General features: G+C 65.8%; 107 protein-coding genes, 1 tRNA gene and 1 riboswitch (2 of these 109 only partly in view). Of the genes, 63 read left to right on the forward strand and 45 right to left on the reverse strand.

Annotation, left to right across the window (positions count from 1 at the left end; translation table 11 throughout):
* A protein-coding gene (gene gshB, locus IEV87_RS01680; RefSeq protein WP_188475899.1) for a glutathione synthase crosses the window boundary here: on the forward strand, nt 1-374 show its end. Its footprint begins 565 nt before the window's first position; the window shows 374 of its 939 coding nt (coding positions 566-939); its start codon lies off the left edge, out of view; its stop codon occupies nt 372-374.
* Nucleotides 375-475: 101 nt separating this feature from the next.
* On the opposite strand, the gene IEV87_RS01685 is transcribed toward gshB, so the two are convergent.
* From IEV87_RS01685 to cobU, 4 genes are all read right to left on the reverse strand, one after another.
* Nucleotides 476-2002 (reverse strand): YifB family Mg chelatase-like AAA ATPase, encoded by a 1527-nt coding sequence (locus tag IEV87_RS01685; RefSeq protein WP_188475900.1) that lies wholly within the window; start codon nt 2000-2002, stop codon nt 476-478.
* Between the two features lie 75 nt (nt 2003-2077).
* The gene (locus IEV87_RS01690; RefSeq protein WP_188475901.1) at nt 2078-2953 is read right to left on the reverse strand and encodes a glutathione S-transferase; all 876 of its coding nucleotides are present in this window, start codon (nt 2951-2953) and stop codon (nt 2078-2080) included.
* An 83-nt stretch (nt 2954-3036) separates the two neighbouring features.
* The gene (locus IEV87_RS01695; RefSeq protein ID WP_188475902.1) at nt 3037-3612 is read right to left on the reverse strand and encodes a histidine phosphatase family protein; all 576 of its coding nucleotides are present in this window, start codon (nt 3610-3612) and stop codon (nt 3037-3039) included.
* Entirely contained in the window at nt 3609-4130 is a 522-nt protein-coding gene (gene cobU, locus IEV87_RS01700; RefSeq protein ID WP_188475903.1) for a bifunctional adenosylcobinamide kinase/adenosylcobinamide-phosphate guanylyltransferase, read from the reverse strand. The genes IEV87_RS01695 and cobU overlap by 4 nt, the downstream gene beginning before the upstream one ends.
* Nucleotides 4131-4250: 120 nt before the next feature.
* Between cobU and IEV87_RS01705 the strand changes: the two genes are divergently transcribed.
* Entirely contained in the window at nt 4251-5129 is an 879-nt protein-coding gene (locus IEV87_RS01705) for an RNA polymerase factor sigma-32 (protein WP_188475904.1), read from the forward strand.
* A 95-nt stretch (nt 5130-5224) separates the two neighbouring features.
* Here IEV87_RS01705 and IEV87_RS01710 read toward each other — a convergent pair whose 3' ends face one another.
* From IEV87_RS01710 to IEV87_RS01720, 3 genes are all read right to left on the reverse strand, one after another.
* Nucleotides 5225-6595 (reverse strand): FAD-binding oxidoreductase, encoded by a 1371-nt coding sequence (locus tag IEV87_RS01710; RefSeq protein WP_188475905.1) that lies wholly within the window; start codon nt 6593-6595, stop codon nt 5225-5227.
* Between the two features lie 225 nt (nt 6596-6820).
* Complete coding sequence (locus tag IEV87_RS01715; protein ID WP_229737405.1) at nt 6821-8158, reverse strand: GAF domain-containing protein; 1338 nt, start codon at nt 8156-8158, stop codon at nt 6821-6823.
* The gene (locus IEV87_RS01720) at nt 8155-8715 is read right to left on the reverse strand and encodes a hypothetical protein (RefSeq protein ID WP_188475906.1); all 561 of its coding nucleotides are present in this window, start codon (nt 8713-8715) and stop codon (nt 8155-8157) included. Before IEV87_RS01720 ends, IEV87_RS01715 begins: the two co-directional genes overlap by 4 nt.
* A gap of 198 nt (nt 8716-8913) precedes the next feature.
* Here IEV87_RS01720 and coaBC point away from each other — a divergent pair, with 198 nt between their 5' ends.
* Genes coaBC through IEV87_RS01740 form a run of 4 tightly spaced genes read left to right on the forward strand, consistent with a single transcriptional unit; the run spans nt 8914 to nt 13699 of the window.
* Nucleotides 8914-10107 carry a bifunctional phosphopantothenoylcysteine decarboxylase/phosphopantothenate--cysteine ligase CoaBC gene (gene coaBC, locus IEV87_RS01725; protein ID WP_188478317.1) on the forward strand — a complete coding sequence of 398 codons (1194 nt, stop codon included), beginning with the start codon at nt 8914-8916 and terminating at the stop codon, nt 10105-10107.
* 28 nt (nt 10108-10135) lie between these two features.
* Complete coding sequence (gene dut, locus IEV87_RS01730; protein WP_188475907.1) at nt 10136-10591, forward strand: dUTP diphosphatase; 456 nt, start codon at nt 10136-10138, stop codon at nt 10589-10591.
* The gene (locus IEV87_RS01735) at nt 10591-11652 is read left to right on the forward strand and encodes a HesA/MoeB/ThiF family protein (protein ID WP_188475908.1); all 1062 of its coding nucleotides are present in this window, start codon (nt 10591-10593) and stop codon (nt 11650-11652) included. The genes dut and IEV87_RS01735 overlap by 1 nt, the downstream gene beginning before the upstream one ends.
* Before the next feature lie 25 nt (nt 11653-11677).
* Complete coding sequence (locus tag IEV87_RS01740; RefSeq protein ID WP_188475909.1) at nt 11678-13699, forward strand: M3 family metallopeptidase; 2022 nt, start codon at nt 11678-11680, stop codon at nt 13697-13699.
* A 69-nt stretch (nt 13700-13768) separates the two neighbouring features.
* Here the strand turns inward: IEV87_RS01740 and IEV87_RS01745 are convergent, their stop codons facing one another.
* Nucleotides 13769-14449, reverse strand: a complete 681-nt coding sequence (locus IEV87_RS01745) for a metal-dependent hydrolase (RefSeq protein ID WP_188475910.1) — start codon at nt 14447-14449, stop codon at nt 13769-13771.
* A 74-nt stretch (nt 14450-14523) separates the two neighbouring features.
* Here IEV87_RS01745 and IEV87_RS01750 point away from each other — a divergent pair, with 74 nt between their 5' ends.
* From IEV87_RS01750 to IEV87_RS01770, 5 genes are all read left to right on the forward strand, one after another.
* A complete protein-coding gene (locus IEV87_RS01750) occupies nt 14524-15186 on the forward strand; it encodes a ceramidase domain-containing protein (RefSeq protein WP_188475911.1) in 663 nt (220 codons plus the stop codon).
* A 42-nt stretch (nt 15187-15228) separates the two neighbouring features.
* A complete protein-coding gene (gene gatC, locus IEV87_RS01755; RefSeq protein ID WP_188475912.1) occupies nt 15229-15516 on the forward strand; it encodes an Asp-tRNA(Asn)/Glu-tRNA(Gln) amidotransferase subunit GatC in 288 nt (95 codons plus the stop codon).
* Nucleotides 15513-17000, forward strand: coding sequence for an Asp-tRNA(Asn)/Glu-tRNA(Gln) amidotransferase subunit GatA (gene gatA, locus IEV87_RS01760; RefSeq protein WP_188475913.1), 1488 nt, complete (start codon nt 15513-15515; stop codon nt 16998-17000). Before gatC ends, gatA begins: the two co-directional genes overlap by 4 nt.
* Before the next feature lie 59 nt (nt 17001-17059).
* Nucleotides 17060-17824: a hypothetical protein gene (locus IEV87_RS01765; protein WP_188475914.1), complete on the forward strand. Its 765-nt coding sequence runs from the start codon at nt 17060-17062 to the stop codon at nt 17822-17824.
* A gap of 90 nt (nt 17825-17914) precedes the next feature.
* Complete coding sequence (locus IEV87_RS01770) at nt 17915-18577, forward strand: N-acetylmuramoyl-L-alanine amidase (RefSeq protein ID WP_188478318.1); 663 nt, start codon at nt 17915-17917, stop codon at nt 18575-18577.
* Between the two features lie 188 nt (nt 18578-18765).
* Here IEV87_RS01770 and IEV87_RS01775 read toward each other — a convergent pair whose 3' ends face one another.
* Genes IEV87_RS01775 through IEV87_RS01800 form a run of 6 tightly spaced genes read right to left on the reverse strand, consistent with a single transcriptional unit; the run spans nt 18766 to nt 25311 of the window.
* On the reverse strand, nt 18766-19698 hold the full coding sequence (locus IEV87_RS01775; RefSeq protein WP_188475915.1) for a 2-hydroxyacid dehydrogenase: 933 nt from the start codon (nt 19696-19698) through the stop codon (nt 18766-18768).
* Nucleotides 19698-20837 carry a rod shape-determining protein RodA gene (gene rodA / locus IEV87_RS01780; protein ID WP_188475916.1) on the reverse strand — a complete coding sequence of 380 codons (1140 nt, stop codon included), beginning with the start codon at nt 20835-20837 and terminating at the stop codon, nt 19698-19700. The genes IEV87_RS01775 and rodA overlap by 1 nt, the downstream gene beginning before the upstream one ends.
* Nucleotides 20834-22777 carry a penicillin-binding protein 2 gene (gene mrdA, locus IEV87_RS01785; protein ID WP_188475917.1) on the reverse strand — a complete coding sequence of 648 codons (1944 nt, stop codon included), beginning with the start codon at nt 22775-22777 and terminating at the stop codon, nt 20834-20836. Before mrdA ends, rodA begins: the two co-directional genes overlap by 4 nt.
* A complete protein-coding gene (locus tag IEV87_RS01790) occupies nt 22774-23322 on the reverse strand; it encodes a rod shape-determining protein MreD (RefSeq protein WP_188475918.1) in 549 nt (182 codons plus the stop codon). The genes mrdA and IEV87_RS01790 overlap by 4 nt, the downstream gene beginning before the upstream one ends.
* Nucleotides 23315-24232 (reverse strand): rod shape-determining protein MreC, encoded by a 918-nt coding sequence (mreC, locus tag IEV87_RS01795; protein WP_188475919.1) that lies wholly within the window; start codon nt 24230-24232, stop codon nt 23315-23317. The genes IEV87_RS01790 and mreC overlap by 8 nt, the downstream gene beginning before the upstream one ends.
* Nucleotides 24233-24264: 32 nt before the next feature.
* Complete coding sequence (locus IEV87_RS01800; RefSeq protein WP_188475920.1) at nt 24265-25311, reverse strand: rod shape-determining protein; 1047 nt, start codon at nt 25309-25311, stop codon at nt 24265-24267.
* A 185-nt stretch (nt 25312-25496) separates the two neighbouring features.
* On the opposite strand from IEV87_RS01800, the gene IEV87_RS01805 reads away from it, so the two are divergent.
* Nucleotides 25497-26285: a 23S rRNA (adenine(2030)-N(6))-methyltransferase RlmJ gene (locus IEV87_RS01805; RefSeq protein WP_188475921.1), complete on the forward strand. Its 789-nt coding sequence runs from the start codon at nt 25497-25499 to the stop codon at nt 26283-26285.
* A 106-nt stretch (nt 26286-26391) separates the two neighbouring features.
* Here IEV87_RS01805 and IEV87_RS01810 read toward each other — a convergent pair whose 3' ends face one another.
* Nucleotides 26392-27963, reverse strand: coding sequence for a 2-isopropylmalate synthase (locus IEV87_RS01810; protein WP_188475922.1), 1572 nt, complete (start codon nt 27961-27963; stop codon nt 26392-26394).
* A gap of 299 nt (nt 27964-28262) precedes the next feature.
* Between IEV87_RS01810 and IEV87_RS01815 the strand changes: the two genes are divergently transcribed.
* Complete coding sequence (locus IEV87_RS01815) at nt 28263-28928, forward strand: SDR family NAD(P)-dependent oxidoreductase (RefSeq protein WP_188475923.1); 666 nt, start codon at nt 28263-28265, stop codon at nt 28926-28928.
* Nucleotides 28922-30430: a cryptochrome/photolyase family protein gene (locus IEV87_RS01820; RefSeq protein WP_188475924.1), complete on the forward strand. Its 1509-nt coding sequence runs from the start codon at nt 28922-28924 to the stop codon at nt 30428-30430. Before IEV87_RS01815 ends, IEV87_RS01820 begins: the two co-directional genes overlap by 7 nt.
* Nucleotides 30431-30521: 91 nt before the next feature.
* On the opposite strand, the gene IEV87_RS01825 is transcribed toward IEV87_RS01820, so the two are convergent.
* The 4 genes from IEV87_RS01825 to IEV87_RS01840 form a co-directional block, all read right to left on the reverse strand.
* Entirely contained in the window at nt 30522-31277 is a 756-nt protein-coding gene (locus IEV87_RS01825; protein WP_188475925.1) for a DUF2971 domain-containing protein, read from the reverse strand.
* A gap of 85 nt (nt 31278-31362) precedes the next feature.
* Nucleotides 31363-32427: a 5-(carboxyamino)imidazole ribonucleotide synthase gene (locus IEV87_RS01830; RefSeq protein ID WP_188475926.1), complete on the reverse strand. Its 1065-nt coding sequence runs from the start codon at nt 32425-32427 to the stop codon at nt 31363-31365.
* Nucleotides 32420-32908 carry a 5-(carboxyamino)imidazole ribonucleotide mutase gene (gene purE / locus IEV87_RS01835; RefSeq protein WP_188475927.1) on the reverse strand — a complete coding sequence of 163 codons (489 nt, stop codon included), beginning with the start codon at nt 32906-32908 and terminating at the stop codon, nt 32420-32422. The genes IEV87_RS01830 and purE overlap by 8 nt, the downstream gene beginning before the upstream one ends.
* A gap of 172 nt (nt 32909-33080) precedes the next feature.
* Nucleotides 33081-33305: a DUF465 domain-containing protein gene (locus IEV87_RS01840; protein ID WP_188475928.1), complete on the reverse strand. Its 225-nt coding sequence runs from the start codon at nt 33303-33305 to the stop codon at nt 33081-33083.
* Between the two features lie 157 nt (nt 33306-33462).
* Here IEV87_RS01840 and IEV87_RS01845 point away from each other — a divergent pair, with 157 nt between their 5' ends.
* The 3 genes from IEV87_RS01845 to IEV87_RS01855 all read left to right on the forward strand — a co-directional run bounded on the left by IEV87_RS01845 (nt 33463) and on the right by IEV87_RS01855 (nt 35274).
* Entirely contained in the window at nt 33463-33876 is a 414-nt protein-coding gene (locus IEV87_RS01845; RefSeq protein WP_188475929.1) for an Hsp20 family protein, read from the forward strand.
* Between the two features lie 3 nt (nt 33877-33879).
* Complete coding sequence (locus tag IEV87_RS01850; protein WP_188475930.1) at nt 33880-34104, forward strand: DUF1150 family protein; 225 nt, start codon at nt 33880-33882, stop codon at nt 34102-34104.
* Nucleotides 34105-34236: 132 nt separating this feature from the next.
* On the forward strand, nt 34237-35274 hold the full coding sequence (locus tag IEV87_RS01855; RefSeq protein WP_188475931.1) for a succinylglutamate desuccinylase/aspartoacylase family protein: 1038 nt from the start codon (nt 34237-34239) through the stop codon (nt 35272-35274).
* 264 nt (nt 35275-35538) lie between these two features.
* Here the strand turns inward: IEV87_RS01855 and IEV87_RS01860 are convergent, their stop codons facing one another.
* From IEV87_RS01860 to trxB, 3 genes are all read right to left on the reverse strand, one after another.
* On the reverse strand, nt 35539-37254 hold the full coding sequence (locus tag IEV87_RS01860) for a bifunctional sulfate adenylyltransferase/adenylylsulfate kinase (protein ID WP_188475932.1): 1716 nt from the start codon (nt 37252-37254) through the stop codon (nt 35539-35541).
* Nucleotides 37255-37457: 203 nt separating this feature from the next.
* Complete coding sequence (locus tag IEV87_RS01865; protein WP_188475933.1) at nt 37458-39128, reverse strand: fibronectin type III domain-containing protein; 1671 nt, start codon at nt 39126-39128, stop codon at nt 37458-37460.
* Nucleotides 39121-40125, reverse strand: coding sequence for a thioredoxin-disulfide reductase (gene trxB, locus IEV87_RS01870; RefSeq protein ID WP_188475934.1), 1005 nt, complete (start codon nt 40123-40125; stop codon nt 39121-39123). Before trxB ends, IEV87_RS01865 begins: the two co-directional genes overlap by 8 nt.
* 270 nt (nt 40126-40395) lie before the next feature.
* Here trxB and IEV87_RS01875 point away from each other — a divergent pair, with 270 nt between their 5' ends.
* Entirely contained in the window at nt 40396-40896 is a 501-nt protein-coding gene (locus IEV87_RS01875; RefSeq protein WP_188475935.1) for an Lrp/AsnC family transcriptional regulator, read from the forward strand.
* Between the two features lie 15 nt (nt 40897-40911).
* On the opposite strand, the gene IEV87_RS01880 is transcribed toward IEV87_RS01875, so the two are convergent.
* The 5 genes from IEV87_RS01880 to lgt all read right to left on the reverse strand — a co-directional run bounded on the left by IEV87_RS01880 (nt 40912) and on the right by lgt (nt 45033).
* Nucleotides 40912-41652 (reverse strand): Hint domain-containing protein, encoded by a 741-nt coding sequence (locus tag IEV87_RS01880; RefSeq protein WP_188475936.1) that lies wholly within the window; start codon nt 41650-41652, stop codon nt 40912-40914.
* 373 nt (nt 41653-42025) lie between these two features.
* A complete protein-coding gene (locus IEV87_RS01885; RefSeq protein WP_188475937.1) occupies nt 42026-42166 on the reverse strand; it encodes a hypothetical protein in 141 nt (46 codons plus the stop codon).
* A gap of 154 nt (nt 42167-42320) precedes the next feature.
* Complete coding sequence (gene pgeF / locus IEV87_RS01890; RefSeq protein ID WP_188475938.1) at nt 42321-43076, reverse strand: peptidoglycan editing factor PgeF; 756 nt, start codon at nt 43074-43076, stop codon at nt 42321-42323.
* Entirely contained in the window at nt 43073-44155 is a 1083-nt protein-coding gene (locus IEV87_RS01895) for a class I SAM-dependent methyltransferase (protein WP_188475939.1), read from the reverse strand. Before IEV87_RS01895 ends, pgeF begins: the two co-directional genes overlap by 4 nt.
* Entirely contained in the window at nt 44152-45033 is an 882-nt protein-coding gene (gene lgt / locus IEV87_RS01900; RefSeq protein WP_188475940.1) for a prolipoprotein diacylglyceryl transferase, read from the reverse strand. Before lgt ends, IEV87_RS01895 begins: the two co-directional genes overlap by 4 nt.
* A 93-nt stretch (nt 45034-45126) precedes the next feature.
* On the opposite strand from lgt, the gene IEV87_RS01905 reads away from it, so the two are divergent.
* From IEV87_RS01905 to IEV87_RS01930, 6 genes are all read left to right on the forward strand, one after another.
* Nucleotides 45127-45369, forward strand: a complete 243-nt coding sequence (locus IEV87_RS01905; RefSeq protein WP_188475941.1) for an accessory factor UbiK family protein — start codon at nt 45127-45129, stop codon at nt 45367-45369.
* A gap of 343 nt (nt 45370-45712) precedes the next feature.
* Nucleotides 45713-46213: a YbjN domain-containing protein gene (locus tag IEV87_RS01910; RefSeq protein WP_188475942.1), complete on the forward strand. Its 501-nt coding sequence runs from the start codon at nt 45713-45715 to the stop codon at nt 46211-46213.
* 54 nt (nt 46214-46267) lie between these two features.
* A complete protein-coding gene (proC, locus tag IEV87_RS01915) occupies nt 46268-47083 on the forward strand; it encodes a pyrroline-5-carboxylate reductase (RefSeq protein WP_188475943.1) in 816 nt (271 codons plus the stop codon).
* The gene (locus IEV87_RS01920; RefSeq protein WP_188475944.1) at nt 47073-47414 is read left to right on the forward strand and encodes a tRNA-binding protein; all 342 of its coding nucleotides are present in this window, start codon (nt 47073-47075) and stop codon (nt 47412-47414) included. The genes proC and IEV87_RS01920 overlap by 11 nt, the downstream gene beginning before the upstream one ends.
* Nucleotides 47411-48364 (forward strand): 2-hydroxyacid dehydrogenase, encoded by a 954-nt coding sequence (locus IEV87_RS01925; RefSeq protein ID WP_188475945.1) that lies wholly within the window; start codon nt 47411-47413, stop codon nt 48362-48364. The genes IEV87_RS01920 and IEV87_RS01925 overlap by 4 nt, the downstream gene beginning before the upstream one ends.
* Nucleotides 48361-48933 (forward strand): YdeI/OmpD-associated family protein, encoded by a 573-nt coding sequence (locus IEV87_RS01930; RefSeq protein WP_188475946.1) that lies wholly within the window; start codon nt 48361-48363, stop codon nt 48931-48933. The genes IEV87_RS01925 and IEV87_RS01930 overlap by 4 nt, the downstream gene beginning before the upstream one ends.
* Before the next feature lie 3 nt (nt 48934-48936).
* Here IEV87_RS01930 and IEV87_RS01935 read toward each other — a convergent pair whose 3' ends face one another.
* The 5 genes from IEV87_RS01935 to IEV87_RS01955 all read right to left on the reverse strand — a co-directional run bounded on the left by IEV87_RS01935 (nt 48937) and on the right by IEV87_RS01955 (nt 57622).
* Nucleotides 48937-49815, reverse strand: a complete 879-nt coding sequence (locus IEV87_RS01935; protein WP_188475947.1) for a transglutaminase family protein — start codon at nt 49813-49815, stop codon at nt 48937-48939.
* A gap of 4 nt (nt 49816-49819) precedes the next feature.
* On the reverse strand, nt 49820-52234 hold the full coding sequence (locus IEV87_RS01940; protein WP_188475948.1) for a circularly permuted type 2 ATP-grasp protein: 2415 nt from the start codon (nt 52232-52234) through the stop codon (nt 49820-49822).
* 20 nt (nt 52235-52254) lie between these two features.
* Nucleotides 52255-55680: a transglutaminase family protein gene (locus IEV87_RS01945; protein ID WP_188475949.1), complete on the reverse strand. Its 3426-nt coding sequence runs from the start codon at nt 55678-55680 to the stop codon at nt 52255-52257.
* A 287-nt stretch (nt 55681-55967) separates the two neighbouring features.
* Nucleotides 55968-56927 (reverse strand): zinc-binding metallopeptidase family protein, encoded by a 960-nt coding sequence (locus tag IEV87_RS01950; protein WP_188475950.1) that lies wholly within the window; start codon nt 56925-56927, stop codon nt 55968-55970.
* A 110-nt stretch (nt 56928-57037) separates the two neighbouring features.
* Nucleotides 57038-57622: a thymidine kinase gene (locus IEV87_RS01955; RefSeq protein WP_188475951.1), complete on the reverse strand. Its 585-nt coding sequence runs from the start codon at nt 57620-57622 to the stop codon at nt 57038-57040.
* Nucleotides 57623-57753: 131 nt separating this feature from the next.
* Between IEV87_RS01955 and arsH the strand changes: the two genes are divergently transcribed.
* Nucleotides 57754-58467 carry an arsenical resistance protein ArsH gene (gene arsH, locus IEV87_RS01960; protein WP_188475952.1) on the forward strand — a complete coding sequence of 238 codons (714 nt, stop codon included), beginning with the start codon at nt 57754-57756 and terminating at the stop codon, nt 58465-58467.
* An 11-nt stretch (nt 58468-58478) separates the two neighbouring features.
* Here arsH and carB read toward each other — a convergent pair whose 3' ends face one another.
* Nucleotides 58479-61805 carry a carbamoyl-phosphate synthase large subunit gene (gene carB, locus IEV87_RS01965; protein WP_188475953.1) on the reverse strand — a complete coding sequence of 1109 codons (3327 nt, stop codon included), beginning with the start codon at nt 61803-61805 and terminating at the stop codon, nt 58479-58481.
* Nucleotides 61806-62064: 259 nt separating this feature from the next.
* Between carB and IEV87_RS01970 the strand changes: the two genes are divergently transcribed.
* Nucleotides 62065-62655, forward strand: a complete 591-nt coding sequence (locus IEV87_RS01970) for a GcrA family cell cycle regulator (RefSeq protein WP_188475954.1) — start codon at nt 62065-62067, stop codon at nt 62653-62655.
* 87 nt (nt 62656-62742) lie between these two features.
* Here IEV87_RS01970 and IEV87_RS01975 read toward each other — a convergent pair whose 3' ends face one another.
* Entirely contained in the window at nt 62743-63678 is a 936-nt protein-coding gene (locus IEV87_RS01975) for a DUF726 domain-containing protein (RefSeq protein WP_188475955.1), read from the reverse strand.
* Between the two features lie 113 nt (nt 63679-63791).
* A riboswitch (SAM riboswitch) is annotated at nt 63792-63868 on the forward strand.
* 75 nt (nt 63869-63943) lie between these two features.
* Between IEV87_RS01975 and IEV87_RS01980 the strand changes: the two genes are divergently transcribed.
* The 13 genes from IEV87_RS01980 to IEV87_RS02040 all read left to right on the forward strand — a co-directional run bounded on the left by IEV87_RS01980 (nt 63944) and on the right by IEV87_RS02040 (nt 74724).
* Nucleotides 63944-65128 (forward strand): aminotransferase class V-fold PLP-dependent enzyme, encoded by a 1185-nt coding sequence (locus IEV87_RS01980; protein WP_188475956.1) that lies wholly within the window; start codon nt 63944-63946, stop codon nt 65126-65128.
* 104 nt (nt 65129-65232) lie between these two features.
* Complete coding sequence (folE2, locus tag IEV87_RS01985) at nt 65233-66324, forward strand: GTP cyclohydrolase FolE2 (RefSeq protein ID WP_188475957.1); 1092 nt, start codon at nt 65233-65235, stop codon at nt 66322-66324.
* A 13-nt stretch (nt 66325-66337) separates the two neighbouring features.
* On the forward strand, nt 66338-67294 hold the full coding sequence (locus tag IEV87_RS01990; protein WP_308419874.1) for an urease accessory protein UreD: 957 nt from the start codon (nt 66338-66340) through the stop codon (nt 67292-67294).
* 1 nt (nt 67295) lies between these two features.
* Nucleotides 67296-67598, forward strand: coding sequence for an urease subunit gamma (locus tag IEV87_RS01995; RefSeq protein WP_188475958.1), 303 nt, complete (start codon nt 67296-67298; stop codon nt 67596-67598).
* A gap of 107 nt (nt 67599-67705) precedes the next feature.
* Complete coding sequence (locus tag IEV87_RS02000) at nt 67706-68011, forward strand: urease subunit beta (protein ID WP_188475959.1); 306 nt, start codon at nt 67706-67708, stop codon at nt 68009-68011.
* Between the two features lie 93 nt (nt 68012-68104).
* Complete coding sequence (locus IEV87_RS02005; protein WP_188475960.1) at nt 68105-68419, forward strand: antifreeze protein; 315 nt, start codon at nt 68105-68107, stop codon at nt 68417-68419.
* A gap of 129 nt (nt 68420-68548) precedes the next feature.
* Nucleotides 68549-70291, forward strand: a complete 1743-nt coding sequence (gene ureC, locus IEV87_RS02010; protein ID WP_188475961.1) for an urease subunit alpha — start codon at nt 68549-68551, stop codon at nt 70289-70291.
* Nucleotides 70292-70459: 168 nt separating this feature from the next.
* Nucleotides 70460-70681, forward strand: a complete 222-nt coding sequence (locus IEV87_RS02015; protein ID WP_188475962.1) for a DUF1127 domain-containing protein — start codon at nt 70460-70462, stop codon at nt 70679-70681.
* Nucleotides 70682-70709: 28 nt separating this feature from the next.
* Nucleotides 70710-71258, forward strand: a complete 549-nt coding sequence (locus tag IEV87_RS02020; RefSeq protein ID WP_188475963.1) for an urease accessory protein UreE — start codon at nt 70710-70712, stop codon at nt 71256-71258.
* On the forward strand, nt 71248-71889 hold the full coding sequence (locus IEV87_RS02025; protein ID WP_188478320.1) for an urease accessory protein UreF: 642 nt from the start codon (nt 71248-71250) through the stop codon (nt 71887-71889). Before IEV87_RS02020 ends, IEV87_RS02025 begins: the two co-directional genes overlap by 11 nt.
* A 10-nt stretch (nt 71890-71899) precedes the next feature.
* Complete coding sequence (gene ureG / locus IEV87_RS02030; protein WP_188475964.1) at nt 71900-72538, forward strand: urease accessory protein UreG; 639 nt, start codon at nt 71900-71902, stop codon at nt 72536-72538.
* 133 nt (nt 72539-72671) lie between these two features.
* The gene (locus IEV87_RS02035; protein ID WP_188478321.1) at nt 72672-74120 is read left to right on the forward strand and encodes a TrkH family potassium uptake protein; all 1449 of its coding nucleotides are present in this window, start codon (nt 72672-72674) and stop codon (nt 74118-74120) included.
* A 1-nt stretch (nt 74121) separates the two neighbouring features.
* A complete protein-coding gene (locus IEV87_RS02040; protein WP_188475965.1) occupies nt 74122-74724 on the forward strand; it encodes a class I SAM-dependent methyltransferase in 603 nt (200 codons plus the stop codon).
* 48 nt (nt 74725-74772) lie between these two features.
* Here the strand turns inward: IEV87_RS02040 and IEV87_RS02045 are convergent, their stop codons facing one another.
* Nucleotides 74773-76584, reverse strand: a complete 1812-nt coding sequence (locus IEV87_RS02045; RefSeq protein WP_188475966.1) for a trypsin-like peptidase domain-containing protein — start codon at nt 76582-76584, stop codon at nt 74773-74775.
* Between the two features lie 156 nt (nt 76585-76740).
* Here IEV87_RS02045 and IEV87_RS02050 point away from each other — a divergent pair, with 156 nt between their 5' ends.
* The 8 genes from IEV87_RS02050 to IEV87_RS02085 all read left to right on the forward strand — a co-directional run bounded on the left by IEV87_RS02050 (nt 76741) and on the right by IEV87_RS02085 (nt 86311).
* A complete protein-coding gene (locus tag IEV87_RS02050) occupies nt 76741-77700 on the forward strand; it encodes a glycine--tRNA ligase subunit alpha (RefSeq protein WP_188475967.1) in 960 nt (319 codons plus the stop codon).
* Between the two features lie 21 nt (nt 77701-77721).
* Nucleotides 77722-78240, forward strand: a complete 519-nt coding sequence (locus IEV87_RS02055) for a DUF6446 family protein (RefSeq protein WP_188475968.1) — start codon at nt 77722-77724, stop codon at nt 78238-78240.
* Nucleotides 78241-78290: 50 nt separating this feature from the next.
* The gene (glyS, locus tag IEV87_RS02060; RefSeq protein WP_188475969.1) at nt 78291-80510 is read left to right on the forward strand and encodes a glycine--tRNA ligase subunit beta; all 2220 of its coding nucleotides are present in this window, start codon (nt 78291-78293) and stop codon (nt 80508-80510) included.
* Nucleotides 80511-80682: 172 nt separating this feature from the next.
* Nucleotides 80683-83121, forward strand: a complete 2439-nt coding sequence (locus tag IEV87_RS02065) for a putative PEP-binding protein (protein WP_229737407.1) — start codon at nt 80683-80685, stop codon at nt 83119-83121.
* 182 nt (nt 83122-83303) lie between these two features.
* The gene (locus IEV87_RS02070) at nt 83304-83924 is read left to right on the forward strand and encodes a cell wall hydrolase (RefSeq protein ID WP_229737408.1); all 621 of its coding nucleotides are present in this window, start codon (nt 83304-83306) and stop codon (nt 83922-83924) included.
* A 93-nt stretch (nt 83925-84017) separates the two neighbouring features.
* Nucleotides 84018-84935 carry a dihydroneopterin aldolase gene (locus IEV87_RS02075; protein WP_188475972.1) on the forward strand — a complete coding sequence of 306 codons (918 nt, stop codon included), beginning with the start codon at nt 84018-84020 and terminating at the stop codon, nt 84933-84935.
* A complete protein-coding gene (gene folP, locus IEV87_RS02080; protein ID WP_188475973.1) occupies nt 84932-85945 on the forward strand; it encodes a dihydropteroate synthase in 1014 nt (337 codons plus the stop codon). Before IEV87_RS02075 ends, folP begins: the two co-directional genes overlap by 4 nt.
* A 171-nt stretch (nt 85946-86116) precedes the next feature.
* Nucleotides 86117-86311, forward strand: coding sequence for a hypothetical protein (locus IEV87_RS02085; RefSeq protein WP_188475974.1), 195 nt, complete (start codon nt 86117-86119; stop codon nt 86309-86311).
* A 45-nt stretch (nt 86312-86356) separates the two neighbouring features.
* Here the strand turns inward: IEV87_RS02085 and ilvC are convergent, their stop codons facing one another.
* Nucleotides 86357-87379: a ketol-acid reductoisomerase gene (gene ilvC, locus IEV87_RS02090; protein ID WP_188475975.1), complete on the reverse strand. Its 1023-nt coding sequence runs from the start codon at nt 87377-87379 to the stop codon at nt 86357-86359.
* Between the two features lie 152 nt (nt 87380-87531).
* Here ilvC and IEV87_RS02095 point away from each other — a divergent pair, with 152 nt between their 5' ends.
* A complete protein-coding gene (locus IEV87_RS02095; protein ID WP_188475976.1) occupies nt 87532-87987 on the forward strand; it encodes an Lrp/AsnC family transcriptional regulator in 456 nt (151 codons plus the stop codon).
* Nucleotides 87984-88448, forward strand: a complete 465-nt coding sequence (locus tag IEV87_RS02100) for an Lrp/AsnC family transcriptional regulator (protein WP_188475977.1) — start codon at nt 87984-87986, stop codon at nt 88446-88448. Before IEV87_RS02095 ends, IEV87_RS02100 begins: the two co-directional genes overlap by 4 nt.
* A 90-nt stretch (nt 88449-88538) precedes the next feature.
* Here the strand turns inward: IEV87_RS02100 and IEV87_RS02105 are convergent, their stop codons facing one another.
* Both IEV87_RS02105 and IEV87_RS02110 read right to left on the reverse strand, forming a co-directional pair.
* The gene (locus tag IEV87_RS02105) at nt 88539-89786 is read right to left on the reverse strand and encodes a UbiH/UbiF family hydroxylase (RefSeq protein ID WP_188475978.1); all 1248 of its coding nucleotides are present in this window, start codon (nt 89784-89786) and stop codon (nt 88539-88541) included.
* Nucleotides 89787-89858: 72 nt separating this feature from the next.
* Nucleotides 89859-90527 carry a pyrimidine 5'-nucleotidase gene (locus IEV87_RS02110; RefSeq protein ID WP_188475979.1) on the reverse strand — a complete coding sequence of 223 codons (669 nt, stop codon included), beginning with the start codon at nt 90525-90527 and terminating at the stop codon, nt 89859-89861.
* Between the two features lie 107 nt (nt 90528-90634).
* Here IEV87_RS02110 and IEV87_RS02115 point away from each other — a divergent pair, with 107 nt between their 5' ends.
* Nucleotides 90635-91270, forward strand: a complete 636-nt coding sequence (locus IEV87_RS02115) for a GntR family transcriptional regulator (protein WP_188475980.1) — start codon at nt 90635-90637, stop codon at nt 91268-91270.
* Here the strand turns inward: IEV87_RS02115 and IEV87_RS02120 are convergent.
* Both IEV87_RS02120 and carA read right to left on the reverse strand, forming a co-directional pair.
* Nucleotides 91204-93135, reverse strand: a complete 1932-nt coding sequence (locus tag IEV87_RS02120) for a glycosyltransferase family 2 protein (RefSeq protein ID WP_188475981.1) — start codon at nt 93133-93135, stop codon at nt 91204-91206. The two genes, IEV87_RS02115 and IEV87_RS02120, sit on opposite strands and share 67 nt — an antisense overlap.
* Before the next feature lie 122 nt (nt 93136-93257).
* Nucleotides 93258-94427 carry a glutamine-hydrolyzing carbamoyl-phosphate synthase small subunit gene (gene carA / locus IEV87_RS02125; RefSeq protein ID WP_188475982.1) on the reverse strand — a complete coding sequence of 390 codons (1170 nt, stop codon included), beginning with the start codon at nt 94425-94427 and terminating at the stop codon, nt 93258-93260.
* Between the two features lie 189 nt (nt 94428-94616).
* On the opposite strand from carA, the gene IEV87_RS02130 reads away from it, so the two are divergent.
* On the forward strand, nt 94617-95075 hold the full coding sequence (locus tag IEV87_RS02130; protein WP_188475983.1) for a GatB/YqeY domain-containing protein: 459 nt from the start codon (nt 94617-94619) through the stop codon (nt 95073-95075).
* 107 nt (nt 95076-95182) lie between these two features.
* On the opposite strand, the gene IEV87_RS02135 is transcribed toward IEV87_RS02130, so the two are convergent.
* The gene (locus IEV87_RS02135; protein ID WP_188475984.1) at nt 95183-95758 is read right to left on the reverse strand and encodes a VPLPA-CTERM sorting domain-containing protein; all 576 of its coding nucleotides are present in this window, start codon (nt 95756-95758) and stop codon (nt 95183-95185) included.
* A 284-nt stretch (nt 95759-96042) separates the two neighbouring features.
* On the opposite strand from IEV87_RS02135, the gene IEV87_RS02140 reads away from it, so the two are divergent.
* Nucleotides 96043-96225 carry a DUF3008 family protein gene (locus tag IEV87_RS02140; protein ID WP_188475985.1) on the forward strand — a complete coding sequence of 61 codons (183 nt, stop codon included), beginning with the start codon at nt 96043-96045 and terminating at the stop codon, nt 96223-96225.
* A 19-nt stretch (nt 96226-96244) separates the two neighbouring features.
* Here IEV87_RS02140 and IEV87_RS02145 read toward each other — a convergent pair whose 3' ends face one another.
* Both IEV87_RS02145 and ctaD read right to left on the reverse strand, forming a co-directional pair.
* The gene (locus tag IEV87_RS02145) at nt 96245-96721 is read right to left on the reverse strand and encodes a DUF2244 domain-containing protein (protein ID WP_188475986.1); all 477 of its coding nucleotides are present in this window, start codon (nt 96719-96721) and stop codon (nt 96245-96247) included.
* Nucleotides 96722-96811: 90 nt separating this feature from the next.
* Nucleotides 96812-98482, reverse strand: coding sequence for a cytochrome c oxidase subunit I (gene ctaD / locus IEV87_RS02150; protein WP_188475987.1), 1671 nt, complete (start codon nt 98480-98482; stop codon nt 96812-96814).
* Between the two features lie 734 nt (nt 98483-99216).
* Here ctaD and IEV87_RS02155 point away from each other — a divergent pair.
* From IEV87_RS02155 to IEV87_RS02170, 4 genes are all read left to right on the forward strand, one after another.
* Nucleotides 99217-101484: a phage/plasmid primase, P4 family gene (locus IEV87_RS02155; protein WP_188475988.1), complete on the forward strand. Its 2268-nt coding sequence runs from the start codon at nt 99217-99219 to the stop codon at nt 101482-101484.
* A gap of 324 nt (nt 101485-101808) precedes the next feature.
* Nucleotides 101809-102321, forward strand: a complete 513-nt coding sequence (locus IEV87_RS02160; RefSeq protein WP_188475989.1) for a hypothetical protein — start codon at nt 101809-101811, stop codon at nt 102319-102321.
* On the forward strand, nt 102311-104086 hold the full coding sequence (locus IEV87_RS02165; protein WP_188475990.1) for a phage terminase large subunit family protein: 1776 nt from the start codon (nt 102311-102313) through the stop codon (nt 104084-104086). The genes IEV87_RS02160 and IEV87_RS02165 overlap by 11 nt, the downstream gene beginning before the upstream one ends.
* A 55-nt stretch (nt 104087-104141) precedes the next feature.
* The gene (locus IEV87_RS02170; RefSeq protein WP_188475991.1) at nt 104142-104780 is read left to right on the forward strand and encodes a hypothetical protein; all 639 of its coding nucleotides are present in this window, start codon (nt 104142-104144) and stop codon (nt 104778-104780) included.
* 1 nt (nt 104781) lies between these two features.
* Here the strand turns inward: IEV87_RS02170 and IEV87_RS02175 are convergent, their stop codons facing one another.
* Nucleotides 104782-105009: a hypothetical protein gene (locus IEV87_RS02175; protein WP_188475992.1), complete on the reverse strand. Its 228-nt coding sequence runs from the start codon at nt 105007-105009 to the stop codon at nt 104782-104784.
* A 276-nt stretch (nt 105010-105285) separates the two neighbouring features.
* Between IEV87_RS02175 and IEV87_RS02180 the strand changes: the two genes are divergently transcribed.
* From IEV87_RS02180 to IEV87_RS02205, 6 genes are all read left to right on the forward strand, one after another.
* Nucleotides 105286-105879 carry a hypothetical protein gene (locus tag IEV87_RS02180; RefSeq protein ID WP_188475993.1) on the forward strand — a complete coding sequence of 198 codons (594 nt, stop codon included), beginning with the start codon at nt 105286-105288 and terminating at the stop codon, nt 105877-105879.
* 112 nt (nt 105880-105991) lie between these two features.
* The gene (locus IEV87_RS02185) at nt 105992-107275 is read left to right on the forward strand and encodes a phage portal protein (RefSeq protein WP_229737409.1); all 1284 of its coding nucleotides are present in this window, start codon (nt 105992-105994) and stop codon (nt 107273-107275) included.
* Nucleotides 107262-109043 carry a prohead protease/major capsid protein fusion protein gene (locus IEV87_RS02190; protein ID WP_188475995.1) on the forward strand — a complete coding sequence of 594 codons (1782 nt, stop codon included), beginning with the start codon at nt 107262-107264 and terminating at the stop codon, nt 109041-109043. Before IEV87_RS02185 ends, IEV87_RS02190 begins: the two co-directional genes overlap by 14 nt.
* Entirely contained in the window at nt 109043-109261 is a 219-nt protein-coding gene (locus IEV87_RS02195; RefSeq protein WP_188475996.1) for a phage head-tail joining protein, read from the forward strand. The genes IEV87_RS02190 and IEV87_RS02195 overlap by 1 nt, the downstream gene beginning before the upstream one ends.
* 3 nt (nt 109262-109264) lie before the next feature.
* Nucleotides 109265-109621 (forward strand): DUF2190 family protein, encoded by a 357-nt coding sequence (locus tag IEV87_RS02200; protein WP_188475997.1) that lies wholly within the window; start codon nt 109265-109267, stop codon nt 109619-109621.
* Between the two features lie 266 nt (nt 109622-109887).
* The gene (locus tag IEV87_RS02205; RefSeq protein WP_188475998.1) at nt 109888-111033 is read left to right on the forward strand and encodes a tyrosine-type recombinase/integrase; all 1146 of its coding nucleotides are present in this window, start codon (nt 109888-109890) and stop codon (nt 111031-111033) included.
* A 9-nt stretch (nt 111034-111042) separates the two neighbouring features.
* Here the strand turns inward: IEV87_RS02205 and IEV87_RS02210 are convergent.
* Nucleotides 111043-111117 (reverse strand) — tRNA-Phe (locus IEV87_RS02210).
* A 365-nt stretch (nt 111118-111482) separates the two neighbouring features.
* Here IEV87_RS02210 and IEV87_RS02215 point away from each other — a divergent pair.
* A protein-coding gene (locus IEV87_RS02215) for an MT-A70 family methyltransferase (protein WP_188478322.1) crosses the window boundary here: on the forward strand, nt 111483-111562 show its 5' end (the start). 523 nt of this gene lie beyond the right edge of the window; the window shows 80 of its 603 coding nt (coding positions 1-80); the start codon lies at nt 111483-111485; the stop codon falls past the right edge of the window.

Raw genomic sequence — 111562 nt, forward strand, 5'->3', positions numbered from 1 at the left:
CTCGCGAACCTCTGATTGTGCAGAAATTCCTGCCCGCCGTGTCCAAGGGCGACAAGCGGGTCATCCTTGTGGACGGGGAGGCGGTCGGCGCGATCAACCGCGTTCCGGCGGAAGGCGAGACGCGGTCCAACATGCATGTCGGCGGGCGGCCCGAGAAGATCGGCTTGAGCGATCGGGATCGCGAGATTTGCGCGCGAATCGGGCCGGTGCTGCGCGAGAAGGGGCAGATCTTTGTCGGGATCGACGTGATCGGTGACTGGCTGACAGAGATCAACGTGACCTCGCCAACCGGCATCCAGGAGCTCGAGCGGTTCGACGGGGTGAATATTGCCGCGAAAATCTGGGAAGCGATCGAGGCGCGTCGGGCAGGCTGACCGTGGCTTTGTCAGTTCCCGAGGCGCCGTCCGAAGCGATCGAGACGGTCGGCGGGATGGAAGCCCGACGCGCCGTGCTGATGCTGCCCGGTGCGGGAGCGTCACGCTGCCCTGTCGCTTGGGCGTTCCACGGTCAGGCGATAGCTTAGCGCTTCGGCAATGTGGTCGGCTTCGACATCGTGACTTTGCGCCAGGTCGGCGATGGTCCGGGCGACGCGCAGGATTCGATGATAGCCCCGTGCCGTAAGGCCGAAGCGTTCGGCTGCGCGGTGCAGCAGGTCGCGACCTTCGGCGTCCGGGGTGGCGATCTCCTCCAGCAGGCGGCCTTCGGCGTCGGCGTTCAGCGCGGCATGCGGGTGCCCGGCAAAGCGGTGCGCCTGCAGCGCGCGGGCGGCACGGACGCGGGCGGCGACGGTGGCGGAATCGTCGCCGGAGGGGGGCAGGTCGAGGTCCATGAAGGAAACCGGGGGCACTTCGATCCGAAGGTCGATGCGGTCCATGATCGGGCCCGAGATCCGTCCCAGGTAGTCCAGGCCGCATTGCGGCACGCGGGCGCAGGCGCGGGACGGATCGGGCAGGTAGCCGCATTTGCAGGGGTTGGCGGCGGCGACCAGCAGGAAACGGCAGGGGTAGCGCATATGGGCGTTGGCGCGGGAGACGACGACCTCTCCGGTTTCGATGGGCTGGCGCAGGGTCTCGAGAACAGCGCGGGGGAATTCGGGCAGTTCGTCCATGAAGAGCACGCCGTTATGGGCGAGGCTGATCTCTCCGGGTTTTGAGCCGCGCCCGCCGCCGACAATGGCGGCCATGGAAGCGGTATGGTGGGGTTCGCGAAAGGGCCGCTGCCGGGAGATGCCGCCGTCGGTCAGCAGCCCGGCGAGGGAGTGGATCATCGAGGTGTCGAGCGCCTCTGCCGGGGTGAGATCGGGCAGGATGGAGGGCAGGCGGGCGGCCAGCATGGATTTGCCGGACCCGGGCGTGCCCGAGAGGAAAAGGTGATGGCGCCCGGCGGCGGCGATTTCCAGCGCGCGCTTGGCCCGTTCCTGTCCCTTGATGTCGCGCAGGTCGCGGGGGGTGAGACGGGCGGCTGCTTCGCCCGGTTCGGCGGGGGCGATGGCGGCCTGACCGGTCAGGTGGCGCACAAGGTCGGTGAGGGAGGCGGCGGCGATGACCTGGGTGGTGTCGATCCAGGCGGCTTCGGCCCCGCAGGCGGCGGGACAGTAGAGGGCGCGGTCATCCTCTGCGGCGGCGACGGCGGCGGGCAGGCAGCCGAGGACCGGGACAAGCGAGCCGTCGAGCGACAGTTCGCCGAGGGCCACGGCGGTTTCAACCGCGTCCTTCGGCAGGATCTCCAGCGCCGAAAGCAGGGCGAGCGCGATCGGCAGGTCGAAATGGCTGCCTTCCTTGGGCAGGTCGGCGGGGGAGAGGTTGACCGTGATCCGCTTTGACGGCAGGGCGATGTGCATGGCCGTCAGGGCGGAGCGGACGCGGTCCCGCGCCTCGCTCACCGCCTTGTCGGGCAGGCCGACGATGGAGAAGGAGGGCAGGCCCAGGGTCACGGCGCATTGCACCTCGACCGGGCGGGCCTCGATCCCTTCGAATGCAACTGTGTAGGCTCTGGCAATCATGCGGTGTCCCCCGGCGACCATGGTTAACGGGGGAATGGTTGCCAGACGGTTAATCGACCGTGCGGTGATGGCGGATCAGGCGGTGAGCAGGGCCATGAAGGCCGGGAAGGCCTCTGGATCGTTCACCGTCTTGTCGCGGCAGTTCGCATTACAGAAGCCGAAGGTGCGCCCGTCGATTTCCAGCATATGCGAGGTGTCGGCCTTGCCGGAGTAGGGGCAGGTGGCGTTTTCCGGCGTTCCGGTCGCGACGGCGCGGGCGGGGCGCGGTGCCGGGCCGGGCCACGGACGTTTCGGCAGGTCGAGTTCGTAGGGCACGGGGTCGTAGCTGACGGTGAGCCCCTGCGCCCGCCAACGGCGGAAGGCGGGATCGGAGAGCGTGAGGTCGACATAGGCCTGCGCCTCCGGCCCGACGGGCAGGCCGTAGCCGGCGATCCGGGCCGCGACGGGGGCAAAGAAGACATCGGCCAGCGAATAGGTGCCGAACAGCCAGGGCCCGGCCTGACCATGGCGATCGCGTGCGAGGTTCCAGAGCGTTTCGACGCGTACGACATCGGCCAGCACCGCCTCGGACGGGGTGAAACCGTCGTACTGGTACAGAAGCTGGCAGTTGCAGCTGCCGCGCAGGGCGGTGAACCCGGCGTGCATTTCGGCGCTGATCCAGCGGGCGAGGGCACGGGCGGAGGGATCGGCGGGCCAGAGACCGGCGTCGGGATGGCGTTCGGCAAGCGTTTCGGCCATGGCCATGGTTTCGCCGATCACGATGCCGTCCGGGGTCCGCATCACCGGGACAAGCCGGGCGGGGGCGAGGTCGCCGAGGTCGGCCAGAAGCGTGCCGGAGTAGAGCCCGACCATATGGGTGCGCACCGGGATGACGAACTTTTCGAACATCAGCCAGCCGCGCAGCGACCAGGACGAAAAACTGCGGTCACCGATGTAGAGGTCGTAGGTCATGACCCGGGCCCTTTTCTGAGAGGTTTCCGGCAGCCTATCCCGTGCAATGGGTTCACCAAAACGAATGATTGTTGGCTAATTGATCAGAAAATGTGATTGATCAGATGCACGTCCCAGCCCGGATTCAGCCGCTGGATGGTGGTAACCGAGAGATTGTCGATCTTCTGGCCGAGCGTCAATGCCGGGTCCTCGCCGCGGGCGCGGCCCAGTTGGGTCAGGATCATCCCGAAATGGCCGACGACGATAATGTCCGCCGCATTGTGGGCGTGCAGCCGGTCCAGCGCCCGGGCCACGCGGTCGGCCACCGTATTCCAGCTTTCGCCGTTCGGGGGCGCAAGGTCCCCAGGTGTTTCCCAGAAAACGCGGGAAAGGTCGGGGTGCGTGTCCGCGGCCTCGCGGAAGTGCTTTCCGTCCCAGTCCCCGAAGTCGAATTCGCGCAGGTCCGGATCGTGCGGCAGGCGGTGGCGCGTGCCGGCGATGGCGTCGGCCGTCTGCACGGCGCGCGAAAGGTCGGAAGAGATCACCAGTGCGCCCGGGGGCAGGGCGGCTTCAAGCCGGGCCAGCGCGGCGGTGTCGGAGAGGTCGGCGGGCACGTCGCGCCAGCCGACGAAGGTTTTTTCGTGCGTCGGCCCATGTCGGACCATGTGGAACCGGGTCACGCGAGTGTTCCCTTCAACACGTTCGGAAGGCCCGCGACGACCTGCACCACGCGGTCGGCGCGGGCAGCCATCACGATGTTCAGGCGGCCCTGCGCCTCGCGGAAACGGCGCCCGAGCGCGGTGTCGGGAACAATGCCCGAGCCGACCTCGTTGCTGACAAGCCAGACCGGGGCGGGGCAATGGTCGAGCGCCTTCATCAGGTCGGTCGTGGCGGCGTCGACATCCTGTTCGGCCAGCATCAGGTTGGTGAGCCAGAGCGTCAGGCAGTCGATCAAAACGGCGTGATCGGCGTTGACCTGCCGAAGCGCGCCGGAAAGGTCGGTCGGGGCTTCGCGGGTGGTCCACCGCGCACCGCGCCTTTCGACGTGGCGCGCGATTTTTTCTGTCATTTCAGCGTCGAAGGCCTGGGCGGTGGCGATGTAGTAGGGTCGTCCTCCGGCAGACAGTATAGCATTTTCGGCAAAAGCCGACTTGCCCGAGGCCGCTCCGCCAAGCACCAGGGTCACGGGCGCTGCCATATTCTTGTCCCATCTCGTGAACCAAATCCGGGTTTCAAGCGTATAGCTCATAGCAACGATAAGACAACCGTACCGGCCCTGCACAATTGCCGGAGGCCGGACCGTCATACCGGGGGGTCCATGGCACAAGAACATTCGACCGACATGTCTCTTTCGCGGCGCGCCATGAAGGCGGAGCTGCTGGATGCGGAGACCGAACTGCGGCTTGCCTACGCCTGGCGCGACGACCGGGATGAAGCGGCACTGCACCGGTTGATCACGGCTTACATGCGGCTGGCGATCTCCATGGCGTCGAAGTATCGCCGGTACGGCGCACCGATCAACGACCTGATCCAGGAGGCCGGGCTGGGCCTGATGAAGGCGGCGGACAAGTTCGATCCGGACCGGGGCGTTCGCTTTTCGACTTACGCTGTATGGTGGATCAAGGCATCCATTCAGGACTACGTGATGCGCAACTGGTCGATGGTGCGAACCGGGTCCACGTCCTCCCAGAAATCCCTGTTTTTCAACATGCGACGGGTTCAGGCCCGGATAGAACGCGAGGCGCTTGGCCGGGGAGAGCTGCTGGACAAGCACCAGTTGCACCAGATGATCGCCACCGAGGTTGGCGTTCCCCTGCGTGATGTCGAGATGATGGACGGGCGGCTCTCCGGCTCGGACTTTTCGCTGAACGCCACGCAGTCGATGGAGGACGAGGGGCGCGAGTGGATCGACACGATCGAGGACGACAGCGCACAGGCCTCGGACGTGGTGGAAGAGCGTCATGACAGGGTGCGGCTGCGCGGCTGGCTGGCCGAGGCGCTGTCCTCTCTCAATGACCGCGAAACGCTGATCGTGCGGGAGCGCAAGCTGCGCGATGCCCCGCGCACGCTGGAGAGCCTGGGCGAGGAGCTCGGTCTGTCCAAGGAGCGCGTCCGGCAACTTGAGGCGGCGGCGTTCAAGAAGATGCGCCGTCATCTTGAACAGAATGGGGCCGGGGCGGAAACGCTGCTGAACTGACGGGATCTGCCCGCGCGTTGCGTGCGGAAGGAATGTGAGACGGGGCCGGGAGGAATTCCCGGCCCCGTTTCGTCATGTCTGCCGTTCCGGCTGCGTCAGGCCGCACGGACCTTCTGTGTGCCCAGGGCCGCGCCGAACAGACCCTTGGGGTCGTATTTCGACCGGAGGGCGGACAGGCGGGCGGCGACAGGGGTGCTGTGCGCCAGATCGATCCGGCCGGGTTGGTCCAAGTCGCAATATCCGACATAGACCCCGGCTTTCATTGGTGCGGCGGCGTCCATCGCGGCGCGCAGCCAGGCCATCTGGTCGGCGTCCTTCGTCTCATCCTGCCAGACCGTGTAGATCGCGCCGAAGTGACGCGCGATGCGGGAGAAGGCCGCGTCGCCGGTCTGGATGCCGTGACCGGAGCCGGGCGAGACGATCGCAAAGCTCATCGGCGAAGGGGCCGCCTTGAGCGCGGTGACGAAATGTTCCAGCACGGTCGCGGTGTCCGCGTCGGACCAGAGGCTGTCGACGGCGAAGCGGTGGCCCTTGGGTGCGCCCGCGCCGGTCATCTGGTACAGGTCCGCAACCGCGGTCGGCATGGCGGGAACCTCGACGAATGCGCCTTCCGGGGCATCTGCGAAGACCTCTGCCAGGATCGACTGCGCCTGTTCCTCACTTTCACCGAAGACCGTGACAATGGCGGAGATGGCGGTCATGTGGCCGATCGGGGAGGCTTCGGTCGAAATCCTGAGCGTCACCTCCACCTGCGCCGGGGCGCGGCGGGCGGCGGTGTCGATCCAGGCGGCGACGGCGGCATGGTGATCCGCCCCGTAGACTCGGACGGCGGTCATGATGGCGGGCTTGGCCTCCTTCAGCTTCAGCCGGTAGCTGGTGACGATGCCGAAGAAGCCGGGGCCGGCGCCGCGGACCGCCCAGAACAGGTCCGGGTGTTCCGTCGCGCTGACGTGCAGCAGTTCACCGTCCGGGGTGACGATGTCCGCACCTTCGACGAGGAAGCAGGCGATGCCCCACTCACCGGAGTTCCAGCCGACGCCGCCGCCCAGAAGGTAGCCGCCGAGCGCGACGCTGGCGCAGTGACCGACCGGGAAGGCGAGACCGAGACGGGTCAATTCCTCGTTCAGGCGGGCGTTGGTCACCGAGGGGCCGGTTTCGCAGGTCCGGGTGGCGACGTTGATGCGCAGATGATTGAGCGCTTCGAGGTCGATCACCACGTCGGCCTGGCTTGCGATGCCGGTGAAATGGTGGCCGCTGCCGCGGGGAGAGACGGTCAGGCCGTTGGCGGCGGCAAAGCGCACCGCCTCCTGCACGTCTGCGGCATTGGCTGCCCGCACGATGTAGCGGGCGCGGACGGCCGGTTTGCGGCCGTTCCAGATCAGGTCGTCTGCGGCAGCACCGAACCCGGGGTCGAAAGCGGTTACCAGCTTGCCGGTAAGACGCTTTCTCAAAGTTGCTTCGTTCATGTCTTTCTCCAATGGTAAGTCAAAATCCCTCGGGCCGGCGGGACAGCCGGCTTTCGGGCGGATCGTTCAAAAAGGGTCTGCGGGGCATGTGCCGTTGGCTGTTTCAGGGCCTCTGGCGCCGGTGCTGCCGCATGGCGCCTGATAGGCTGCGGCGCGGAGGAAGGCTTGTTAAGAAAACCCTCTCCGAATGCTAAAGAATGCTAAAAGACTGCTAAGTCTTGCGGCTCAGTCCGTGATTTCCACCAGAGTCAGCCCGCAGAGCACGTTCAGACGGAACCGGCCGCGCCCTGTCTTGTCGATGCGCAGGCAGGCGTTGCGCTCCTCCAGCCGCTTGCGCAGCAGGATCAGCCGGGCGTCGAGGTTCTCCGCATGAGCGGGCAGGCGGAGAGAGCCGTCGAGTCGCAGTTCGCGCGTGGTGAAATCGGTGCGGCCGGTGTCGGCATGTTCGCGCGCGAGTCGCCAGAGGATCGCCCCGGCCACCCCCTTGATGAGATAGTCGTTGTCGAGGAAAACGCTTTGGTCCAGCGGATGGAAGCGCAGGGCGACCCCGCCGCTGACCGGGGGCGGGGCGGTGTCCTCGGGGCCTTCCGCCTCGGGTTCGTCGCGCTGGAGCAGGGTGATGCGCAGCGCAAGGTGCGCGGCGCAGGTGGCAAGCGCGTCCTCCATCTCGAAGTCGAATCGCATGGGTTCGGGCGTTTCGGCAAAGAGCACGCCAATGCAGGTGCTGCCGGACATCAGCGGCAGGGCGATCTGGCTGCCGGGTTCGGTCAGGCCGGGGAAGGGGATCTGACGGCCCGGACCGGCAACCAGCCCGGCGGCCCGCGCGGTTTCGCTGATCGAGGCGCCGTAGCCATAGTCGCTGGTCATGTGGCAGATTCGGATTGGCACGCATTCCCGGGCGGCGACGCCGATGACTCCTTCCCCGAAGGCCACTTCGGAGCCGATGCCGGATCGAGGGTATCCGTGCGAGGCGACGGTAAACAGACGACGCGCGCCGTCGCCGACCATCAGCACCATGGTGTTCGAGATGTCGAAACGGTCGTGCAGCGTCACCACCGCCGCGTCGAGCAGGTCGTCGAGGTCGGTGCAGGCGTCCATCGCGGCGCAGGTCGCGCGGGTGGCGGCCAGCAGGGGGCGCGGCACGGGCCGGGGCGGGATGGCGTGGCCGGCGACGGGTTCGATACTGCGCACGCTGAAGATGTCGGCGCCAAGCAGGCGGAACACGCCGTCCATCCCGTGGTGAGAGGCGATCCCGGCAAGCTTGGCCTTCATGGTCTCGAAGATCGGGCCTTCGGTGCGGGTTTCTATATAGTCGAGGTCAAGCCGGTACTGGGCAAAGGTTTCCGGATCGGCGATCTGAACCGCGGCCATGCGGGTGGTCATCAGGTTCGCGCGGGTCTTGTTGAAGAACTGGTAGGAGAGCGCGACGTGCTGCGGATCGACGTAGTGCACCTGGCTGATCATCGACACGTTCGGCATGCCGTCTTCGTCGAGAGTGGCCATGATGGAGGCATAGACACCCTCCATCGCGCTGCGCAGGGGTTCCAGGCTTGGCGCTGTCACGGCCGGAGCTCCGCACCCGCGCCGGGGCCCGGGGTCTGGGTGAAGATGCGTTCGGGCTCCACCTCCACGGCGATCATGTCCTCGGTATCCGCGAAGAGCCAGCCGGCGGCGAGCTCCTTCGTGAAGCCGATTTCGGCAAGGCCTTCGCAGAATAGCAGCCCCTGACGTTCGATTTCGGGCATGTCCTCGGGGCGGGCGGGGGTGATGACCGCCGTTTCCGCCTTGATCTGGAAGGCGCGGTGGTGCTGGTTCGACCCGGTGAAGGTGACGGCGACACGACTGCCCTCGCGCAGGGCGTCGATGACGGGTTTTCCCGCGCCGCGCGACATGATGATCCGCAGCCGGGTCGGCGAAAGGGCGCGGCAGGCTGCGGCGGCGGCGCTGGTCGGGCGCCCCTCCGCGGTACGCGCGGCCAGCAGGATCGTCGCGCCCGACTGGGCCAGAGCCAGCAGGTCGGGGGTCAGCATGACGCGGCCCGAGCGCAGCGCGCTCTGGTCCGTCCAGGCGCGGATGTCTGCCTCGGGTGTCGTCGGTCGGGCTGCGGTGCGGAACGTCATCGGTGTTGCGGAGAAAGCCGCCCCTTCCGGAGCGATGACAGAGTCTTTAGTGCGGAGCCGGGCCGTTTGCCAAGCGTTTTGCGCAGGATCGCCCCCGCACCGTCGGCGGGTGCCGCTTGTCTTGGCCCCGGGCGCGCCCTAGTGTCGGCAGCGCTTGCCGAGTTCGCAGGCGCGCAGGGTGCAATCCGGGGGGCGGCGATGCTGTCGGGCAAGACCATTCTTCTCATCATCGGGGGCGGTATCGCGGCCTACAAGTCGCTGGACCTGATCCGTCGGCTGCGGGACCGTGGCGCAGCGGTGGTGCCTGTGATGACGCAGGCAGCGGGGGAGTTCGTAACGCCCCTGTCGGTGTCCGCGCTGGCTGGTCGCAAGGTCTATTCCGACCTGTTCGACCTGACCGACGAGGCTGAGATGGGGCATATCCAGCTGTCGCGCGCCGCTGACCTGATCGTGGTGGCCCCTGCGACGGCGGACCTGATCGGAAAGGTTGCGGGCGGGCTGGCGGGGGACATGGCCTCCACCCTGCTGATGGCGACGGATACCGATGTGCTGATGGCCCCGGCGATGAACGTGCGGATGTGGCTGCATCCCTCGGTACAGAAGAACGTGGCGCAGCTGCGGGAGCAGGGGGTGGCGTTTGTCGGCCCGAACGAGGGCGACATGGCCTGTGGCGAATACGGTCCCGGACGCATGTCGGAGCCGCTGGAGATCGTCACGGCGGTGGAGGCGAAGCTGGCCGCCGGTCCGCTGAAGGGGCGGCGGGTGCTGGTGACCTCCGGTCCGACGCATGAGCCGATCGACCCGGTACGCTACATCGCGAACCGGTCTTCGGGTGTGCAGGGGACGGCGATTGCCCGCTCGCTCGCGGCGCTCGGGGCTGAGGTGGTCTTTGTCACCGGACCGGCGGACGTGCCCCCGCCCGAAGGCGTGCAGGTGATCAGGGTCCAGTCTGCGTCGGAAATGGCCGATGCGGTCGCGGCGGCCCTGCCGGTCGATGCGGCGGTGATGGCGGCCGCGGTGGCGGACTGGCGGGTCAAGACGGCCTCGGGGTCGAAGATCAAGAAGGTCGCGGGGGCGCTGCCGGTGCTCGAGTTCGAGGAGAATCCCGACATACTGGCCACCGTGTCGCAGATGGCGAGCGGGCGGCCCGCACTGGTGGTGGGGTTCGCGGCAGAGACGGATGACGTCGTCGCCCATGCCACGGCAAAGCGCGCGCGCAAGGGCTGCGACTGGATCGTGGCAAACGACGTATCCCCGGCCACCGGTATCATGGGCGGGACGGAGAATGCCGTGGTGCTGATTTCCGACGCGGGGGCCGAGGAATGGCCGCGCATGGGCAAGCAGGCGGTGGCAGACCGGCTGGCCAAGCGGATCGCGGCGGAGATCGGGTGATGCCTCCGGCGGGAGTATTTTCGGCAAGATGAAGCGGATCGGGATCACACGGGTCGAGGGGGCGGATGTATCGGTTGCCCTGCCGTCCTATGCCTCTGCCGGAGCGGCGGGGGCGGATGTGCGCGCGAACCTTGCCGATCGCGGTCAGGTGGTGATCGCACCGGGTGCGCGGGCGCTGGTGCCGACGGGTCTGCGCATGGCGATACCGGAGGGGTTCGAAGTGCAGGTCCGCCCCCGCTCCGGGCTGGCGCTGAAGCACGGGGTGACTGTGGCGAACGCGCCGGGCACCGTGGACAGCGATTACCGCGGGGAGGTCGGGGTGATCCTGGTGAACCTCGGGGCGGAGGCCTTCGTGGTGGCGCACGGCGACCGGGTCGCGCAACTGGTGGTGGCGCCGGTGGTGCAGGCGGCGTTCGGGATCGTGGAAGAGCTGGACGCGACGGAGCGGGGCTCCGGCGGGTTCGGGTCGACTGGACGCGGCTGATGCTGCTGGTTCTCGTCATTGCCGGCGTGATCTGGGGCGCGGGTCTACTGACAGGTGCTCCGGTTCGGCTGCGGCTGGCGGGGATCGGGCTGCTCTGGCTGGGTGTCGTGCTGGGGCATGTGGTCCTGCCTGAGCGCCACGGACTGCGGCTCGCCACCGGCGGATCGGCGGCGCCCTGGCTGCTGCTTGGCGGGATGGTTGCGGTCGTGATGGGGTATCGCGCGGCGCTCGGCTGGCTGAAGCGGCGGGTGCATGTGCCGGAGCCCGTCGTTGCGGACGGGCCGTTCCGGGAGGCGGAATTGCGGCGGTATGCCCGCCATATCATCCTGCGTGAGGTCGGCGGGCCGGGGCAGGTGAAGCTGAAACAGGCAAGGGTGCTGGTGATCGGAGCGGGGGGCCTCGGTTCGCCCGCGCTGATGTATCTTGCCGCCGCCGGGGTCGGGACCATCGGGTTGATCGACGATGACTCGGTTGATGCGACGAACCTGCAGCGGCAGGTGATCCACGGGGATGCGGACATCGGGCGGCCCAAGGTGCAGTCCGCGACGGACCGGCTGCGCGGGCTGAACCCGTTCGTGGAGATCAGGCCTTATGGACGGCGGCTGGTGGCGGAGGAGGCCGAGGCGCTGTTCGCCGATTATGACGTGATCCTAGACGGGACGGACAATTTCGATACGCGGTACCTGGTGAACCGGGTGGCCGCGGCGCAGGGCAAGCCTTTGATTTCCGGCGCGCTGACGCAGTGGGAGGGGCAGGTTTCTGTGTTCGATCCGGCACTGGGGGACCCCTGTTACCAATGCGTCTTTCCGGAAGCGCCCGCTCCCGGCCTCGCACCGTCCTGCGCGGAGGCGGGCGTGATCGGCCCGCTGCCGGGCGTCGTCGGGTCGATGATGGCGGTGGAGGCGGTAAAGGTCATCACCGGGGCGGGCGCGGCCCTGCGCGGAGAGATGCTGATCTATGACGCGCTTTGGGGCGAGACGCGGAAAATTCGCGTGAAGCCGCGCGCGGACTGTCCCGTTTGCCACGGGAGAGGACTGGCGAAGGACACGGGCAGGGCCTAGGTTTCCGGTCAAAGGAGAACCGCTCATGACCAACCCGCTGCTCGCCCCCTGGGACACGCCCTTCGACCTGCCGCCCTTCGGGGCCATTTCCGATGAGGACTACGCGCCCGCGCTGGACAAGGCGCTGGCGGCGCACGATGCGGAGATCGCCTCCATCGTCGCCAACCCCGTCGCGCCGGATTTCGAGAACACGATCGCGGCGCTCGAGGCCTCGGGCGAGGCGCTGGAGCGGGTGCTTTCACCGTTCTTCGCCGTGGCGGGGGCGGATGCGACGCCGCGGCGGCAGGAGTTGCAGCGGGAGTTTTCGCCCAAGCTGGCCAAGCATTTTGCGGCGATCTCGGCCAATTCCGAGCTTTTCGCGCGGATCCGTGCGGTGTGGGATCAGCGGGCGACGCTCGGGCTGGACGAACAGGACGCACGGCAATTGTTCCTCGTGCATCGCGGCTATGTCCGCTCGGGCGCGGCGCTCAAGGGGGCGGAGGCTGACCGGATGAAGGAGATCAAGGAACGGCTGGCGGTTCTTGGCACCGAATTCACCCAGAACCTGCTGAAGGACGAAAGCGACTGGGTCATGGACCTTGCCGAGGCCGATCTGAGAGGGCTGCCCGGTTTCCTCGTCGACGCCGCACGGGCGGCTGGTGAGGAAAAGGGAAGAGCGGGGCCGGTTGTGACCCTGTCGCGGTCGCTGATTGTTCCTTTTCTGCAATTTTCGCCGCGACGAGAATTGCGGGAGAAGGCGTGGAAGGCGTGGTGCGCACGGGGCGCTTTCGGCGGGGAGACGGACAACCGGGGCATTGCGGCAGAGATCCTCGCGCTCAGGGAAGAGCGGGCCAAGCTGCTCGGCTACGCAAATTTCGCGCGCTACAAGCTGGACACGGAGATGGCCGGGACGCCGGATGCGGTGCGCGGTTTGCTGGCGGAGGTCTGGGCCCCGGCCAAGCGGCAGGCGCTGGCGGATCAGGAGGTCCTGTCGGCCATGGCAGCGGAAGACGGCGTGAACGGTCCGATCGAAGGCTGGGACTGGCGCTATTACGCGGAGAAGCGGCGCAAGGCGGAGCATGATCTCGATGAGGCCGCGCTCAAGCCGTATTTCCAGTTGGAGAAGATGATCGAGGCGGCGTTCGACTGTTCGACGCGCCTGTTCGGGCTGGAGTACCGGCCGCTGGATTTCGAGAGCTATCATAAGGACGTGCGGATGTGGGAGGTGACGCGCGGCGGAGAGCATGTGGCGGTGTTCATCGGCGACTATTTTGCGCGTGGGACCAAGCGGTCGGGGGCCTGGTGTTCGGCAATACGGTCGCAGTCGCGGCGGCCTCGGGTGCAGGCCCCGGTCGTGGTGAACGTGTGCAACTTTGCGAAGCCGCCCAAGGGGCGGGCGGCGCTGCTGTCCTATGACGATGCGCGGACGCTGTTCCACGAATTCGGCCATGCGCTGCATCAGATGCTGTCGGACGTGAGGTGGGAGGGCGTTTCAGGGACTTCGGTCGCGCGGGACTTCGTTGAACTGCCGAGCCAGCTGTATGAGCACTGGCTGGAGGTGCCGGAAGTGCTTGAGAAATATGCGGTGCACGTCGACACGGGCGAGGCGATGCCAAAGGCGATGCTGGACAAGGTGCTTGGCGCGGCGAATTTCGACATGGGGTTCCAGACGGTGGAATATGTCGCCTCGGCTCTTGTCGACCTTGAATTCCACGACGGCGCAGCCCCGGTGGACCCGATGGCGCGGCAGGCCGAGGTCCTTGCCGATCTCGGCATGCCCTCCGCCATTCCGATGCGCCATGCGACGCCACAGTTCGCGCACGTGTTTTCGGGGGATGGCTATTCCTCGGGCTATTACAGCTACATGTGGTCGGAGGTGATGGATGCGGACGCCTTCGCCGCCTTCGAGGAAGCGGGCGGTGCGTTCGACCCGGCGACGGCGAAATCGCTGGAGGAGAATATCCTCTCCAAAGGCGGATCGGTCGAGGCGGCGGAGCTTTACGAGCGGTTCCGGGGACGCCTGCCGGGGGTCGAGGCGTTGCTGAAGGGCCGCGGGCTGGCGGCGTGACACGTATTGCCAGTCAGTGAGGTGTCATCCTCGGGCTCGACCCGAGGATGACGGTGCGCGGTGTGACGGTCAGAGGTCGATGGCTTTCAGAACCTCGGGTTCGATAACCTTCGTTCCCGGTAGCGCGTCGATGAGTTCCTGTGCGGACTGGGCGAGGACCGGGAAGGTCTTGTAGTGGCAGGGGATGATCGTTTTGAAATCGAAAAAGGCTTTCGCGGCATAGGCGGCGCGGCGCATGTCCATGGTGTAGAAACCGCCGCAGGCGAGAATGCCGATATCGGGTTTATGCAGGTCGTGGAAGACTTTCATGTCAGCCATGACGTCTGTGTCGCCGGAAAAGTAGATCACATGGCCCTCTCCCTCGATCATGAAGCCGGCCTCGCTGCCTGCATAGGCGCCGTCGGGCGTGGCGGAAGAGTGTGTGGCGTGTACCATCGTTACCTTCACATCACCGATAGAGACCGTACCGCCCTTGTTGAACCCGTTGGCCTTTTCCACGCCCTTGCCCTTCAGCCAGCCGGCGAGTTCGACCATGGTGTAGACCGGCAGGGTGCCTCCCGCGATGTCGATCACGTCGCCGACGTGATCGCCGTGACCGTGGGACACGAGAATGGCGGTGACGCCTTCAGAGGCCTCTGCCTTGCGGTCCTGCGGGAATGCGGGGTTGCCCGAGAGGAAGGGGTCGATCAGCAGGCATTGACCTGCGATGTCGATCTTGAAGCCGGAATGGCCAAGCCAGGTGATTTTCATGTCTGTTCCTCCGATGGTGTCAGGGGCAAGCCTAGCGCGGGAATGTGACAAGGGAAGAGGCAAGAGGAGAGGCGATGGACTGGACCGAAGCGGTTGACGGGTACTGCGAACGACTGGGGCCGGGACTCTGGGCGGAGCCGTGGAATGCGGTGACCAACCTCGCCTTCATCCTTGTCGGCCTCTGGATGTGGCGGCGGTCGGCGGGAGTGGCTCCGGCGCGGCTGCTGTCGGCGGTGCTGGTGGTGATCGGGATCGGATCGGGGCTGTTCCACACCTTCGCCCAGGCGTGGGCCGGGGTGGCGGATGTGGTGCCGATCCTGGTCTTCGTGTTGCTCTATGTCTGGTTCGCGAACCGGTATTTCTGGCGGCTCGGCCCGGTCTGGTCGGGGGTGGGGACGGCGCTGTTCGTACCCTACGCCGCCGCCACCGTGCCACTGTTTGCGATGATCCCCGGCCTTGGCGGATCCTCGGCCTATGCGCCGGTGCCTGTCCTGATCGCGGCATACGGGGTGGCACTCTGGCGAAGGCTGCAGGTCGCGCGGGGGCTGCTGACCGGGGCCGGAGTGCTTTGCCTGTCGATCCTGTTCCGGGCGTTGGACGCGCCGCTCTGCGGGGTCTGGCCGGGGGGCACGCATTTCCTCTGGCATCTGCTGAATGCCGCGATGCTGGGCTGGATGATCGAAGTGCTGCGGCGGCATCTGAGCGGGTCCCTTGCGGGGGGCGGCGGGGGGCGGTAAACCGGCCCGGATTTTGATGTCCCGCGAGAGAAGGGGAAGCGCATGTCCATCGACGAAGGCACCGCCGCCAAGGTGGCGAAGCTGGCCCGGATCAAGGTCGATCCCGCCGACCTGCCGGTGCTGGCGCAGGAATTCAACACCATCCTCGGTTTTATTGAACAGTTGAACGAGGTCGATGTCGAGGGTGTCGAGCCGATGGTATCGGTTACACCGATGAGGCTGAAACGGCGCGAGGACGTGGTGACGGACGGCGACCAGCAGGGCAAGGTCCTGTCGAATGCGCCGGACGCGCGCGAGGGGTTCTTTGCGGTGCCGAAGGTGGTGGAATGAGCGAGCTGACGAAACTGACCATCGCGGCGGCCCGGGATGCGCTACGCAAGGGCGAGGTGACAAGCGTCGAACTGACGGAGGCCTGTCTGGCGGCCATCGACAAGGCCGATGCGCTGAATGCCTTCGTGCACAAGACGCCCGAAATCGCGCGGGAAAGGGCAGCGGCGGCGGATGAGCGCATCAAGGCGGGGGATGCGCCGGACATGTGCGGGATCCCGGTCGGGATCAAGGACCTGTTCTGCACCGAAGGCGTGCCTTCGCAGGCGGCCTCGGGCATCCTTCGGGGGTTCGTGCCGCAGTATGAATCGACCGTCAGTCAGAACCTGATCGACGCGGGTGCGGTGATGCTGGGCAAGCTGAACATGGACGAATTCGCCATGGGGTCGTCCAACGAAACCTCAGTTTACGGCAATGCGGTGAACCCCTGGCGGCGCGGCAATGACGACACAGCGCTGACGCCCGGCGGTTCTTCGGGCGGGTCGGCGGCGGCGGTTGCGGCGGACCTCTGCCTTGCGGCGACGGGCACGGATACCGGCGGGTCGATCCGCCAGCCCGCGGCCTTCACCGGGATCACCGGCATCAAGCCGACTTACGGGCGCTGTTCCAGATGGGGCGTGGTGGCTTTCGCCTCCTCTCTCGATCAGGCGGGGCCGATGACGAAGGACGTGCGCGACTCGGCGATCATGCTGCGGGCAATGTGTTCGCATGACCCGAAGGATTCCACCTCCGCCGATCTGCCCGTACCGGATTTCGAAGCCGCGCTGACCGGCGACATCAAGGGCAAGACCATCGGGATTCCCAAGGAATACCGGATGGACGGGATGCCGGAGGAGATCGACGCGCTCTGGACCCAGGGCAAGGAGATGCTGCGCGATGCGGGGGCGAAAATCGTCGACATCTCGCTGCCGCACACGAAATACGCGCTGCCGGCCTATTACGTGATCGCCCCGGCCGAGGCGTCCTCGAACCTCGCGCGCTATGACGGGGTGCGCTATGGGCACCGGGCAAAGCTGTCGCAGGGCGACGGCATCACCGAGATGTACGAAAAGACTCGCGCGGAGGGCTTCGGCAAGGAGGTTCAGCGCCGGGTGATGGTGGGGACCTATGTGCTGTCCGCCGGGTTCTACGACGCCTATTACAACCGCGCCCGCCGGGTCAGGACACTGATAAAGCGCGACTTCGACGACGCTTTCGCCGCCGGAGTCGACGCGATCCTGACACCGGCCACCCCGTCGTCGGCCTTCGGGCTGGGCGAGATGGCGGAGGCCGATCCGGTGCAGATGTATCTCAACGACGTGTTTACCGTGACCGTGAACCTCGCCGGGCTGCCCGGCATCGCCGTGCCAACCGGACTGGATCGTCAGGGGCTGCCGCTTGGACTGCAGCTGATCGGACGGCCGTGGGAGGAGGGCGACCTGCTCAACACCGCCTACGCGCTGGAAAAGGCGGCGGGGTTTGTGGCGAAGCCGGCGAAATGGTGGTAACCTGTTGCAAACATGCCCGTCCCGCAGGACAGGGTGAGCAGTGAGATGATGCCATGATCATGACGACGACAACCTTCCGGCTGGGGCTTGGCGCCCTGGCTCTGACGGCGCTGGCCGCCTGCCAGCCGCCGGTGCCCGACAGCGGGGCCGGGGTGGGGTTCGGCGACTACACCCAGTATCAGCGCCAGCGCGAGGCGCAGCTGAGCGGGCAGGCGGCGTCCTCCCTGCCGCCGGCGAGCGCGGTGTCCTCCGAAACGCTGGAGCCGACCGGGGCCGGCACAACCGCCGTCACGCCGCTGAACGGCGGAACGGTGGACGCGGGGTCCGAGATCGCGGCGGAAACACGCGCGGTGCTTGGCGGTGCGGGCGCGGGAGGAACGGCTCCGCTGGATGCCAGCCCGTCGAACCCGCCGCCGGTTGCGGTGAACTCCGCCGGCCTGTCGGCAGAGAACGACTTCTCCGCCGTTGGCGAACAGCGCAGCATTGCCGATGACAAGGCGCTGATCGCGCAGAACCGGGCGGCCTACACCCAGGTCCAGCCAGAGGCGCTGCCGACGCGGACGGACACGGGGCCGAACATCGTGGCTTATGCGTTGCAGACCAGTCATGCGCCCGGTCAGTCGCAATATCGCCGGACGTCCCTGCCGGGGGCCGAGGGGCGCTATCAGCGGGCCTGTGCGGCCTATCCGTCGCCCGATCTGGCACAGACGGAGTTCCTGAAGGCAGGGGGGCCTGAGCGGGACCGCAAGGGGGTCGATCCGGACGGGGACGGGTTCGCCTGTTCCTGGGATCCGCGCCCGTTCCGCAAGGCGGCAGGCGGCTGATCCGTGGCGCCTTCGGGCTACCGGCATCCTGACGCGATCTGGCGCGCCTCACCCAACATCAACGACCGCCGGCACGGCGGCGGGCCGGATATGGTGATCGTTCACCATACCGCCATGGCCAGTGCCGAGGCAGCCCTTGATCGGCTTTGTGATACGGACCCGCCAGAAGGTCTGCCTCCTGTGTCCTGTCATTATCTGATTTCGGAAACTGGCGGCCTCTGGCAGATGGTGGATGAGAAAGACAGGGCCTGGCATGCGGGTCTCGGTGCCTGGGGGGATGTGAAGGAGGTCAATTCCCGCTCTGTCGGAATCGAACTCGCGAATACCGCGTGCCACCCTTATCCGGAGCCTCAGATGGCGGTGCTGGAAGATCTCCTGTCCGGTATCCTGTCGCGGTGGTCGATCCCGCCGGAGCGGGTGATCGGGCATTCCGACATGGCGCCGCACCGGAAATCCGATCCCGGCGCACGGTTCGACTGGCGGCGGCTGGCGTGGCGCGGGCTGGCCATCTGGCCGGAGGCGGGGACGCATGAGGGCGAGGACGAGGCTGGCTTTGCGGCCAATCTGGAGCGGATCGGGTATCGCGCGCCGGAGGTGGCGGATGCGCAGGCGCTGCTGCTCTGGGCGTTCCGGCTGCGGTTCCGACCCTGGGCGGCGGAGGAGCGGGGGGCTCTGGATGCGGAGGACTGCCGGATCGCGGCGGATATCGCGCGGCGGTATCCGGCGAAGAACGGGGGCTCAGCGGCGGGCTGAAGCCCGCCCTACGGGCTTGGTCTGAACCGGGTGGATGGGGCGCAGGCCGGGCTTCAGCCCGGCGGCGGCCTTCGCGTCAAGCCGGTGTCTCACGCGTTCTTCTTGAGGCTTGTTCCGGGGACCGTTGTCCGGAGAGATCTTCGGATCAAGTCCGAGGATGACGGTTTGAAGACATGTCGATGTCCCGCTCAGTACCCCTGATCCCTGTCAACCAGATGCAGGAACGGCTCTCCGGCCTCGCCCCGCCGGACGTTTTCCGCGATCACCCGCGATGCCGTGTTCGCGCGGGTTTCCGACGCGATATGCGGGGTAACGGTCACGCGGGGGTGGCTCCAGAACGGATGTTCGTGGGGGAGAGGTTCGACCCTGAAGACGTCCAGCGTCGCATGTGCGACATGGCCTCTGTCCAGCGCCGCGAGCAGGGCGTCGTCGTCGATCAGCGGGCCGCGACCGGGGTTCACGATCATTGCGCCCTCGGGAAGGGTCGCCAGGGCCCCGGCGTCGATCAGGTTCACGGTCTGCGGTGTGTCCGGCAGAAGCAGAACGAGTATTTCGGCGGATGCGAGCGCGGCTTCCAGTCCGCCCGCCCCGTAGCGGGTGGTCAGACCCGGCACGTCTTTCGCCCGGCGGCTCCATCCCGTCACCGGAAAGCCGAGACCGGCCAAGGCCTTCGCGCAGGCGGTGCCGAGTTCGCCGAGGCCCAGCACCGTTACGGGGCGCTCCGCGGCTACCGGGGGCACGTGGCGTTCCCATTTCCCGTTCTGTCGCGCGAGGAAGAAGTCTATGTTCAGGTGGTGACGCAGCACGTGGCCTGTCACCCATTCGACCATGCCCTGCGTCAGGCTCGGGTCCACCATGCGGGCCAGCGGCTGCGTGAGGGTGGTGTTGCCGACGATGGTCTCGACCCCGGCCCAGAGGTTCAGCACCGCCTTGCAACGGGAGTAAGGGGTGAAATCCTGCACCGCGCTGTTCGGGGCGTAGACGATGTAGTCGACCTCCTCCGGCGGCATCTCGGTGGACAGGTTCACGTCGAGACCATGTTCGGCGAAAGCCTCGGTCAGCGGGGCGCGGTATTCCGACCACCGTTCTTCGGTGGCGGCGAAAAGGACGTTTACGGTCATCAGCGGGGCCTGTGTATATGGGCGCTCTGCACCAGACCGAAGGCGGCGAGGAGGACCAGCATGGCCGATCCGCCGTAGGACACCAGCGGCAGCGGCACCCCGACAACCGGCGCAAGGCCCATGACCATCGACATGTTCACGGCAAAGAACAGGAAGAAGGTCGTGGCGATGCCAAGCGTCAGCAACGACGCGAAGCGGTCCTTGTTGGCCAGCGCGGAGGAGACGCAGAACACGATGATCAGCGCGTAGAGCGCGAGGAGGGAGAAGGCACCGACAAAGCCGAACTCCTCTGCCAGGGTGGTGAAGATGAAGTCGGTGTGTTTTTCCGGCAGGAAGTTCAGCCGGGACTGCGTGCCCTGCATGTAGCCGCGCCCGGTCCAGCCTCCGGAGCCGAGGGCAATCTTGGCCTGGGTGATGTGATAGCCTGCGCCAAGCGGATCGTTGGAGGGATCAAGGAACGTGTCGATACGGCGGAACTGGTAGTCCTTGATAAGCTGCCAGTCGGTGCCGCGCGACTTGAAGACGGCGGTGACGGCCCCGATTCCGGCGGTCAGGACGGCCACGAAATAAGCCCAGTGCACCCCGGCCAGGAACATGACCGCGGCGCCTCCGATCATCAGCAGCAGCGCGGTGCCGAGGTCGGGCTGGGTCAGCACCAGGTAGGTCGGCGTCAGGATCAGCAGCACCGGGATGATGACCCAGAGCGGGCGCGAGGTCCGGCTGACGGGCAGGGCGTCGTAATAGGCGGCGAGCACCATGACGAGGGTGATCTTCATGAGCTCCGACGGTTGCAGGCGCATGAAGCCGAGGTCGATCCAGCGCTGCGCACCCATGCCAACCGCGCCGAAGAACTCCACTGCCAGCAGCAAGACCAGAGAGCCGAGGTAGGCCACCACCGACAGGTTGCGCCACAGCCAGATCGGCACCATGGCGACGGCGAACATCACTGTGAGGCCCAGCACGAAACGCTTCATCTGCGGCATCGCCCAGGCACCGAGGTTCCCGCCAGCCACGGAGTAGAGCATCAGGAACCCGAAGGAGGCCACCGCCGCCAGCAGCAGGATCAGCGGCCAGTTCAGGTAGAGAACCTTGCGGATGCCGCTTGGCGTGGTCTTGACGTTGTACTCGAGAAAACTCATGCGCGGCTCTTGGCGTCGGTGCCTGCGGCGGGGCGGTATTCACGCAGCTTCTTCTGCATTTCCTGGACGCGCGGCCTGTCCTTCTGCGGGTAGGCGTCCAGCGGCGGTTCGCCCTGAAACAGCGCCTGAAGGGTGATGTCACGGGCCACCGGGGCGGCCACGGCCGATCCGCCGCCGCCGTGTTCGATCACGACTGCCACCGCCACCTTGGGGTTTTCGTAGGGGGCGAAGTTCACGAAAAGCGCGTGGTCGCGGCGCTCCCAGGGCAGGTCGGCGTTCGACCGCACACCGGCCGCGCGTTCCTTCGCCGTGATGTTGCGCACCTGGCTGGTGCCTGTCTTGCCCGCCATGCGGTATTGTTCCGCGATGATCCGGCTGCCGTAGGCCGTGCCCTTGCGGTTGTTGGAAACAGAGAACATGCCCTTGCGTATCTGGCGCAGGTGGTTTTCGTTCAGGCCAAGGCTCGGCGCGTCGGCGATCGGCTGTTCGATGCCGTTGATCTTCTTGATCAGGCGGGGCTGCACCGCCCGTCCTGCTGCGATGCGCGCGGTCATCACCGTCAGCTGCAGCGGAGAGGCGAGCACGAAACCCTGCCCGATGGCAGAGTTGACCGTGTCGCCGATCATCCAGTCCTCGCCCCGCGCCTCGCGTTTCCAGGCCTTCGTGGGCGCAAGACCCTGCGCGACGGCGGACATGGGCAGGTCGATCCGGTCGCCGAGGCCGAGCTTCTGCGCCATGGCGGAGATCTTCTCGATCCCGAGCTGCATCGCCAGTTCGTAATAATAGATGTCGCAGCTTTCCCTGAGCGATCCCTCAAGGTTCATGCTGCCGTGGCCCGACCCTTTCCAGCAGTGGAACCGGCGGCCCGAGACCTCGAGGTGACCGCGGCAGTAGAACGTGTCCTCCGGCCCGATGATCCCCGCATCGAGCCCGGCAAGACCGACAACCATCTTGAAGGTCGAACCGGGCGGATAGATGCCCTGCACAGATTTGGCGGCGAGGGGGCGGTACTTGTTTTCGGTCAGGGCCCGGTAGTCGCTGACGGAGATCCCGCGGACAAAGAGGTTCGGATCGAAAGAGGGGGCAGAGCCGATGGCGAGGATGTCGCCGTTGGTCACGTCCATCACCACGGCGGCTGCGCTTTCCCCGTCCAGGCGCCCCTGCACATAGGTCTGGAGGTTGGCGTCGATGGTCAGTTGCAGATTTTCGCCCTGCTGGCCTTCGCGCCGGTCGAGTTCGCGCATCTCGCGGCCGACGTGGTTGACCTCCACCCGGCGGGCGCCGGCCTTGCCGCGCAGTTCCTCCTCCAGCTTGGCCTCCACCCCGACCTTGCCGATCTGGAAGCGGGGGATGAGGAGAAGCTGGTCCGGCGCTTCCATCTTGGACAGGTCATAGTCCGAAACGGGCCCAACGTAGCCGACGACATGGGCAAAGTCCGAACCCTGCGGATAGGTGCGGGTGAGCCCGACCTCGGGCGTGACGCCGGGCAGGGCGGGGGCGTTGACGGCGATCTGGGTCACGTCGCTCCAGGCGACCTGATCCGCGACCGTGACGGGGAAGAAGGGCTGGGTGCGTTTCAGTTCGGTCTGCGCCCGTTCCAGTTCCTCGTCCGTCAGCTTGATGAGGGAGGTGAGGCGGCGCAGCACCTCCTCGACGTCGCCTGCATCCTCGCGGGTCAGGGAAATCCGGTAAGCGGGGTTGTTGACGGCAATCGGGGCACCGTTGCGGTCGAAGATCTCTCCGCGTGCGGGGGGGATGAGGCGGATGTTGATCCGGTTTTCCTCGGCCAGAAGGCGGAACTTGTCGGCCTCCTCCACCTGCATGTAGCGCATGCGCAGGGCGAGAAGGCCCATGAACCCGGCCTGCGCCCCGCCGAGGATCAGGGCACGGCGGGTCATCTTGCGTGCGCCCGCCGCGCTGTCCTTGTCCGGGCGCTTCATATCCTGTGCCCCAGTGTGTCGACCTCGCCCGGCGTGACGCGCCTGATACCGAAGAGGATGGCGGATCCGAGCACCATCAGAGGGTAGGCGATGACCGTGGCGACAAGCTGTGACAGGGAGAGCAGGATCGGCGCCTGCGGGATCACGAAGATCGCAAGCACGACGCGGTACCCGGCCAGTACGGCGAGGATGCCAAGCGCAGCGGTCAGCCATTCCACGGTGAAGGGCAAAGTGCGCACCCCTTCGGAGCGGTTTCGCAGCGCCTCGCTCGCCAGAACGGTCAGCCCGGCCATCAGACCCGGGGGCCGTTGCAGCAGCAGGTCGGCGAGCACCATGACCAGTGCCACCACTCCGGGAGGCACGAACTCCGGGCGGCGCAGGGCGAAGGTGAAGGTCAGCAACAGGATCATGTCTGGCCCGGCAAACCCGCGCGGCTGTGTCTGCAGCGGAAGGAGTTCGAGCAGCAGGATGCCGAGCGCGATGCCGAAATAGACGGCGCGCATGGACCAGATCCGGGTCGGAGAGGTAGCGGCATGCTCAGCCATCTGTGCCCTCCCGCGTGGTGAGATTGACGCCGTTTTCCGCTTCGGGATCAAGCTCCGGTTCGATCAGACTGCCGGGGTCGCGGATCGATTCCGTCCCCAGATGACGCAGGACGCGGAGGTATTCGAGGCGTTCGAAATCTGCGGCGAGGCGCACGCGCAGGCGACCGCCCGGGTCTTCAGCCACGCGCCCGACCAGCAGGCCTGCGGGGAAGACGCCGCCGTCGCCGGAGGAGATGATGCGGTCACCGGGGCGCACCAGTTCCGGGGCTTCTAGGAATTCGATCGGCGGGGCGGCGGAGTTGTCGCCCTCGATCAGCGCGCGCTGGCCGGAGGGCTGGATGACCACCGGCAGGCGCGAGGATGTGTCGGTCAGCAGCAGCACTCGCGCGGTCTTTTGTCCCACGCCGGAGATTCGCCCGACCAGCCCGATACCGTCCATCGTGGCCCAGCCATCGACGATCCCGTCGCGCGCGCCGACGTTCAGCAGCACCGACTGACGGAACGGGCTGCCGCTGTCGGCCATGACCACGCCGGTGACATGGGTCAGCCGGGGGTCGAGCCGCACCTTGTTCAGGTCGAGCAGGCGGGCGTTTTCCTGTTCCAGCTGGAGCGCGGCTTCCTTCCACGCCTTCATCTGCTGAAGCTCGCGGCGAAGTTCCTGGTTCTGCTGGTGAATCCGCGTGTAGCTTTGAAAGTCGCGCAGGATGTTGAGGGTGCCGTTCACTGGCGCCATGGCCCAGTCGAAAGATGGCACGACCTGGTCGAGCACCTGCGCACGGAACCGTTCGACGCGCGGGCTGTCGATCCGCCAGAACAGGAACAGGGCAAACAGCAGCAGGACAACGACGCTTCCCAGCAATCTGCGAAGCGGTGTCAGATAGTCAACGTCCTGTCTGCGGTCCTTTGCCAATGCGGCCCCTCTGACGCTTCAGCGTGGGGTGGTCAGCTGTCGTAGTCAATCGCGTGGCGCAGCAGCTTCTCGAATTCCAGCGCCTTGCCCGTACCGAGGGCAACACAATTCAGGCTTTCGTCGGCGATCGACACCGCAAGCCCCGTCTGTTCCCGCAGCGCGAGGTCGAGATCGCCCAGAAGCGCGCCGCCCCCGGTCAGCATCACGCCCCGGTCCACGATGTCCGCCGCGAGGTCGGGCGGGGTGGCTTCGAGCGCGGTCATCACCGCCTCGCAGATCTGCTGGACGGGTTCGGACAGCGCCTCCGCCACCTGGGCCTGTGTTATCTCGGTCTCTTTCGGGACGCCATTCAACAGGTCGCGACCACGGATGTGCAGGGAGGTGCCGCGCCCGTCGTCGGGCATGCGGGCGGTGCCAATGGTGGTCTTGATCCGCTCGGCAGTAGATTCCCCGACGAGCAGGTTCTGCTGGCGGCGGAGGTAGGAGATGATCGCCTCGTCCATGCGGTCGCCGCCGACGCGGACGGAGCGGGCATAGACGATGTCGCCAAGCGAAAGCACGGCGACCTCGGTCGTGCCGCCGCCGATGTCGACGACCATGTTGCCGGTCGGGTCGGTAATGGGCATGCCCGCGCCGATGGCGGCGGCGATCGGTTCCGCGATCAGCCCTGCGCGTCGGGCGCCGGCGGACAGGACCGACTGGCGGATCGCACGCTTTTCAACGGGGGTCGCGCCGTGCGGCACGCAGACGATGATTTTGGGCTTGGAGAAGGTGGAGCGCTTGTGGACCTTGCGGATGAAGTGCTTGATCATCTCTTCCGCCACATCGAAGTCGGCGATGACGCCCTCGCGCATGGGGCGGATCGCCTCGATCGTGCCGGGGGTCCGGCCAAGCATCAGCTTGGCGTCCTCACCGACGGCGAGCACCTTCTTCACCCCGTCCTTGACGTGATAGGCGACCACGGAGGGTTCGGAGAGCACGATCCCCTTGCCCTTCACGTAGACCAGTGTGTTCGCGGTCCCCAGATCGATTGCCATATCCGAGGACAATAACCCCGGCACGTTGTCCCAAAATCCCATAGTTCCCGCGATCCTGCCAAATACCGATTATTCCCGCGACTCGGCCAGTCGCGGGCTGTCCGCCCTTTTAACGGGACGGGTGGCGGGGCGAAAGTGTCTCGGGTCGCAAATCAGCGTCATTTCGCGCGGCGGGGCCTGCGGCAAAGGGACATTGCCGGGGCGCGGCGCGGCGGGTAGGGAAGGCCATGCTGTCCTATCAACACCTCTATCACGCGGGGAACCCGGCGGATGTTCACAAGCACGCGCTTCTGGCGTGGATGCTGGCGCGGCTCACCGAGAAACCGAAACCGCTGAGCTATGTCGAAACCCATGCGGGGCGGGGGTTGTATGACCTGTCGGCCCCGGAGGCGCTGAAGACAGGAGAGGCGGCGGCGGGCGTGGGACGGATGCTGGCGCGTTTTGCGCCGGATCATCCGTACCGGCAGGCGGTGGAGCAGGTGCGGGCGGAACACGGCGCGACGGCCTATCCGGGATCGCCCCTGATCGCGGCGACGCTGCTGCGTCAGGAGGACCGGGTAACGCTGGCCGATCTGCATCCGCAGGAGCACGGAGCGCTGCATGCCGCTCTCGGAGGCAGGGCTCAGGTGCGGCAGATGGACGGGTTCGAACTGGCGCTGTCGGTCTGCCCTCCGACGCCTCGGCGGGGGCTGATGCTGATCGACCCGAGTTACGAGGTGAAGGCGGACTACGAAACCATCCCGAAGGTCATCGCGCAATTGCACCGGGCCTGGAATGTCGGGGTCATTGTGCTCTGGTATCCGATCCTGACGGACGGGCGGCACAGGCGTATGGTTGAGGCGCTGGAAGGGGCCGGGATGGCGAAGATGCTGCGCCACGAGGTCGGTTTTCCCCCGGTGCGCCCGGGGCACGGAATGGTGGGGTCCGGGCTGTACGTGGTCAATGCGCCGTTCGGACTTGAGGAAGAGGCGGCGCGGGTCGGGGCGCTGTTCGCCGGGTTGTTACCCTCCTCGTGACGGCGTCGCACCGGTTGGATCGGGGCGCGGCCCCCTCCCCCTGGCAGGGGGAGGGGGCTTGGATGACCGTGGGCTAGGGCGCTTCTGACGGAACGCCGATCAAGCCCTAGCTCACGTCCTTGTAGCTGATCTCCCGTGCGTCGGCGTTCGTGCCGACCTTGTCGCGGCGCACCAGCAGGCGGTTGAGCGCGTGGATATAGGCCTTCACGCTGGCGACGACGGTGTCCGTGTCGGCGTTCGACCCGGTTACGATGCGCCCGTCCTCGTTCAGCCGGACCGAAACCGTGGCTTGCGCGTCGGTGCCCTTGGTCACGGCGCTGACCTGGTAGAGCTCCAGCTTGGCGGTATGTGGAAATATTTCCTTCACCGCGTTGAAGGAGGCATCCACGGGTCCGTCGCCGGTTGTGGAAGCGGATTTCTCGACCCCGTCCACGGTCATCACCATGTCGGCGGACTGGCCGCCGGTGCCGCAGATCACCTTGAGCGATTTAAGTTCCAGCCGGTCGGGCGTCGCATCCTCCGTCACGCGGACGAGGGCGATGAGGTCATCGTCATAGACCTCCTTCTTGCGGTCGGCGAGGTCCTTGAAGCGCACGAAGACGTCGTTCAACTGGTTCTGCCCCAGTTCGATCCCGAGTGCGCCGAGCTTGGAGCGCAGTGCCGCGCGGCCCGAATGCTTGCCGAGGACGATATTGTCCTCGTTCAGGCCGATGTCGGCGGGCTTCATGATCTCGAAGGTCTCGACGTTCTTGAGCACGCCGTCCTGGTGAATGCCGGATTCATGCAGGAAGGCGTTCTTGCCGACGATGGCCTTGTTGAACTGCACCGGAAAGCCGGAAACCGTGGCGACGCGGCGCGACAGGCCCATGATCTTGGTCGTATCGATGCCGGTCGTGTAGGGCATGATGTCGTTTCGCACGCGAAGCGCCATGACGACCTCTTCCAGCGCGGTGTTGCCCGCGCGTTCGCCCAGTCCGTTGATCGTGCATTCGATCTGGCGCGCCCCGGCTTCGACCGCGGCGAGGGAATTGGCCGTCGCCATGCCCAGGTCGTTGTGGCAGTGGGTCGCGAAGACCACCTCGTCCGCGCCAGGGACACGGTCGATGAGCATGCGGATCAGGTCGGCGCTTTCACGCGGGGCGGTGTAACCGACGGTGTCGGGGATGTTAATCGTGGTGGCGCCTGCCTTGATGGCGATTTCCACCACGCGGCAGAGATAGTCGTGTTCGGTGCGCGTCGCGTCCATGGGCGACCATTGCACGTTGTCGCAGAGATTGCGCGCGTGTGTCACGGTCTCGTGGATACGGTCGGCCATCTCGTCCATGGTCAGGTTCGGGATGGCGCGGTGCAGTGGCGAGGTGCCGATGAAGGTGTGGATCCGGGGGCGTTTCGCGTGGCGGATCGCTTCCCAGTTGCGGTCGATATCCTTGAAGTTGGCGCGCGAGAGGCCGCAGATGACGGAGTTCTTCGCGTTCCTCGCGATTTCCGAGACGGCGTTGAAGTCACCTTCGGACGCGATCGGGAAGCCGGCCTCGATGATGTCCACGCCCATCTCGTCGAGCATGGCGGCGATTTCCAGCTTCTCCTCATGTGTCATCGTTGCGCCGGGGGACTGTTCGCCATCGCGGAGCGTCGTGTCGAAGATCAGGACGTGGTCCTGTTTTGTGGTGGTGGTCATGGGGTTCTCTTTCTTAATCCAGATGCCATGGCGCGAGACGGCTGTCCTCTGAGCGGTCGCGCCGATCCGGCACGCTCAGAGGCGGATTAGGAGTAGGCGCAGAGCAGCGGCGCGCGAGATGCGCGGGTCCGTCGATGCGATATGCCCTTTGAGTTCCATGAGGGCGATATAGCGCGGCCCGCGCGGTTTGGAAACCCGTGAAACATGCTGCGTGGCAGCATGTGCCTCCGGCGGGGATATTTAGGAAAACCAAAGAGCGTGGATTGATCCGGGCGGGCCGGGCGCCACGTATCCCTGACATGAAACGGGCTTTGATCATCGGGGCGAGCGGGGCGGTCGGCGGCGCGGTGGCGTCGCGGCTGGAGGATCAGGGTTCCGCTGTCGTGCGGCTGTCCCGGTCGCGGGACGGTCTGGACCTTACGCATGAGGCATCGGTCGAGAAGGTGCTTGGTGGGATCGCGGGGCCATTCGACCTGGTGCTGGTGGCTTCCGGAGCGTTGGAGATCGACGGGTCGGGGCCGGAGAAGGCCCTGCGCGAAGTGTCGTCGCAGGCGATGCTGGCGCAGTTCGCGCTGAACGCGGTTGGTCCGGCGCTGGTGCTGCGCCACGCGGCACGGTTGCTGCCGCGGGATCGGCGCTCGGTCTGCGCCGTGTTGACCGCGAGGGTGGGATCGATCGGGGACAACAGGCTGGGCGGGTGGTATTCCTACCGCGCGGCCAAGGCGGCGGCGAACCAGATCGTGCGGACAGCGGCGGTCGAGGTGGCGCGGACGCATGCGCAGGCCTGCGTCGTCGCGCTACATCCGGGCACCGTGCGGTCGGCGCTGACGGAACGGTATCTGGGGCGTCACCCGGCCGTCGCGCCCGAGGCGGCGGCGGAAAACCTGCTTTCGGTGATCGGCGGGCTGACGGCGCAGGACAGCGGCGGGTTCTTCGACTGGCGGGGCGCGCGGGTGGAATGGTGAGGCGCGTCATCCTCGTGCTTGGCGACCAGCTGTCGCCGGAGCTGGCCGTCCTGCGGGACGGTGATCCGGAACAGGACGTCGTCGTCATGGCGGAGGTGCCGGACGAGACGGGCTATGTCCCCCATCACCCGAAGAAAATCGCCCTCGTCCTTTCTGCCATGCGGCACTTTGCGGAAGAGCTGCGCGCGGACGGCTGGACGGTCCGCTACTTCCGGCTGGAGGAGGACGGGCCGCGGTCGATCTGCGGCGCGCTCATGGCGGTACATCAGGAGGTGTCGCCCGAAGAGGTCGTGGCCGTCCGCCCCGGCGAACACCGGCTGATCGAGGCCTTGGAGGCCTGCCCGGTCGGCGTGCGCATGGTCGAAGACGACCGGTTCCTCTGCTCCGTTGACCGGTTCCGGGACTGGGCGCAGGGGCGCAAGGAACTGCGGATGGAGTGGTTCTACCGCGAGATGCGGCGCGAGACCGGGCTTCTGATGGACGGCGACCAACCCGCCGGGGGGACGTGGAACTACGATAAGCAGAACCGCAAGCCGGCGCAGCGGTCCCTCCTGCAATCCGGCCCGATGGAGTTCACGCCCGACGCGATCACGGAGACGGTGCTGGCGATGGTCCGGGAGCGTTTCGCAGAGAATTTCGGCACGCTCGATCCCTTCACTTTCGGTGTCACGCGAACCCAGGCCCGCCGCGCGCTGGCGCATTTCGTGAAGACCCAGCTGCCCGGTTTCGGGGACACCCAGGACGCCATGCTGCTGGACGAACCCTACCTGAACCACGGGGTGCTGTCGGTCTACATGAACCTTGGCCTGCTTCTCCCGCGGGAGGTCTGCGAGGCGGCGGACGCGGCCTATCGCGATGGTCAGGTGCCGATCAACTCGGCCGAGGGGTTCATCCGGCAGATCCTCGGCTGGCGGGAATACGTGCGGGGGATCTATTTCCTGAAGGGGCCGGAGTATGTGACGTCAAACACGCTTGGCCACACCCGGGACCTTCCCGCCGCCTACTGGGGCGGAGAGACCGACATGCGCTGCATCCGGGAGGTCGTCGCCCAGACCCGCGACCTGGCCTATGCGCATCACATCCAGCGGCTGATGATCACGGGGAACTACGCCCTGTTGCTGGGGGTCGATCCGGCCCAGGTGCACGAATGGTACCTGTCGGTCTACGCGGATGCCTATGAGTGGGTGGAGGCGCCGAACACCGTGGGCATGTCGCAATGGGCGGACGGAGGGGTGGTGGCGTCGAAGCCCTATGTCTCCTCGGCCAATTACATCGACCGGATGTCGGATTACTGTACGGGGTGTGCGTTTGATCCGAAGGTGAAGGTGGGGGAGGGGGCGTGCCCGTTCAACTTGCTCTATTGGGATTTTCTGGTGCGGCACCGGGAGCGGTTCGAGGGGAACCGGCGGATGGGGGTTGTTTATAAGGCTTGGGATGGGATGGGGGAGGAGAAGAGGCGGGAGGTGCTGAGGGGGGCGGAGACCTTAGGTGAAGTGATATGAATGGCTACTTCGAATAATCATCCGATACCTCAGAAAGGATCGTGTTATTGTTTATTGAAACAATGCCTTCATTAAGTTGCTGATCGCCGCGTTACCGAAGAGCGCGCTCATAAAGAGATGATTGCTGAATGGGCGCGGTTATTCCCAGTTCTTTGAAAGTTTGAGTAAGCGCGTCATATTCCCAATTAGGAGATTCTGGGGATACGTATACTTTTTCAATTAAGGTATTCGGGTCTATCGATACATGAGCGCCTTCGCCGTAATATGATACGCCTTCCATTACACCTAGGTTGTCTCCGAGGTTAATGGCGACCAATCGAACTTCGCGTTCGTGCTCGAATGACCGTCTTTTATGCATGATAGGATAAAACAAATTGTCTTCATTGAGCCACTCGTTCTCGAAATCTATGTAGCGAACCATACCCGAGTAAATGCCCGAAGGAGCCGCGGAAATCAGTTTCCGATAGGTTGTTTGGATAGCAACCGCAGTCTGGCCACCGCCATAAAGGTCCCACATCGCAGCTGACTCATGGGCATTGATGTGCCAACAATTCACGAACGATTTGGATCTGGTGTTCGCGCGAACTTGTTCTAACTTCAAGATCAGTTCGTCCACGTCTATATTGGGGTGGTCTTGAAATTGTGCTGCATATCTCTCGCGGTTGTTCGTTAGGTTCGGGTTGGGCAAAGTCCCTTCAAAGGTGTCTCTAAGCCTATCTAGCCTTGTAAAGTGTAGCGTCTTGCTAGTAGCCAGGCTCAGGAACTTTGGGATACTCATGAAGCGCCATAATTTCGCGTCAATCGATGTTGGTTGTGGAAAGCAAGGGTGATCTACGTTCGCAGGCATTTTGAACTCTTTCACATCATTTGCACGGTAAGTTCTATACTAGTTTACAAATCGTTTAAGGGGAAAAATTGCCGTTTGAACTGCCTCACCCAACCTTATTCACATGCCCCATCTTCCGCCCCGCCTTGACCTCTCCCTTCCCATACAGATGCACCGCCACGCCACGCTCCCCGGCCAGCCCTGCCACCCGCTCCACATCCTCCCCGATCAGGTTCTCCATCACCACATCCGCGTAGCGTGAGCCATCGCCCAGAGGCCAGCCGGCCACGGCCCTCACGTGCTGCTCGAACTGGTCCACGACGCAGCCGTTCTGCGTCCAGTGGCCGGAGTTATGCACCCTCGGCGCGATTTCGTTGACGATCAGGCCTCCCGGAGTGACGAACAGCTCCACCCCCATGACCCCGACATAATCGAGCGCGTTCAGCACCTTGGCCGCCAGCAGGACCGCGTCCGTCCGCAGCGCCGCCGACAGCGAGGCGGGTACGGTCGTGGTGCGCAGGATGCCTTCTCGGTGCACGTTCTCGCCCGGATCGTAGCACGACACCGACCCGTCCAGCCCTCGGGCGGCGATGATCGAGACCTCGGCCGTGAAGTCGACAAAACCTTCCAGCACAGCGGGCGTTCCGTTCATCGCGACAAGCGCGGCGGGGGCGTCGGCGGGGGACATCAGCCGCGCCTGTCCCTTGCCGTCATATCCGAAGCGGCGGGTCTTCAGGATCGAGGGGGTGCCGATCGTCCCGAGCGCCGCCTCCAGCGCGGCGGCGTCGGGGATGTCGGCATAGGGCGCGACGGAGAGGCCGAGAGAGGTCAGGAATTCCTTTTCCGTCAGCCGGTCCTGGGAGATGCGCAGCGCCTCGCGCCCCGGGCGGATCGGCTTCAGCGACTCGAGGATGTCGAGGGCGGAGGTCGGGATGTTCTCGAATTCGTAAGTAATGACGTCGACGGAGTCCGCGAAACGGCGCAGCGCGTCCTTATCGGTGTACTCGGCCTGAAGGTGATAGTTGGCGACGTGGGACGCGGGGCAGTCCCCGCCCGGTTCGAAGATCACCGTCTTCAGGCCAAGCCGCGCGGCGGCGACCGACAGCATGCGGCCAAGCTGGCCACCGCCGAGGATGCCGATGGTCGATCCGGGGGGCAGCATCTCAGTCATCGGCGGGCTCATCAGGAATGGAGGCAGAGAGCGCCTCGCGCCATGCGTCCAGCCGTCCGGCCAGCGCGGGGTCGTTCAGGGCGAGGATCCCGGCGGCCATGAGACCGGCATTGGCCGCCCCGGCCGCCCCGATCGCCATGGTCGCGACAGGGAAGCCCTTGGGCATCTGGACGATGGAATAGAGCGAATCCACACCCGACAGCGCCTTCGTCTGCACCGGCACGCCGATCACCGGCACGCGGGTCTTCGACGCCATCATGCCCGGCAGATGCGCCGCCCCTCCGGCCCCGGCGATGATGACGTGCAGGCCCCGGTCCGCAGCCGCCTTGCCATAGGTCCACAGCCGGTCGGGCGTGCGGTGCGCGGAGACGATCTTCGTCTCATAGGCGACGCCAAGCTCGTCGAGTATGGTCGCGGCCTCCTTCATCGTGGGCCAGTCGGACTGGCTTCCCATGATGATGCCTACGCGAATGTCGGTCATGTCGGTCTCCGATCTGAGACTTCGGGTTATAAGGGGTTCGGCGCGTGGCGCAATCAGAGAGCGGCGCGCGCCGCCGCGCCCCTTTCGCCTTGCTCCAAATATCCCGGGGGAGGCGCGGGTCCCGCGCCCGGGGGCAGAGCCCCCGTCCGGTCCCGACCATCCTGCCGGACCGTCAGGCGATGATGTCGGGGGTCAGGCGGTCCTCGATCTGGGCGATCCGGTCCTTTAGCAGCAGCTTCTGCTTCTTCAGCCGCTGCAGGGTCAGCTGGTCGGCGGTGCCGCGGTCGTGCAGCGCGGCAATCGCGGCGTCCAGATCGGCATGTTCGCGGCGGAACACCTGCAGTTCGACCCTCAGGACCTCATCGGTCTTCATCGAGATGTCGCTGCGCGCATTCATGTCGCGATTCCCCTCAGGTTGCAGGACTTTGACAATACCCCAGCTTCCGGGTCGCGGCAAAGCCCTTGCGCCGCACCGGGGGGCTGCCCATATTTGCATCACGGGGCCGCCGCAACGGGGCCTCGCCCGACTGTCGCTTAAAGACCAAGGACGTGTCATGACAAAGATGACCCTGGGGGCACACCCCTACATGCTGGGGTTCGAGCAGCTGGAACGGCTGTTGGAACGATCTGCGAAGACCGGCAACGACGGCTATCCCCCGTTCAACATCGAACAGACCTCCGACCGGTCCTACCGCATCACGCTCGCCGTCGCCGGGTTTGCCGAAAGCGATCTGAGCATTACTCTTGAAGACAGCCAGCTGGTGATACGCGGCCGTCAGGGCGAGGAGGCGGAGGGCCGTCACTTCCTGCACCGCGGGATCGCGGCGCGTCAGTTCCAGCGCAGCTTTGTGCTGGCCGACGGCGTCGAGGTCGGCGAGGCGATCATGGAGAATGGTCTGCTGCATGTCGATCTCACCCGGGTGGAACCCGAAAAGGTCGTACAGACCATCCGCATCAGAAAGGGGTAAGTCATGAACGTAGAATACGAAATTCCGCAGGATGCCGCCCGGATTGTCTATGTCCGGGAAGTGAAGGTTTCCGATCTGCCCCACGAAGTGCAGGTGCAGGCCGAAGGGCTCGACCACCTCTATGCGGTGCATGACGAGAGCGGCGAACGGCTGGCGCTTGTGAAGGACCGTGACATGGCCTTCGTGCTGGCTCGGCAGAACGACATGGCACCCGTGGCCGTCCACTAGGACCCATCTTGCGCGCCGGTCCACCCGGCGCGTCTTCTGCGAAACACCCCCGACAGACCGGACCATCGCGCAGCGCAATCCCCTTGCGCGGGTTGCTGCGGCGCGGCTAGCTGGCGGCGAGGGGGTGCGGGCATGGGCACACGAGACGCGTTCACCATCGGAGAGACCACCGTCGCCGCCGGGCGGCGGGAGACGGCCGACCTGCCGGTTTCGGTACTCCCGGATCACACGCCGGTGTCCCTGCGCGTCCATGTGATCCACGGCAAGCGCCCCGGCCCTGTCTGTTTCGTCAGTGCCGCCGTGCACGGGGACGAGGTGATCGGGGTCGAGATCGCCCGCCGTCTTCTGGGGCAGAAGTCGCTGTCCGGTCTGCGCGGTACGTTGCTGGTGGTGCCGATCGTGAACACCTTCGGGTTCCTGAACCGGTCGCGCTATCTGCCGGACCGGCGCGACCTGAACAGGTCGTTTCCCGGCAGCGAAGGCGGGTCGCTCGGCGCGCGGCTGGCGCATCTGTTCCTGCATGAAGTCGTCCTGCGCTGCGATTTCGGCATCGACCTGCATTCCGCCGCGATCAACCGCACCAACCTGCCTCAGGTCCGGGTCACGCCCGAAGATACGCGGCTGATGGAACTGGCGCGGGTCTTCGGCGCGCCGGTCATCATCCCGTCGTCAGAACGGGGCGGATCGCTGCGCGCGGAGGCGCGGGGGCGGGGCGTCGAGACGATCCTTTACGAGGCGGGCGAGGGGCTGCGGGTGGACGAGACCGCCGTGCGGATCGGCGTGGCCGGAATCCTGAGGGTGCTGAGGCATCGCGGCATGCTGGCGGGGCGGACCCCGAAGGTCCGTGCGCCGTTGCTGGCCCGCCGTTCGCTCTGGGTGCGAGCGCCGGGGGGTGGTCTGCTGACCAGCTTTCACGAGGATGGGGCGCAGGTCATGCGTGGCGACCTGCTGGCGCGGGTGGCCAACCCTTTCGGCGGGGAAGAGGCGGAACTGCGCGCGCCGATCGACGGGATCGTCGTGGGACGCGCGGTGATGCCGGTGGTGAACGAGGGCGACGCCGTGTTCCACATCGCCGAGATCGAGAAGGCGCTGCCTGAGGGGCTGGCCCTGGAGGAGATCGCAAAGCATCTGTCGAGGGATCCCCTGTTCGATGAGGACGAGATCATCTGACGCCGGGCAGGCGTGTCAGGTAAGGTCACCCTCGGGCTTGGCCCCAAGAACTCCGGTCATTGGTGCCCGCTGTCGGATGGACGCTCTGGGCGAACACGATGACGGAGCAGGGCAGGATCACTAGATTTGTTGCGCCGCGCGGCTGGTCGACGGGATGGGGGCGCTGCCCCCGTCCTGCGGACTCCTCCGGGATATTTCAGGCAAGATGAAAAGCGAAAGGGCCTCCGCGGCGGGAGGCCCTTTCTCACGGGTTTGTCTGGCCACTCAGTGTGCGGCGATCAGGCCCATGCTTTCCAGTTTCAGGATCACCTGATGCGCGCAGTTGTCGACATCGGTGCCTTCGGTCTCGACCCGCAATTCGGGGTTTTCGGGCACGTCGTAGGGGTCGGAGATCCCGGTGAACTCCTTGATCTTGCCTTCGCGCGCCAGCTTGTAGAGCCCCTTGCGGTCCCGCTTTTCGCATTCCTCGATAGAGGTGGCGACGTGGACCTCGATGAAGGCGCCGAATGCTTCAATGTCCTCGCGCACAGCACGGCGGGTGGTGGCGTAGGGCGCGATCGGGGCGCAGATGGCAATACCGCCGTTCTTGGTGATCTCGGAGGCGACGTAGCCGATGCGGCGGATGTTGAGATCGCGGTGCTCTTTCGAAAAGCCGAGTTCCGAGCTGAGGTTCTTGCGGACGATGTCACCGTCGAGCAGCGTCACCGGGCGGCCGCCCATTTCCATCAGCTTGACCATGACGGCGTTGGCGATGGTGGACTTGCCGGAGCCGGAGAAGCCGGTGAAGAAGACCGTGAAGCCCTGCTTGGAGCGCGGCGGCCGGGTCTTGCGCAGTTCGGCGACGACCTCGGGGAAGGAGAACCATTCGGGGATCTCCAGACCCTCGGCCAGGCGGCGGCGAAGTTCGGTGCCGGAGATGTTGAGGATCGTGACGTCGTCCTTGTCCGCGATCTCGTCATTGGGTTCGTACTGGGCGCGCTCCTGCACATAGACCATGTGTTTGAAGTCGACCATTTCGATGCCCATCTCCTCCTGATGCTGGCGGAACAGGTCCTGCGCATCGTAGGGGCCGTAGAAATCCTCGCCCTTGGAGTTGTTGCCGGGGCCGGCGTGGTCGCGGCCGACGATGAAATGGGTGCAACCGTAGTTCTTGCGGATCAGGCCGTGCCAGACGGCCTCGCGCGGGCCGGCCATGCGCATGGCAAGCGGCAGGAGCGACATGGTGGTGGTGGATCCCGGGTACTTGTCCAGAACCGCCTCGTAGCAGCGAACGCGGGTGAAGTGATCGACGTCGCCCGGCTTGGTCATGCCCACAACCGGATGGATCAGCAGGTTGGCCTGGGCTTCGCGTGCGGCACGGAAGGTCAGTTCCTGGTGCGCGCGGTGCAGCGGGTTGCGGGTCTGGAAGGCGACGACCTTGCGCCAGCCAAGCTTGCGGAAATAAGCGCGGAGTTCGTTCGGGGTGTCGCGACGGGCGCGGAAGTCATAGTGCACCGGCTGCTGGATGCCGGTGACCGGGCCACCGAGGTAAATCTTGCCGGCGGTGTTGTGCAGGTAGTTCACTGCGGGGTGCGCCTGATCGTCTGCACCGAAGACCTTCTCGGCCTCGCGCGCCTTGTTCGGCTCCCAACGATCGGTAACGGTCATGGTGGCGAGGATCACGCCTTCCTGGTCGCGCAGGGCGATGTCCTGACCGATCTCAAGGCTGTCCGCGAATTTTTCGGATACATCGAGGGTGATCGGCATCGGCCAGAGCGACCCGTCCGCCAGGCGCATGTTTTCAACGACGCCGTCGTAATCCTCTTCCGAAAGGAAGCCTTTGAGCGGGTTGAACCCGCCGTTCATCAGCAGTTCGAGGTCGCAGATCTGGCGCGGGGAAAGGTCCCAGCTGGTCAGATCGGCCGCTTCGACCTTGAGTTTCTGGGCAGATTCGTAGGAAACGAAAAGTTCTGGAATGGGGGCAAGATTGTTGGTGGCCATCGATAACTCTCTGTCAGCAAATGTCGGCGCGATCAGGCGGTGCGTCGCAAGGTGCCTAGTCCGCCGGGCATGCAAAAGGCAAGCCGATCTGTAGTGAAAAGCTCAAGTTCGGGCGGGAATGCCGCACTGCGGCGACACCGGGGAATGAAATTCCGGAAAATCGGGCAATGTGGCGGAAATTGTTTCCCTTTGGTGCCTGCCGGTTACTCGGCGAAGATGCCTTGTGAAAGGGCGAACAGCGATCCGGCGTGAATCCGCTTGAGCACGCGGGCGCGCACCATGTAGCGCCCTTCGGGCAGGGGATCAGGGTCGGTAAAGGTGGTGGCGTCGATGCTTTCGGGGCCGAGGGGGGCAAAGATCCCGTCAGGGCCGGCGCGGTAGAGCCGGTAGGTCGCGCCGGCTTCGGCGCTGGCCGTCCAGGTCAGCGTGACGTCGTCTGCCGTGCGGGTCAGAGTGAGGTCGGCAGGCGGCAGGACAGGGAAGGCGTGCAGGGTCGGGTCGCCAAGCAGGGTGCCCCAGACCGGGTGAAACATAGGGTACTGACCGGTCGGCAGGTAATCTGAGGTGTCGAAGCGGCCCGGCATGTCGGGCCCGTTGTTCACGGTGCGCATCTGGGCGTCGCCGATGGTCCGTCCGACAGCCATCCCATGCAGTCGCCATGCGGGGCGCGCGCCCCAGGCCACGGCGAGCGCCTGGTTCGGCTCGGCCATGATGGCGGCCATGGCGTTGTTCACCCGTTCGATACTGGGTTTGTAGCTGCCGAAGTTGATCGCGAAGGTCGGGCGGGCCGCGTGCTCCGTAAGGTAGCGCCGACCGTTGGCGTCGCCGAAATCCACGCCGAACAGCCAGCGCCGGGTTTCACCGGCGTCGTGGTGGCCGCCTTCGGTCACGTTGACCGGACCGACAATATTGGCGAGGCCCTCACCCTCGACAAAGAGGTGGTGCGGTCTGCCCAGATACGCCTCCCGCAGGTCGCCCCATTCGCCGTGCCGCCAGGCATGGTTGCGGTCGAAATAGGCGCGGAGAAAGGTGGTTTCCATCTCGGGCTGACGCGGGGCGGTGCGGGAGAAGTCGATACGACCCACCATGGCCTCGATCCGGCCGTCGGGAATGGTGGAGGGCACCAGAATTCCGTCCTCGCGGGCCGGCCATTCGGTATCGAGATCGGCGTAGAACAGATCGGTCCCGAAAGCCCGCGCCTCATGCCCGTCGGGTGCGATGCGTCCGCTCTGTACGAGCGGGACGGGACCGACGAGGACGATGGCGAAGTCACCGGCACTTCGGGTCAGATAGGCGGTGCGGATCTCGGATTTCAGTGTCCGGGCCAGCGGCAGGGTCTGCGCGGGGTCGAGATCGCGACCGGATGGGACGGACAGGTCGACAAGATGCCAGCCGTCGCCGGTCAGGTCATCGCGGAACCGGTCAAGCTGCGGCGCGATCACGTCTCCGGTGCCCTCGGCCACCACTAGGACGGCGGTGCCCCGGTGGTCGGGGGTGTCGAGGCCGGTTCCGCCAGCCCAGTATCCCTGGTCTATCACCCCGCGCCCGATGCGGCGGACGCGATATTCCCATTCGGTTCCGGGCGTAGCGGTATCGTCGCGATAGAACTGTACAGGCCCCGCGCCGGGCGCGATGACCTGCCAGCTGGCGATGCCTGTCTCGCCAAGCGGACGGCGGCTGATTTCGGCGTTTCCGGCAATGCGGGGCCTGGCGTCGGGCCAGATCAGGCGGATCGACCCGTCAGAGGTTTCGGCGTCCAGCGGCAGGCCGCCGGGCAGACCGCCGCGGGTTTCAGCCTGCAGGGGCAGGGCGGAGAGGGCGCAGACCAGTACCGCGCCCAGACATGTGGCAAACCGGGTGGCCGGGTCAGGCACCTGCCGTCTCGGGGGCTCCGTGGCCAAGCGGTAGTGTCGTATCGCGCGAAGAGACGTCGCCCTGCTCCGCCAGGAACCGCTCCGCATCCAGCGCCGCCATGCAGCCCATCCCCGCGGAGGTGACGGCCTGACGATACTTGTGATCGGTCAGGTCGCCGGCCGCGAAGACGCCGGGGACGGAGGTTTCGGTGGACCCGGGGTTCACCTTGACGTAGCCGCCATGGTGCAGTTCCAGCTGGTCCTTGACCAGTTCGCTGGCGGGCGCGTGGCCGATGGCGATGAACACGCCCTTGGCCGGGATTTCGCTGACTTCGCCAGTATCGACATGCTTCACGCGGACGGCGGTTACGCCCTTGGGGCTGTCCTCGCCCACGACTTCGTCGAGCACGTGGTGCCAGAGCGGTTCGATCTTGGGGTTCTTCATCAGCCGGTCGACAAGAATGCGTTCGGCGCGCAGTTCGTCGCGACGATGGATCAGCGTGACCTTGGAGGCGAAATTGGTCAGGAACAGCGCCTCTTCCACGGCCGTGTTGCCGCCACCGATCACCACGATCTCCTGCCCGCGGTAGAAGAAACCGTCGCAGGTGGCACAGGCGGAGACGCCGAAGCCCTTGTAGGCCTCTTCGCTGTCCAGACCCAGCCACTTGGCGCGGGCGCCCGTGGCAAGGATGACCGCATCGGCGGTGTAGGTCACGCCGGAGTCGCCCTTCGCGGTGAAGGGACGCCTGGAAAGGTCGAGGTCGGTGATGATGTCGTTGACGATCTCGCAACCCATGGCCTTTGCGTGAGCTTCCATGCGCACCATCAGGTCGGGGCCCTGCACTTCGGTGTCGCCGGGCCAGTTCTCGACCTCGGTCGTGGTGGTCAGCTGGCCGCCCGGTTCAATGCCCTGAACAAGGATCGGGTTCAACATGGCACGGCTGGCGTAAACGCCGGCGGTATAGCCCGCGGGTCCGGAGCCGATGATGAGAACCTTCGTGTGGCGCGTGTCGGTCATGGCGTGTCCCCTGGCAGCTTGTCCGGTCGGATATAATGAATGCACACCGGGGAGGGAAGGCGGCCGGGCGGAAAAGGCGACGGGCGATAGCGGGGCTGCGCAGGTGGCATAGCTTGGCTCAGGTGAATTCCGTGGCTCGCTACAGCAACGTCGCATGTTCCAAATATGGCGGCGGCAGGCTATTCACGGCTCCGAATGTTGCAGGCGTTTGAAATAATCTTGCGCGGACGGGCCGTGCGGTTATAACAAACGCAAATTCAGGAGGCGAGTATGGCGGGCACCCGTCTTGATGCGATTGACCGTAAGATCCTGGCCGAGCTTCAGGCGGACGGTCGCATGACCAATGTCGAACTGGCCAAGCGGGTCGGAATTTCGGCCCCGCCCTGTCTGCGCCGGGTGCGGACCCTTGAGGATTCGGGTTTCATCAAAGGCTACCATGCTCAGGTCGACAGCCGCGAACTGGGGTTCGAAGTACAGGTTTTCGCCATGGTCGGCCTGGTCAGTCAGGCCGAGGCTGACCTGACCGCCTTTGAAAACCTCTGCCGCAGCTGGCCCCTGGTCCGCGAGTGCCACATGCTGAACGGCGAGGTCGACTTCATCCTGAAGTGCGTCGCCCCCGATCTGTCGACGTTCCAGAGCTTCCTGACCGGGCAACTGACATCGGCCGAGAATGTCGCCAGCGTGAAGACTTCGCTGGTGATCCGGGGCGCCAAGGACGAACCCGGCGTGCCCTTCGACATTCTCGAGGAACGGCTGAGCCGGACGGCCTGACCGTTCCGCAGCCGTTCAGGCCGCCGCGTCCTCCAGCGCCTGAAGGGTCAGGCGGGGGTGGGCCAGCTTGCCGAAATCGGTCGCCCGCTGGATATGCGGGAACATCGACAGGAAAAGGTCGCGGGTGTTGTTGCCCATCTGCTCGAGGATTGTCATGCCGGGGTGGAAGGTTTCCAGATCCAGCCCGCCGACGCGGATCGTGGCGTGGCGGCGCAGGCAGATGTGGTAGGTGTCCGAGGCCATGCGCAGGGGAATGCCGATCACGCCGTCTCCGTCGATGAAATCCCGCAGGGGGGTGTAGGCGAAGCGGTCGTTCTGGTCGAACCGTGCGCCGGCGGGGCGGTGCAGCATCCGCGCACCGGGTCCGGCCAGCAGGTCGAGCGCGGGCTGCGCGGCGCCGAACCGGTCCGAGGTCACGCGGGTCATGATCGCCGCACCGTTCGGGTCGGGGATATGGGTCATGTTGCCGATCCACATGACGGTCTGCGGCCCGTGTTCGCGGGTCTGGACCTTCATGCCGGGGCGCAGGTCCTCGATCGCGACCTCGCCTTCGGTGGTCGAGATGATGGAGCCATGGGCAAAGGCGTTGAAAGCGGCCTGGAATTCCGGCGTCGCGGGCGCGCGGATTTCGTCATCGCGGATCTCCCCGGTCGGGGTCAGAGAGGCGGCGTGATAGCGCCGCATCGTCGGCATCGACTGGCCGACACGGGAATGCGAAAGAAACTCCGAATGGAGCGAGGTCAGAGGACCAGACATCAGTAACACCCTTTCATAGGCGTCACATCTGCGTCGGCCCCCACCGACAACCCAGAAGGACTTCTGTGGATCAGATGGGGAAAATCTGCAGTGTTGCGGGCGATCTGTCAAAAACCGGCACCGATTGGACCTTCGGGGCGGGCAATCGGCGGCTGAGTGCGGGGATTGTTGAGCGACGTCAGGTCAATCGCGCCACAATCTGGCGTTGCACGGGCGAATCGCGGTTCTGGGAGGGAGAGGAGAGACGGGACGAGCAGGTGCCGCCTCTCCTCGGTGCGGCGTTTCCGGGGGATACGGACGGCCGCGTCAGGCCCGGACAGGGGTGGGCCATTCGAATATCGTGGGGTCGGTGCCGCGTGGCACCGGGGGCTGGTCAGGCGGCGCGGCGCTCCGCGGCGGCGCGCAGGCGCTTGGCGACCCGTGCGCGCTGACCGCGCGTGAAGGGAAGCTTGGCCTCGGTGGTTTTGGCGGTCTCGACGACCGACTTGATCCAGCGTTTCTGCTTGGCTTGCATTGGTCTACCCTCTTTCTCTGCTCTCGCCGGATTGTCCCGGTCTCATGTGATTAACATGCCTGTCCTTTGCGGCCCCGGTTGGACGAATGAGGGCAATTTGGAGGTATCTTCGGGCTTTTTCCCGGTCTGCGATGCCGGTCCGGGCAGAACAGGCCTAGAGCCGGATAGCCGAGATCAGGCGACCGTAGTCGGCCTCTCCGGCATGGGTGGAGCGGCGGTAGGAATAAAATCTCGCGGGATCGGCATAGGTGCAATGGCGCGTCCATTCGGCATGGCCGACTCCGGCCTCACGCAGGCGGTGCAGCCCGTAGGAGGGCAGGTCAAAATGCACCCGGTCGCCTTCGCCGCCGGCGAAGAACCGGGAGTTGTCCGGGTCCGCCATCAGGAACTGGTCAAGGAATTCGGGCCCGACCTCGTAGGACTGCTGGCTGATCGACGGTCCGATGACCGCCTGTGTGTTCTGGCGCGATGCCCCGAGGCTTTCCATCGCGTCCAGTGTCGCCTCCAGCACCCCGTCGAGCGAGCCGCGCCAGCCCGCATGTGCAGCGCCGATCACTCCGGCCTCCGCGTCCGCGAAGAGCACGGGCTGGCAGTCGGCGGTCAGGATCGCGAGGCCGATACCGTGGGTGCGGGTCACGACGGCGTCGGCCTTTGGGCGTTCGGCGGGCGGCGAGTCCAGTGGCACCGCGGTGGCAGAGTGGACCTGATGCACGGTGACCAGGTGGTCGTCGGCCACGCCAAGCGCCATTGCGACGCGGTGGCGGTTGATCTCCACGATTTCGGTCTGGTCCGACGAACCGGTGCCGCAGTTCAGCCCTGCGAAAATACCCGAAGAGGCCCCGCCGCGCCGGGTGAAGAAGCCGTGGCGGTAGGGGGCAAGCGCGCGCGAGGTGATGATTTCCAGCGTCATGGGGCGGACGGCCTCGGGTCGTTCATGCCGGGCACCGGCGACGCGCCGGGCGGCGTCAGGGCCAGAATCTGGAAGAGCGTCCCCATTTCCTCCGGCAGGGTCAAGCGGCGATATGCGGCGAGGTGACTGTCGCGTGCCGTCCCGCTCAGCCGCCGGGCGAGCGCCTCGGCCCGCGCCGCGATGCCAAGCCGTTCGAGGAATGCACCCTGAGGGGTCAGGCCCGAAGCGACGGCAGGCGCGGCGGCAAGCGCGATCGGTTCGAAATCCACATGCGCGGTCAGATCGGCGAGGCCGGGGGCGGCCAGCGGGTCGACGGGTTCATGCGCCGTGAGCGCCTGGAAGGTGTCGCCGAGGGATCGCCAGCCGCCATAGTCGATCAGCAGCGCCGCGCCGCCGTATGTCGCGATCCGCTGGCCGATGGTCGCGGCAACGGGGCGTGCGGCGGGGCAGAGTTCGACGATGTCGCCATCGCGGGTATCGGGGAGGCGATGCGCCAGTTCGGGCAGGGGCAGGGGGGCGGCCAGTGCCAGCCTCAGCCCCGGATCGTCCAGCGCAACCATGACCTCGGCCCAGCCATCGCCATGGCGATGGAACTGGCGGATCGGCAGCGCGTCGAAGAATTCGTTGGCCACGAACCAGAGCGGACGACGCGGCAGGTCGTCGATCTTGTCCGTCCATGCGGGGGTATAGTCGGCCAGCTTCTCGGCCTGGGCATTGCGCAGTTTGGGCGAGGCTTCGATCAGCACGATGCGCATGGCGGCGTGGAACCCCGGCACGACACGGGTCGCGCGCAGGATGTCGGCCATGAGTGTTCCGCGCCCCGGTCCGGCCTCTGCCAGGGTAAACGGGGACGGAGACCCCTGGTCGAGCCAGCTTTGCGCGAGGGCGAGGCCGATCAGCTCCCCGAACATCTGGCTGATCTCGGGGGCGGTGACAAAATCCCCTGCCGCGCCGAAAGGGTCGCGGGTGGCATAATACCCGTGGGCGGGGTCGAGAAGGCAGATGCGCATGTACTCGGCAAGCGTGATCGGTCCCTCGGCCGCGATGCGGCGGCGGATCTGGTCGGTCAGCGGGGTCATCGCCATTGCCGGCGGCCGGTCAGAAGCAGGAACAGGCCGATCAGGATCATCGGCAGGGACAGCAACTGGCCCATGGTCATTCCCGCGCCGCCCAACCCGATGACATGGCCATGCGGGTTGTCGGGGGTGATGAACTGCGCATCCGCCAGCCGGAAGAATTCGACGATGAACCGTGCGATCCCGTATCCGATGAAGAACACGCCCGCGACCAGCCCCGGTTTCTTCAGTCCGCGCCAGGCAAAGGCGAGAACCAGCAGCAGCGTGCCCAGCACCAGCCCTTCGAGAGCGGATTCGTAAAGCTGGGACGGATGGCGCGCGCAGGGTGCGCCGTCGCAAAGCGCGGCCTGTCCGGGAAAGATCACGCCCCAGGGCATGTCCGTCGGCCGGCCCCAGAGCTCTGCGTTGATGAAGTTCGCGATGCGTCCCAGCAACAGCCCCGGCGGGGTCGCCAGCGCCAGCAGGTCGGCCGTCGGCAACAGAGGCAGCGCATTGCGGGCGCAGTAGATCCAGACGGCTGCGACCACGCCAAGCAGGCCGCCGTGGAAGGCCATGCCGCCCTGCCAGATCATCGGAATCTCCAGCGGGTGCGCCAGATAATATCCCGGCTGGTAAAACAGCACGAACCCAAGCCGACCGCCGATCACGATACCCAGAATGATCCAGGTCAGCAGGTCCTCAAGCTGGCCCTGCGTCATCGGTGGCGTGTCGTCCCGCCAAAGCCGTGGCCGGGCGAGCGCCATGCGGGCCGCGAGCCAGCCGAGCCCGATTCCCACTATATACGCCAGCGCATACCAGCGCAGGGCAAAGTCCATCCCGAAGAGGCTGACGGAGAAGACCTCGGGCGAGATTTCGGGGAAGGGGAGGATCAGGGCGGTCATGGCGCGACTTGGCAACGCCGGCCGGGGGAAGTCAACCTTGTGAGATCGGGCGATGAGACCCATATATGGGGAAACGCGACAACGGAGAGTGCGATGCAGACCCGCTCCAAATTCTTTGACGACATGAGCCAGCTGATGACCAACGCAATGGGCGTTGCGCAGGGGGCCAAGGACGAGGCCGAAACGGCCTTCAACGGCATGATCGATCGCTGGCTGGCCGACCGGAACCTCGTTACCCGCGAGGAGTTCGACGCCGTCCGCGCCATGGCCCAGAAGGCGCGCGAGGAGAACGAGGCGCTGAAGGCCCGGATCGCGGCGCTCGAGGCGAAAGGCTGAACAGCCGAGGAAGATCGTGGAACGGGCAGGGCCGGCTTTGACGCCGGCTCTTTCTGATTCCGTTCGGCGTCGTCAGGGCACGGATTCGACAATCGGTGTCGCGCGGCAGTCGTGCCATCGTCACGCCCTTGTCACATCTTGCCCTCTGATCGCCAATTCTTGCGGTGTTCTTGGTCCAATCCACAATTAGCTGCGTTTATCCCCAACAAATTGCTTGCCACATGCAGTCCCGGCCCTCACCATATCTCGTAGGGACACAGGGAAGTCGCCCAGTCCCTAGAGCAGGCACCTAGCGTTAGCGGCGCTCCGCGCCCGGACGCTACAACCAAAAAGAGGTGGCGCAATGGCATTGTCCGAGCAGTTTCTGACCGAAGACCTCCATCCTATCGATATCGTCGAGCATCTGGCCGAACACCACGAGTGGGATTTCGACCGGATCGGCGACGACCAGATCGCGATGGCTGTCGAGGGTCAGTGGCGCACCTATTCCGTGACGCTGGCATGGTCGCACTACGACCAGACCCTGCGTCTCGTCTGTACCTTCGAGATGGAGCCGCCAGAGGAGGCGCTTCCGGGGCTTTATGAACTGCTGAACCTGGTCAACGACCAGTGCTGGGCCGGGTCCTTCACCTACTGGACCGAACACAAGCTCTGCGTTTACCGTTACGGCCTTGTTCTGGCGGGCGAACAGATCGCCAGCCCGGAGCAGATCGACACGATGATCAACGCGGCGGTTTACTCGGCGGAACGGTACTACCCTGCGATGCAGCTGAACATCTGGGGCGGGCAGAGCCCTGCCGATGCGATGCAGGTCGCCATTGCAGAGGCCTACGGGCGCGCCTAGTCTCCCTCTCGAACAGGGGCGCGCCTGAATGCGCCCCTGACGAGGGAGCAAGAGATGAACGATGCAGTGGCCCGTCAGGGTCTGGTCCTGATGGGCTGCGGCAAGATGGGGGGCGCGATGCTCTCCGGCTGGCTGAAGGGCGGGTTGCCGCCCGCCAGTGTCTGGGTCAGGGACCCTCATCCTGCTGCGTGGCTCGGCGAAGCGGGTGTTCATATCAACGCCGATTTCCCCGACGCGCCCGCGGTCGCGCTGATCGCGGTCAAGCCGCAGATGATGGGCGCGGCGCTGCCGGATGTGGCGGCGCTTGGCGGGGGGAAGACGCTGGTGATTTCCGTCGCCGCCGGCACGCCGATCGCGAAGTTCGAGGAAGTGTTCGGCCCCGGTACCCCGGTTATCCGCGCCATGCCCAACACACCAGCGGCCATCGGGCGCGGCATCACCGCGATCATCGGCAACGCCACGGCGACCGACGCGCATCTGGCGCTGGCGGAAGAGCTTCTGTCGGCCATCGGGCAGGTCGTCCGGCTTGAGAACGAAGCGCAGATGGACGCGGTGACGGCAGTGTCGGGGTCCGGTCCGGCCTACGTCTTTCACCTGATCGAAACGCTTGCTGCGGCAGGTGTCGCTGAGGGGCTCTCGGCAGAGCTCGCCATGACACTCGCCAAGGCGACGGTCGGCGGGGCGGGGGACCTAGCGGAGCAGGCGTCTGAGGATCCGGGCCAGCTGCGCGTCAACGTGACCAGCCCGAACGGGACCACCCAAGCTGCACTAGAAGTGCTGATGGACGAGACGAATGGCTTTCCGGCCCTGCTGAAGCGCGCGGTCAAGGCCGCCGCCGACAGATCGAAGGAGCTGAGCCGTGACGGATGAGATCACCTTTGACGATTTCCTGAAGGTCGACATCCGCGCCGGCCGGGTGATCCGGGCCGAACCCTTCCCTGAGGCGCGAAAGCCCGCGATCAAGCTGTGGATCGATTTCGGGCCGGAGATCGGGGAAAAGAAGACCTCTGCCCAGATCACCGCGCATTACGACGCCGAGGGTCTTGTCGGTAAGACCGTCATGGCCGTGGTGAACTTTCCGCCGCGCCAGATCGGGCCCTTCATGTCCGAAGTGCTGACGCTTGGCGTCACGGACGATGCCGGAGGGGTCGTTCTGGTGTGCCCGGACAAGGATATTGCGCCGGGGGCGCGCCTGCATTGAAACGCATCCTTCTCAGCCGCCCCATGCCGCCGCAGACCGTCGCGGCCGCCGAAGACCTCTTCGAGGTCGAGGTGCGGGAGTCCAACAAGCCGATGTCCGCCGGAGAGGTGCGCGCCGCATTTGCCGTCTATGACGGGATGATGGTCACGCTCGGCGATGCGATCACCGCCGATATCCTTCAGGATTTCGGTCGTCCGCGCTGCCGCATGGTTGCGAACTTCGGGGTCGGGTACAATCACATCGACGTGGCGGCCTGCACCGATCACGGGGTGATCGTGTCGAACACGCCCGGTGCGGTGACCGATGCGACCGCCGACATTGCCCTGACCCTGATGCTGATGACCGCCCGGCGGGCCGGGGAGGGTGAGCGGATGGTTCGTTCTGGCAAGTGGGAGGGGTGGCACCCGACGCAACTCCTTGGTCTGCATCTGACCGGCAAGACGGTTGGCGTGGTCGGAATGGGCCGCATCGGACAGGCGATCGCGCGGCGCTGCCACTTCGGATTCGGAATGAGTGTTTTGTATGCTAACCGCTCTGAAAAGGCGGTGGATTTCCCCGCTGTCCAGAAGCCCCTGGCGGAGGTCGCGGCTGCGGCGGACATTCTGGTCGTGGCTGCGCCCGGCGGTGCGGAGACGGAGCATCTGATCGACGCGGCGGTGCTGGACGCGATGCCGAAAACGGCGATCCTGGTGAATATCGCGCGCGGGAACATCGTGGATGAGAAGGCGCTGGTGGCCGCGCTTGAGGCGGGCTCCATCGCCGGGGCCGGGCTGGACGTCTATGAACATGAGCCGAAGGTGACGCCCGCGCTGCTGAAGATGGATCAGGTCTGCCTGCTGCCGCATCTCGGCACCGCCTCCATGGAAGTGCGGGAGGAAATGGGGCTGATGGCGGTTGCCAACCTGCGTGCCTATTTCGACGGGGACGAGGTGCCGAACCGGGTGGCATGACCGCGATGCACGCATATTTCGACGCGGGCAGCCCGTGGCAGGCAGAGGCAATGGCGCTGCGTGAGATCCTCCTCGACTGCGGGTTGGAGGAGACGGAGAAGTGGCGAAAGCCGTGTTATGTCGGCGCGGGCGGGAATATCTGTATTCTGCAGAAGTTCAATGATTTCATTGCCCTGATGTTCTTTCGCGGGGCGTTGCTGGATGACCGCGAGGGGCTGCTCAGGGCGCAGGGCGAAAACTCCCGCTCTGCCAAGCGGCTGGAATTCACCGATGCGGGGCAGGTGGCCGGGGCGGCAGTGGCGATCCGCGGACTGGTGGCCTCGGCCCTCGACGCCGGGCGTAAGGGGCTCAGGCCGGAACCGGCGGGCGAAGAGGATCTGCCCGAGGAACTGGCGGATGCGTTGGACGCCGACCCGGCACTGGCGGAGGCCTTTCAGGCGCTGACGCCGGGGCGGCGGCGGGGATATGTGCTGACGATCCGGGAAGCGAAGCAGGCGGCGACGCGACGCGTGCGGATCGCAAAGCACCGTGATCGTATCCTCGCGGGCAAGGGCCTGCACGATCGCTAAGACTTAGCCGACGACGGCGACATCCACGCTCTGTTCGCTTTTCTGGCTGCCCCAGCCCCGTGTCGTGCCACGCACGGGGGCGATGTCATCGTAATCCCGCCCATAGCCGATGGTGATGTAATCCGCGCCCGCGAACTGGTTGTTCGTCGGGTCGAATTCGATCCAGCCGGTTTCCGGTCCAACCCAGGCGCGGACCCAGGCGTGCATGGCATCGACGCCGACAAGCCGCTCCTTGCCCGGTGGAGGATATGTCCGCAGGAAGCCCGAGACATATCCCGCCGGAATGCCGATCCCGCGCAGGCAAGCGATCATGATATGGGAATAGTCCTGGCAAACCCCGGCGCGGGCGGCAAAGGCCTCTGCCGCTTCGGTGTCGACGTCGGTGGCCTCCGCCGAATAGGTCATCTCCGCGTGCAACGCCGATCCGACAGCCTGAACGGCGTCCAGCGCGCTGAAGCCATCGCGCAGCTGGTCGCGGGCGAAGGCGGACATCTCGGCATGCAGCGGCGCACGGCGGGTCGGGGCGGTGAAATGCAGCGGAGAGCCGGGATGCGCGCCGCGCTGTGCCGCCAGGGCCTGCGCCATGCGCTCCAGCGGCGTGGCGAAGGACAGGAGAGACGACTGGGGGAAGCGTTCGGCCTGAAAGTTGAGGGCGATCTTCACTTCCTCGATCGGCATATGCCAGACGGCGGAAGTCACCCAGTTGCCAAAGAAATCCGTGAAATGCGCCTGTTCCGAGGGCTGCGGCGTCAGGGCCAGGGTCCAGTCGTGGATCGTCTGCACGCCGGGGATGTCGCCGGGCAGCAGACGCAGCAGGTTGCGCGTGTTGTCCGTCGGCTGGGAATATTCGTAGTCGATCTTCAGGGTAACGTCGTAGCGCATGAGTCTATCGCAGATGCGCCTCTGCAAGGCGGTCGGACATGCGCGCAAGGGCGCGGCGCAGCTGGCGCAGGGCCTTCGTGGTGGTTTCGGCGGGCAGGCCGACCTCAAGTCCGGTGCGCACAGGCAGCAGTTCACGTACCAGGGCCGTGGGCCGGGCGGAACGGTCTGCACCCGGCAGGCCCTCCGCCAGGTGTTGCATCTCGCGCAGTTGGAACAGCAGCGACCGGGGGTTGCCCGCGTCATGGGCCAGAAGGTCGATCACCGTGTCGTGCGTCGGTTCCAGTGCGTAGCGGCGGCGGTGCGACATGGTGCCGTCGGCGACCTCCAGCGCGGTGTCGAGCGCGCCATCGGGTGCCTCCGGATCGGCGAAGGTTTCAAGTATCGCGGCCAGCGTGTCGGCCCGTTCCAGCGCGCGTCCGATGGAAAGGAACCGCCAGCCGTAGAAGCGGTACATGTTCTCCGTAATGATCCCGGCAAAGCCGGCGGTCTTGCGCAGCAGCACGCTCATCGCGCGGGCGGCATCGTCACCGGCTTCGGCGGTTTCGGTCATCTGGCGCACGGTCTTGAGCAGGTCGGTCAGCGCAAACCACCCGTCGACAGAGAACCGGTCGCGCACCTTGGCGGCGCACATGTGGGCGGCTTCTAGTCGCTGGACAAGGCCGCGCGGGATCGGTTCGTCGACCGCGATGTCCATCGGTTCCAGGTACTCGGCGATCTGCGTCAGCACCGCATCGTCCGGCGTATCGGTGGTGGCAAGGCGCAGGTGGTAGGCGCGCAGCAGGCGGGCGGCGTCCTCGAACCTCACGATGTAACGGCCAAGCCAGAACAGGTTGTCTGCGGCCCGGGCAGGCAGGGCGCCGGATTCGGTCCGCACGCTGCGGCGGCCGGTGCCATCGGGGGCCGTCGCCTGCGGGGCGGTCGGTTCGGGAACCTTGCGGTCCGCGATCACCAGCACATCGGCGACGCTGCCGCCGCGCTGCATCGCCAGGGCTGTTGCGTCACCTTCGGGACCGATCCGCGCATATCCGCCCTGCATGAAGCTCCACCCGGTTTCGGTGCGCGCGGCAAAAACGCGGATGGTCATCGGGCAGGGGGCGAGCCGCGGGCCCTTGTCCGTCTCGACCCAGGCGGGGGTGGTCGACAGGGACACGGCCTCCTGCCCGACAAGGTCGGGGGCGCGGTGATCCAGCAGGTCGACAAGTTCGGGTTCGGCCCCGCGCACGGTTTCGGAGTTGTTGTCGAAGGGCAGATCGACCGACAGGGCCGGAGCGATCAGCATGCGTTGCAGATTGTCGCGGACGTAGACGCGATTTGCATCGTCACCGCACCACCAGGTCGCGATGTTCGGCAGGGCCAGCGGCGCACCGGACAGGAGTTCGCTGATGCGCGGCATAAAGGCCATCATCGCGCGGGTTTCCAGCACGCCCGAACCAAGAGCGTTCACCATGGCCAGGTTGCCGGAGCGCACGGCGTCCATCAGTCCCGGCACGCCGATGCGCGAATCCGGGCTGAATTCCAGCGGGTCGGAGAAATTCGCGTCGATGCGCCGCCAGAGCAGGCCAAGCGGCACCGGCCCCTCGATCGTGCGCACCATCGCCTGGCCGTCGCGGACGGTGATGTCCTCTCCTTCCAGCAGCAGCAGGCCGAGGTATCGGGCAATATAAAGGTGTTCGAAGAAGGCGTCGTTGGCGCGGCCAGGAGTGAGCAGGCCGAACTGATGCGGTTCGCTCCGGTTGTCGGTGGCCAGGCGGTGCAGGGTGGCGCGGAAGGCTTCGAAGAAGCCGGCGACGCGCAGGGTATGGGCGCGGGGATAATCCTCGGGGAAGACGCGACGCATGGCCATGCGGTTTTCCAGCGCGAAGCCCGCGCCCGACGGGGCCTGCGTCCGGTCGCCCAGCACCAGCCACGACCCGTCCGGAGATCGGCCAAGTTCGAAGGCCAGGAAATGCAGGTAGTGCCCGCCGCGCGGCACGACCCCGACCATGGGGCGTTTCCAGTGCGGGTTTTCGGTGATCAGCTGGGTCGGGATATGTCCGTCCGACAGCAGCCGCGCCGGCCCGTAGAGGTCCGCCATCACCGATTCCAGAAGGTCGGCACGCTGGCTCAGCCCGGCGCAGATGCCGGACCATTCGGTTTCATGCAGCAGGACGGGGATGTCCGACAGGGGCCATTCGCGTTCCTCCAGCGGATCCTGCGAATACTGGCGGAAATAGACCCCGGCATCGCGCAGGTACTGGCGGCCGCGTTCGAACTTTGCCCGCAGCTCGGTTTCGGACAGGTTGGTGAGCATGTCTATGAAGGGTCGCCAGACCGGGCGCATGCAGCCGTCGCGGTCGAACAGTTCGTCCGCCACGCCACTGGCTGGCGCGTAATCCCCGAGAAGGGGGCTCATCGCGCCGGATCTGGTCCGCTTGTCCATGGACTCTCCCGGAAGAAAGTCTAACCCAAACCGGGCGGGCGACGAAGGTCAAGCGTCATCGGGAATTCCGGGTGTGGCGTTTCGGGCAGCGGGCGGTAACTGGCGGTGGTGTGACCGTTCGGCTCGAACCGGGCCAGACGTCGCGCCTCTGCCTCGTAGCCGTTGACCGGGAAGGTGTCGTAGTTGCGGCCCCCCGGATGGGCCACGTGATAGGTGCAGCCCGCCAGCGCGCGTCCGGTCCAGTCGTCGTAGATGTCGAAGGTGAGCGGGGCATTGACCGGCAGGGTCGGATGCAGCGCTTCTGCCGGTTGCCACGCCTTGAAGCGGACGCCCGCGACGGCCACGCCAGAGGTGAGGGTGCGCGCCAGCGGAACGGGACGCTGGTTGCACATGACCCTGTAGCGATCCTGATGCAACGTGGTGAGCTTTATCTGCAACCGCTCGACCGAGCTGTCGGTGTAGCGCACGGTGCCGCCGATCGCACCCATTTCCCCCAGCACATGCCAGGGCTCCAGCGCCTGCCGGACCTCCAGGTGCACGCCCTCGGCCTCGATCTGACCGCAGAAAGGGAAGCGGAATTCCGACTGTGCCTCGAACCAGACCGGGTCGAGGTCATAGCCGTGGTCGCGCAGGTCGTTCAGAAGGCTCAGGAAATCTTCCCAGAGGTAATGCGGCAGCATGAAGCGGTCATGCAGCACGGTGCCCCATCTGACCGGGCGACCAACCACCGGGCTTTCCCAGCATCGCGCGATGATCGCGCGCAGCAGGACCTGCTGGGCCAGCGACATGCGGGGGTCGGGAGGCATCTCGAATCCGCGGAATTCGACCAGGCCAAGGCGACCGGTCGGACCGTCGGGAGAGAACAGCTTGTCGATGCAGATCTCCGCCCGGTGCGTGTTGCCGGTGACGTCCGTCAGCATGTTGCGCAGCAGGCGGTCGACCAGCCAGGGCGGCGGCACATTGCCCGCTTCCGGCGCGTTGATCTGGGAGAGCGCGATTTCCAGTTCGTAGAGCGTGTCGTGCCGCGCCTCGTCGATCCGTGGGGCCTGTGAGGTCGGGCCGATGAAGAGTCCGGAGAAGAGGTAAGACAAGGACGGATGCCGCTGCCAGATCAGGATCAGCGACTTCAGCAGGTCGGGGCGGCGCAGGAAGGGCGAGTCGCTGGTGGTCGCCCCGCCAAAGACAATATGGTTGCCGCCGCCGGTGCCGGTGTGCCGCCCGTCGATCATGAACTTGTCCGCGCCAAGCCGCGACTGGCGGGCCTCCTCGTAGATCGCTTCGGTCGTGGCGACACAGTCTTCCCAGGTGTGGGCGGGGTGGATATTGACCTCGATCACACCCGGATCGGGGGCGACGCGGATATTGTTGAGACGCGGATCGTTCGGGGGGGAATAGCCTTCGATATGGATGGGCAGGCCCAGGTCGGCGGCGGTTTCCTCGGCGGCGGCGATGAGTTCGAGGTAATCCTCCAGCCGGTCGCAGGGCGGCATGAACAGACACAGCCGTCCGTCACGCGGTTCGATGGCGATGGCGGTACGGACAGCGCCGGTGGACGGGTCCGACAGCATCTCCTGTTCGATGATCGCCTGCCGTTCCGTATCGGTCTCTAAGGGTACCGCACGCGAGGGCTGGGTGCGTTCGGCGTTTTCCTGCGGCAGCAGGCGGGCGCGTTCGTCGTCCTCCTTGTCGAGCGCGGCGATCTCTTCGGCCACGGCCTTGCGGCGCGCGGCGATTTCGGCGTGGAAATCGGGCAGGGGGGATTTCGCCTCGGACGTGTCGGCGGGGTAGGAGTAGGGGTAGTAGGCCGGCGGGATATGCGGCAGCGCGCCAAGCGGCAGGCGGAAGCCGACGGGGCTGTCACCGGGCACGAGGAACAGCTTGCCGCGCCGGGGCTTCCACAGTTCCGACTGCCATTTCGACGCCTTGCCCTGCCAGCGCTGGATCGGCAGAACATAGCCCGCCGCCTCTGTCAGGGTGCGGTTGAAGACGCGGGCGTAGCGCGCGCGGTCCTCGGGGTTCTTGAGCTTGGAGTTCTCGGGCGTCACGTTGGCGGGAAGGTTGGCTTCCTTCAGGATCCATTCCGCCGGATCCTCGTAGGCGGGTTGGGCGTACTGGGCATCGAGGCCAAGCGCCTCTGCGAACCGTCCCATGAACTGCCCGGCCTGTTCGGCTGTGGCCTTGGTGTCATCCTTTTCCTTCGCGATCAGATCGGTGTTCTTCCAGACCGGCTGGCCGTCGTTGCGCCAGTAGAGCGAGAAGGTCCAGCGCGGGAGGCTTTCGCCCGGATACCACTTGCCTTGCCCGTAATGCAGGAAACCGCCGGGTGCGAAGCGGTCCTTGAGCTTCCGGATCAGCGTATCGGCCAGCCCGCGTTTCTGCGGGCCGACGGCATCGGTGTTCCATTCGGAGGATTCGAAATCGTCGATGGACACGAAGGTCGGCTCTCCGCCCATGGTCAGGCGCACGTCGCCCTTTTCCAGCCGCTCGTCCACATGCCGGCCGAGGGTGTTAAGCCGGTCCCACGCCTCGTCCGAGAAGGGCTTGGTGATGCGGGGGTGTTCGGCGACCCGCTTGACCTGCATGTCGAAATTGAAGGTCGTTTCAGGCTGGCCCGCCGCCGTGAACCCGCCCGAGATCGGGGCGGCGTTGCGGTAATGCGGCGTGGCGGCGAGGGGGATGTGGGATTCGCCGGTCATCAGGCCGGAGGTCGGGTCGAAGCCGATCCAGCCCGCGCCGGGCAGATAAACCTCGCACCAGGCGTGCAGGTCGGTGAAGTCGTGATCGGTGCCGGAGGGGCCGTCCAGCGCCTCAAGATCCGGCTTCAGCTGGATCAGGTAGCCGGAGACGAAGCGCGCGGCGATGCCGAGATTGCGCAGCACCTGCACCAGCAGCCACGAGGAATCCCGGCAGGAGCCGGAGCCGATGGTCAGCGTTTCCTCGGGCGAATAGACGCCGGGTTCCATCCGGATGGTGTATTCCACCGCCTCAGACACCCGGCGGTTCAGATCGACGAGGAAATCCACCGTGCGCGCCCTGGACCGGTCGATGCCGTCCATGAAAGCCTTGAGCCTGGGCGTCATCGGTTCGGGCTTGCGGTAGATCGACAGGTCCTCGGTCAGGTCCTCGGGGTAGTCGAAGGGCCATTCCTCTGCCGTATCGTCGACGAAGAAGTCGAACGGGTTGTAGACCGTCATGTCGGCGACGAGATCGACCTCGATCCTGAACTCGCGCACAGGCTCGGGGAAGACGAAACGTGACAGCCAGTTGCCGTAGGGGTCCTGCTGGTGGTTCACGAAATGGCCGCCTGGGCTGACCTTGAGCGAGTGGGAAATCACGCGGGTGCGCGAATGCGGCGCGGGGCGCAGGCGGATGATCTGCGGGCTGAGCATGACCGGGCGGTCATACTTGTAGTGGGTCAGGTGGTAGATGCTTGCGTAGATCGCCATGAGGTCTTCCGTCTTGCCGCGCCGGAGTGGTCCCGGCAGGGCGGAGTCTGCGGGAGGATCGGGCGGGATGGTATGGATGCCGCTGCACCGACGATACAAGTGACGGAGATCTTTGCAACCGTGCCGGATTTTTCGGCAGAGGCGTTTGGTGACGTTGGGCCGCCCTCGGGACGGCCCCGAGGATCTGCTGACCGGAGATCCTCGGGTCCGGCCCGAAGATGTCGGCTGTCTTTCGGCTGGTGTCCGGCCCGCCGTCCGGACGGGCGCTGCCCCGAACCTCGCGCCGACTACGCGTTCAGCCGCAGATGCCGGTGCACGAAGGCGAACTTGCCGCGCACCCCGTCGGGCAGAACGAACGGGTAGACGTCCGGCAGGTCGAGCGCCCGGTTCACGTGGTTAACGGCAATGGAGATGTCCACCGCGCGGGTCACCACCTGTTCGGTTTCGGAATCGGCATAGGCATCGTACCGCGGACCCGGCCCGCCGGCGAGGGTCAGTCCCGAGGCCGCCGCGCTGTCCGCCAGATCGACGAGGTGCAGCAGATGCGCGACCGTCTCGGCCCAGTCCTCATGCGGGTGCGAGGTGGCGTAGCTGGTGATGTGGTCGTGATCGGCGGGCTTCGGATTTGCGTAATGGGCCTTCAGCGCCTCGCCGTAATCGGCGCTTTCGTCACCGAACAGCGCGCGGAACCCGGACACGAAACCGGGGTCGGCGGCGAGGCGCAGGAACAGGAAATGCGCGATTTCGTGGCGGATATGGCCGGTCATCGTGCGGTAGAGTTCGCCCAGTTCCTCCTGCCGCTTGACCAGAACGGGATCGGAAGATTCGCTGACGTTGATCGTGATCGTGCCGTCGGCGTGGCCCATGGTGATGTTTTCGTCGCCGGTCAGGGTCTTTTCCGACAGCATCCGGAAGACCGGCCGGTCGCCCACGTCGGCATCGGTGAACCAGCCCCATCTGCCGAGACTTGCAATGACCCAACGTTTCGCGAATTCGGCGTGGGACCAGAGCGGAAGGTTGTCGGGTTCACGCAGATCCGGCACGGTTTCGGTCATCTGGCAGGACCGGCACAAACCGTCCGGCCCGGCCAGCCAGTTGCAGCCGATGTCGTCGCGGTTCTGGCAGAAGGGCCCCCCGGTTGTCATCGTCTGGCTTGCCGGGTCGAAGGCGACGGCGGCCCCACAGCCGCAGGCGAGATTGTGGAAATAGACAGGGGCAGAGCAGGCGGGGCAGGTGAAAATCTGCATGGGGCGGGTCCTCGGATGGTCGGGATCAGGGAAACACGCGGGATGCCTTCGGGTTCCCATCCGGCAGTCGGCTTGTCAATTGCCCTGAGGTCAGGTGGTGGCGGGGAGGCTCAGGCCGGGTTGTCGCCCATCTCCTCCCGCCAGTGGCGGCGGCACAGCGAGACGTAGGTTTCGTTGCCGCCAACCTGCACCTGCGCGCCTTGGCGAAGCGCACGCCCGTCGGGGCCACGCCTCACGACCATGGTCGCCTTGCGCCCGCAATGGCAAATCGTGCGCACCTCGCGCATCTCGTCCGCGAGGGCGAGAAGGGCGGCGGAGCCTTCGAAGAGCTCTCCCAGGAAGTCGACCCGCAGGCCGTAGCACATCACGGGCACGCCAAGGTCGTCGACCGCGCGGGCCAGCTGCCAGACCTGGTCGCGGGTGAGAAACTGCGCCTCGTCCACGAAGACGCAGGCGCAGGGCGTGGCGAGGCGTGCGGCGATCCTGGCGTGCAGGTCGTCCTTGGCAGTGAAAGTGTCCGCGGGCGCACCGATGCCGATCCGGCTGGCGATGCGGCCCTCTCCGGCGCGGGTGTCGAGCCGGGCGGTCAGGAGGTAGGTCTGCATGCCGCGTTCGATGTAGTTGTGCGACGCCTGCAGCAGCACCGTCGACTTGCCCGCGTTCATCGTGGAGTAGTGGAAATAGAGCTTGGCCATGGGTCCAGATAGGCGGGCGGCGCGGGGCCTGTCCAGTGCGAAGGGTTTTTGCCGGTCCGGGGTGTCATTGGCGGGTCTGGCGGACTACATCGGGCGGAACACGGAGACCCGCACGAGCTTCAGGAGAGCCCATGTCCGACGACCTGCCCGCACTGTCCACCGCAGATCTGCCCGACATCGACGTGGACCTGCTTGCGGCCGCGGATGACGACCGGCATCCGCCGCGGATCCTCCTGCTCTACGGTGCGCTGCGCCCGCAGAGCTATTCTCGCAAGACGGTGCTCGAGGCGGAGCGGATCCTGCAGCGGCTTGGCTGCGACACGCGGGTGTTCGATCCGTCCGACCTGCCGCTCTACGATCCCGCAAACGCGAGCCATCCCAAGGTGGCGGAACTGCGTGAACTTGCGGTCTGGTCCGAGGGGATGGTCTGGTCGTCGCCGGAACAGCACGGGACGATGACGGGGCTGATGAAGATGCAGATCGACTGGCTGCCGCTGAATATGGGCGGGGTGCGGCCGACGCAGGGCAAGACGCTGGCGCTGATGCAGGTGTCGGGCGGGTCGCAGTCGTTCAACGCGGTGAACCAGATGCGGATCCTCGGGCGGTGGATGCGCATGGTGACGATCCCGAACCAGTCCTCCATCCCGCGAGCCTTCCTCGAGTATGAAGAGGGGGAGCGGCTGCCGGAAGGTCCGTTCTACCGCCGTGTGGTCGACGTGATGGAGGAACTGGTGAAATTCACCTGGCTGGTCCGGGGCCGGGCCGGGTACCTTGTGGACCGCTATTCGGAGCGCGTGGAGTCGGCGGAGACGCTGTCCAAGCGGGTGAACACGAAGGGGATGTGACGGGCCGGTCGCTATTGCAGCGACCGCACCCCGAGTTCGCTTTCGCCCCGGTTCTTCATGGCCAGCGCAACCGCATGGCTGGCGGCGGCCGTGGTGTAGTACGGGATCTTGTCATACAGCGCGACGGTGCGCATGGACCGGCTGTCCTCCACCGCCTGCGCGCCCTCGGTGGTGTTGAGCACAAGGGAAATCCCGCCGTTCTTCATGCGGTCGACGATGTTGGGACGCCCCTCGTAGACTTTGTTCACGACCTCGCAGGTCAGCCCGTTTTCCTTCAGGAAGGCTGCCGTTCCGCGCGTCGCGACGATGGAGAAACCAAGCGCCACGAGGGTGCGGGCGGTTTCCACGAGCTCAGGCGTCTTGTCGGAATCCTTGATCGACAGGAAGACCGCGCCTTCGGTCGGCAGGGTCACGCCCGCACCCATCTGGGCCTTGAGGAACGCGCGCGGGAAAGACCGGTCCCAGCCCATGACCTCGCCGGTCGACCGCATCTCGGGTCCGAGGAGCGTATCGACGCCGGGGAAGCGGGCGAAGGGCATGACCGCCTCTTTCACCGAGAACCACGGCATGTCCGGATCGGCCAGCGACATCTGGTCCGCCATGGGCAGCGGATCGTCGGGGCTGGTCCCCTTGGGGTAGGGCGGGCGCATCGGGAAGGCCGACAGCTTTTCCCCGGCCATGATCCGCGCGGCAATGGAGGCGATGGCCGAATCCGTCGCCTTGGCCACGAAGGGCACAGTGCGCGAGGCACGGGGATTGACCTCGATCAGGTAGACCTCGTTGTCCTTGACCGCGAACTGCACGTTCATCAGGCCGACGACCCCAAGGGCGCGGGCGAGGGCTTCGGTCTGGCGGGTGATCTCGGCGATGATCGGCTTGGGCAGAGAATGCGGCGGCAGGCAGCAGGCACTGTCGCCGGAATGCACGCCGGCCTCCTCGATATGCTGCATGATGCCCGCGACATGCACCGCCTCGCCGTCGCAGAGCGCGTCGACGTCGACCTCAGTCGCGTTGGAGAGATAGCTGTCGAGCAGGACGGGGCTGTCGCCGGACACCACCACAGCGTCGCGGATGTAGCGTTTCAACCCGTCCATGTCGCGCACGATCTCCATCGCGCGTCCGCCCAGCACGTAGGAGGGGCGGATGACCAGCGGGAAGCCGATACCCTTCGCGATTTCAAGCGCTTCGGCGTCGGAATGGGCGATGCCGTTGTTCGGTTGTTTCAGGCCAAGCCGGTTGACGAGGTCCTGGAACCGCTCCCGGTCCTCGGCCAGGTCGATGGCGTCGGGCGTGGTGCCGAGGATCGGGATCCCGGCTTCCTCCAGCGCGTTGGCCAGCTTCAGCGGAGTCTGCCCGCCGAACTGGACGATGACGCCGTGCAGGGTGCCGTTGGACTGTTCAACGCGCAGGATTTCCATCACGTGTTCAAACGTCAGCGGTTCGAAATACAGCCGGTCCGAGGTGTCGTAGTCCGTGCTCACCGTCTCCGGGTTGCAGTTGACCATGATGGTTTCGTAACCCGCGTCGGTCAGGGCGAAGCAGGCGTGGCAGCAGCAGTAGTCGAACTCGATCCCCTGACCGATCCGGTTCGGCCCGCCGCCGAGGATGACAATCTTCTTGCGATCGGAGGGGCGGGATTCGTCCTCCACCTCGCCCATCATCGGTTCTTCGTAGGTGGAATACATGTAGGGCGTCTGCGCCTCGAACTCCGCCGCGCAGGTGTCGATGCGCTTGAACACCGCGGTGATGCCCAGGTTGTGGCGGGCGCGGCGGATCTGGTCCTCGTCGCGGGCGGAGAGGGTCGCGAGGCGGGCATCGGTAAAGCCCAGCATCTTGAACCGGCGCAGGCCTTCTTCGGTCACGGGCAGGCCGTTCACCTTGATCTCGGCCTCCGCGCGCACGATCTCGCGGATCCGGGCGAGGAACCAGGGATCGAACGAGGTCACGGCCTGGATTTCGTCATCCGACAGCCCGTGACGCATGGCCTGGGCGATCACGCGGATGCGGTCGGGGGTCTGTTCGGACAACGCCTTGACGATGGCCGCCTTGTCCGGCGCGCCTTCGATCTCGATGTCGTCCAGCCCGGTCAGACCGGTTTCCATGGAGGCCAGCGCCTTCTGCAGCGATTCATGGAAGGACCGGCCAATGGCCATGACCTCGCCAACCGACTTCATGGCGGTGGTGAGGTGGGGTTTGGAGCCGGGGAACTTCTCGAAGGCGAAGCGGGGGATCTTGGTGACCACGTAGTCGATGGTCGGCTCAAAGCTCGCCGGGGTCACGCGGGTGATGTCGTTGTCGAGCTCGTCCAGCGTGTAGCCGACCGCGAGTTTCGCGGCGATCTTGGCAATCGGGAAGCCGGTCGCCTTCGACGCCAGCGCCGACGATCGCGACACCCGCGGGTTCATCTCGATCACCACCATGCGCCCGTCGGCGGGGTTCACCGCCCACTGCACGTTGGAGCCGCCGGTTTCCACCCCGATCTCGCGCAGGACGGCGATAGAGGCCGCGCGCATCGCCTGGTATTCCTTGTCGGTCAGGGTCAGGGCAGGGGCCACGGTGATGGAGTCGCCGGTGTGCACGCCCATGGGGTCCACGTTCTCGATGGAACAGACGATGATGGCGTTGTCGGCCTTGTCGCGCACGACCTCCATCTCGAATTCCTTCCAGCCAAGGAGGGATTCGTCGACGAGGATCTGCCCGGCCGGAGAAGCCTCCAGCCCCGAACGGCAGTAGTATTCGTAGTCGTCCCGGTTGTAGGCCACCCCGCCGCCGGTTCCGCCGAGCGTGAAGGCGGGGCGGATGATGGCGGGCAGGCCGACGTATTCGATGGCCTCCATCGCCTTGGCGAGCCCGGTGCCGATGTCGTACTTGCCGTTGACCTTGGGGGCGGAAACGATGGTCGCCTTGGGGTTTTCCAGGCCGATCCGGTCCATCGCCTCACGGAACAGCTTGCGGTCCTCAGCCATTTCGATGGCCTGGCGGTTGGCGCCGATCAGCTCGACCCCGAACTGTTCCAGCACGCCCATGTCGGCAAGCGACAGCGCGGTGTTCAGGCCGGTCTGTCCGCCCATGGTCGGCAGGAGCGCGTCGGGCCGCTCTTTCTCGATGATCTTGGCGACGATCTCGGGGGTGATCGGTTCGATGTAGGTGGCGTCGGCGAGGCCCGGATCGGTCATGATCGTCGCGGGGTTGGAGTTCACCAGGATGACCCTGTAACCTTCCTCGCGCAGGGCCTTGCAGGCCTGGGCGCCAGAGTAGTCGAATTCGCAGGCCTGGCCGATGATGATGGGGCCTGCACCGATGATCATGATCGACTGGATGTCGGTTCTTTTCGGCATGGTCGTCCCCCGGCAGCGCAAATTGATGCGCGTTATAGCCACGCGAAGCCCCGGCGCAAGGCCTTGGGGCGCGGTTTCTGCGCCTTTCCGCGGCAACACCCTGCCGCGATACCGAATCGGTGCCTTGTATCTCCGGTCCGGGTGATTAGAATACATCTGGATCACAGGGGCGGTACGGGATACGTGCCGCCCTTGATACGAAGGCCCCGGAGCCACCGATGCCCGGACCGCCCCGAGAGACAAGCAAAGGAAGCCGTCCATGTCCTGGACCGATGAACGAGTCGAGCTGCTCAAGAAGATGTGGACCGAAGGCCAGTCCGCCAGCCAGATCGCCAAGGAACTGGGCGGTGTCACGCGCAACGCGGTGATCGGCAAGGTGCATCGCCTCGGGCTGTCGAACCGGTCGGGCGGTCAGGCACCTGCTGCCCCCGCAAGCGCGCCCAAGGCCGAGGCCAAGCCGAAACCGGCTGCGGCCCGTCCCGCCCCCGAACCCGCACGCGCCGCCGAGGTCGAGGATGACGACGACGAACCCCGCACCACCTCTGCCGCGCCGGCCGGTGTGCCATCGCGCAAGGCCATCGTTCCCGCGGGTCAGCCGCTGCCGCCGCAGCCATCGGCCAACGAGATCAGCCCCGAGGCTCTGGCCAAGGTCAACGAGATCGAGAAGAAGGCCAAGAAGCTCACCCTGATGGAGCTGACCGAACGGACCTGCAAATGGCCCGTCGGCGATCCGGCGACCGAGAAGTTCTGGTTCTGCGGTCTGCCCGTCCAGGCTGGCAAGCCATACTGCGAGGCCCATGTCGGCGTGGCCTTCCAACCGATGTCCTCGCGCCGCGATCGCCGCCGCTAAGGCGCCGATCGGCTTCATCTTGCCAAAAGTACTCCGGGGTAGGGGCCATCGCAGATGGCTCCGCAGGGGCAGCGCCCCTGTCACAGCTCAGGGGGCGGCGTTGCCCATGGGCAGGGGCAGGCTGAAGGCGGGCAGGCGGAGACGCCAGCCGGCAATTGCCTGCTCCTCCCGTTCCAGACTGCGGCGCAGTACGGGCAGCGGCAGCCTTTGCGGCTCTGTCAGCAGTGCGGCGTAAAAGGGAAAGACACCGGGCCTCAGATAGGACGACCAGTGGCAGACGCGACGCTGTGGCGGGGCGATGTCATGCCCAAGGCCGCGCAGGGCGCTGAGTGTCGCGGCATCGTCCAGCGGCAGGGTCAGCCAGTTGCCCCTGCGCGGCGACCTTCGGCCAAGGGCCGCGTCGCGCCGATGTGGTGCGGCGATGACCTGCTCCAGTAGGCGATCGTAAAGGCGGTTTTCCCGGCTCGTGATGCTCAGGACCTCCACCGTGCGCCCCGCGGGCGTGTCGAGCGCGGCCTCGGCGGCGCTGCTGAACTCCGCCCCCGCCAGCAGGATCGCTCGGCTCAGGGCATGGGGGGGCAGGTGCGGCAGGGCAGACAACACCACCCGCGCGCCAAGCGAATGCGCCACGGCGTGAATGGGCCGGTGCGGCGCGGCGCGGCGGATCAGGCGGATCAGCTCGGCCAGCGCGCGCCCGGCCTCTGCGGCCTGCGCGTAAGCCTGCCAGATCGATCCGCGCGCGGGCCAGCCGAAGGCCACGCCAAGCCGCTCCGGCGCCGATCCGTCCAGCCCCAGTTCGCGCGGCCAGCTGCGCGCTTTCCAACAGTCGTGATCATTGCGGAGCGAGAAGATATGCGCATGGGGGCAATGGTCGGGATGGCCGGGTTCGAACTTGAAGCCATGGATCATCAGGATCACGGGGCCGATGCCGCGCGCGGCGTCCCGGATCGTATCCGCGACGGGCAGGGCGGATCCGTGCATTGCCAGACCCTGTTCCTGCATGTTGATCCTCAACAGGGTCATATCCCTAGTCCGGCACCAATCATCTAGCAGTAGGATAACCGGCGCATACGACACCTGGTTGATGGTTGGATGACAGAGCCGTAACACTTGACCCGCCTCCCGCACCGGCGCTAGACAGCCGCCGTGGCGATTTGTTGCCGGATTGCGGGCCACACAAAACATTCCGCTAAAAGGCCAGTCGTCGGGGACCCCCACGCTTGGCCGCGTCTGGGGGTTTTCATTTGGCCGACCCGCCCCCCAAGTGGTCGGTCCCGGAGATGACGAGATGACCAAGACCAACTGGAGCAAACGCACCACGCTCGTGCATGGCGGCACCCGCCGGTCGCAGTATGGCGAGGTAAGCGAGGCGATCTTCCTGACGCAGGGCTTCGTCTACGATACAGCCGAAGCGGCGGAGGCCAGGTTCAAGGACCTGGGCGACGACGAATTCATCTATGCCCGCTACGGCAACCCCACGGTGCGCATGTTCGAAAACCGCCTCTCGCAGATCGTGGGCTACGAGGACGGGTTCGCCTGTACCTCTGGCATGGCGGCGGTGACGGGGGCGCTGACGGCGCTGCTGAAGGCCGGGGATCATGTTGTGGCGGCGCGGGCGCTGTTCGGATCGTGCCTCTACGTGCTTGAAGACGTGCTGGCACGCTTCGGGGTCCGCGTTACCCTGGTCGACGGTACGGACAATTCGGCCTGGACCGAGGCGATCACGGAGGACACGGCGCTGGTTTTCCTGGAATCGGTGTCCAACCCCACGCTGGAGGTCATCGACCTGGCCCATGTGGTGAAGGTCGCCCATTCCAAGGGGGCGCTTGTGGTGGTCGACGACGCGATGGCGACGCCGATCTATTCCTATTCAGCACGGCTTGGCGCCGATCTCTGCGTGATTTCGACGACCAAGCATGTGGATGGGCAGGGGCGGATGCTTGGCGGGATGATCTGCGGCAGCAAGGACCTGATCCGCGGGCCTATCGAGGCCTACATGAAGCACACCGGCGGGGCGATGAACCCGTTTACGGCATGGGTGCAGCTGAAATCGCTCGATTCCCTTGACCTGCGCGTACGGGCGCAGGCCGCCACGGCGCTGGAGATCGCGCAGGCGCTCGAAGGTCATCCGAAACTGGCGGGCGTACGCTATCCGGGGCTCTCCAGCCATCCGCAGCACGCGGTTGCCATGGCACAGGCGGAATCGGGCGGGACCGTGATCTCCTTCGACGTGGCGGGCGGCAAGGAAACCTGCTTCCGGATGCTCAACGCGCTGGAAGTCTTCACGATCTCCAACAACTTCGCGGACAGCAAATCGATCGTGACCCATCCCGCGACGACCACGCACCAGCGTCTGCCGCAAGAACAGAAGGACATCCTCGGCATTTCCGACGGGACGGTGCGCCTGTCGGCAGGGCTGGAGGATCCGGCGGACCTGATCGGCGACCTGATGCAGGCGCTCGACAGGATCTGAGCAGTCATCCGGTCGGGGCCCCGGTGCGTACGATCCGGTGAGATGGAAAATCCAGCGGGTCGCGCCTATATCTGAGGGGACACCGACCCTGAAAGGGGGAGCCGATGAACATTCACCCGGAGGACATGACGCCAGCGCCGGATCGCGATGATGCGGCAGAAGCGTTGCGCACATTGCGGCAATGGGCGGCTACCGCCTCGAACGCAGAGATCGGTGCGCTCGACCCGGCCGTCGCTCGGTTGCTGACCGACGGCGATTATCCCCTGCTTTCTACCGAGTATCCCGAAGATTTCGTCGCCGGTCCCGCCTATCGTGCGACCCTGCCCGATCTGCAGAACGGCCCGGCCAGCCTGATCCGCGGCTCGCGCCGGTCCATCCAGCACGTGGGGATCCACAACTTCCGCCTGCCGATCCGCTATCGGACCCGTGACGGCGGTGCGCTGACTCTGGAAAGCTCGGTCACCGGGTCGGTCAGCCTTCAGGCCGACCGCAAGGGCATCAACATGAGCCGTATCATGCGTTCCTTCTACGCCCATGCGGAAAAGACCTTCTCCTTCGAGGTGATCGAGGCGGCGCTGGACGACTACAAGACCGACCTCGACAGCCTCGATGCGCGGATCCAGATGCGGCTGTCCTACCCTCTCAAGGTCCGGTCGCTCCGGTCCGGGCTGGAAGGCTATCAGTATTACGACATCGCGCTTGAGCTGGTGGAAACTGCCGGGCAACGGCTGCGGATCCTGCATCTCGACTATGTCTATTCCTCGACCTGCCCCTGCTCTCTGGAACTGTCAGAGCACGCCAGGCGGGAACGTGGGCAACTGGCCACGCCGCATTCGCAGCGCTCGGTTGCGCGGATCTCCGTCGTGCTGACGGGAGAGGGGCGGCTTTGGTTCGAGGACCTGATCGACATGGCCCGCACCGCCGTGCCGACGGAGACGCAGGTGATGGTGAAACGCGAAGACGAACAGGCCTTTGCGGAACTAAACGCCGCGAATCCGATGTTTGTCGAAGACGCGGCGCGCCTGTTCGCGCAGGCCCTTGAGGATGATCCGCGGGTCGGAGATTTCCGGATCGTTGCGAGCCACCAGGAAAGCCTTCACAGTCACGACGCCGTGTCGATCCTGACAGAGGGTCCGACGTTCGAGGCCGCGAGCCTCGACCCGAAGCTCTTCGCGACGCTGCATCACACCCGATAACCACTGCGGTCGCTTGGATTTTGGGCGATCAACCATAGCGCGGGCAAAAACGGCGGGAGGGGCAAATTTCCTCTCCCGTTCCGTGGCAAAGCCGTTACTCTCTGCCAGACGGGAGGGAACCGCCATTAACGCCGACGCCATATCTGTTCCGCAAACCGGACCGCTGCTTCAGCGCCAGCCAAGGGCGCGCGGGTTGCTCGAGGTTTCGGCAAAACTGCGGGGCGGGGTGTCGCGGATTGCGGATCTGCATCAGTCCGGATCGTTCAAGGCGCTGTTCCCGCGGGCTTTTTCCTCTGCTCTGCAGGCTGTGGTGCTGAATACCGGCGGGGGGATTACCGGCGGTGACCGCTTTCGTCTGACCGGTCGGGCGGAGCCCGGGTCGCATCTGGTGCTGACCACGCAGGCGGCCGAACGCATCTACCGCGCCCAGCCCGGAGAGGTTGGTCGCGTGCGCACCATCCTGCGGGTCGGGCCGGGCGCGCGGCTGGACTGGTTGCCGCAGGAGACCATCGTCTTTGACCGCGCGGCACTTGACCGGACGATCAATGCCGAGGTCGATCCGGAGGGACGTTTTCTGGCTGTCGAGCCTGTTATTTTCGGTCGCGCCGCCATGGGTGAAATTGTGCAAACCGGATATTTTTCTGACCGCTGGCGTGTCCGGATGGGTGAAGAATTGATCTTTGCCGATAATTTACTGCTGGACGGCCCGGTTCAGAATCTCCTGGATCGGCCCGCCGTGGCTGGTGGTGCACGGGCCATGGCAAGCCTGCTTCTGGTGGCCCGTGACGCCGATCTTGCTCTGGACCGGCTGCGCCGCGCGCTTGGTTCCGGCGGCGGGGCGAGCCTGATCCGGCCCGGCGTGCTTTTCGCCCGAGTGCTGGCGGCGGACGGGTTCGCCCTGCGCCGAAGCCTCATCCCCGCGATCCGCGCCCTGACGGGCACCGATATTCCCAAGACCTGGATTCTCTGATATGCAGTTGACCCCCCGCGAAAAGGACAAACTTCTCATAGCGATGGCCGCGGAGGTGGCGCGGAAGCGCCTGTCTCGCGGCGTGAAACTGAACTATCCGGAGGCTGTCGCGTTGATAACCGATGCGGTGGTCGAAGGCGCGCGGGACGGCAAGTCGGTTGCGGCGCTCATGCAGGAGGGGGCCAGGGTCGTCTCGGTCGACCAGTGCATGGAAGGCATTGCAGAGATGCTGCACGAGGTGCAGGTCGAAGCGACATTTCCGGACGGGACCAAACTCGTGACCGTCCACAATCCGATCCGATGAGCTACGGGGGTTAGAATGCTGAACATCATAGACAAAATCGCCGCAGCACTGGGGTTGGCTCCGGCTCCGAAACCCATTCCGGTACGGGTTGCCGGACAGGTGCGCAAGTGATCCCCGGGGAGGTCATTCCCGCCGACGGGACGCTGACCCTGAACGCCGGCAAGCAGTCGGTGACCTTGATGGTTGCGAATACCGGGGACCGCCCGGTACAGGTCGGGTCGCATTACCACTTCGCCGAGGCGAACGAGGCGCTGGATTTCGACCGGGCTGCGGCGCGGGGAATGCGCCTGGACATCGCGGCCGGCACGGCAGTGCGGTTCGAACCCGGGCAGCGGCGCGAAGTGAATTTGATCCCGGTCTCGGGGGCGCGCACGATCTATGGGTTCAATCAGCAGGTCATGGGGCCCCTTTAATTCTCCCGGGAACCTTTCCGCGCGCGCACCGTTAATCCTTGACCTTGCCGATGCTGCGCCGCAGCATCGAGCCGTGGGTCAGGGGTGCGGCTGATGGCAAAACAAAAGTCCGATATGTTCGATGCAATGCGCCTTGGCTGGGCGGTGGCCCGCCTTGGCGTCGAAGCGCAAACCGTCATGGCAATCCGCATTGCGGGTCTCGCCGGGCTCATGGCGCTGCCGCCCGGAGAAGCCATGCGCATGGTCGAGGAAAAGGCGCCCGCTTTTACCGACGCCTGGTTGAAGGGTGCTGTGGCGATGGCGTCGGGCGCGGGGGTTCCGGCGGCCATGGGGGTGGCTCTCAAGCCGCTGCATCGCAAGGCGCAGGCCAACCGCAAACGGCTGACAAAGACAGGCAAGCGGCGGTAACGTCTGCCTTTTTCCTGACCACTGAGCCGTGGAACCCTCGCCCGGCTCTGCGAGAGGGGTTTCCCTTGATCCTGCGGGCTGATTAGGATCGTGCCGAGGGGCCGGGGAGGCCCATGCAGGAGGACCGCGATGCCAACCCAGATTTCCCGCGCCGATTATGCCGCAATGTTCGGTCCGACCACCGGCGACAAGGTGCGCCTGGCCGATACCGACCTGATCATCGAGGTTGAGCGCGACCTGACCGCCGACCTCGCCGGATCGGGCGGAAACGGCCCGCTTTACGGTGAGGAGGTCAAGTTCGGCGGTGGCAAGGTGATCCGCGACGGTATGGGGCAATCACAGAAGACGCGGGCCGAAGGGGCGGTCGACACCGTCATCACCAATGCGCTGATCCTCGACTGGACGGGCATCTACAAGGCAGACGTGGGTCTGCGCGACGGGCGCATCCACAAGATCGGCAAGGCGGGCAACCCTGACACCCAGCCCGGCGTCGACATCATCGTCGGCCCCGGCACCGAAGCCATTGCGGGAGAAGGAAAGATCCTCACCGCGGGAGGGTTCGACAGCCACATCCATTTCATCTGTCCGCAGCAGATCGAAGACGCATTGCATTCCGGCCTGACCACGATGCTCGGCGGTGGCACGGGTCCGGCGCATGGGACTCTGGCCACCACCGTGACGCCCGGGCCCTGGCATATGGAACGGATGCTGCAGGCTGCCGACGCCTTTCCGATGAACCTCGCCTTTGCGGGGAAGGGCAACGCCTCTCTCCCCGCCGGGCTTGAGGAACAGATCAAGGCGGGTGCCTGTTCGCTCAAGCTGCACGAGGACTGGGGCACCACCCCCGGCGCCATCGATTGCTGCCTTTCGGTCGCGGATGACTATGACGTGCAGGTGATGATTCATACCGACACGTTGAACGAATCCGGTTTCGTGGAGAACACCGTGAAGGCGATGAAGGGCCGCACGATCCACGCCTTCCATACCGAAGGTGCCGGCGGGGGACATGCGCCCGATATCATCAAGATATGCGGCGAAGCTCATGTGCTGCCCTCTTCGACGAACCCGACGCGGCCTTTCACGGTCAACACGCTCGACGAACATCTCGACATGCTGATGGTTTGCCACCACCTCGACAAGTCGATCCCGGAAGACGTCGCCTTTGCCGAGAGCCGCATCCGGCGTGAGACCATTGCGGCGGAAGACATCCTGCACGACATGGGGGCCTTTTCGATCATCGCCTCGGACAGTCAGGCCATGGGGCGTGTCGGAGAGGTGATCATCCGAACCTGGCAGACCGCTGACAAAATGAAGAAGCAGCGCGGGCGGCTTCCCGAGGAGACCGGTGCAAACGACAATTTCCGGGTGAAGCGCTACGTCGCCAAGTACACGATCAACCCGGCGATCGCGCATGGTCTCAGCCACCAGATCGGGTCCATCGAGGAGGGAAAGCGCGCGGATCTGGTGCTTTGGTCCCCGGCCTTCTTCGGTGTGAAGCCCGAGATGGTGCTGATCGGCGGAACCATCGCCGCAGCCCAGATGGGCGATCCTAACGCGTCGATCCCCACGCCGCAGCCGGTCTACACCCGGCCCATGTTCGGGGCCTTCGGTCGGGCGGTGGAACGGTCTGCCGTCGTCTTCGTCTCGGCAGCGGCGCAGGCCGAAGGGGTGGGCGCGAAATACGGGTTGGCAAAGGAAACCATCGCGGTGCTCAACACCCGCAATATCGGGAAGAAGGACCTCAAGCTGAACGATGCGCTGCCGAAGATCGAGGTGCACTCCGAAACCTACGAGGTGCGCGCGGACGGCGAATTGCTGACCTGCGAACCAGCCGAGGTGCTGCCAATGGCGCAGCGGTATTTCCTGTTCTGAGGGTGTCGCGCATGAGACGGCAGGCGGGGTCGAATGCGGGTGCAGAGGAATTCTGCGTTGCAGCATCTGCATGGCGGGGCTTCGGAAATGAGTATGGTCAGGTCGCAATCGCTGACCTATTGTTGTTGGCAAGGGGGGGAACCGAACACAGACTTATTGAGGTTTCCAATGGCAAACACCACCACTCACATCGCCGACGCCGGCTTCCGCTCGGGCATCGCATCCTTCTTTGCAGCGCTCGGCCGCGGCATGGTCACCTACATGGAGCGCCGCTCGCGTGCCGACCAGATCGCCCGTCTGAACGCGCTGTCCGACGCACAGCTTGCAAAACTGGGCATCACCCGGGACACCATTCCGGCCTACGTCTTCCGCGATCTGTTCTACATCTGATCGCACCCATGTCCGGACGGGGGGCGCGATGACCGCGCCCTCCGCCGCCGCCCATGCTGTCCTGCGTGTCCACGATCGTAGAGGGCAAAGCCCCCAGGATCACGTGACTTTGGACTACGAAGCGCGGTTCCTGCGCCGAAAGGTCCTGCATACGGATCGCGGCACGGCCTTCCTTGTCGATCTGGCGGAAACGATGTCGCTTGAAGATGGCGACTGTTTCGTTCTTGCAGACGGATCGCTGGTCGAAATCCTTGCCGCGGACGAAGACCTTGTCGAAATACGGGGCGATGCGCTGGTGACGCTCGCCTGGCACATCGGCAATCGTCACACTCCCTGCCAGATAGAAGAGACGCGGCTGCTGATCCGCCGGGATGCGGTGATGGCCGATATGCTCTCCCGGCTTGGCGCCGAACTGGCCGATGTCCGCGAACCCTTCCGTCCCGCCGGGGGGGCCTACGGCATGGGGCGGACACACGGACACGACCATTCGCATGTCCATGTTCATGTCGGGCACGGCCATTCCCACGACGATGACGACGACCACGCCCATCCCCACGATGACGATGATGCCCTCTGACCCCGCGCTGGTGCTGCATCAGTGGCTGTCCCCGGCCTTTCCGGTTGGCGCATTCTCCTATTCCCACGGGCTGGAGACGGTTGTTGTCCAGGGGCTGGTCCACGACCGCGATACCGCTTGCGACTGGATCGGCACGGCATTGCAGCATGGGGCGGGGCAGGCGGATGCGATCCTGCTGGCAGCGGCCTGGCGGGGGGAGGCCGACGCGATACCCGGCCTGACCGCGCTGGCGCTGGCCCTGTCGCCTTCGCGCGAACGGCGGGCGGAGACGCTGCAGACCGGCACCGCCCTCGCTGCGACCATCACGGCGCTCACCGGCCATGACCTGCCGGAAGCGCCCTATCCGGTGGTGCTGGGTCGGGCCGCGCGGCTGTGTGAACTGCCGGTCGACCTCACTCTGAAGCTGTTTCTACAGGCCTTCGTCGCCAACCTCGCCTCTGCCGCCGTGCGGCTGGTGCCGCTTGGCCAGACCGACGGGCAGCGCATCACGCAAACGCTCTCCTCGGCGATCCCGGCGCTGGCTGAAGGTGCGATGCACGGCGACACGGACCGGATCGGCACCGCGGCCATTGCGCTGGACCTCGCCTCCATGTCACATGAAACCCTTACCACCCGCCTGTTCCAGAGCTAAGGAGCCCGCAATGTCCTCTCCCCACGGACCCCTCCGCATCGGCCTCGGCGGCCCGGTCGGTGCGGGCAAGACGACGCTGACGGCGGCGCTCTGCCGGGCGCTCCGGGACCGCGTGAACATGGCGGTCGTGACCAACGACATCTACACGCGCGAAGATGCGGATGCGCTGACGAGAATGCAGGCGCTGCCGTCGGACCGGATCCGGGGGGTGGAGACAGGGGGCTGTCCGCATACCGCGATCCGCGAGGATGCCTCGATCAACCTCGCCGCCATCGCGGAGCTGAACCGCGACTTTCCCGGTCTGGACCTGATCCTGGTGGAATCGGGTGGCGACAACCTGTCCGCCACCTTCTCGCCGGAACTGGCGGACATGACGATCTACGTCATCGACGTCGCCGCCGGTGAGGAGATCCCGCGGAAGGGAGGCCCGGCGATCACGAAGTCGGACATCCTCGTCATCAACAAGATCGACCTCGCGCCACATGTGGGCGCGAACCTCTCGGTGATGGAGCATGATGCCAAGCACCAGCGCGGTGCGCGTCCCTTCGTCTTCACCAACCTGAAGACGGGGGAGGGGCTGCCGCGCATCCTCGAATTGATCGAACAGATCGGCGGGCTTGTCCCCGCGCCGGTCTCGGAAACCACCTGACTCTTCATCTTGCCTGAAATATCCTCCGGGGGCGCGGGGGTGGAAAACCCCCGCTTCCGTCCGTGCCACAGGCGACAGGATCAAGGACCGCACCGGCTTGAAAACCCTCACCCCCCGAGTCCGTCACAGGTCCCTGATCGACCTGCGCCCCGTCGGTTACGTGATCGGCCTGCTGGTTGCCTGCCTCGGCCTGACCATGCTGATCCCGCTGGCCGTCGACATTGCGGAGGGGCGCGGCCACTGGCCCGCCTTTGCGGAATCCGCGGTGCTGACCTTTGCCATCGGAGGGCTGACCGCGCTTGCCTGCCAGAACGGGACGGAGGAGGGGCTGACCCTGCAGCAGACCTTCCTGCTGACCACCGGCGTCTGGGCCGCGCTGCCGCTGTTCGGGGCGCTGCCCTTCATGCTTGGCGCGACCGAGGCGTCCTTCACCGATGCGTTCTTCGAGGCGATGTCGGGCATGACCACGACGGGATCCACCGTGTTTTCCGGGCTGGACACCCTGCCGCGCGGCATCCTGTTGTGGCGGGGGATCCTGCAGTGGCTGGGCGGGATCGGGATCATCGTGGTGGCGATGGTGTTCCTGCCCGAACTGCGTGTCGGCGGGATGCAGATTTTCCGCTCCGAAGCTTTTGAAACCATGGGCAAGATCCTGCCCCGCGCCACCGCAATCGCGGCCCAGATCTCCGTGATCTACGTCGCGCTCACCGTGGCCTGCGCCTTTACCTACCTCGTGCTCGGCATGGACCCGTTCGACGCCACGGTGCATGCGCTGACCACGCTGTCCACGGGTGGATTTTCGACACGGGATGCGTCGTTCGGGGCCTTCCAGGGGCCGATGGAATACGCAGCCTCCGTCTACATGATCCTGGCCGCGCTGCCCTTCGTGCGCTTCGTGCAGATGCTGAACGGCAACCGGGTCGCGCTGTTCAAGGACAGCCAGGCGCAGGTGTTTTTCCTGACGATCCTCGCCTTTGTCGGGGTGTCCTTCATCGCGCTGCTGCATATCTTTCCCCATCACTGGGAAAAATCCCTGCGCGAGGCGCTGTTCAACATCGTGTCGATCATGTCGGGCACGGGCTATGCCTCTGTCGACTACATGGCCTGGGGGCCGTTCCTGATCACCATCTTCTTCTTCGTCGGCCTTGTCGGCGGATGCGCCGGATCTACCGCCTGTTCGATCAAGATCTTCCGTTACCAGATCCTCTTCGCGGCGATCCGCACGCAGATCAAGCGTATCCACCTGCCGCACGGCCGGTTCGCGCCACGGTTCGAGGGGCGACCGATCCCGCCGGATGTCATGAGCTCAGTGATGTCCTTCTTCGTTTTCTTCACTGTCTCGCTCGGCCTGCTATCGGTCGGGCTGGCACTGACGGGGCTGGATTTCGTGACCTCAATCTCCGGGGCGGCGACGGCGATTGCCAATATCGGACCCGGCCTGGGAGAGATCATCGGGCCGGCGGGCAACTTCGGTCCGCTGAACGATACGGCGAAATGGATGCTGTCCGTGGGGATGCTCTGCGGTCGGCTGGAACTGATGGCAGTCTACGCGATCCTCACCGTGCAGTTCTGGCGGGCGTGAGATGAGCGCGGATCCGGCCGGAGTCCGCGCTGTCTACGACCGGAACGCGGTCGCCTTTGACGCCCGGCGGCGCGAAAGCCGGATGGAGACCGGCTGGATCAGCCGCTTCGCAGCGCTTCTGCCGGACGGGGCGGAAGTTCTCGACCTCGGATGCGGCAGCGGCGAACCGGTTGCACGTCTGCTTCTCGACGCCGGGTTCCGCGTCACCGGGGCGGATTTCTCTCCCTCCATGCTCAGGATCGCGAGGGCGACGTTCCCCCGCGCGGAATGGATCGAGGCCGACATGCGCGACCTGGACCTTGGCCGGACCTTCGATGGCATCGTCGCGTGGCACAGCGTCTTTCACCTGACGGTGCAGGAGCAGCGCGCGGCATTGCCCCGGATCGCCGCGCATCTCCGCCCCGGCGGGGTGCTGATGATGACGTCAGGCATAACGGAGGGAGAGTCGGACGGGCAGGTCGGTAAAGACCGTGTCTACCACGCCAGTCTCGACGCGGCGGAATACCGTCGCATCCTCGCGGGGCAGGGTGTGCCGGTCACCGAATTCGTCGTTGACGATCCGGAGACCGGCGGGTCAAATATCCTGATGGCGCGACGCAGCTGAAACCGTCACACGTCCGCGTGTCTGTCGAACGGATCGCGGGGTGCCCATTTACTCCCAGCAGGACACCAGCACGGTCATGGCCATGCCGATGCGGGTGATGTCCTCGGGTGCGAGCGCGGCGCCGGGGTCGGCGGCAACGGCGGACAGACCCGCCTGTCCCATCACCCCGACAACCACCTGACCGTCGACGGCAAAGCTGACGCCCGGCGGCAGCTGGCGGCCCCCGGCGGTGGCGGGCTGCATCATGCCGATCACGGCGCCAGCCTGATCCATTACCGGACCGCCCGCGTCGCCGGGCAGGGCCGAAATCGACAGGCGTTCGACGCCCGCCTCGCCGGAGAGACCCTGCAGTTCCTCGAGCTTGCCGAAGGTCAGCGTCGGCGCAGCAAGGCGGCCCTCATAGGGGTACCCGGCGGCGGCGACTTCGCTTTGCAGGCGCGGGGTGGTGGTGGCGAAGCGGGCATAGCCGATCGGGGCGATGGTGCCCACGGGCTTCAGAACGGCAACGCCGGAGGTGCTGTCCACAGCGGCGACCTCGGCCTGGGTGCGGCCGTCAAGCGTGATGCGACCGCACTGGGCCACGGCCTCGGCGGTGGTCACGGCATAGCCCCGGTCGTTCACGAAGAAGCCCGAGCGGGAGATCACGGGCTTGCGGATCTCGAGTCCCGACAGCAGGTCGATGTTCTGGCCGCTGTCGGCCCCCATGGCAGCGGGGATGGCAACGCCGTCGATACGTTCGAAGCTCTTCTGCATCTCGCCGATCAGCCGGGTGCGGCGCTCTTCGTCGCCCGAGGGCCAGACCAGCGTCCAGCCCTTGATGCGGCCATTTCTGAGCGTCACCTCCGTGTGGGACACGAGGCGCGCGTTCTCGCCGACAATGGTGAACCCGTCGGGGCGGCGTTCGCGCGGCCCGTCCTCGGGGATGATCGCGAGAGTCTGCATGATGTCGTAAAGCCCGTACATCGACTGCTGGTCTCCGTCCTGGGAGATCAGGACGAGGCGCGCGTCGATGTCGCCGGTCGGTTCGAAATGGGCAAAGGGTGCTTCGTAACGGTCGAAGGTCACCACGCCGGCGGGAATGATCATGCTGATGCCGGCAGTGGCGTCGTTGATGCGGCGCAGGTCCAGCCCGTCGAGCACGGCGTTGTACTGGCGAAGAAGCTCGGCCCGCTGCCGGGTGGTCAGCACGCCCGTCGCCTCGATCCCGTTGGCCTCCTGCCAGGCGGCCATGGACGACCGGGTGCCCCGGCCGAAGGCGCCGTCGATGGCGCTGTCGTAGAACCCGGCCCATTTCAGCGCGACCTGAAGTTCCATGCGTTCCTCGGCGGTCAGCAGCGCCTCGCTCCGCCGCGCTTCGGAGGGGGTTTCGTCGGGGACCTGCGGCTCCGGTTCCGGCTGCGGGGCCGGTTCGGCGATGGTGATCTGCGGCTCGGCGGGCGCGGCCTCCGGCTGGACGGATGCCTCGGGCTGCGGCTGCGGTGCGGGTTCGGCGGCGGGGGTGGGCGCAGCGAGAGTGTTTGCGCCCCGCGGCCAGAACTGCTGGCGGAACGAGTTGGGGAAAGCGATATAGCTGTCGCGCGGGATCGCGCCCTCACCGCGCAGCACCTGAAGCACGCGGTTCGCATCGTCCCGCGTGTAGGGGCCAAGCGCGATGCCGTACCAGCCACCGCCGAGGTCAAACCCGTTCACGTCCTGCAGGCGGTCGGCATAACCGCGGATCGCTTCCTCGGCCAGGGCAAGGGAAGGCTGCGCCTCGATCTGGACCCAGACGAGGTCGCCGGATTGGGCACGGACGGTCGTGGCTTGAAGGGATACCGCAAGAATAAGCGCGGTCAGGTTTCGGAAAAGGGATGCGAACATTCTTATGGGGCCTCTGCTCGGTCTTATTGTGATCTCATCGGCGCAATCTTTACCAAATCTGGGGGTCCATGCACCCAAATAATGCGTTATCCGCCGCATTGACCCGACCCGGAACCCCCCGTAGGTAGACAGCGCCGAGAGGACCAAGGACTCCCCATGCCCGCGACTGCCGACACGCCCCGCTCCTTCCAGGAAATCATCCTGCGGCTCCAGACTTACTGGGCCTCAAAGGGCTGCGCGATCCTGCAGCCCTACGACATGGAGGTCGGCGCCGGCACGTTCCATCCGGGCACGACGCTGCGCTCTCTCGGGTCGCGTCCATGGGCGGCGGCCTATGTCCAGCCCTCGCGTCGGCCAACGGACGGGCGCTACGGTGAGAACCCGAACCGGCTGCAGCATTACTACCAGTACCAGGTTCTCATCAAACCCTCGCCGCCTGACCTTCAGGAGCTCTACCTCGGCTCGCTCGAGGCCATCGGCGTGGACATGGCCCTGCACGATATCCGCTTCGTCGAAGACGACTGGGAAAGCCCGACACTTGGCGCCTGGGGTCTTGGCTGGGAGGTCTGGTGCGACGGGATGGAAGTCTCACAGTTCACCTATTTCCAGCAGGTCGGCGGCCATGACTGCACCCCGGTGTCCGGAGAGTTGACCTACGGGCTGGAACGGCTCGCGATGTATGTCCTGGGTGTCGATCATGTCATGGACATGCCCTTCAACGACCCGCAGGCCCCCATTGCGCTCAGCTACGGGGACGTTTTCCGCCAGACGGAGGAGGAATATTCCCGCTGGAACTTCGACGTCGCCAATACCGATGTGCTGCTGAAGCACTTCGAGGAGGCGGAAGCGGAATGCGAGGCGATCCTTGCGCAGGAGGCCGTCGATCCCAAGACCGGCAAGCGCATCGTCATGGCGCATCCGGCCTATGACCAGTGCATCAAGGCTTCGCACCTGTTCAACCTGCTCGACGCGCGCGGCGTGATCTCGGTCACCGAACGTCAGGCCTACATCGGGCGGGTCCGGGCGCTGGCGAAGAAATGCGCCGACGCCTTCGTGACCACCGGTGCGGGCGGCTGGCAGGCCGAAGATCAGCCTGCGGATGGCGCACGGGCGTAACGGGCTGAAAGGATCGGGCAGATGGGAAAGTTCCTTGCCGCGCTGATCGTCGTCTGCGCCCTCGGCGCCGGGATCGGCATCTATTACATGCAGGAGTACGCCTATTACGAACCCGTCGCGCCGGTTGGCGATGATGTGACCCTTGTCACCCCGGAAGGAGAGGCGGTCGCCATTCCCTTCGAGGGCTTCGAAGCGATCGACGCCTATTCCTCGCCGATCCGCTACCGCGCCTGTTTTCGCACGCCCCTGTCTCTGGAAGAGCTCAGCGCGCGTTTCGCCGCCTACAATGGGCCGGAGCCGCTGGAGGCGCCGAACTGGTTCGGCTGCTACTCCGCCTCCGGGATCGGCGAAGCGCTGGACGCGGGCAAGGCGAAGGCCTTCCTGTCCGTGCCCGACGTCACCTACGGGATCGACCGGGTCGTGGCGGTGTTCCCGGACGGACACGGTTACGTCTGGCACCAGATCAACCGCTGCGGCAAGGTCGTCTTCGACGGCAAGCCCGCACCCGAGGGCTGCCCCCCGCCGCCCGCGACCAACTGAACAAGATGCCAAAGACGCCGGCCCGGCCGGTGTGAGTGAAAGCGACCGATATGCCCGACCTCCTGATCGAACTCTTTTCCGAGGAAATCCCCGCGCGCATGCAGGCCCGCGCGGCGGAGGACCTCAAGGCCCGGATGACGGATGCGCTGGTCGAGGCCGGTCTGACTTATGGCGGAGCGGCTGCTTTCCACACGCCCCGCCGGCTTACCCTCGCGGTGGAGGGACTGCTGGCGGAAAGCCCGACCCTGCGAGAAGAGCGCAAGGGCCCGCGCACGGATGCGCCGGAGAAGGCCATCGAAGGGTTCCTGCGCGGTGCCGGTGTGGCGCGGGAGGATCTCAAGGTCCAGGACGACAAGAAGGGTCAGGTCTATATCGCCGTGATCGAACGACCGGGACGTCCGGCGGCTGAGATCGTGGCGGAGGCGCTTGAGTCAGTTATTCGCAACTTTCCGTGGCCAAAGTCCATGAGATGGGGGTCCGGTAGTCTGAAATGGGTAAGGCCGTTGCATTCCATCCTCTGCATCCTCACGACGGAAGCAGGGGCGGAGGTCGTGCCGCTGGAGGTTGACGGGATCAACGCCGGGGCCACCACGGCGGGGCATCGTTTCATGGCTCCCGCGCGGTTTTCTGTCATGAATTTCGAGGATTACGCGTCGAAGCTGAAGCGTTCGCATGTGGTTCTAGATGCGGCGGAGCGGGCGGAACATATCTGGCAGGATGCAACCAACATGGCCTTTGCCGCCGGCTTGGAGGTCGTGGAGGATCGCGGCCTGCTGGCGGAGGTGGCGGGGCTTGTGGAATGGCCGGTGGTGCTCATGGGGGAAATCGGAAGCGAATTCCTTGGCTTGCCGCCCGAAGTTCTTCAGACTTCGATGCGCGAACATCAGAAATTCTTCTCCGTCCGCAACCCGAAGACCGGGCGGATCGAACGGTTCATCACCGTCGCGAACCGGGAGACCACGGACAACGGCGCGACGATCCTCGCAGGGAACCGGAAGGTGCTGACCGCGCGGCTGTCGGATGCGCGGTTCTTCTGGGACAACGACCTGCGCGTGGCGAAGGTGGGGATGCAGACCTGGACGCAGGCGCTTGAGTCCGTGACCTTCCACAACAAGCTGGGCTCTCAGGGGGACCGGGTGGCGCGGATCGCGGCCCTGGCGCGGGACATCGCCCCGCTGATCGGCGCGGACCCGGAACTGGCGGAACAGGCAGCGCTGGTGGCCAAGGCGGACCTGTCGTCGGAAATGGTCTATGAATTTCCGGAGCTTCAGGGGCTGATGGGCCGCTATTATGCGGAGGCCGCAGGTCTTCCGGCAGAGGTCGCAGCGGCGGCGCAGGAACATTACTCTCCGCTCGGGCCGTCGGATGACGTGCCGACGGCGCCGGTGTCGGTGGCCGTCGCGCTGGCGGACAAGATCGACACGCTGACCGGATTCTGGGCCATCGACGAAAAGCCGACCGGGTCGAAGGACCCGTTTGCGCTGCGCCGCGCTGCCCTTGGGGTGATCCGGCTGGTTCTGACCAACGGGCTGAGGCTGAGCCTCGACAGGGTGAACGACGCGCAGATCCTCCGGCACGAGATCTCCCCGGCCGGGGCGGGGGAGCGTGACCTTTTGGACGAACTGCTGCGCGAGATCGCGCGTCACGGCGTGTTCGGTGCGGCGGCGCGCAGCATCATCGACCGGATCGAGGGTAACGGGCCCGACTGGCTGGGTCGCGTGGCAGAGCACAATCCGACTGTCAGCGACGACCTGCGCGGTTTCATCCACGACCGGCTCAAGGTCCACCTCCGGGACGAGGGTATCCGCCACGATGTGATCGACGCCTGTCTTGCCATGCCCGGCAACTGCGACCTCACGTTGCTGGTCAACCGGGCGCGGGCGCTGTCCGGCTTCCTTGGGACCGACGACGGGGAAAATCTGGTGCAGGGCTTCAAACGCGCCAACAACATCCTGTCGCAGGCAGAGGAGAAGGACGGCGTGTCCTACGAATTCGGCGCGGACCGGAAGTTTGCCGAACATCCGGCAGAGGTCGCGCTGTTCGACGCGCTCGACGCCGCGCGGCCGGTGATCGACAAGGCTATGGCAGCAGAGGATTTTGCAGCGGCGATGGAGGCAATGGCATCGCTGCGCGCGCCGATCGACGCCTTCTTCACCGAGGTGCAGGTGAATTCCGACAATGCCGTGGTGCGCCGCAACCGGCTGAACCTGCTCTCGACCATTCGCACGACCTGTCTGGCGGTGGCCGATCTGACGAAGCTGGAGGGCTGAACGGCCCCCAGCTTTTCCTTGCTCCGCGCGGTCTTGGGCGTATTCTGCTGCGACAAGAAGGACCGCCGCAGTGCAGCACCCGCCAAAGACCCCGACCCTCGTTACACCAACCGCCCGGATTACGACCTCTACGCATGGGGGCCGTGCGAAGTGCCTGCAAAGACTGGTGCGGATGGATCTGCCGGTGCCCTGCACGGTCGCTCTGTCCTTCGATCAGGTCCATGACATCGCAGGCGGGGACCTGCCGGACATGGCGGCGCTGCTGAAACCGTTCGGCGATCAGCCGCTGCTCTGCGTGCGCCCGTCGTCCGAGGATCCGGACTGGGGAGGGCCGGGGGCGGTGATGAACGTCGGCATGAACGACGCGCTCTACGTCGATCTCTGCGACCGGATCGGGGCGGACGCCGCCAGCGCGGTCTACATGCGGTTCGTTCAGGGCTATGCGATCAACGTGGCGCGGCTGGACCCGGACATGTTCGACGGGCTGACCCTGCAGGGATCGGAGGGGCTGCGGCAGGTGCTGTCTGCCTATGAGGCAGAGACGGACGAGGCTTTCCCGCAGGATCCTGTCGTACAACTGTCGGGCGTGTTGCAGTCCATGGCGCGGGCTTGGGAGGGTACGACGGCCCGGCTGTTGCGTCAGGCCAAGGGTGCGCCGGCCGATGCCGGGCTGGGACTCGTCGTGCAGGCGATGGCGCTTGGCCTCGGCGCAGGGGAATGCGGGTCGGGCGTGATCCAGCTGGTCAGTTCGCAGACCGGTATGCCTATGGTCACGGGCCGTTACCGCAGCCAGAGCCAGGGGCGCGACGCGCTGCAGAAGGAGGGGACCTCGATCTACCTCGCCAAGGACCCGCGCGGTCCCTCGCTCGAGGAACTGGCTCCGGCGGCATTCGCGCAGCTGATCGACTATACCGCGATGATGCGCGTGCGTCTGCGCGAGGAGATGCAGACCGAATTCACCATCGAAAACGGCAAGGTGCATGTGCTGGACGGAGTGCGGATACGTCGTTCTCCGCGTGCGGCAGTGCGCATCGCCGTGGCGCTGGCCGAGGACGGTATTATTCCCAAGGAAGAGGCGATCCTGCGGGTCGAGCCCCGTGCACTGACGGAAATGCTGCACCGCCAGGTCGATCCGGACGCCCCGCGCGAGGTGATTGCCCGGGGCATCGCGGCCAGTCCGGGGGCCGCGTCGGGCAAGATCGTCTTCTCCTCTGCCGCGGCGCAGGCGGCGGCGTCGCGCGACGAACGCTGCGTGTTGATCCGGAGGGAGACCTCGCCGGAGGACATCCGTGGCATGCATGTGGCCGTCGCCGTCCTGACGGAACGGGGTGGCATCACAAGCCACGCGGCGGTGATCGGGCGGGGGCTGGGGCTGCCCTGTGTCGTGGGTGCGTCGGACATTTCACTGAACCTGCGGCGGAATACCGTGACGATGGCGGATGGCCGGGTGCTGCGCGAAGGCGATGAGATCACCGTGGACGGCACCTCGGGCGTGGTGCTTCTGGGGGCTCCGCCGCTGCTGGAATCCGCGCGGGACGATGCGTTTCAGGCGCTGATGACCTGGGCCGACGACTTCCGCGACATCGGGGTGCGCGCCAACGCCGATACGCCCGCTGACGCGCAGATCGCGCGGAATTTCGACGCGCAGGGCATCGGGCTGTGCCGGACGGAGCATATGTTCTTTGATGCCGGCCGGCTGACCGTGATGCGCGAGATGATCTTCGCCGCCGAACCTGCCGACCGCCGGGCGGCGCTGGAACAGTTGTTGCCGATGCAGCGGGCGGATTTCGTCGAATTGTTCCGGATCATGGAGGGGCACCCGGTCTGCATCCGTCTGCTCGACCCTCCGCTGCATGAATTCCTTCCCTCCGACAAGGAAGGCATCCGCTCGCTCGCCGATGCGCTGGACCTTCCGGTGTCGGACGTCGCGCACCGGATCGAGGAACTGGGGGAACACAACCCCATGCTCGGCCTGCGCGGTGTCCGCCTGGGGATCACCATGCCCGAGATCTACGACATGCAGGCCCGCGCCATCTTCGAAGCGGTGCTTGAGGCGGGGGGCGGCGTGGTGCCCGAGATCATGATCCCGCTCGTTTCGGCCCGGCGGGAGGTCGAGCTGGTCAAGACGCGGATCGAGGCGGTGGCGGCGGCGGTGCGCACTGCCTCCGGCCGGAAGTTCGACTACCGGCTCGGCGTGATGGTGGAAACGCCGCGTGCCGCGCTCAGGGCAGGGGAGATCGCCCCGCACGCGGCCTTCCTGTCCTTCGGGACCAACGACCTGACGCAGATGACCTACGGGCTGTCGCGCGACGATGCGGGGCGGTTCATGAGGACCTACGTGCAACAGGGCGTGTTCCCCGAGGATCCGTTCCACATCCTCGATTATGACGGGGTTGGAGAACTGTTGCAGATCGGAGCCAAGAGGGGCCGGGACGCAAGAAAGGATCTTGTGCTTTCCATCTGCGGTGAACACGGCGGGAACCCCGAATCAATCGAGTTCTGCCGCCGCGCGGGCTTCGATTATGTCAGCTGTTCACCCTTCCGCGTGCCCGTCGCGCGGCTTGCCGCGGCGCAGCTTGCGGTACGTGAGCGGCTGAATTCCGCCAATTAGAACCTTTCCGATTCAATAACTTGGCGCGGAATGCCCGCGCAATGTGCATACATGGGTACCTCTGGTTTGGCCCGAAAGGCTGGACCTGAGAGGTATTTTTGGCTAGGCGACCTCTGATCAGATTGTTGGGAACGGCGAAACAGACAGGGCCGGATTTGAGAATGCGCGGGATTGTTTTGAGCATGCTGCTTGTCGCAGCCGGGGCCGTTTCGGCCGAGGGAACCGTCACTGACATTGCCAGTGCTGAAAAAAGCGGCCTTGCTTCCGTGGGTGAAGTGAAGCTCGCCTCGCTTCTCGACGCGGAGGCGATCAGCGACGTGCGGCCCAAGGCGCGCAAGCCGGTGTCGATCGAATACACCCAGTCCTGGCTCTCCAAACAGGCGCGTCCGCAGCTTGGGGCGCAGGCCGCCTGCCTGGCTGAGGCGCTTTACTTCGAAGCGCGCGGGGAAAGCGTTAAGGGTCAGTTCGCGGTGGCTGAGGTCATTCTGAACCGGGTCGACAGCCCCGCCTTCCCGGATTCCATCTGCGGCGTGATCCATCAGGGCACCGGCAAGCGGTACGGCTGCCAGTTCACCTATACCTGCGACGGTCATCCCGAGGTTATTTCCGAGAAAGCCGCCTATGCGCGGGTGTCCAAGGTGGCGGCGATCATGGCCAAGGGTGGCGCACGTCCCCTGACGAACGGGGCGACCTACTACCACACCGCCCATGTGTCGCCGTCCTGGGCGCGCAAGTTCTCCCGCACCGCCAGCATCGGCGTGCACCGGTTCTACAGCCGCCACACGCGCCTGTCCTCGAACTGACCTTCGCCGGCCCGCGCGCCGGCGTTTTGCCAATTCCGTTCCAAGGATGTATGCCCGCCCCGACGACATCGACGGGGCAGGGACCTGGCAGGCATGACCGACACGATCTCAGAGGCGTTTGACCATCCCGAAGTCCGGGCTCAGGCCCTGTCCGGCACCGATTTGCGCGACCGGATCTCGCTGCGCGATTACCTGACCGAGGTCGACATCGGCGCGTTTCAGGCCGAACGCGGTCACAGCCAGCGCCTGCGCTTCAACGTGGTGGTGGAGGTCCTTCCCGCCAGCGCGCCGGTGGCCGACGACGTGGACCGTATCCTGTCCTACGACTTGGTGGCGGAATCGATCGAGGCCGCGCTGGCCGAGGAACGGCTGAACCTGCTTGAAACGCTCGCCGAACGGGTCGCGGCGCTGATCCTGCGCGCGCCCATGGCCGAACGGGTCTTCGTACGGATCGAGAAGCTGGATCGCGGCACGGGCGCCCTTGGGGTGGAGATCATGCGCGACCGCTCCGGTCCCGAGGTGGGCGAGGCGGCGGTGCCCGGTCCCGCGCCGCGCGTGATCTTCCTGTCCAATGCCGCGATGGCCGCCCCGGATTTCTGCGCGCGGCTGGATGCAGCGCTTGATCAGGGCGCGCCGCTGATCCTGACCTGCGGCATGGCCGAGGCTGAGGTGCCCCGGTCCTCCTCCGCCCTGGCACAGTGGCGGATCGACCTTCTGGCCATCGAACAGAACGCCTGGGTCCTGGCGGGGCGCGATCGACGCTGCGTGGTGGTGAACACGCGCACCGAACTGGACTGGGGTATGAAGCATGCCCAGACCTGTGTCTGGGCCCCGTCCAAACTGGTGCTTGACGCGGTGCACGGCCCGGCGCGGGGGGCGTCGGCGCAGGACCTGTCCCTCTGGCTGGCCGGAGAGCTTGGCGCGTCGGAGCTGCTCTGTGTCGGGGCGCAGGCTCCGGCAGCCGCCGGTCCATTGCCGATCCGGTCCCTGCCGGTAGAGGGTTGGGCATGAGCGGCTGGTGGCGTCCCCTGGTCCGTCCGGCCTCAGACGGGACGGGTTTTCCGTTGGTCGGGCAGGGGCATCTGCGTTTCGACCGGGTCGAACGGATCGGGCGGGGCGCGCGCAGCACGACCACCGGGCCGGAGGCGCTGTCCGAGGACGCGCTGCTACGTCTGACCATGCAGCGTCCCGATCTCTGCGGCCTGTCGCTGGAACGGCCTCGCATCATGGGGATCCTGAACGTCACGCCGGACAGCTTTTCAGACGGCGGGCAGCACATGGAACCGGAGGCGGCAGTCCTGCAGGCGCAGGCCATGGCGGTGGACGCCGACCTTCTGGACATCGGCGGGGAATCAACCCGCCCCGGTGCGGCAGAAGTCCCGGCAGAAGAAGAAATCGCCCGTACCGCGCCGGTCATTCGCGCCATCCGCGCGGCGGGGCTGACCCTGCCGATCAGCATCGATACCCGAAAGGCCGCCGTCGCGCGGGCGGCTCTCGAAGCCGGGGCGGACATGGTGAACGACGTCTCCGCCCTGCGCTTCGATCCGGACATGGCCGGCGTCGTGGCCGAGGCGGGGGTTCCGGTGTGCCTGATGCATTCCCGCGCCACGCCCGAGACGATGCAGGACAGCCCGGCCTATGACGACGTGCTGGCCGAGGTGATTGCCGAACTGGGGGCCGCCATGGCCACCGCCCGTACCGCCGGGATCGCGCCGGATCGAATCGTCATCGACCCCGGCATCGGCTTTGCCAAGACGATGGCGCATAACCTGGCCCTGATGCGCGGCCTGTCGGCCCTGCACGACCTCGGCGCGCCTGTGCTGTTCGGCGCTTCTCGCAAGCGGTTCATCGGGACGATCACCGGGGCTGAGGCCGCCCCGGATCGCATGGCAGGATCGGTCGCCGCAGCCGTGCATGCGGTGACACAGGGCGCGCAGGTCCTGCGGGTGCATGACGTGAGTGAAACCGCGCAGGCGGTGCGGATGTGGCTGGCCGCCGCTTCGGGCGAGCCGCAGGGCTGACATTATATATAGTGTGCCACGCCTTCCGGCGCGCTAGATGTTCGTTTTTTGACCATTCGGCGGCGAATTGTCGGTGCCGCGATCCAGTGCAGGCAGTTAGTGCTTTGTCCTGCGCCACCTCGGGCGCACCATTGCATGAGGGAGGAGCCGTCCGTTACGGAGACAAAGCTCATGTGCCTCTCACCCGAACATCTCTTCGCCTTCATCAGCCTGCTGTCGCCCGACCTCGTCAGCGTAGACTTCGACCGCGTGACGGTGCGTGCCGCGATTGGCGAGGCGGTCTGGGTCGCCGAGGGCGACAAGTTCTGCACCGATGCCAAGAAGATCGACGCAGCCGCCCGGCTGACCCCGGCGACCCGTTCGTAAGGTATCAGGCCGCGCCAAACAGCGCAGCCTGACCATGTGCAGGGCTCAGTTCTTCGCCTTGTCGACCATCTTGCCGGCGGAAATCCACGGCATCATGGCGCGGAGTTTTTCACCGACCTGTTCGATCTGGTGCTCGTCGTTCAGGCGGCGGGTGCCTTTAAAGAACGGCTGGCCGACGGCGTTCTCCTGCATGAAGTCGCGTACGAACTTGCCGGTCTGGATGTCGGTCAGAATGGCCTTCATCTCTTTCTTGGTCTGGTCGTAGGGCAGGACGCGCGGACCAGAGACGTACTCGCCATACTCCGCGGTGTTGGAGATGGAGTAGTTCATGTTCGCGATGCCGCCTTCGTAGATCAGGTCGACGATCAGCTTCACCTCGTGCAGGCATTCGAAATAGGCCATTTCCGGCGCGTAACCGGCCTCGACCAGGGTTTCGAAGCCCATGCGGATCAGCTCGACGAGGCCACCGCAGAGCACGGCCTGTTCGCCGAAGAGGTCGGTCTCGCATTCCTCGCGGAAGTTGGTCTCGATGATGCCGGACCGGCCGCCGCCGATGGCCGAGCAGTAGGACAGGCCCAGTTCCAGCGCCTTGCCCGAGGCATCCTGATGCACGGCGACAAGGCAGGGCACGCCGCCGCCCTTGGTGTATTCGCCGCGCACGGTGTGGCCGGGGCCCTTGGGTGCCATCATGATGACGTCGACGCCGGGCTTGGGTTCGATCAGGCCGAAGTGCACGTTCAGGCCGTGGGCAAAGGCAATCGCCGCGCCGTCGCGCAGGTTGTCATGCACGTATTTCTTGTAAGTCTCGGCCTGCAGTTCGTCCGGCATCGTGAACATGATCAGGTCGGCCCAGGCGGCGGCTTCGGCGATACCCATGACCTTCAGGCCCTCGGCCTCGGCTTTCTTCGCCGATGCGGACCCTTCGCGCAGGGCGACGACGAGGTTCTTCGCACCGGAATCGCGCAGGTTCAGCGCATGGGCATGGCCCTGCGAACCGTAGCCGAGGATGGCCACCTTGGTGTCCTTGATGAGGTTGATGTCGCAATCGCGGTCATAGTAAACGCGCATGATCTTTCCTTTCGATTGAACCGCCCCGGGCTCCTCCCCTGGCGGGATGGCCGCAGCATACGGAGTCCCGGCAGACGAACCGTGCAAATCTTGATGATTTTTGGAGTTGTGATAGAAAGTCATTCGAACATTCTGGCCATCTTGGGATATTCATGCTCGACGACGCCGACAGGCGCATTCTTCGACAGTTGCAGGCCGACCCGACTCTCTCGGGCGCGGAACTGGCGGAGCGCGCCGGGATCAACGCGGCGACCTGCTGGCGGCGGCTCGAACGGCTGCGCGAACGCGGGGTGCTGCGCGGCAGCCGGGCGGTGATCGACTGGCGCGCCCTTGGCTATACGGTGGAGGTCTCGCTCCGCGTGACGCTGGACAAGACCGTTCCGCGCGCCTTTGAGGACCTCGCCGATGCCGCCCGCCAGATCCCCGAGGTGCTGGAGATCCAGACCTTCCTGGGCCAGGTCGATGTGCGGCTTGGCCTGATCGCGCGGGACCTCGCGCATTACCAGCAGCTTTACCGGGAACGCATCCTGACCCTGCCGCATATCGCGGATCTGGAGGCGCTGATGCATGTGGCCCGGATCAAGACGGATGAAACGGTGCCGCTGTGACCGACGTCCCCGATCTCGACGACACCGACCGCGCGCTGCTGCGGCTGCTGGCCGAGGATGCGGGGCTGTCCGCCTCGGTGCTCGGCCAGCGGGTCGGGCTGTCGCAGCCCGCGGCCTGGCGGCGGGTGCAGCGGCTGGAACGGGCCGGGGTCCTTGCGGGGCGACGGTTGGACCTCGACCTCGCGAAACTGGGTTTCGGGGTGACGGTGTTCCTCGGCGTGAAGCTTGGCACCAAGGGGCGGGTCAGCCTGGCGGATTTCGAACGCGCGGTGAGCGCCATCCCCGAAGTTCAGACGGTGGAACATGTGCTCGGCCTTTACGACTACCGCCTTCGGGTCGCGGCACGGGACATCGCGGATTTCGAACGGGTCCTGCGGCGGCGTATCATGACCCTTCCGGGCGTGGCCAACGTCGACGCCAACGTGCTGCTGAGCGAGGAACGGCTCCCCGGTCCGATCTGAGGCTTGAGCAGGGGCCCTGCCCCTCGCCCCTCCGGGGCTCACCCCGGGATATTTACTGCAAGATGAAGGGGCAACCTATTTCATCTTGCCTCAAATATCCCGGGTGGTGCGGAGGGCAGAGCCCTCCGCCGCGGGTTCGGGGGCCCGCGCGCCGAGCCCCATCTGCATCAGCATCCGTCGCACCGGCGCGGCACCGTAAAGGGCCGACAGCCCGGCGGCGCGCAGGTCGCGCAGGGGCTGGGCGGAGATCTGGGAGGCGCGGTTCAGCGCGTCGATCCCGGCAGCCCGCAGGCGAACCTCGGGGTGGCGGCGGCGGGTATAGCTGTCGAGCATCGCGCGGTCGCCCAACCCCTCGGGACGGGCGGCGATCAGGTCGCGCAGGGCGCGCAGGTCGCCAAGCGACATGTTCAGCCCCTGGGCACCGATCGGCGGGACGACATGCGCGGCCTCTGCGATCAGGGCGATGCGTTCGCCGGACATGCGGTCGGCCACCTGGCTTACGATCGGCCAGAGGGTGCGGCGCGTGACCAGTGTGAGGGGACCGAAAAGCCCACAGGAGCGGATCATCATCGCGGTCTCGAACTCCGGGACGGGCAGGGCGGCGAGGCGCTGCGCCTCGGGCCCGTGTTCCATCCAGACGACGGCAGAGCAGGGCAGGCCGTCGCGGTCGGGCAGGGGCACCAGGGTGAAGGGCCCGCCGGAGCGGTGGATTTCGGTCGAGACGTTGTCATGCGGCACGGGATGCGTCACAGCAAAGGCCAGCGCCTTCTGTCCGTAGCGGGTGGTGGTCACGCCGATCCCGGCGGCGTCGCGCATCGGGGAGCCGCGGCCGTCGGCGGCGATGACCAGCCGGGCGCGGGTCCGGGTGCCGTCGCTGAGGCCGACCAGCGCCTCGCCCTCGCGGGTCAGCAGGGTCTTCGTGGCGGTGCCGGGGCGGTAGTCGACAGAGGGCAGGTCCGCCAGCCGCGCCACCATCTCGCGTCGTAGCAGCCAGTTCGGAAGGTTCCAGCCGAAGGGGCCGGAAGAGATCTCCGACGAATCGAAATCGCGGGTCAGGCGGGCCTCGGGCTCCGGTCCGCCCGCATCGACAATGCGCATGATCCTGAGCGGTGCGGCATGCGGGGCGAGGCGGTCCCAGAGGCCGGCGTCCTCAAGCAGGGCGCGGGCAGGCTGCAGGAAGGCGGTGGTGCGCAGGTCCGCGCCCTCGGCCGCCGCGTCGGTTACGGGCGGGGCGGGGTCGCAGAGCAGGACCGACAGGCCCATGCCGCCGAACAGGGCCGCCGCGGTCAGACCGGCGACGCCACCGCCGGAGATCAGGATGTCTGTATCGGTGCTCATGTGCCCTCCGACGTCAACAGATAGGACGGGCAGGGGGAGCGGGAAAGCGGCAAATCGTCCCTCCGGCGCGTGTCAGACGAGACGGGACAGGAAAGCGGCGAGGTCATCGGTGTGATGATGGATATGCGGAGCGGGGACGGCGGTATCGGCAACATGCACCGTCTGCATGCCAAGGGCGTGGGGCGCGGCAAGGTTCCTCGGGTCGTCCTCGAACATCGCGGCGCGGGTCGGGTCGAGCCGGTCGCGGGCGAAGATGCGGTCAAAGGCCTCGGCGTCGGGCTTCGGCAGGTAGTCGGCATGCTCCACCCCGTAGACCGCGTCGAACAGGCCGGTGAGACCACGCGCGGCGATCACCTGCTCGGCATAGGGGGCGGAGCCGTTGGTGTAGACGATCCGGCGGCCGGGCAGCGCGGCAATACGTGCGGCGAGGTCAGGGTCGGGGGCAAGGACGGAAAAATCGATCTCGTGCACCTCGGTCAGGTAGGGGCCGGGGTCGACGCCGTGATGGCGCATCAGCCCGGCCAGCGTCGTGCCGTGGTCGCGCCAGTACAGCGCGCGCAGGTGGTCGGCTTCCCCCCGGTCGACGGAGAGCGTGCGCATCACCCAGTCGGTCATCCGGACCTCGATCTGGTCAAAAAGCCGGGCTGCGGGCGGATAAAGCGTGTTGTCGAGATCGAAGACCCATGTTCGGACATGGGAGAAGCTGTCGGCGAGGCTGCGGGAAAGGGGGACTGTCGGCATGGCGGCAGGCTAGATCGCCGGCGTCACCGGAGCAATACGGGGAAGGCTGGACGCGGGGGAAGCTGCGCGGCTAGTCTGGCGCGACCACCACGGACAGGACGACAGACGTGCAGACAGATGCCTATTCGCTGATCCTCGAGGCGATCGACACCGGGGTCTACCGCCCTGGCGATCGGCTTGTGGAGAGCGAGCTGGCGGAGCGTTTCGGCGTGTCGCGCACCCCGATCCGCGAGGCGCTGCAACGGCTAGAGACGCAGTCGCTGCTGACGCGGGACGGGCGGTCGCTGATCGTGGCCTCACTGGATCATAACCAGCTGGCGGAGCTCTATGTGGTGCGCTCGGAACTGGAGTCGCTCGCCGCCCGGCTCGCCGCGCGTCACGCCACGGCGGAAGAGGTGCGCGTGCTGCGCGACATGGTGGAGGCGGACCGCGCGCTGCTTGGCGATCCCGGCGCGCTGAGCCGGGCGAACCGGCGATTCCACAAGCAGATTCATCTGGCCTCGCACAACCGGTTCCTGGTGCAGCAGCTTGACCTCGTGCACCGGTCGATGGCTCTGCTGGCGCTGACCTCGCTCGCCGCGCAGGGGCGGGATGCGGCGGCGCTGGCGGAACATGACGCCATCGTGCAGGCGATCGAGGCGCGGGACGAGGCGCGGGCGGGCGAGATGCTGCGCGATCACATCTCCAAGGCCTTCGTCACACGACTGAAGCTCGACTCCGGGGCCATCGGCACGGTCGGCTGAGGTTCGCGCGCGGAGGGAGAGACGCCGTGCGCGGTCTTGTCCCAGTAGAAGGGCGCGACGACCAGTTCGAACACAGCCTTCCACATCGCGAACGCGCCGAGCGGCCAGTAGAAATGCAGCGTTGGCACCCAGACCCACAGATGGCGGTGGCTGGCGCGGCGGGTGGCGATGAAGCCAAGCGCAATCGTCAGCCCCTCCAGCCCCAGAAACATCAGGCCGATGCGGGTGAGGCCGGTGCGGGTGTCGAGCGTGGTGAAGGGCAGATCGACGCCCAAGCAGGACAGCCAGAACAGCCAGAGCAGGGGGGCCAGCGCAAACTGGGACAGCGCGGTCACGAAATGCGCCTGGAACCCGAGGAACTGCCAGATGCCGAGGTCGCGCAGCAGGCGCAGGGGGTGGCGCATATGGACGAGGTAGGTGACGAGATAGCCCTTCAGCCAGCGTGATCGCTGACGGCACCAAGTCAGGGCGCGGCTGTTCGCTTCCTCCCGCGTGGTGGTTCCGATCACCCGTGTCCGGTAGCCTGCGCGGGCGAGCCGGAAACCGAGGTCGGCGTCCTCCGTCACGTTGTGGGCGTCCCACGCACCAAGCTGTTCCAGAACCGCGCGCCGGATGAACAGGGTGGTTCCTCCAAGCGGCAGGGCAAAGCCGAGTTTGCCCATGCCGGGCAGCAGCAGGCGGAACCATGTGTTGTATTCGATGGTGAAGCAGCGGCTGATCCAGCTGTCGCGCGGGTTGTAGTAGTCGAGCGCACCCTGAAGGCAGGCCACATCGGGCGGGGCGGCGGCAAAGGCGGCGGCGACGCGGCGCAACTGGTCGGGATCGGGCGCGTCCTCCGCGTCATAGATGCCTACGATGTCCCCGGTCGCATGGTCGAGCGCGTAGTTCATCGCGCGCGGCTTGGTGCGCGGCGCGCCGTCCGGGACAGTGACGACACGCATCCAGGGCGGCAGCGCCGTGCGGTTCAGCAGGTCGCGGGTCAGGCTATCCGTCTGCTCCAGCACCAGCAGGGTCTCTAGGCGATCGCGGGGATAGTCGAGCCTTTCCAGACGCTTGAGCAGCGTTTCGGCGATGCGGTCTTCCCGGAACAGCGGGACGAGCAGGGTGATCGGGGGCAGAGTGTTCTCCGCGGTTCCCTCTGCCTCTCGGTCGGGGCGGGCCAGGTGCGCGATGGCTGCGGCGCATTTCATGAGGCTGGCGAGCGCAAGCGTGGCAAAGGCGATCATCAGCAGCGCGTTGAGCGCGGGATAGGGCCAGATCGCAATGGGTCCCGCCAGAGCTGCGGCGCCGAGGGACAGACGAACGGCCCGCATTCGCCCCCCCTGCCAGGCCCGGGCGGAAAAGGCGGTGTCCACACGGCTCGCGGCACGGCGGGCGAGGTCGGGGGCATGGGTGGTCTCGACCGCACGCAGGATCTCGTCGCGATCCGCGATCACCGCGCGCATCGGCCCGGCAGCGGCGGGGAGGGCGCCATGAACATCGTCAAGGTCTTCGGGCCGGGCGGTGGCAAGGATGAGGCCGCCATCGCGACGCTGCCAGGGCACGCATTGGTGACGGAGGCAGAGCGCGGGGTCGAGCAGGTCCGACAAGTCCGGGTCGGGCGGGATCAGAGACAGGTCGACCCGGGGCAGTCCGGTCACGCGGGACAGGCCTTCGGACAGGGCGGTCCTGCTCAGCCGGCCCATGCTCCAGTCGCGGCGAAGGGCGGGGATCGTGACCGGTGCGCGCGGCGATGGTGATGGAGCGCTGACATGGCCGAACGGTGCGGCAGTCTCCGCGAACGTGCCGGTACGCGCGCCGTGGTCCGTCTGGACAGTCTGCCGGATATTCAGCCCGTCCATCCCGGACGGGTCGCGGAGCGACATGTGCTTCCCCTCGCCAAGCCTGAAGCGAGGGTGCGTGCCTGCTGGTTAATATCGGCCTAAGATTCAGTTAACAGCCGGTTGCTCCGGCCCGGAACGTGGACCGGACCGGCGCAGGCTGCGATTCAGGCGCGGGCCTTGGCGCGTTCTTCCATCGACGCGGCGAAGCGTTCGAACAGGTAGAAGCTGTCCTGCGGTCCGGGGCTGGCCTCGGGATGATACTGGACCGAGAAGACGGGGCGGTCGGTCATCCGGATTCCGCAGTTCGATCCGTCGAACAGCGAGACATGGGTTTCCTTCACGCCTTCGGGCAGGGTCTGGCTGTCGACCGCGAAACCGTGGTTCATCGAGGTGATCTCGACCTTGCCGGTCTCCATATCCTTCACGGGGTGGTTCGCGCCGTGATGGCCGTGGTTCATCTTGACCGTCTTGGCGCCAAGCGCCAGCGCCAGCATCTGGTGGCCCAGGCAGATGCCAAAGATCGGCAGGTCTGTCCGGTCCATGACGCCGCGGATCATCGGCACGGCATAGTCGCCGGTGGCGGCCGGGTCTCCGGGTCCGTTGGACAAAAAGACGCCGTCGGGACTGTGGGCCAGCACGTCCTCGGCCGTCGCGGTGGCGGGCAGGACGGTGACGTCGCAACCGGCGGAGGCGAGGCAGCGCAGGATGTTGCGTTTCGCGCCGTAGTCGATGGCGACGACCTTGTACCTGGCCTCTTTCTGGGTGCCAAAGCCGTCCGGCCAGGCCCATCTGGTTTCGTTCCAGCGGTAGCTCTGGGCGCAGGTCACCGTCTTGGCCAGGTCCAGACCGACCAGGCCCGAGAAACCGCGCGCCTTGGCGACCAGCGCCTCGATGTCCAGGTTGCCCTCCGGGTCGTGGGCCAAAGCGGCATGGGGCGCGCCCTGCGCCCGGATGGCGCGGGTCAGGCGGCGGGTGTCGATGCCGCCGATCGCGATGCGTCCGTGGGACGCGAGCCAGTCCGACAGCTGGCCGGTGGCGCGCCAGTTCGACGGATCGGTCGGGTTCCAGCGGACGACCATGCCGTCCGCGACCGGATCGGCCGTTTCCTCGTCCTCGGGCGTGACGCCGACGTTGCCGATATGGGGGAAGGTGAAGGTCACGATCTGTCCGGCGTAGGAGGGGTCGGTCATGATCTCCTGGTAACCGGTCATTGCGGTGTTGAAGCAGAGCTCGGCCACCGTGGTTCCGGTCGCCCCGAAACCTCGTCCCATGAAGACGGTCCCGTTGGCGAGGGCCAGGCAGGCGGTCGGTTTCTTGAGGTAGGTGTGGGGCATTTTGCGGCTCCGTCGGGATGGCAAATTGTGGCTTACCTAAAGAGCGCGGGAAGGGGGGTCAAGGGCGATACCAAACGGATTTCGGACGCGCGCCTATCCTTGCGGACAGGGGTGCCGTGGCGTCGTGCCGGTTGTGTGAAGGGGCCGGGCGCTATAGGCTCCGGCGCTTGAAGCATCTGGGATGGACGCATGCAACTTCGCGACAAGGTAACAGCCGCAATCAAGGTGGCGATGAAGGAGCGCGACTCCGAACGGCTCAGCACGCTGCGGCTCATCAACGCCGCCATCAAGGACCGTGACATCGCCGCCCGTGGCGAGGGCCGCGAGGACGGCGTGGGCGAGGATGAGGTGCTGGCGATCCTCGGCAAGATGGTCAAGCAGCGCCAGGAGTCGGTGCGCGCCTATGAAGAGGGCGGACGGATCGACCTCGCCGAGCAGGAACGAACGGAGATCGGCTATATCGAGGAATTCCTGCCCCGCCAGCTGGACGAAGCGGAGGTCGACGCCGCGGTGACCGAGGCCATCGCCGCCACCGGCGCCAGTTCGATCCGCGACATGGGCAAGGTGATGGGCGCGCTCAAGTCGAAGTACACCGGCCAGATGGATTTCGGGGCCGTAGGCCCGATGGTGAAATCCAAGCTGGGCTGAACTCCGTATCCTCAGGGCAGAACGAAAAAGAGCCGCGCGGGCGGCTCTTTTTTATTGGTGTCGGCTGGTCCGTGTCATTCGGACCGGGCCGACCGCATTCTTGCGGATCAGTCCTTCTTGCGGCGGCGCAGGGCGGCGAGGCCACCAAGCGCACCTGCCAGCAGCAGGCCGGCGGCCGGAACCGGAACGGCGGGCGGTGCCTGACGCACGGTCACGTTGAAGCCCGGATTGGCGCCCGACTGCGCGACGGCAAACCCTTCGATGTCGATCCCGACCATGGTGTCGAACCCGGTCAGGTCGAATGTCAGGATGACGTCGTTTCCGACCGGGTTGATCGGGAAGCCGGAGCCATTGGTCACGGCCTGTGGCAGGGTCGAACCGCCACCGAAGAAGCTGACTTCAAGGTCATTGATATAGCCCAGGCCGGTCGGCTGGAAGGTCAGGATCGAAATCACCACTTCGATGATGTCGGTCGCGCCACGATCGAACAGGGCGAAGAAATTGAAGCCGTTGCTGCCGTCGTTCACGATGTTGTAGGCACCATAGGACAGGCCGGCGGAGGTCAGCGTCTGTCCATCGGCCCCTGCGGCGAAGCAGGTACCCACATCACAGGTGGCCGCACTGGCGGCAAAGGGGGCAAAGGCGAGGCCGGCGACAAGCGCGGCAGTCCTGAGAATGTTCACTGGTATACCCTTCTTCAAATAGGCGCGGAAAATTCGTACTCTGCCTTATTATTGTTCAGACAGCCTCGACAGTCCACGCAAATCGTCGTCCATCCCCCGGAAAATCACTGTTTCGCCATGGTAGCGCCAACATCGCGCCGCAATGGCGTTGGTCGTTTTCGCGCGCCGACCGCGCCTGCGGCGCGCGACATCCGGCCTGGTGTCGCCGGGTCCGCGAAGCTGCCGGGAACGCTCTCGGGCCGCGGTCGTTACTCCTGCAGGACACGACAGACGGAGCAGGCGTCATGAAAGCGCAATCCAAAGCACAACAGAAGGCCGCCGGGGCGGCCCTGGCCGCGAAAAGGGGGGAGGCGAAGGTCTCTGACCTCGTCGGGGCTTCGCGCGAGATGTACGACGAGATGACGGAGGCGGAGTTGGAGGAGATGGCCTCTACCGCGCGCTCGGACCTGCCGGATCGCGCATCCTGATCTCCGGACCCGATCGGCCTCAGGGACGTGCGTCGTCGAGACGGCGGCGGAGGTCACGGTACAGGGCGGGGCGTTCGTCCTCGGACAGGAAGGCGCCGATCTCGACCTCGCGCCCGTTGCCGTTGAGCGTGATGTAATGCGGAACCGGGCCTCCGCTTTCATGGTCGGTGACGCGGACCCAGTGGGTGTTGCAGCTCCAGCTGCGGGTGCGACCGTCCGGATCGGTGCGGGTCAGGGTCAGATCGTTGCCCGCGATCTCCAGCACCTCCAGTATCTCTCCGTCCCGGTAGCTGCGCCTCAGCGCCCACCACAGCGCGGCGAGCGCCGCCATGGCAAACGGCAGCAATCCCCAGAGCACCGCGGTGCCGACCATCGCCGCCAACGGAACCGACACGAAGGCGAAGAAGCCGAGGATCACCGCCGCGAACCCGCGATAGGGGAGGGAGCGGTGCGGGCGCAGCTCCATCCGGTCGGCGGTGATCCAGCGATAGGTCATGGTCTTGATGTCCCGTGGCAAGCGAAGGGGCCGGAGGTTTCCCCCCGGCCCCTGTTCGTTCCGACTGTCAGGCCGGGAGGCAGGCCCGCGTCAGTGCGCGTGGCCCTTGTCCCAGTCTTCCTGCTTCGGAAGCTGCTCGAACGTATGCTCGGGCGGCGGGGAGGGCAGGGTCCACTCCAGCGTGTCGGCATATTCGTTCCAGTAGTTGTTCTGGGTCACCTTCGCGCCGCGGAAGAGCGAATAGAACATGATCCCGAAGAACAGCAGGAAAGATGCGAAGGACAGGAAGGCGCCCATGGATGACCACCAGTTCCAGGTCGCGAAGGCTTCCGGGTAGTCGATGTAGCGGCGGGGCATGCCCTGACGGCCCAGAAAGTGCTGGGGGAAGAAGGTCAGGTTGGCGCCGATGAACATCATCCAGAAGTGGATTTTGCCAAGGGTCTCGGGGTACTGACGGCCCGTGACCTTGCCGAAGTAGAAGTAGATCCCGGCAAAGATCGCGAAAACGGCCCCAAGCGACATCACGTAATGGAAGTGCGCCACAACGTAGTAGGTGTCATGGTACGCCCGGTCGACCGCGGCCTGCGACAGGACCACGCCGGTCACGCCACCCACGGTGAAGAGGAACAGGAAGCCGAAGGCCCAGAGCATCGGCGTCTTGAACTCGATCGAACCGCCCCACATCGTCGCGATCCAGCTGAACACCTTCACGCCGGTCGGCACCGCGATCACCATGGTGGCCAGCATGAAGTAGGACTGCTGCGTCAGCGACATGCCCACGGTGTACATGTGGTGCGCCCAGACGACAAAGCCCAGCATCCCGATGGCGATGATGGCCAAAACCATCGGCAGGTAGCCGAAGATCGGCTTGCGCGCGAAGGTGGCGATCACGTGGGAGATGATGCCGAAACCGGGCAGGATGATGATGTACACTTCCGGGTGGCCGAAGAACCACAGGATGTGCTGATACAGGATCGGGTCGCCGCCCCCCGCCGGGTCGAAGAAGGTCGTCCCGAAGTTGCGGTCGGTCAGCAGCATGGTGATCGCGCCGGCCAGCACAGGCAGGGACAGCAGGATCAGCCAGGCGGTGACGAAGATCGACCAGGAGAACAGCGGCACCTTGAACAGCGTCATGCCGGGCGCGCGCATGTTCAGGAAGGTGGTGATCATGTTGATCGCACCGAGGATCGAGGAGGCACCGGAGACGTGCACCGCGAAGATGGCGAGGTCCATGGACGATCCGCCCTCGGTCGTGGACAGCGGCGGGTAAAGCACCCAGCCCACGCCCGAACCGGCCTGCCCGTTCCCGCCGGGAGCGAGCAGGGAGGCGATGCCGAGCGCGACACCGGCGCAGTACATCCAGAAGGACAGGTTGTTCATCCGCGGGAACGCCATGTCCGGCGCGCCGATCTGCAGCGGCATGAAGTAGTTGCCGAACCCGCCGAAGAGCGCGGGGATCACCACGAAGAACATCATCAGGACGCCGTGATAGGTGATCATGACGTTCCAGAGATGGCCGTTCGGGGTACATTCGGCGCCCGAGGCGATGAAACGCGCGCCTTCAAGGCACATGTACTGCACGCCGGGATGCATCAGCTCCATGCGCATGTAGACGGTGAACAGGACCGAGATAAGCCCTGCAAACGCCGACACGATGATGTAGAGGATCCCGATGTCCTTGTGGTTGGTCGACATGAACCACCGGGTGAAGAACCCGCGGTTGTCCTCATGTCCGTGGCCGTGAACGGCTGCGTCAGCCATGTCTCGCCTCCTGATGGTGATCGTTGACGCACCACGAACCGGGCGCGCGAATTATCCGGGTTCTAGAATGATAGCCTGTGGCGGGCAATGGCTGCAATTGCCGCACGGGGAAGAATCTTGTCGCAGGGAAGGGAGGGGGTGAGGGACGGGCAGGTGCCGGACCCTCGGGCATCGCGCTGCTCCGGATCGCGGGGGCGCTGTGGTGGGCCATATCGGACAACGGTTCAGCCGGGGCTGCTCTCCCGGATTTTTCAGAACCGACGCCGCTCATGTCCGCAGTTCCGAGACTGCTCACTTGCCTACGGGATATGAAGTGGTGCCCGGGGGCGGTAAAGCTCGAACCGGGACAGCTCTCGCGGTTCTTGCAGAACCGATGCCGCTCAAGTCTGCTTGTCCTGGGTTGGCCACTTTCCATTGGAAAGTGTTGTGGTGCCCGGGGGCGGCGTGCAATAATTCAGCCGCAACAAATGCTTAACGGAAAGTGGGACACCTGACCCTCCCATAGTATCACAGGGTTTTTCAGGATTTTTGTCCCACCTTTTGCGCCCTCGCGCTCCATCGAAATCACGTCACCATGAAAGTGAAACCCCCGCCGGTGGCGAAACCGACGGGGGCTGAAATTCCGGCTAGCGGGTTGTGCAAAACCCCTGCCGCGGCACCGAGGATGAACAGAAACGATGCACGCAAATTATAGCCCCAAAGCTACCAAAGACCAAGGCCCGCTTGACCGGCCCATGGTCTTTACCCGTTTCCCGAACCAATGGGCTTTCGAGAAAAAAGAGGTTCGCGGTTCACTCCGCAAGCTGGCCGACGACATTCAGGCCAAGACCGCCAAGAGCAAGGACAAGCTTCCGTGGATCAAGGCCGCGACCTTTGGCGAAGCCAAGAGTGAAAAGGGCTGCTACCGCACCAACGACAACGTCGAAGAAGTGCATGGCGTGGAAGGCGACCACGACGCCGGGACCATGCAGCCCGAGGAAGCGCGCGACCTGCTGGAAGCGGCCCGCCTTGCGGCGATGATCTACACCACGCCGTCGCACACGCGGCAGAAGCCCCGCTGGCGTGTCATATGCCCCTTTAGCAAGGCAATGCCGCCGAAGGATCGCTATCGCCTGCTGGCGCGCGTCAACGGCGTCCTGAAGGGGGCTCTGGCGGGGGAGTCCTTCGTGTTGTCGCAGTCCTATTATGCGGGTGGCGTAGCCGGTAGGCCGCCGGTCCAGACTTTCCTCGCGGATGGCCGCTATCTTGACGAAGCCGCCGATCTGGACGCCGGGGCGATGGGCAAGCCCGGGACTATCGGTGGCAAGGGCGGGACGGGCGAGCGTCTGGACGAAGCCGCCGCGCTTGAAGCGATCCGAACTGCTGAGAACTTCCACGTCTCGGCAATCCGGCTCGCCGGACATTGGGCGGCTCAGGGCGAGCCCCTGTTGCGCGTTGGTGAGAAGCTGCGCACCGTCTTCAATGAGGTGCCCGAGGCCGAAAGGGACGCGCGTTGGTATGAGCGCGTGAAGACGATCCCGGAAATTCTCACGCATGTCTACGGGCGCGAGGTCTCGAAGGCCGCGCACGGGGTGGACGACGACCTGATGACCGACTTCGATGAAATCTGGATTGACCAGCACCCCGGGGGCGAAGAGCCCGAATTTGTCGACGAACTGGCAGGCTTCGACCTTGACCAAGATGGAGTGATCCGCGCCTTCACCGATAGGCACGTTGGGGAATTGCTCTTCGATCATAACGCCGGGCGCTGGTTCCGATTCATGGGGCACCGCTGGCAGCGCGAGGAAACCCAACTCGCCAAACACTACGCGCGCGCCGTCTCCACCGATCTGGCGTCCCGCGACCCGAAGGCCAAGGCACTCAAGAACGTGAACGTCTGGGAAGCCATTGAGCGCGGCGCACGCACCGTGCGCGAGTTCGCTTTCTCGGCCTCGGGCTGGGATAGTGACGCTATGTTGCTCGGCACCCCGGGCGGCGTAGTGGACCTGCGGACGGGGCAGCTTCGCCCCGGGCAGCCTGAAGACTATGTGTCGAAAGCGGCGGCGATCACTCCGGTTCCGCTCGAAGCCTTCGATCCCGAGCGCGACTGTCCGCGTTGGCTGGCATTCCTTGGCCAAGCCCTTGGCAGCGACGCTTCGGCGATCCGTTTCTTCCAGCAATGGGCGGGATATAACCTCACGGGCGAGACCCGTGAACAAGTGCTGTTGTTCATCTATGGGCCGGGCGGCTCCGGCAAGACTACGGCAGTTTCGGTTCTCTATGATCTGTTGGGCGAATATGCCGCCAACGTCGCCACGTCCACGCTGACGGCACAGCGGCACGAAGCGCACCCCGAAGAGCTGGCACGGTTGCATGGCCCACGCATGGCTGTTGCCAGCGAGACGGAAGCGGGCTCGAAATGGGCTGAGAACCGTATCAAGGCGCTAACGGGTGGTGACCCGATCACGGCGCGCTTCATGCGTCAGGATAGCTTCGAGTTCCGCCCCGCGTTCAAGTTAACCATCGTGGGCAACAACGCCCCCGGCCTGAGCGACGTGGACTCCGCGATCCGACGCCGCTTCATGATCCTGCCCTTCGATCACCCGCCCGCCGCAAAGGACGAACATCTGCCCGAGAAGCTGAAGGCCGAGTGGCCGGGCATTTTGTCGTGGGCGATCCGTGGGGCACTGGACTGGCAGGAAAACGGTCTGGTGCGCCCGGCTGTCGTGGAGGCCGCCACGCGGGATTACTTCGCCCGCGAAGACACGTTCTCTCGATGGTTGGAAGATGAATGTGAGCTTATCCCGGGTACGGCCACCCTCACGGCGGAACTGTTCGAGTCGTGGCGAGACTATGCTTACCGCAACCGGGAAGACCCGGGCTCCTTGAAGCGCACCTTCCCGGAGCGACTGCAACGTGCCGGATTTGAACCCGTCAAAAACAGGGGCGGTATTCGTGGGCGGGGATTCATGGGGCTGAAATGCCGCCAGCGTGAGTGGAGCGACTTCGATGGATTGGTTTAAGCCATTGAAATCTCTCAAGTGGGACATGTGGGACATGTCTTCCGGTTTATCGCCTACGCGCGGGCGCGCACACACGTATAGAGGGGAACCGGCACACATGTCCCACATGTCCCAACCTTACGGAGCTACGCCCGTAACACCAGCCGTTCCCGAGCTTCCCGCCTTTACCGCGCTTCCCGGGATTCCCCCTTGGGTCCTTCCCGGCAGCTCGGCACGCGGGGGACGCGGAGCCCCGGTCTATCGGGCGATTCAGGAAAATTGGAAACGGGAACCCGGGTTTTACCGCCCTTCCCGGGATTCCCGCCGTTACCGTGAGGAAAGAGCATGAATATCCCCGCTGAAGAACTGGCATGGATCGAAGACATGGCCGGGCTGCCTGGGAAGCCCGCGGCTGGTAACCCCGTCTCGGCCGCGATCTTGGGGGAGTGGCTTGGCATCACCCCCAACCGCATCCACGCGCTGGCCCGCGACGGCGTGCTCCCCCGGAACCCAGACGGCAAGACCTTCCCGCTGAAGGCATCCGTGGCGGCCTACGCCGATCACACCCGGGCGGGCAGCCTCGGCCGTCGCGCCGACGGCGAACTGGCGGCCGAGAAGATCAGGTTGGCCCGTGCGACCGCAGAGAAAACGGAATTGGTAAACGCCAAGACCCGTGGCGAGCTCCTAGACGCGAAGCGGGTGGCGTCTGAATGGGCCAGCACGTTGACCGATCTGCGGGCGGCAATCCTCGCGATCCCGCAGCGCGTCGCAGGCCGCTGCGCTCTGGACCGTGGCACGACGCAGGCGCTGGACGAAGAAATCCGCGCGGCCTTGGAGGCGCTGGCCGATGAAGCATGACCCCTATAGCCGTCTTCGCCGCGAGGCGATGCAGGTGCTCCGGCCGCCTGCCAAGATCGCCCTTTCGGATTGGGTCGAAAAGCACGTCTTCCTGCCGAGCGCCATTGCCGCGCAACCCGGCCGGATGCGGCTCTGGCCGCACCAGCGGGCTATCGCGGACTCCATCGGCGACCCGGGCGTGGAGCGCGTTTCCGTCCTGAAGAGCGTTCGCGTGGGCTACACGCAGCTTCTGACGGCCGCCATTGGGCACTATGCCGTCAACGACCCGAGCCCGGTCCTTGTCGTGGTTCCGGCCGAGCAAGACGCCCGCGACCTGATGACCGGCAACGTGGAACCGACCTTCGCGGAGTCGCCGCTCCTGCGGGCGGCCCTGAAGGCTGACGACGGCGGCCGGGACACGCTCTTCCAGCGCCGCTTCCCGGGCGGCTCACTTAAACTGGTCTCGGCCCGCTCGCCGCGCAACCTGCGGGGCCACACGGCCCGGGTTCTGCTGCTGGACGAAGTGGACGGCTTCGAGATCGACGCCCGCGGCGAGGGCGACCCCGTGAGCCTTGCAGAGCGCCGCACGCTGTCCTACGGCGACCGGAAGATTGTCATGGGGTCCACGCCCGTGGACGAGGCCACCAGCCGCATTCTGCGGGCCTACAGCGCCTCGGACGGCCGGGTCTATGAGTGCCGATGCCCGGAATGCGGCGGCATGACGGAAATCCTCTGGCGGCATATCGAGTGGCAGCCGGATACGCCCGGGACGGCCGCCTTCCGCTGCCCCCATTGCGAAGCCTTGATCGAAGAGCGCCACAAGCCCGGCATGATCCGGGACGGAGGCTGGCGGATCACCCGGCCGCACGTCCACGGCCACCACGGCTACCGCATGAACGCGCTTATCTCGCTCCTGCCCAATGCGAGCTGGGGCCGCCTTGCGGCGGAGTTCTTGGAGGCCAAGCGCAACCCCGAGACGCTGAAGGCGTTCACGACCACGCTCTTGGCCGAGCCTTGGCGCGACGATGCCGAAGAGCTGGACGACGCATCGCTCTACGGCCGCCGCGAACCCATCGGCCTCGACCGGGTGCCGCCCGAGGTTCTGGTGCTCAGCGCAGGCGTGGACGTGCAGGACGACCGCTTGGAGGTTTCGACGGTCGGCTGGACCAAGGACGGCGACGCGCTGGTGCTGGCGCACGAAATCGTCTGGGGCAGCCCCTTGGAGGGCGAGTCCTGGGCGGAGCTGGATGACCTCCTGCGGCGGGACTTCCGGCACCCGCGCGGCGGCGTGCTGCGGGTTGATGCCACCATCGTGGACTCCGGCGACGGCGGGCACGCCGATGCCGTCTATGCCTTCTGCCGTCCGCGCTCTGGCCGCCGGGTCTTGGCGGGCAAGGGCGTCCCCGGGTTCCAGCGGCCCGCGATCCAGCTCAGCAATGCCCGCAACGTGCGGCTGATCTTGGTCGGGGTGGACGCGATCAAATCGCAGCTCGTGACCCGCCTCAGCTCGGGCCGTTCCATCCGCTTCGGTGACACGCTGGATGCTACCTATTTTGAGCAATTAACCGGCGAGCGCCGCGTCGTGAAGTATTCCCGGGGGCACCCCGTGCGGCGATTCGAGCGCATCCCCGGCCGCCGCGTGGAGACGCTGGACTGCCTGACCTACGCCTTTGCGGCGCGGCAGCTTGTGGGGCTGGACCTCGGACGGCGGGAAGATGAGCTTGCAAGCGTGACGGGGACAGTCAAACCCGCTACCGTCATTCGCAGTAAATGGCTTGAGGGATAATGGATGACGAAAGTTACGATAGACACGTTGGCTTGTTTTGAGGCGGTGAGAAACCATGCTCTCAATTGACATTGATGGCATTTGGGAGCCGAGCGACTTTTCCCAAGTTCTAAACGCCACAGAAAGCATGTATTATAAGCTTGATTGGTATGGTTCGGGGCGGCGCGGCTCGCGACGATCTTTGTATTACCTTGACCCCTACTTCATAACTCGTGGGCTTATCTCAGAGGGGGAACACTATGCAGAAGCCCTCGACAGATTGAATCTACGGATTGTCGAAGAGGCAAGGCTTAAAGCGTATGGTGCCCACAGGCTGTATGTTGAGCGGATTCAATACAACTCACCGGGCGGTATAGACCTTCTGGGCATAGGAAAAGCGTGCGAGTCCATCGCAAACGGTATTGGCCGCATGGTCCGGTATTACGATGAACGCAAAGTTCGGCGAGAACGAGACGCGCAGGAGCAGCTGGAAACTGAACGTAGAGGGCTTGAAATTGAGCGCGACCGTGAAACCCTGCGCTCTTTGAAGATCAAGAACGCGAGAGACATGCTTGAACTCGAACGGGACTTTCCCGAAGAAGCAAGAGAAGCATTGATACCGCTTTTGGTTCGCGATCAAGATGTATTGGCGGAAAAGATTGCCGATGGGCGAATTACGAATGCTAGGACGATAAAGTCCGATTTTGGGGGCTGAGTCAGCTCATCCCGAAAGACTGCGACCAGTCGGTCACGTCGGCATCGCTCGACTTCCCGTCGGATACCCATGCGATAACGTCGTCCGGCTCCGGCACACGGTAGTGCCGACACATCAGCACGACCGCCGCCCGCCACGCACCGATGGAAACGCCGCTCGCCGAGTCCGCGATCATGACCGTTCGCGCCATCTCGCGCACCGCGTTCACGAGTTCAAGGTCGTGTTTCATCTCTGATCCTCTTGAAAATGGTGCGGCCCGGAGCGGGTAGGAGACCACCCCGGGCCGCTGGTGCGAGGGGCGAACCTTGGCCCGCCCCCCGCATTGGCTCTCGACACCTCCGGCTTAAACCGATTCCACTTATTCAATCAAGTCACAAAGTTGACTGTCTACCTGAAGTAGACAGTTGAAAATCAATGACTTGAGTCAATTCATGGACTCGACTCCTAAGTCATGTCGGGATAAATTTGACCTATCGCATGGGAGATAGAAATGCAGGACACAGCAATGACCGAAGAGACATATGGGGGGCCGTTCTTCATCCCCGAAGGCACCTCCGACCCGCTGGGCATCACCACTTCGGCCGCCGCCCGCGCCCTCGCTGATGCCGGTTTTCCGGCCTCGAAAGCCACCATCGCGTTCCGCAATCTCGTGGCGGCCGGGCGGGTGCACCCCTACCACCGGCAGGTTTCCGACGCCCGCAAACCCTACCTCTTCCGGGCGGATCAGGTGATGGCCGCGGCCGTGATGATCCGCATGAACGAAGCCGGGTTCCGTGGCGACGGGCCGTTCAACGCAGCCGAATCGGCCCTGAACGATTGGAACGTGCGCGACCTCGCTGGCGCTCAAGCTCCGGCACCGCGCCCCGTCGCGTGGGCCTTCCGCTGCCTGATGGAAGGTCACCGGGGCTTCGGTTTCGAGCTGCGGATCGGCCGGTGCATGAAGAGTGGCAGGGTGGAGCACTCGGCCCGCATCCGTCACGTCGCCTCGGACACGGGCACCAACTGGCACTTCTCGCCGACCGTGGTCGAACGCAGCACGTGGCTGACCGACCTCGATTCCATCTTCGACCATCTGTCGCGGGAAAAGGCGATCCACTGATATGGCCTTTCCCTTCGCCGCAGCTCTCCGTTCCGCGTTCCGCCGCGACGCCCCGCAGCCCACGGGGCGGCGGAGCTTCGATGCGGCCGGGGGTGGGCGTCAGGGCCGGGCCATGCAGACCTTCGGCCCGATCAACCCGGAAGTGGGGGCGGCGCTCCATTTGGTCCGCGCCCGTAGCCGCTACCTCGCCGCCAACGACCCCTTCGCGTCCAACGGCGTTGCCAACTGGTGCGGCGCTCTGATCGGCCCGGGCATCCGACCCGCCCCGAAGGCAGAGACGCAGGACGCCCGGGCTCTGGCGGGTGGCGCGTTTGAGGCTTGGGCGGATGACGCGGACCACGCGGGACGCACCGACTGGTGGGGCCTGCAACGCGACATTGCCCGACACATCGTCGTGGACGGCGAGGCGCTGGTGCTGCTGCGGGACGGTCCTAACGGGCTCCGGCTCCAAGTTCTGCCGCCCGAGCTGCTGGACGAGTCCAAGAGCGCCACGCTCAGCGACGGCCGCGAGATCGTGCAGGGCGTGGAGTTCGATTCCGAGGGGCGGCGCGTTGCCTATTGGGTGCTGCCGCAGAAGCCCGCTTCGATCTATGCCGAATATGCCCCGGCCGTCCGGGTGGACGCTGCCGACGTGCTCCACGTCTTCCAGCCCCTCGCCGCCGGTCAGGTGCGCGGGGTGCCGTGGCTCGCCCCGGCCGTGCTGACCGCGAGCGAGTTGGGCCAGCTCATGACTGCGCTGCTGGTGGGCACCAAGGTCTCGGCCATGTTCGCCGGGTTCCTTACCGATCTGAACCAGACGGGCGGCTTCCCCTTCGACGGCGATCAGACCGGCAGCATCATGGACTCCGGCTTGGAGCCCGGCACGCTGAAGGTGCTGCCCGCCGGGATGGACGTCAAATTCGCCGCGCCCGACGCCGCCAAGGAAGCGGCAATCGTGGTGCGGACCAACCTGTTGGCCTACGCCGCCGCTCTGGGCCTGCCCGAGCACATGCTGTCGGGCGACCTGACCAACGCCAATTATTCGAGCCTGCGGGCCGGGCTGCTGCCGTTCCGGGCGCGGGTGGAACAGGTGCAATATGGCACCCTCGCGCCGCAGCTCCTGCGGCCGGTCTGGCGGCGCTGGATCGCAACCGAAGTGATCGCCGGGCGTCTGGACGTGTCGCCCGAGCTGCGGGCCGAATGGATCATGCCCCGGCACGCGCAGGTGGACGCACAGAAGGAGATGGCTGCGGTCAAGGAAGCCCTCGCGCTCGGCCTCATGTCCCGGACGCAGGCGATCCACGAAATGGGTTGGAACCCCGACGACCTCGATTCCGAGATCGCGACCGACCGCGCCCGCGAAGCCGCTCTGGGGCTCAACTTCACCGGACAAGGGGGCGACGATGCCGTTGGATGACCTGATCTTGCGGGACGCCCGCACCCGCCCCAACAGCTTCGACCCCGCGACGCGCACGGTCTCGGCCGTCATTGCGACGGCGCACCCGGTCCAGCGGCGCGACGCCCGCGGCCCGTTCCTCGAAATCCTGACGGCGGAAACCTGCGACCTGTCCGCCGCTGAAAGCCTCCCCGTCCTTGATAGTCACCGAACGGCCTCAGTGCGTGACCAGCTCGGACGGGTCCGGTCCATCGCTCGGGAAGGCGACACCATCGTCGCCGTCTTGGAGCTGACGGCCGCCGAAGATGCTGCGCCCGTCGTGCAGCGGATCGCGGACGGCACCGTAAGCGGGGTGTCCATCGGATACCGCGTGACCGGGTGGACCGAAAAATCCACGCCGAACGGCCGGGCCAAGACCCCGACCGGTTGGCGCATCACCGAAGTCACGCTGACTTCCAACCCGGCCGATCCCTCGGCCCGTCTCAGGCAGAAGGAAAACATCATGCCCGAAGAAGTGATCGAAACCCCGACGCCCGAAGCGGCCGAGGCGCAGCGGCGGAGCGACATCCGCGGACTGGTCCGGGCGGCCGGGCTCGGCCCGGACGTGGCCGACCAGCTCGTGGACCAGAACGCCGACCTGACGGCCGCCAAGGCGGCAATCTTCGACGCGATGGACGCCCGCCGCCGCTCGCACCCGGCAATCCGGGTCCACAGCTCGCACGATGACCCGGCCTTGGTCCGCCAGCGCCGGGAAGAGGCGCTGCACGTCCGCATGGCGGGGGGCGAGCCCAAGCCCGAGGTTCGCCAGCACATGGGCGAGTCCTTCCTCGACATGGCCCGGGATAGCCTCGCCACGGCGGGGGTCTCCACCCGCGGCATGAGCCCGGATGAAGTCTTCACCCGCGCGGGCGAGCACACCACGTCCGACTTCCCGCTGCTGGTCTCCAACGCGATGAACAAGACCGCGCTCGCCAGCTATCAGGCCGCCGCCTCGCCGCTGAAGACCCTCGGCCGCCAGCGCAGCCTCTCGAACTTCAAGACCGCATCCGCGATCCGTCTGGGCGAGCTGGGGCGGCTGGAAGAGCTGCCGGAGTCGGGTGAGATCACCCACACCAGCCGGGCCGAGAACGGCGAGACGATGAGCCTGAAAACCTACGCCCGCGGCATCAATGTCAGCCGCACGCTGCTCATCAACGATGACCTCGGCCTGCTGGGCGACATGACGGCCGCCTTCGGCGAGGCCGCGGCACAGACCGAAGCGGACGTGCTGCTGGCGCTGGTCACCGGCAACCCGAATCTCAGCGACGGCGATCCGGTCTTCGACGCTAGCCGTGGCAACGTCGCAAGCTCGGGCATCTCGCTCGGGGGTGGAACCGGGATGCAGGGGCTGGAAGAGGCGCGGAAGGCCATGCGGACCTTCAAGGGTCTGGACGGCCGCACGCTCATCAACGTCACGCCGAAATACCTGCTGGTCGGGCCGGAGTCGGAGACGGCGGCCGAGAAGCTGCTGGCGTCCATCTACGCCGCAACGACCGACGACGTGAACGCGATGGCGGGCAAGCTGACGCTTATGGTGGAACCGCGGATCGAAGACGAGTCGTGGTTCCTCTTTGCCGATCCGGCCCGGCTGGCGGCCCTGCAATACGGCTACCTCAGCTCGTCGCAGGGCGTTCAAATCCAGCGGGCCGAAGCATGGTCCACCCTCGGGCTGAAGTTCCGGGCGTGGCTCGACTTCGGCGCGGGCTGGCTCGATTGGCGGGCCGCCTTCTTCAACGACGGGGCCGAGTGATGGCCCTCACGCTGACAGAGCTGACCACGGCCCGCGACGCGCTCCTGCGGGCGCGTGCGGCGGGCGTGCGGCGCGTCCGGGACCAGAGCGGCGAGGAAGTGGAATACCGCTCCGACGCCGAAATGGCCCGGGCGCTGGCAGCCCTCGACTCCGAGATCGCCGGGGCGTCCGCGGCCCGGCCTACCACCATCCACTTCACCACTTCCAAGGGGGTCTGACCCATGAAAACCTATGTCCAGCCGGGCGACCGGATCAACGTGACGGCCGCGGCCGCCGCCAGCGCAGGGGACGGCGTGCTGATCGGCACGCACCTCTTCGGCGTGGCCTTTGGGGATGCCGGTATCGGCGACACGCTGGTGCTCGCCACCACCGGAGTCTTCACGCTGCCCAAGGTCTCCACCGACGTGTTCGTCGTGGGTGCGCCCGTCTACTTCGACGCAGCCGCGGGAGTTGTCACGACCGACGACGACACGTCCGCGAACCCGCAGGTGGGCATCGCCGTCACCGCGGCCGGGAACCCGTCCAGCTCCGTCAACGTCCGCCTGACGGCCGTGACCTACCTGCCCGACGCGGCGTGACTGGCTGAAAGACCATGCCGCGCCCTGCCGCCTCTTCCGACGTTGCAGCTCTGCCGCCTCCGACGCGGCGGGGCCTCAAGCGCGAAGAGGCGGCGGCCTACATTGGCGTTGGAGGAACGAAATTCGACGCGATGGTTGCAGACGGCCGGATGCCGAAGGCCAAGCGAATTGACGGCCGCCGCGTCTGGGACGTGAGGGCTCTGGACCACCATTTTGACCTCTTGCCCGGTGGCGACGACTCCGACCACAATCCTTGGGATGAATAGATGCCCGAGGATTCCATGAAATTCCGTTTGAAATACGTGGTGGAGGACACCGACCGCCACGGCAACATCCGGCTCTATTATCGCCGCCACGGCCGCAAAGTCCGGCTTCGTGGCCCTGCCGGATCACCCGAATTCCTTGCCGACTATAAGGCCGCCTCCGCTGGCCCTGCCCCGACCTCGAAGGATGAACCGCCGGTGGGTCGCGTGGTGCCTCGCAGTATCAAATGGCTCTGCGTCGAATACTACAAGTCGGCCATGTTCAAAGAGCTGGACCCGCGCACGCAGAAGGTCCGCCGATCCATCCTCGAACGGTTCTGCCAGCGTAAGGACGACGGCGACAAGCCTTATGCGCTGCTAGGGCCCAAGCATATCCGCACCCGCCGGGACGAAATGGCCGACCGGCCGGAGGCCGCCAACGGCATGGTGAAGGCGCTGCGCCAGCTCTACCGCTTCGCGCTCCGCTATGACCACCACGACGACAATCCGGCGGAGAAAGTGGAATACCTCTCCGGCAACGCCGAAGGCTTCCATAGCTGGACGTTGGAAGAGATCGCCAAGTTTGAAGAGAAACACCCCATCGGCACGACGGCCCGTCTGGCCCTCGCCCTCGCTCTCTACACCGGGCAGCGCCGCGCCGATCTGGTGCAGCTAGGCCGTCAGCATGTCCGGGACGGCTGGCTGATCTTCACGCAGCACAAAGGACGAAACCGGAAGCCGGTGCGGATGGAAATTCCGATTATCCCGGAGCTGCAACGGATCATCGACGCCACGCCGACCGGCGACCTGACCTATCTGGTCACGGCGTTCAATCGCCCGTTCACCTCGAATGGATTCGGCAATCGCTTCCGCAAATGGTGCGATGAAGCGGAGCTGCCCAACTGCGCGGTGCATGGTCTGAGGAAGGCCGCTGCTGCCCGTCTGGCGGAGTTGGGATGCACCGAATTCGAGATCATGGCCATTACCGGCCACACGACCAGCAAGGAAGTCACCCGCTACACCCGCGCGGCGAGTCAAAAGACCCGTGCGGAAAGCGCCCTGCGGCGGCTCACGGGTGAACAAACACCGGACAAAAGTGTCCCACTTTCGGAGGCGGTTGCAGCCGGTGGGACAAAATCGACACCTAAGCAACTGAAAAGAAAAGGATAAAAATAGGAGTGGTGCCCGGGGGCGGAATCGAACCACCGACACGAGGATTTTCAATCCACTGCTCTACCCCTGAGCTACCCGGGCACGGGAAGGGACGGACGGGCCGTCTCTGGGTTGCGGCGTTCTATGCGTCGGCGGTGGCCTTGTCCAGACCGATTTTGAAGGAAATGTCGGGGCGGGGGCCGGGCGGTGACGGGTTGCCCGGTAGGCCCTGGGGACGATGCGGGGTCGGGGGGGCGGCGCGTCTCGCGCAGTGGCACCCGGCGATTCATTATTGGTTAGGTATGGTATGACAGGGTGGTGCCGGGAACTTGGCCAGACGGGGCGACGCAGCATTGCCGGATACCAAATATTGCGCTACACAGTTTTAATACTACTAGCGAGAGAGAGCCGTGAGCGCAGCGCAGGATCTGACCGATTTCTTGGGGAATGACCGCTTTGCCACGGTCATGGCCGATCCGCCGTGGCGATTCCAGAACCGGACGGGGAAGGTCGCGCCCGAACACAAGCGGCTCGCCCGTTACCCCAC

The sequence above is a fragment of the Primorskyibacter flagellatus genome, assembly GCF_014638275.1.
Taxonomy (GTDB): Bacteria; Pseudomonadota; Alphaproteobacteria; order Rhodobacterales; family Rhodobacteraceae; genus Pseudooceanicola; species Pseudooceanicola flagellatus_A.

Excerpts from the sequence above, each read along its gene's own strand:
- IEV87_RS01685 (WP_188475900.1), bottom strand. The coding sequence starts at position 2,002 with ATGATTGCCAGAGCCTACACAGTTGCATTCGAAGGGATCGAGGCCCGC.
- IEV87_RS01690 (WP_188475901.1), bottom strand. The coding sequence starts at position 2,953 with ATGACCTACGACCTCTACATCGGTGACCGCAGTTTTTCGTCCTGGTCG.
- cobU (WP_188475903.1), bottom strand. The coding sequence starts at position 4,130 with ATGGCAGCGCCCGTGACCCTGGTGCTTGGCGGAGCGGCCTCGGGCAAG.
- IEV87_RS01705 (WP_188475904.1), top strand. The coding sequence starts at position 4,251 with ATGGCACAAGAACATTCGACCGACATGTCTCTTTCGCGGCGCGCCATG.
- IEV87_RS01710 (WP_188475905.1), bottom strand. The coding sequence starts at position 6,595 with ATGAACGAAGCAACTTTGAGAAAGCGTCTTACCGGCAAGCTGGTAACC.
- IEV87_RS01720 (WP_188475906.1), bottom strand. The coding sequence starts at position 8,715 with ATGACGTTCCGCACCGCAGCCCGACCGACGACACCCGAGGCAGACATC.
- coaBC (WP_188478317.1), top strand. The coding sequence starts at position 8,914 with ATGCTGTCGGGCAAGACCATTCTTCTCATCATCGGGGGCGGTATCGCG.
- dut (WP_188475907.1), top strand. The coding sequence starts at position 10,136 with ATGAAGCGGATCGGGATCACACGGGTCGAGGGGGCGGATGTATCGGTT.
- IEV87_RS01735 (WP_188475908.1), top strand. The coding sequence starts at position 10,591 with ATGCTGCTGGTTCTCGTCATTGCCGGCGTGATCTGGGGCGCGGGTCTA.
- IEV87_RS01740 (WP_188475909.1), top strand. The coding sequence starts at position 11,678 with ATGACCAACCCGCTGCTCGCCCCCTGGGACACGCCCTTCGACCTGCCG.
- IEV87_RS01745 (WP_188475910.1), bottom strand. The coding sequence starts at position 14,449 with ATGAAAATCACCTGGCTTGGCCATTCCGGCTTCAAGATCGACATCGCA.
- IEV87_RS01750 (WP_188475911.1), top strand. The coding sequence starts at position 14,524 with ATGGACTGGACCGAAGCGGTTGACGGGTACTGCGAACGACTGGGGCCG.
- gatC (WP_188475912.1), top strand. The coding sequence starts at position 15,229 with ATGTCCATCGACGAAGGCACCGCCGCCAAGGTGGCGAAGCTGGCCCGG.
- gatA (WP_188475913.1), top strand. The coding sequence starts at position 15,513 with ATGAGCGAGCTGACGAAACTGACCATCGCGGCGGCCCGGGATGCGCTA.
- IEV87_RS01765 (WP_188475914.1), top strand. The coding sequence starts at position 17,060 with ATGACGACGACAACCTTCCGGCTGGGGCTTGGCGCCCTGGCTCTGACG.
- IEV87_RS01770 (WP_188478318.1), top strand. The coding sequence starts at position 17,915 with ATGGTGATCGTTCACCATACCGCCATGGCCAGTGCCGAGGCAGCCCTT.
- IEV87_RS01775 (WP_188475915.1), bottom strand. The coding sequence starts at position 19,698 with ATGACCGTAAACGTCCTTTTCGCCGCCACCGAAGAACGGTGGTCGGAA.
- rodA (WP_188475916.1), bottom strand. The coding sequence starts at position 20,837 with ATGAGTTTTCTCGAGTACAACGTCAAGACCACGCCAAGCGGCATCCGC.
- mrdA (WP_188475917.1), bottom strand. The coding sequence starts at position 22,777 with ATGAAGCGCCCGGACAAGGACAGCGCGGCGGGCGCACGCAAGATGACC.
- IEV87_RS01790 (WP_188475918.1), bottom strand. The coding sequence starts at position 23,322 with ATGGCTGAGCATGCCGCTACCTCTCCGACCCGGATCTGGTCCATGCGC.
- IEV87_RS01800 (WP_188475920.1), bottom strand. The coding sequence starts at position 25,311 with ATGGGATTTTGGGACAACGTGCCGGGGTTATTGTCCTCGGATATGGCA.
- IEV87_RS01805 (WP_188475921.1), top strand. The coding sequence starts at position 25,497 with ATGCTGTCCTATCAACACCTCTATCACGCGGGGAACCCGGCGGATGTT.
- IEV87_RS01810 (WP_188475922.1), bottom strand. The coding sequence starts at position 27,963 with ATGACCACCACCACAAAACAGGACCACGTCCTGATCTTCGACACGACG.
- IEV87_RS01815 (WP_188475923.1), top strand. The coding sequence starts at position 28,263 with ATGAAACGGGCTTTGATCATCGGGGCGAGCGGGGCGGTCGGCGGCGCG.
- IEV87_RS01820 (WP_188475924.1), top strand. The coding sequence starts at position 28,922 with ATGGTGAGGCGCGTCATCCTCGTGCTTGGCGACCAGCTGTCGCCGGAG.
- IEV87_RS01825 (WP_188475925.1), bottom strand. The coding sequence starts at position 31,277 with ATGCCTGCGAACGTAGATCACCCTTGCTTTCCACAACCAACATCGATT.
- IEV87_RS01830 (WP_188475926.1), bottom strand. The coding sequence starts at position 32,427 with ATGACTGAGATGCTGCCCCCCGGATCGACCATCGGCATCCTCGGCGGT.
- purE (WP_188475927.1), bottom strand. The coding sequence starts at position 32,908 with ATGACCGACATTCGCGTAGGCATCATCATGGGAAGCCAGTCCGACTGG.
- IEV87_RS01840 (WP_188475928.1), bottom strand. The coding sequence starts at position 33,305 with ATGAATGCGCGCAGCGACATCTCGATGAAGACCGATGAGGTCCTGAGG.
- IEV87_RS01845 (WP_188475929.1), top strand. The coding sequence starts at position 33,463 with ATGACAAAGATGACCCTGGGGGCACACCCCTACATGCTGGGGTTCGAG.
- IEV87_RS01850 (WP_188475930.1), top strand. The coding sequence starts at position 33,880 with ATGAACGTAGAATACGAAATTCCGCAGGATGCCGCCCGGATTGTCTAT.
- IEV87_RS01855 (WP_188475931.1), top strand. The coding sequence starts at position 34,237 with ATGGGCACACGAGACGCGTTCACCATCGGAGAGACCACCGTCGCCGCC.
- IEV87_RS01860 (WP_188475932.1), bottom strand. The coding sequence starts at position 37,254 with ATGGCCACCAACAATCTTGCCCCCATTCCAGAACTTTTCGTTTCCTAC.
- trxB (WP_188475934.1), bottom strand. The coding sequence starts at position 40,125 with ATGACCGACACGCGCCACACGAAGGTTCTCATCATCGGCTCCGGACCC.
- IEV87_RS01875 (WP_188475935.1), top strand. The coding sequence starts at position 40,396 with ATGGCGGGCACCCGTCTTGATGCGATTGACCGTAAGATCCTGGCCGAG.
- IEV87_RS01880 (WP_188475936.1), bottom strand. The coding sequence starts at position 41,652 with ATGTCTGGTCCTCTGACCTCGCTCCATTCGGAGTTTCTTTCGCATTCC.
- IEV87_RS01885 (WP_188475937.1), bottom strand. The coding sequence starts at position 42,166 with ATGCAAGCCAAGCAGAAACGCTGGATCAAGTCGGTCGTCGAGACCGCC.
- pgeF (WP_188475938.1), bottom strand. The coding sequence starts at position 43,076 with ATGACGCTGGAAATCATCACCTCGCGCGCGCTTGCCCCCTACCGCCAC.
- IEV87_RS01895 (WP_188475939.1), bottom strand. The coding sequence starts at position 44,155 with ATGACCCCGCTGACCGACCAGATCCGCCGCCGCATCGCGGCCGAGGGA.
- lgt (WP_188475940.1), bottom strand. The coding sequence starts at position 45,033 with ATGACCGCCCTGATCCTCCCCTTCCCCGAAATCTCGCCCGAGGTCTTC.
- IEV87_RS01905 (WP_188475941.1), top strand. The coding sequence starts at position 45,127 with ATGCAGACCCGCTCCAAATTCTTTGACGACATGAGCCAGCTGATGACC.
- IEV87_RS01910 (WP_188475942.1), top strand. The coding sequence starts at position 45,713 with ATGGCATTGTCCGAGCAGTTTCTGACCGAAGACCTCCATCCTATCGAT.
- proC (WP_188475943.1), top strand. The coding sequence starts at position 46,268 with ATGAACGATGCAGTGGCCCGTCAGGGTCTGGTCCTGATGGGCTGCGGC.
- IEV87_RS01930 (WP_188475946.1), top strand. The coding sequence starts at position 48,361 with ATGACCGCGATGCACGCATATTTCGACGCGGGCAGCCCGTGGCAGGCA.
- IEV87_RS01935 (WP_188475947.1), bottom strand. The coding sequence starts at position 49,815 with ATGCGCTACGACGTTACCCTGAAGATCGACTACGAATATTCCCAGCCG.
- IEV87_RS01940 (WP_188475948.1), bottom strand. The coding sequence starts at position 52,234 with ATGGACAAGCGGACCAGATCCGGCGCGATGAGCCCCCTTCTCGGGGAT.
- IEV87_RS01945 (WP_188475949.1), bottom strand. The coding sequence starts at position 55,680 with ATGGCGATCTACGCAAGCATCTACCACCTGACCCACTACAAGTATGAC.
- IEV87_RS01950 (WP_188475950.1), bottom strand. The coding sequence starts at position 56,927 with ATGCAGATTTTCACCTGCCCCGCCTGCTCTGCCCCTGTCTATTTCCAC.
- IEV87_RS01955 (WP_188475951.1), bottom strand. The coding sequence starts at position 57,622 with ATGGCCAAGCTCTATTTCCACTACTCCACGATGAACGCGGGCAAGTCG.
- arsH (WP_188475952.1), top strand. The coding sequence starts at position 57,754 with ATGTCCGACGACCTGCCCGCACTGTCCACCGCAGATCTGCCCGACATC.
- carB (WP_188475953.1), bottom strand. The coding sequence starts at position 61,805 with ATGCCGAAAAGAACCGACATCCAGTCGATCATGATCATCGGTGCAGGC.
- IEV87_RS01970 (WP_188475954.1), top strand. The coding sequence starts at position 62,065 with ATGTCCTGGACCGATGAACGAGTCGAGCTGCTCAAGAAGATGTGGACC.
- IEV87_RS01975 (WP_188475955.1), bottom strand. The coding sequence starts at position 63,678 with ATGACCCTGTTGAGGATCAACATGCAGGAACAGGGTCTGGCAATGCAC.
- IEV87_RS01980 (WP_188475956.1), top strand. The coding sequence starts at position 63,944 with ATGACCAAGACCAACTGGAGCAAACGCACCACGCTCGTGCATGGCGGC.
- folE2 (WP_188475957.1), top strand. The coding sequence starts at position 65,233 with ATGAACATTCACCCGGAGGACATGACGCCAGCGCCGGATCGCGATGAT.
- IEV87_RS01995 (WP_188475958.1), top strand. The coding sequence starts at position 67,296 with ATGCAGTTGACCCCCCGCGAAAAGGACAAACTTCTCATAGCGATGGCC.
- IEV87_RS02005 (WP_188475960.1), top strand. The coding sequence starts at position 68,105 with ATGGCAAAACAAAAGTCCGATATGTTCGATGCAATGCGCCTTGGCTGG.
- ureC (WP_188475961.1), top strand. The coding sequence starts at position 68,549 with ATGCCAACCCAGATTTCCCGCGCCGATTATGCCGCAATGTTCGGTCCG.
- IEV87_RS02015 (WP_188475962.1), top strand. The coding sequence starts at position 70,460 with ATGGCAAACACCACCACTCACATCGCCGACGCCGGCTTCCGCTCGGGC.
- IEV87_RS02020 (WP_188475963.1), top strand. The coding sequence starts at position 70,710 with ATGACCGCGCCCTCCGCCGCCGCCCATGCTGTCCTGCGTGTCCACGAT.
- IEV87_RS02025 (WP_188478320.1), top strand. The coding sequence starts at position 71,248 with ATGCCCTCTGACCCCGCGCTGGTGCTGCATCAGTGGCTGTCCCCGGCC.
- ureG (WP_188475964.1), top strand. The coding sequence starts at position 71,900 with ATGTCCTCTCCCCACGGACCCCTCCGCATCGGCCTCGGCGGCCCGGTC.
- IEV87_RS02040 (WP_188475965.1), top strand. The coding sequence starts at position 74,122 with ATGAGCGCGGATCCGGCCGGAGTCCGCGCTGTCTACGACCGGAACGCG.
- IEV87_RS02045 (WP_188475966.1), bottom strand. The coding sequence starts at position 76,584 with ATGTTCGCATCCCTTTTCCGAAACCTGACCGCGCTTATTCTTGCGGTA.
- IEV87_RS02050 (WP_188475967.1), top strand. The coding sequence starts at position 76,741 with ATGCCCGCGACTGCCGACACGCCCCGCTCCTTCCAGGAAATCATCCTG.
- IEV87_RS02055 (WP_188475968.1), top strand. The coding sequence starts at position 77,722 with ATGGGAAAGTTCCTTGCCGCGCTGATCGTCGTCTGCGCCCTCGGCGCC.
- glyS (WP_188475969.1), top strand. The coding sequence starts at position 78,291 with ATGCCCGACCTCCTGATCGAACTCTTTTCCGAGGAAATCCCCGCGCGC.
- IEV87_RS02065 (WP_229737407.1), top strand. The coding sequence starts at position 80,683 with ATGGATCTGCCGGTGCCCTGCACGGTCGCTCTGTCCTTCGATCAGGTC.
- IEV87_RS02070 (WP_229737408.1), top strand. The coding sequence starts at position 83,304 with ATGCTGCTTGTCGCAGCCGGGGCCGTTTCGGCCGAGGGAACCGTCACT.
- IEV87_RS02075 (WP_188475972.1), top strand. The coding sequence starts at position 84,018 with ATGACCGACACGATCTCAGAGGCGTTTGACCATCCCGAAGTCCGGGCT.
- folP (WP_188475973.1), top strand. The coding sequence starts at position 84,932 with ATGAGCGGCTGGTGGCGTCCCCTGGTCCGTCCGGCCTCAGACGGGACG.
- IEV87_RS02085 (WP_188475974.1), top strand. The coding sequence starts at position 86,117 with ATGTGCCTCTCACCCGAACATCTCTTCGCCTTCATCAGCCTGCTGTCG.
- ilvC (WP_188475975.1), bottom strand. The coding sequence starts at position 87,379 with ATGCGCGTTTACTATGACCGCGATTGCGACATCAACCTCATCAAGGAC.
- IEV87_RS02095 (WP_188475976.1), top strand. The coding sequence starts at position 87,532 with ATGCTCGACGACGCCGACAGGCGCATTCTTCGACAGTTGCAGGCCGAC.
- IEV87_RS02105 (WP_188475978.1), bottom strand. The coding sequence starts at position 89,786 with ATGAGCACCGATACAGACATCCTGATCTCCGGCGGTGGCGTCGCCGGT.
- IEV87_RS02110 (WP_188475979.1), bottom strand. The coding sequence starts at position 90,527 with ATGCCGACAGTCCCCCTTTCCCGCAGCCTCGCCGACAGCTTCTCCCAT.
- IEV87_RS02120 (WP_188475981.1), bottom strand. The coding sequence starts at position 93,135 with ATGTCGCTCCGCGACCCGTCCGGGATGGACGGGCTGAATATCCGGCAG.
- carA (WP_188475982.1), bottom strand. The coding sequence starts at position 94,427 with ATGCCCCACACCTACCTCAAGAAACCGACCGCCTGCCTGGCCCTCGCC.
- IEV87_RS02130 (WP_188475983.1), top strand. The coding sequence starts at position 94,617 with ATGCAACTTCGCGACAAGGTAACAGCCGCAATCAAGGTGGCGATGAAG.
- IEV87_RS02140 (WP_188475985.1), top strand. The coding sequence starts at position 96,043 with ATGAAAGCGCAATCCAAAGCACAACAGAAGGCCGCCGGGGCGGCCCTG.
- IEV87_RS02145 (WP_188475986.1), bottom strand. The coding sequence starts at position 96,721 with ATGACCTATCGCTGGATCACCGCCGACCGGATGGAGCTGCGCCCGCAC.
- ctaD (WP_188475987.1), bottom strand. The coding sequence starts at position 98,482 with ATGGCTGACGCAGCCGTTCACGGCCACGGACATGAGGACAACCGCGGG.
- IEV87_RS02155 (WP_188475988.1), top strand. The coding sequence starts at position 99,217 with ATGGTCTTTACCCGTTTCCCGAACCAATGGGCTTTCGAGAAAAAAGAG.
- IEV87_RS02160 (WP_188475989.1), top strand. The coding sequence starts at position 101,809 with ATGAATATCCCCGCTGAAGAACTGGCATGGATCGAAGACATGGCCGGG.
- IEV87_RS02165 (WP_188475990.1), top strand. The coding sequence starts at position 102,311 with ATGAAGCATGACCCCTATAGCCGTCTTCGCCGCGAGGCGATGCAGGTG.
- IEV87_RS02170 (WP_188475991.1), top strand. The coding sequence starts at position 104,142 with ATGCTCTCAATTGACATTGATGGCATTTGGGAGCCGAGCGACTTTTCC.
- IEV87_RS02175 (WP_188475992.1), bottom strand. The coding sequence starts at position 105,009 with ATGAAACACGACCTTGAACTCGTGAACGCGGTGCGCGAGATGGCGCGA.
- IEV87_RS02180 (WP_188475993.1), top strand. The coding sequence starts at position 105,286 with ATGACCGAAGAGACATATGGGGGGCCGTTCTTCATCCCCGAAGGCACC.
- IEV87_RS02185 (WP_229737409.1), top strand. The coding sequence starts at position 105,992 with ATGCAGACCTTCGGCCCGATCAACCCGGAAGTGGGGGCGGCGCTCCAT.
- IEV87_RS02190 (WP_188475995.1), top strand. The coding sequence starts at position 107,262 with ATGCCGTTGGATGACCTGATCTTGCGGGACGCCCGCACCCGCCCCAAC.
- IEV87_RS02195 (WP_188475996.1), top strand. The coding sequence starts at position 109,043 with ATGGCCCTCACGCTGACAGAGCTGACCACGGCCCGCGACGCGCTCCTG.
- IEV87_RS02200 (WP_188475997.1), top strand. The coding sequence starts at position 109,265 with ATGAAAACCTATGTCCAGCCGGGCGACCGGATCAACGTGACGGCCGCG.
- IEV87_RS02205 (WP_188475998.1), top strand. The coding sequence starts at position 109,888 with ATGCCCGAGGATTCCATGAAATTCCGTTTGAAATACGTGGTGGAGGAC.